Source organism: Microbacterium algeriense (assembly GCF_008868005.1).
Lineage (GTDB): Bacteria > Actinomycetota > Actinomycetes > Actinomycetales > Microbacteriaceae > Microbacterium > Microbacterium algeriense.
Map to the genome: position 1 here is coordinate 282,734 of NZ_WAAO01000002.1, position 112,038 is coordinate 394,771.

At 70.4% G+C, this 112,038-nt stretch carries 104 protein-coding genes (2 of these 104 only partly in view); 54 read left to right on the top strand and 50 right to left on the bottom strand.

All coding sequences use genetic code 11. The features are described from left to right. The 5 genes from F6A08_RS08935 to F6A08_RS08960 form a co-directional block, all read right to left on the bottom strand. Positions 1 to 954, bottom strand: partial view of a glycosyltransferase gene (locus F6A08_RS08935; protein WP_151459279.1) — the start only. 2,157 nt of this gene lie to the left of the window's left edge; 954 of the gene's 3,111 nt are visible here — the first part of the coding sequence; it begins with the start codon at positions 952 to 954; its stop codon lies off the left edge, out of view. Continuing rightward, positions 938 to 1,951, bottom strand: a complete 1,014-nt coding sequence (locus F6A08_RS08940) for a rhamnan synthesis F family protein (protein ID WP_124895238.1) — start codon at positions 1,949 to 1,951, stop codon at positions 938 to 940. The genes F6A08_RS08935 and F6A08_RS08940 overlap by 17 nt, the downstream gene beginning before the upstream one ends. Before the next feature lie 134 nt (positions 1,952 to 2,085). Then, positions 2,086 to 2,673: a hypothetical protein gene (locus tag F6A08_RS17665; RefSeq protein WP_225855834.1), complete on the bottom strand. Its 588-nt coding sequence runs from the start codon at positions 2,671 to 2,673 to the stop codon at positions 2,086 to 2,088. A gap of 2 nt (positions 2,674 to 2,675) precedes the next feature. Then, positions 2,676 to 3,638 (bottom strand): glycosyltransferase, encoded by a 963-nt coding sequence (locus tag F6A08_RS08955; RefSeq protein ID WP_124895240.1) that lies wholly within the window; start codon positions 3,636 to 3,638, stop codon positions 2,676 to 2,678. Beyond that, positions 3,635 to 5,545 (bottom strand): glycosyltransferase, encoded by a 1,911-nt coding sequence (locus F6A08_RS08960; protein ID WP_151459281.1) that lies wholly within the window; start codon positions 5,543 to 5,545, stop codon positions 3,635 to 3,637. Before F6A08_RS08960 ends, F6A08_RS08955 begins: the two co-directional genes overlap by 4 nt. Positions 5,546 to 5,695: 150 nt before the next feature. On the opposite strand from F6A08_RS08960, the gene galE reads away from it, so the two are divergent. Continuing rightward, complete coding sequence (gene galE / locus F6A08_RS08965) at positions 5,696 to 6,712, top strand: UDP-glucose 4-epimerase GalE (protein ID WP_151459282.1); 1,017 nt, start codon at positions 5,696 to 5,698, stop codon at positions 6,710 to 6,712. Here galE and F6A08_RS08970 read toward each other — a convergent pair. Continuing rightward, a complete protein-coding gene (locus F6A08_RS08970; protein ID WP_151459283.1) occupies positions 6,703 to 8,001 on the bottom strand; it encodes an O-antigen ligase family protein in 1,299 nt (432 codons plus the stop codon). The genes galE and F6A08_RS08970 overlap by 10 nt on opposite strands. Further along, positions 7,998 to 9,413, bottom strand: coding sequence for an O-antigen ligase family protein (locus tag F6A08_RS08975; RefSeq protein WP_017203253.1), 1,416 nt, complete (start codon positions 9,411 to 9,413; stop codon positions 7,998 to 8,000). The genes F6A08_RS08970 and F6A08_RS08975 overlap by 4 nt, the downstream gene beginning before the upstream one ends. 68 nt (positions 9,414 to 9,481) lie before the next feature. On the opposite strand from F6A08_RS08975, the gene manA reads away from it, so the two are divergent. From manA to F6A08_RS08995, 4 genes are all read left to right on the top strand, one after another. Next, entirely contained in the window at positions 9,482 to 10,612 is a 1,131-nt protein-coding gene (gene manA / locus F6A08_RS08980; protein WP_151459284.1) for a mannose-6-phosphate isomerase, class I, read from the top strand. A 159-nt stretch (positions 10,613 to 10,771) separates the two neighbouring features. Beyond that, complete coding sequence (locus tag F6A08_RS08985) at positions 10,772 to 11,089, top strand: WhiB family transcriptional regulator (RefSeq protein ID WP_017203251.1); 318 nt, start codon at positions 10,772 to 10,774, stop codon at positions 11,087 to 11,089. Between the two features lie 96 nt (positions 11,090 to 11,185). Next, complete coding sequence (locus F6A08_RS08990; protein ID WP_151459285.1) at positions 11,186 to 14,212, top strand: glycosyltransferase; 3,027 nt, start codon at positions 11,186 to 11,188, stop codon at positions 14,210 to 14,212. Then, positions 14,209 to 15,591: a DUF5719 family protein gene (locus F6A08_RS08995; RefSeq protein WP_124895246.1), complete on the top strand. Its 1,383-nt coding sequence runs from the start codon at positions 14,209 to 14,211 to the stop codon at positions 15,589 to 15,591. The genes F6A08_RS08990 and F6A08_RS08995 overlap by 4 nt, the downstream gene beginning before the upstream one ends. 27 nt (positions 15,592 to 15,618) lie before the next feature. Here F6A08_RS08995 and F6A08_RS09000 read toward each other — a convergent pair whose 3' ends face one another. Then, positions 15,619 to 16,047, bottom strand: a complete 429-nt coding sequence (locus tag F6A08_RS09000) for a hypothetical protein (RefSeq protein WP_225855796.1) — start codon at positions 16,045 to 16,047, stop codon at positions 15,619 to 15,621. Positions 16,048 to 16,125: 78 nt separating this feature from the next. Here F6A08_RS09000 and F6A08_RS09005 point away from each other — a divergent pair, with 78 nt between their 5' ends. The 5 genes from F6A08_RS09005 (at position 16,126) to ahcY (ending at position 20,806) form a co-directional block, all read left to right on the top strand. After that, complete coding sequence (locus tag F6A08_RS09005; RefSeq protein ID WP_017203248.1) at positions 16,126 to 16,332, top strand: DUF3499 family protein; 207 nt, start codon at positions 16,126 to 16,128, stop codon at positions 16,330 to 16,332. A gap of 100 nt (positions 16,333 to 16,432) precedes the next feature. Next, entirely contained in the window at positions 16,433 to 17,359 is a 927-nt protein-coding gene (locus F6A08_RS09010) for an efflux RND transporter periplasmic adaptor subunit (protein WP_017203247.1), read from the top strand. Beyond that, on the top strand, positions 17,356 to 18,108 hold the full coding sequence (locus tag F6A08_RS09015; RefSeq protein ID WP_151459286.1) for an ABC transporter ATP-binding protein: 753 nt from the start codon (positions 17,356 to 17,358) through the stop codon (positions 18,106 to 18,108). The genes F6A08_RS09010 and F6A08_RS09015 overlap by 4 nt, the downstream gene beginning before the upstream one ends. Further along, positions 18,105 to 19,319 (top strand): ABC transporter permease, encoded by a 1,215-nt coding sequence (locus F6A08_RS09020; RefSeq protein ID WP_151459287.1) that lies wholly within the window; start codon positions 18,105 to 18,107, stop codon positions 19,317 to 19,319. Before F6A08_RS09015 ends, F6A08_RS09020 begins: the two co-directional genes overlap by 4 nt. Before the next feature lie 41 nt (positions 19,320 to 19,360). Next, entirely contained in the window at positions 19,361 to 20,806 is a 1,446-nt protein-coding gene (gene ahcY / locus F6A08_RS09025) for an adenosylhomocysteinase (RefSeq protein ID WP_151459288.1), read from the top strand. Between the two features lie 45 nt (positions 20,807 to 20,851). On the opposite strand, the gene F6A08_RS09030 is transcribed toward ahcY, so the two are convergent. After that, complete coding sequence (locus F6A08_RS09030; RefSeq protein ID WP_017203243.1) at positions 20,852 to 21,661, bottom strand: RDD family protein; 810 nt, start codon at positions 21,659 to 21,661, stop codon at positions 20,852 to 20,854. A 16-nt stretch (positions 21,662 to 21,677) separates the two neighbouring features. Here F6A08_RS09030 and F6A08_RS09035 point away from each other — a divergent pair, with 16 nt between their 5' ends. Then, positions 21,678 to 22,670, top strand: coding sequence for a stage II sporulation protein M (locus F6A08_RS09035; protein ID WP_151459289.1), 993 nt, complete (start codon positions 21,678 to 21,680; stop codon positions 22,668 to 22,670). A gap of 17 nt (positions 22,671 to 22,687) precedes the next feature. On the opposite strand, the gene F6A08_RS09040 is transcribed toward F6A08_RS09035, so the two are convergent. From F6A08_RS09040 to F6A08_RS09060, 5 genes are all read right to left on the bottom strand, one after another. Then, the gene (locus F6A08_RS09040) at positions 22,688 to 23,995 is read right to left on the bottom strand and encodes a DUF58 domain-containing protein (protein WP_151459290.1); all 1,308 of its coding nucleotides are present in this window, start codon (positions 23,993 to 23,995) and stop codon (positions 22,688 to 22,690) included. After that, positions 23,996 to 24,919 carry an AAA family ATPase gene (locus tag F6A08_RS09045; RefSeq protein ID WP_225855835.1) on the bottom strand — a complete coding sequence of 308 codons (924 nt, stop codon included), beginning with the start codon at positions 24,917 to 24,919 and terminating at the stop codon, positions 23,996 to 23,998. 95 nt (positions 24,920 to 25,014) lie between these two features. After that, positions 25,015 to 26,202 carry a DUF4350 domain-containing protein gene (locus F6A08_RS09050; RefSeq protein ID WP_151459291.1) on the bottom strand — a complete coding sequence of 396 codons (1,188 nt, stop codon included), beginning with the start codon at positions 26,200 to 26,202 and terminating at the stop codon, positions 25,015 to 25,017. Then, the gene (locus F6A08_RS09055) at positions 26,199 to 26,840 is read right to left on the bottom strand and encodes a DUF4129 domain-containing protein (protein WP_151459292.1); all 642 of its coding nucleotides are present in this window, start codon (positions 26,838 to 26,840) and stop codon (positions 26,199 to 26,201) included. Before F6A08_RS09055 ends, F6A08_RS09050 begins: the two co-directional genes overlap by 4 nt. Further along, positions 26,837 to 28,198: a glycerophosphoryl diester phosphodiesterase membrane domain-containing protein gene (locus F6A08_RS09060; protein WP_151459293.1), complete on the bottom strand. Its 1,362-nt coding sequence runs from the start codon at positions 28,196 to 28,198 to the stop codon at positions 26,837 to 26,839. The genes F6A08_RS09055 and F6A08_RS09060 overlap by 4 nt, the downstream gene beginning before the upstream one ends. Before the next feature lie 96 nt (positions 28,199 to 28,294). On the opposite strand from F6A08_RS09060, the gene mtrA reads away from it, so the two are divergent. The 5 genes from mtrA to hpf all read left to right on the top strand — a co-directional run bounded on the left by mtrA (position 28,295) and on the right by hpf (position 33,911). Continuing rightward, a complete protein-coding gene (gene mtrA / locus F6A08_RS09065) occupies positions 28,295 to 28,975 on the top strand; it encodes an MtrAB system response regulator MtrA (protein ID WP_017203238.1) in 681 nt (226 codons plus the stop codon). Positions 28,976 to 28,982: 7 nt separating this feature from the next. Beyond that, a complete protein-coding gene (mtrB, locus tag F6A08_RS09070; protein WP_124895255.1) occupies positions 28,983 to 30,668 on the top strand; it encodes an MtrAB system histidine kinase MtrB in 1,686 nt (561 codons plus the stop codon). Beyond that, positions 30,665 to 32,383: an LpqB family beta-propeller domain-containing protein gene (locus tag F6A08_RS09075; protein WP_017203236.1), complete on the top strand. Its 1,719-nt coding sequence runs from the start codon at positions 30,665 to 30,667 to the stop codon at positions 32,381 to 32,383. The genes mtrB and F6A08_RS09075 overlap by 4 nt, the downstream gene beginning before the upstream one ends. A 92-nt stretch (positions 32,384 to 32,475) precedes the next feature. Continuing rightward, positions 32,476 to 33,123 (top strand): ComF family protein, encoded by a 648-nt coding sequence (locus tag F6A08_RS09080; RefSeq protein WP_124895257.1) that lies wholly within the window; start codon positions 32,476 to 32,478, stop codon positions 33,121 to 33,123. Between the two features lie 131 nt (positions 33,124 to 33,254). Then, positions 33,255 to 33,911, top strand: coding sequence for a ribosome hibernation-promoting factor, HPF/YfiA family (gene hpf / locus F6A08_RS09085; RefSeq protein ID WP_017203234.1), 657 nt, complete (start codon positions 33,255 to 33,257; stop codon positions 33,909 to 33,911). 73 nt (positions 33,912 to 33,984) lie between these two features. Here hpf and F6A08_RS09090 read toward each other — a convergent pair whose 3' ends face one another. Beyond that, positions 33,985 to 35,307 carry a coiled-coil domain-containing protein gene (locus F6A08_RS09090; RefSeq protein ID WP_151459294.1) on the bottom strand — a complete coding sequence of 441 codons (1,323 nt, stop codon included), beginning with the start codon at positions 35,305 to 35,307 and terminating at the stop codon, positions 33,985 to 33,987. Between the two features lie 103 nt (positions 35,308 to 35,410). After that, positions 35,411 to 36,028: a PadR family transcriptional regulator gene (locus F6A08_RS09095; protein WP_017203233.1), complete on the bottom strand. Its 618-nt coding sequence runs from the start codon at positions 36,026 to 36,028 to the stop codon at positions 35,411 to 35,413. Between the two features lie 188 nt (positions 36,029 to 36,216). On the opposite strand from F6A08_RS09095, the gene secA reads away from it, so the two are divergent. Together secA and F6A08_RS09105 are read left to right on the top strand one after the other, a co-directional pair. After that, positions 36,217 to 39,018 carry a preprotein translocase subunit SecA gene (gene secA, locus F6A08_RS09100; protein ID WP_124895260.1) on the top strand — a complete coding sequence of 934 codons (2,802 nt, stop codon included), beginning with the start codon at positions 36,217 to 36,219 and terminating at the stop codon, positions 39,016 to 39,018. A gap of 67 nt (positions 39,019 to 39,085) precedes the next feature. Beyond that, positions 39,086 to 40,312 carry a pyridoxal phosphate-dependent aminotransferase gene (locus F6A08_RS09105; protein ID WP_017203231.1) on the top strand — a complete coding sequence of 409 codons (1,227 nt, stop codon included), beginning with the start codon at positions 39,086 to 39,088 and terminating at the stop codon, positions 40,310 to 40,312. On the opposite strand, the gene F6A08_RS09110 is transcribed toward F6A08_RS09105, so the two are convergent. Further along, a complete protein-coding gene (locus tag F6A08_RS09110) occupies positions 40,203 to 41,486 on the bottom strand; it encodes a CpaE/TadZ family protein (RefSeq protein ID WP_192576736.1) in 1,284 nt (427 codons plus the stop codon). The two genes, F6A08_RS09105 and F6A08_RS09110, sit on opposite strands and share 110 nt — an antisense overlap. Continuing rightward, positions 41,483 to 42,103, bottom strand: coding sequence for an SAF domain-containing protein (locus tag F6A08_RS09115; RefSeq protein ID WP_151459296.1), 621 nt, complete (start codon positions 42,101 to 42,103; stop codon positions 41,483 to 41,485). Before F6A08_RS09115 ends, F6A08_RS09110 begins: the two co-directional genes overlap by 4 nt. A gap of 100 nt (positions 42,104 to 42,203) precedes the next feature. Between F6A08_RS09115 and F6A08_RS09120 the strand changes: the two genes are divergently transcribed. Further along, a complete protein-coding gene (locus F6A08_RS09120; RefSeq protein ID WP_017203228.1) occupies positions 42,204 to 42,482 on the top strand; it encodes a helix-turn-helix domain-containing protein in 279 nt (92 codons plus the stop codon). On the opposite strand, the gene F6A08_RS09125 is transcribed toward F6A08_RS09120, so the two are convergent. Then, positions 42,470 to 43,078: a hypothetical protein gene (locus F6A08_RS09125; protein ID WP_017203227.1), complete on the bottom strand. Its 609-nt coding sequence runs from the start codon at positions 43,076 to 43,078 to the stop codon at positions 42,470 to 42,472. The genes F6A08_RS09120 and F6A08_RS09125 overlap by 13 nt on opposite strands. A gap of 133 nt (positions 43,079 to 43,211) precedes the next feature. Between F6A08_RS09125 and F6A08_RS09130 the strand changes: the two genes are divergently transcribed. Further along, positions 43,212 to 43,595 carry an Rv3235 family protein gene (locus F6A08_RS09130; protein ID WP_151459297.1) on the top strand — a complete coding sequence of 128 codons (384 nt, stop codon included), beginning with the start codon at positions 43,212 to 43,214 and terminating at the stop codon, positions 43,593 to 43,595. 24 nt (positions 43,596 to 43,619) lie between these two features. Continuing rightward, positions 43,620 to 45,104 carry a sensor histidine kinase gene (locus F6A08_RS09135; RefSeq protein ID WP_017203225.1) on the top strand — a complete coding sequence of 495 codons (1,485 nt, stop codon included), beginning with the start codon at positions 43,620 to 43,622 and terminating at the stop codon, positions 45,102 to 45,104. Between the two features lie 64 nt (positions 45,105 to 45,168). On the opposite strand, the gene F6A08_RS09140 is transcribed toward F6A08_RS09135, so the two are convergent. Continuing rightward, complete coding sequence (locus tag F6A08_RS09140; protein ID WP_017203224.1) at positions 45,169 to 45,417, bottom strand: WhiB family transcriptional regulator; 249 nt, start codon at positions 45,415 to 45,417, stop codon at positions 45,169 to 45,171. Between the two features lie 231 nt (positions 45,418 to 45,648). Between F6A08_RS09140 and F6A08_RS09145 the strand changes: the two genes are divergently transcribed. Continuing rightward, on the top strand, positions 45,649 to 46,035 hold the full coding sequence (locus tag F6A08_RS09145; RefSeq protein ID WP_017203223.1) for a hypothetical protein: 387 nt from the start codon (positions 45,649 to 45,651) through the stop codon (positions 46,033 to 46,035). Between the two features lie 45 nt (positions 46,036 to 46,080). On the opposite strand, the gene bcp is transcribed toward F6A08_RS09145, so the two are convergent. Genes bcp through aroA form a run of 3 tightly spaced genes read right to left on the bottom strand, consistent with a single transcriptional unit; the run spans position 46,081 to position 48,954 of the window. Further along, on the bottom strand, positions 46,081 to 46,554 hold the full coding sequence (gene bcp / locus F6A08_RS09150) for a thioredoxin-dependent thiol peroxidase (RefSeq protein ID WP_017203222.1): 474 nt from the start codon (positions 46,552 to 46,554) through the stop codon (positions 46,081 to 46,083). A 9-nt stretch (positions 46,555 to 46,563) separates the two neighbouring features. Next, entirely contained in the window at positions 46,564 to 47,634 is a 1,071-nt protein-coding gene (gene rsgA / locus F6A08_RS09155; protein ID WP_017203221.1) for a ribosome small subunit-dependent GTPase A, read from the bottom strand. Between the two features lie 3 nt (positions 47,635 to 47,637). Further along, positions 47,638 to 48,954, bottom strand: coding sequence for a 3-phosphoshikimate 1-carboxyvinyltransferase (gene aroA / locus F6A08_RS09160; protein ID WP_124895266.1), 1,317 nt, complete (start codon positions 48,952 to 48,954; stop codon positions 47,638 to 47,640). A gap of 70 nt (positions 48,955 to 49,024) precedes the next feature. On the opposite strand from aroA, the gene F6A08_RS09165 reads away from it, so the two are divergent. The 3 genes from F6A08_RS09165 to F6A08_RS09175 are packed head-to-tail and all read left to right on the top strand — an operon-like array spanning position 49,025 to position 51,283. Then, positions 49,025 to 49,687, top strand: coding sequence for a sigma-70 family RNA polymerase sigma factor (locus tag F6A08_RS09165; RefSeq protein WP_151459298.1), 663 nt, complete (start codon positions 49,025 to 49,027; stop codon positions 49,685 to 49,687). Continuing rightward, positions 49,684 to 49,929 carry a zf-HC2 domain-containing protein gene (locus F6A08_RS09170; protein ID WP_017203218.1) on the top strand — a complete coding sequence of 82 codons (246 nt, stop codon included), beginning with the start codon at positions 49,684 to 49,686 and terminating at the stop codon, positions 49,927 to 49,929. The genes F6A08_RS09165 and F6A08_RS09170 overlap by 4 nt, the downstream gene beginning before the upstream one ends. A 49-nt stretch (positions 49,930 to 49,978) precedes the next feature. Continuing rightward, positions 49,979 to 51,283 carry a GNAT family N-acetyltransferase gene (locus F6A08_RS09175; protein WP_151459299.1) on the top strand — a complete coding sequence of 435 codons (1,305 nt, stop codon included), beginning with the start codon at positions 49,979 to 49,981 and terminating at the stop codon, positions 51,281 to 51,283. A 66-nt stretch (positions 51,284 to 51,349) separates the two neighbouring features. On the opposite strand, the gene F6A08_RS09180 is transcribed toward F6A08_RS09175, so the two are convergent. Then, the gene (locus F6A08_RS09180) at positions 51,350 to 55,033 is read right to left on the bottom strand and encodes a multifunctional oxoglutarate decarboxylase/oxoglutarate dehydrogenase thiamine pyrophosphate-binding subunit/dihydrolipoyllysine-residue succinyltransferase subunit (protein ID WP_151459300.1); all 3,684 of its coding nucleotides are present in this window, start codon (positions 55,031 to 55,033) and stop codon (positions 51,350 to 51,352) included. Between the two features lie 160 nt (positions 55,034 to 55,193). Here F6A08_RS09180 and guaB1 point away from each other — a divergent pair, with 160 nt between their 5' ends. From guaB1 to F6A08_RS09195, 3 genes are all read left to right on the top strand, one after another. Then, positions 55,194 to 56,648, top strand: coding sequence for a GMP reductase (guaB1, locus tag F6A08_RS09185; protein ID WP_151459301.1), 1,455 nt, complete (start codon positions 55,194 to 55,196; stop codon positions 56,646 to 56,648). Between the two features lie 112 nt (positions 56,649 to 56,760). Further along, on the top strand, positions 56,761 to 58,077 hold the full coding sequence (locus tag F6A08_RS09190) for a hemolysin family protein (RefSeq protein ID WP_017203213.1): 1,317 nt from the start codon (positions 56,761 to 56,763) through the stop codon (positions 58,075 to 58,077). Next, complete coding sequence (locus F6A08_RS09195) at positions 58,074 to 59,135, top strand: hemolysin family protein (RefSeq protein ID WP_124895270.1); 1,062 nt, start codon at positions 58,074 to 58,076, stop codon at positions 59,133 to 59,135. The genes F6A08_RS09190 and F6A08_RS09195 overlap by 4 nt, the downstream gene beginning before the upstream one ends. 65 nt (positions 59,136 to 59,200) lie before the next feature. Here the strand turns inward: F6A08_RS09195 and F6A08_RS09200 are convergent, their stop codons facing one another. Next, positions 59,201 to 60,268, bottom strand: a complete 1,068-nt coding sequence (locus tag F6A08_RS09200) for an NADH:flavin oxidoreductase/NADH oxidase (protein ID WP_151459302.1) — start codon at positions 60,266 to 60,268, stop codon at positions 59,201 to 59,203. A 56-nt stretch (positions 60,269 to 60,324) separates the two neighbouring features. Between F6A08_RS09200 and F6A08_RS09205 the strand changes: the two genes are divergently transcribed. The 6 genes from F6A08_RS09205 to F6A08_RS09225 are packed head-to-tail and all read left to right on the top strand — an operon-like array spanning position 60,325 to position 64,720. After that, positions 60,325 to 61,155 carry an ADP-dependent NAD(P)H-hydrate dehydratase gene (locus F6A08_RS09205; RefSeq protein ID WP_151459303.1) on the top strand — a complete coding sequence of 277 codons (831 nt, stop codon included), beginning with the start codon at positions 60,325 to 60,327 and terminating at the stop codon, positions 61,153 to 61,155. Beyond that, a complete protein-coding gene (locus tag F6A08_RS09210; RefSeq protein ID WP_040568635.1) occupies positions 61,152 to 62,387 on the top strand; it encodes a hypothetical protein in 1,236 nt (411 codons plus the stop codon). The genes F6A08_RS09205 and F6A08_RS09210 overlap by 4 nt, the downstream gene beginning before the upstream one ends. Before the next feature lie 4 nt (positions 62,388 to 62,391). Next, entirely contained in the window at positions 62,392 to 62,736 is a 345-nt protein-coding gene (locus F6A08_RS09215; protein ID WP_017203209.1) for a thiamine-binding protein, read from the top strand. After that, positions 62,729 to 62,863 carry a hypothetical protein gene (locus F6A08_RS17850; RefSeq protein WP_017203208.1) on the top strand — a complete coding sequence of 45 codons (135 nt, stop codon included), beginning with the start codon at positions 62,729 to 62,731 and terminating at the stop codon, positions 62,861 to 62,863. Before F6A08_RS09215 ends, F6A08_RS17850 begins: the two co-directional genes overlap by 8 nt. A gap of 9 nt (positions 62,864 to 62,872) precedes the next feature. Beyond that, the gene (locus F6A08_RS09220) at positions 62,873 to 64,102 is read left to right on the top strand and encodes an MFS transporter (protein WP_017203207.1); all 1,230 of its coding nucleotides are present in this window, start codon (positions 62,873 to 62,875) and stop codon (positions 64,100 to 64,102) included. A 9-nt stretch (positions 64,103 to 64,111) separates the two neighbouring features. Continuing rightward, on the top strand, positions 64,112 to 64,720 hold the full coding sequence (locus tag F6A08_RS09225; protein ID WP_151459304.1) for an NUDIX hydrolase: 609 nt from the start codon (positions 64,112 to 64,114) through the stop codon (positions 64,718 to 64,720). Positions 64,721 to 64,730: 10 nt separating this feature from the next. Here the strand turns inward: F6A08_RS09225 and metX are convergent, their stop codons facing one another. The 3 genes from metX to F6A08_RS09240 form a co-directional block, all read right to left on the bottom strand. Continuing rightward, entirely contained in the window at positions 64,731 to 65,936 is a 1,206-nt protein-coding gene (metX, locus tag F6A08_RS09230) for a homoserine O-acetyltransferase MetX (RefSeq protein ID WP_124895277.1), read from the bottom strand. Positions 65,937 to 66,034: 98 nt separating this feature from the next. Beyond that, positions 66,035 to 66,973: an endonuclease/exonuclease/phosphatase family protein gene (locus F6A08_RS09235; RefSeq protein ID WP_151459305.1), complete on the bottom strand. Its 939-nt coding sequence runs from the start codon at positions 66,971 to 66,973 to the stop codon at positions 66,035 to 66,037. Positions 66,974 to 67,090: 117 nt separating this feature from the next. Next, a complete protein-coding gene (locus tag F6A08_RS09240; RefSeq protein WP_124895279.1) occupies positions 67,091 to 68,413 on the bottom strand; it encodes a bifunctional o-acetylhomoserine/o-acetylserine sulfhydrylase in 1,323 nt (440 codons plus the stop codon). Positions 68,414 to 68,658: 245 nt separating this feature from the next. Between F6A08_RS09240 and F6A08_RS09245 the strand changes: the two genes are divergently transcribed. Genes F6A08_RS09245 through F6A08_RS09255 form a run of 3 tightly spaced genes read left to right on the top strand, consistent with a single transcriptional unit; the run spans position 68,659 to position 70,779 of the window. After that, positions 68,659 to 69,441 carry an SDR family oxidoreductase gene (locus F6A08_RS09245; protein WP_192576737.1) on the top strand — a complete coding sequence of 261 codons (783 nt, stop codon included), beginning with the start codon at positions 68,659 to 68,661 and terminating at the stop codon, positions 69,439 to 69,441. Between the two features lie 2 nt (positions 69,442 to 69,443). Continuing rightward, complete coding sequence (locus F6A08_RS09250) at positions 69,444 to 70,157, top strand: uracil-DNA glycosylase (RefSeq protein WP_151459306.1); 714 nt, start codon at positions 69,444 to 69,446, stop codon at positions 70,155 to 70,157. A gap of 4 nt (positions 70,158 to 70,161) precedes the next feature. After that, entirely contained in the window at positions 70,162 to 70,779 is a 618-nt protein-coding gene (locus F6A08_RS09255) for a GNAT family N-acetyltransferase (protein WP_017203201.1), read from the top strand. 16 nt (positions 70,780 to 70,795) lie between these two features. Here the strand turns inward: F6A08_RS09255 and F6A08_RS09260 are convergent, their stop codons facing one another. The 6 genes from F6A08_RS09260 to F6A08_RS09285 form a co-directional block, all read right to left on the bottom strand. Continuing rightward, on the bottom strand, positions 70,796 to 71,584 hold the full coding sequence (locus F6A08_RS09260) for an ABC transporter ATP-binding protein (protein ID WP_192576738.1): 789 nt from the start codon (positions 71,582 to 71,584) through the stop codon (positions 70,796 to 70,798). Beyond that, positions 71,581 to 72,372: an ABC transporter ATP-binding protein gene (locus F6A08_RS09265; protein ID WP_151459307.1), complete on the bottom strand. Its 792-nt coding sequence runs from the start codon at positions 72,370 to 72,372 to the stop codon at positions 71,581 to 71,583. Before F6A08_RS09265 ends, F6A08_RS09260 begins: the two co-directional genes overlap by 4 nt. Next, a complete protein-coding gene (locus F6A08_RS09270; RefSeq protein WP_151459308.1) occupies positions 72,369 to 73,238 on the bottom strand; it encodes an ABC transporter permease in 870 nt (289 codons plus the stop codon). The genes F6A08_RS09265 and F6A08_RS09270 overlap by 4 nt, the downstream gene beginning before the upstream one ends. Further along, complete coding sequence (locus F6A08_RS09275) at positions 73,235 to 74,185, bottom strand: ABC transporter permease (RefSeq protein ID WP_017203197.1); 951 nt, start codon at positions 74,183 to 74,185, stop codon at positions 73,235 to 73,237. The genes F6A08_RS09270 and F6A08_RS09275 overlap by 4 nt, the downstream gene beginning before the upstream one ends. Positions 74,186 to 74,201: 16 nt before the next feature. Continuing rightward, on the bottom strand, positions 74,202 to 75,722 hold the full coding sequence (locus tag F6A08_RS09280; protein ID WP_017203196.1) for an ABC transporter substrate-binding protein: 1,521 nt from the start codon (positions 75,720 to 75,722) through the stop codon (positions 74,202 to 74,204). A gap of 90 nt (positions 75,723 to 75,812) precedes the next feature. After that, complete coding sequence (locus tag F6A08_RS09285; protein WP_151459727.1) at positions 75,813 to 76,736, bottom strand: alpha/beta fold hydrolase; 924 nt, start codon at positions 76,734 to 76,736, stop codon at positions 75,813 to 75,815. A gap of 171 nt (positions 76,737 to 76,907) precedes the next feature. Here F6A08_RS09285 and F6A08_RS09290 point away from each other — a divergent pair, with 171 nt between their 5' ends. From F6A08_RS09290 to F6A08_RS09300, 3 genes are all read left to right on the top strand, one after another. Next, entirely contained in the window at positions 76,908 to 77,384 is a 477-nt protein-coding gene (locus F6A08_RS09290; RefSeq protein ID WP_017203194.1) for a carboxymuconolactone decarboxylase family protein, read from the top strand. Beyond that, positions 77,381 to 78,094, top strand: a complete 714-nt coding sequence (locus tag F6A08_RS09295) for a tyrosine-protein phosphatase (protein WP_017203193.1) — start codon at positions 77,381 to 77,383, stop codon at positions 78,092 to 78,094. The genes F6A08_RS09290 and F6A08_RS09295 overlap by 4 nt, the downstream gene beginning before the upstream one ends. A 64-nt stretch (positions 78,095 to 78,158) precedes the next feature. Then, positions 78,159 to 78,629, top strand: a complete 471-nt coding sequence (locus F6A08_RS09300) for an SIP domain-containing protein (protein ID WP_040568630.1) — start codon at positions 78,159 to 78,161, stop codon at positions 78,627 to 78,629. 4 nt (positions 78,630 to 78,633) lie between these two features. Here F6A08_RS09300 and F6A08_RS09305 read toward each other — a convergent pair whose 3' ends face one another. From F6A08_RS09305 to F6A08_RS09320, 4 genes are all read right to left on the bottom strand, one after another. Further along, positions 78,634 to 79,074: a hypothetical protein gene (locus tag F6A08_RS09305; protein WP_017203191.1), complete on the bottom strand. Its 441-nt coding sequence runs from the start codon at positions 79,072 to 79,074 to the stop codon at positions 78,634 to 78,636. Then, positions 79,071 to 79,877, bottom strand: a complete 807-nt coding sequence (locus tag F6A08_RS09310; protein WP_151459309.1) for an arginase family protein — start codon at positions 79,875 to 79,877, stop codon at positions 79,071 to 79,073. Before F6A08_RS09310 ends, F6A08_RS09305 begins: the two co-directional genes overlap by 4 nt. A gap of 65 nt (positions 79,878 to 79,942) precedes the next feature. Beyond that, positions 79,943 to 80,686: a PspA/IM30 family protein gene (locus F6A08_RS09315; RefSeq protein WP_017203190.1), complete on the bottom strand. Its 744-nt coding sequence runs from the start codon at positions 80,684 to 80,686 to the stop codon at positions 79,943 to 79,945. A 58-nt stretch (positions 80,687 to 80,744) separates the two neighbouring features. Then, the gene (locus F6A08_RS09320) at positions 80,745 to 82,778 is read right to left on the bottom strand and encodes a TPM domain-containing protein (protein ID WP_151459310.1); all 2,034 of its coding nucleotides are present in this window, start codon (positions 82,776 to 82,778) and stop codon (positions 80,745 to 80,747) included. A 122-nt stretch (positions 82,779 to 82,900) separates the two neighbouring features. Here F6A08_RS09320 and F6A08_RS09325 point away from each other — a divergent pair, with 122 nt between their 5' ends. The 5 genes from F6A08_RS09325 to F6A08_RS09345 all read left to right on the top strand — a co-directional run bounded on the left by F6A08_RS09325 (position 82,901) and on the right by F6A08_RS09345 (position 87,097). Then, a complete protein-coding gene (locus F6A08_RS09325) occupies positions 82,901 to 83,740 on the top strand; it encodes a DUF3097 domain-containing protein (protein WP_151459311.1) in 840 nt (279 codons plus the stop codon). 56 nt (positions 83,741 to 83,796) lie between these two features. Continuing rightward, positions 83,797 to 84,522, top strand: coding sequence for a tRNA (guanosine(46)-N7)-methyltransferase TrmB (gene trmB, locus F6A08_RS09330; protein WP_151459312.1), 726 nt, complete (start codon positions 83,797 to 83,799; stop codon positions 84,520 to 84,522). A gap of 5 nt (positions 84,523 to 84,527) precedes the next feature. Continuing rightward, positions 84,528 to 85,373, top strand: coding sequence for a CPBP family intramembrane glutamic endopeptidase (locus tag F6A08_RS09335; RefSeq protein ID WP_420846041.1), 846 nt, complete (start codon positions 84,528 to 84,530; stop codon positions 85,371 to 85,373). Between the two features lie 205 nt (positions 85,374 to 85,578). After that, positions 85,579 to 85,971, top strand: coding sequence for a DUF1304 domain-containing protein (locus F6A08_RS09340; RefSeq protein WP_017203186.1), 393 nt, complete (start codon positions 85,579 to 85,581; stop codon positions 85,969 to 85,971). 49 nt (positions 85,972 to 86,020) lie between these two features. Continuing rightward, positions 86,021 to 87,097: a DNA polymerase IV gene (locus F6A08_RS09345; RefSeq protein WP_192576739.1), complete on the top strand. Its 1,077-nt coding sequence runs from the start codon at positions 86,021 to 86,023 to the stop codon at positions 87,095 to 87,097. A 21-nt stretch (positions 87,098 to 87,118) separates the two neighbouring features. Here the strand turns inward: F6A08_RS09345 and F6A08_RS09350 are convergent, their stop codons facing one another. From F6A08_RS09350 to F6A08_RS09360, 3 genes are read right to left on the bottom strand one after another with little or no spacing between them, the layout of a single operon-like run. Next, on the bottom strand, positions 87,119 to 87,520 hold the full coding sequence (locus F6A08_RS09350) for a RidA family protein (RefSeq protein WP_124895301.1): 402 nt from the start codon (positions 87,518 to 87,520) through the stop codon (positions 87,119 to 87,121). Between the two features lie 58 nt (positions 87,521 to 87,578). Next, complete coding sequence (locus F6A08_RS09355) at positions 87,579 to 88,556, bottom strand: zinc-binding dehydrogenase (RefSeq protein ID WP_151459314.1); 978 nt, start codon at positions 88,554 to 88,556, stop codon at positions 87,579 to 87,581. A gap of 27 nt (positions 88,557 to 88,583) precedes the next feature. Next, positions 88,584 to 89,042, bottom strand: a complete 459-nt coding sequence (locus tag F6A08_RS09360; protein ID WP_017203182.1) for a MarR family winged helix-turn-helix transcriptional regulator — start codon at positions 89,040 to 89,042, stop codon at positions 88,584 to 88,586. Between the two features lie 162 nt (positions 89,043 to 89,204). On the opposite strand from F6A08_RS09360, the gene F6A08_RS09365 reads away from it, so the two are divergent. The 3 genes from F6A08_RS09365 (at position 89,205) to F6A08_RS09375 (ending at position 94,628) form a co-directional block, all read left to right on the top strand. After that, entirely contained in the window at positions 89,205 to 90,812 is a 1,608-nt protein-coding gene (locus tag F6A08_RS09365) for a SulP family inorganic anion transporter (RefSeq protein WP_124895303.1), read from the top strand. 109 nt (positions 90,813 to 90,921) lie between these two features. Continuing rightward, positions 90,922 to 91,947 (top strand): FUSC family protein, encoded by a 1,026-nt coding sequence (locus F6A08_RS09370; RefSeq protein ID WP_151459315.1) that lies wholly within the window; start codon positions 90,922 to 90,924, stop codon positions 91,945 to 91,947. A gap of 140 nt (positions 91,948 to 92,087) precedes the next feature. Next, positions 92,088 to 94,628 (top strand): winged helix-turn-helix domain-containing protein, encoded by a 2,541-nt coding sequence (locus tag F6A08_RS09375; RefSeq protein ID WP_192576740.1) that lies wholly within the window; start codon positions 92,088 to 92,090, stop codon positions 94,626 to 94,628. Between the two features lie 18 nt (positions 94,629 to 94,646). Here the strand turns inward: F6A08_RS09375 and F6A08_RS09380 are convergent, their stop codons facing one another. The 6 genes from F6A08_RS09380 to F6A08_RS09405 form a co-directional block, all read right to left on the bottom strand. After that, the gene (locus tag F6A08_RS09380) at positions 94,647 to 96,989 is read right to left on the bottom strand and encodes an arylsulfatase (protein ID WP_151459317.1); all 2,343 of its coding nucleotides are present in this window, start codon (positions 96,987 to 96,989) and stop codon (positions 94,647 to 94,649) included. 118 nt (positions 96,990 to 97,107) lie between these two features. Next, positions 97,108 to 97,824: a GAP family protein gene (locus tag F6A08_RS09385; protein WP_151459318.1), complete on the bottom strand. Its 717-nt coding sequence runs from the start codon at positions 97,822 to 97,824 to the stop codon at positions 97,108 to 97,110. Positions 97,825 to 97,867: 43 nt separating this feature from the next. Continuing rightward, a complete protein-coding gene (locus F6A08_RS09390; protein ID WP_017203177.1) occupies positions 97,868 to 98,539 on the bottom strand; it encodes a GAP family protein in 672 nt (223 codons plus the stop codon). Between the two features lies 1 nt (position 98,540). After that, a complete protein-coding gene (locus tag F6A08_RS09395) occupies positions 98,541 to 100,220 on the bottom strand; it encodes a SulP family inorganic anion transporter (RefSeq protein ID WP_151459319.1) in 1,680 nt (559 codons plus the stop codon). A 102-nt stretch (positions 100,221 to 100,322) separates the two neighbouring features. After that, entirely contained in the window at positions 100,323 to 101,468 is a 1,146-nt protein-coding gene (locus F6A08_RS09400) for an AI-2E family transporter (protein WP_225855797.1), read from the bottom strand. A 16-nt stretch (positions 101,469 to 101,484) separates the two neighbouring features. Further along, positions 101,485 to 102,318 (bottom strand): mechanosensitive ion channel family protein, encoded by an 834-nt coding sequence (locus tag F6A08_RS09405; RefSeq protein WP_151459320.1) that lies wholly within the window; start codon positions 102,316 to 102,318, stop codon positions 101,485 to 101,487. A 140-nt stretch (positions 102,319 to 102,458) separates the two neighbouring features. On the opposite strand from F6A08_RS09405, the gene F6A08_RS09410 reads away from it, so the two are divergent. Next, on the top strand, positions 102,459 to 103,088 hold the full coding sequence (locus F6A08_RS09410; RefSeq protein WP_151459321.1) for a hypothetical protein: 630 nt from the start codon (positions 102,459 to 102,461) through the stop codon (positions 103,086 to 103,088). 79 nt (positions 103,089 to 103,167) lie between these two features. Continuing rightward, positions 103,168 to 105,714 carry a winged helix-turn-helix domain-containing protein gene (locus tag F6A08_RS09415; RefSeq protein ID WP_225855798.1) on the top strand — a complete coding sequence of 849 codons (2,547 nt, stop codon included), beginning with the start codon at positions 103,168 to 103,170 and terminating at the stop codon, positions 105,712 to 105,714. Positions 105,715 to 105,746: 32 nt separating this feature from the next. Here F6A08_RS09415 and F6A08_RS09420 read toward each other — a convergent pair whose 3' ends face one another. Both F6A08_RS09420 and F6A08_RS09425 read right to left on the bottom strand, forming a co-directional pair. Further along, positions 105,747 to 106,190, bottom strand: a complete 444-nt coding sequence (locus F6A08_RS09420) for a DUF6325 family protein (protein ID WP_017203171.1) — start codon at positions 106,188 to 106,190, stop codon at positions 105,747 to 105,749. Between the two features lie 4 nt (positions 106,191 to 106,194). Continuing rightward, positions 106,195 to 106,581 (bottom strand): SHOCT domain-containing protein, encoded by a 387-nt coding sequence (locus F6A08_RS09425; RefSeq protein WP_017203170.1) that lies wholly within the window; start codon positions 106,579 to 106,581, stop codon positions 106,195 to 106,197. Between the two features lie 216 nt (positions 106,582 to 106,797). On the opposite strand from F6A08_RS09425, the gene F6A08_RS09430 reads away from it, so the two are divergent. The 4 genes from F6A08_RS09430 to F6A08_RS09445 all read left to right on the top strand — a co-directional run bounded on the left by F6A08_RS09430 (position 106,798) and on the right by F6A08_RS09445 (position 111,325). Further along, positions 106,798 to 107,232, top strand: coding sequence for a DUF6325 family protein (locus F6A08_RS09430; protein ID WP_151459322.1), 435 nt, complete (start codon positions 106,798 to 106,800; stop codon positions 107,230 to 107,232). 1 nt (position 107,233) lies between these two features. Then, a complete protein-coding gene (locus F6A08_RS09435; RefSeq protein WP_151459323.1) occupies positions 107,234 to 107,575 on the top strand; it encodes an SHOCT domain-containing protein in 342 nt (113 codons plus the stop codon). A gap of 46 nt (positions 107,576 to 107,621) precedes the next feature. Next, a complete protein-coding gene (locus tag F6A08_RS09440) occupies positions 107,622 to 108,911 on the top strand; it encodes a hypothetical protein (RefSeq protein ID WP_151459324.1) in 1,290 nt (429 codons plus the stop codon). 80 nt (positions 108,912 to 108,991) lie between these two features. Next, complete coding sequence (locus F6A08_RS09445) at positions 108,992 to 111,325, top strand: arylsulfatase (RefSeq protein ID WP_151459325.1); 2,334 nt, start codon at positions 108,992 to 108,994, stop codon at positions 111,323 to 111,325. 50 nt (positions 111,326 to 111,375) lie between these two features. Here the strand turns inward: F6A08_RS09445 and F6A08_RS09450 are convergent, their stop codons facing one another. Beyond that, a protein-coding gene (locus F6A08_RS09450) for an HAD family hydrolase (RefSeq protein ID WP_151459326.1) crosses the window boundary here: on the bottom strand, positions 111,376 to 112,038 show its 3' portion. It continues 300 nt past the right edge of the window; 663 of the gene's 963 nt are visible here — the last part of the coding sequence; its start codon lies beyond the right edge, outside the window — the gene reads right to left on this strand; it ends in the stop codon at positions 111,376 to 111,378.

Genomic DNA, 112,038 nt, shown 5'->3' on the forward strand with positions numbered 1-112,038 from the left:
CGTCGCGTACGCCGTCGTCATGCTCTCCCGCGTCATGGTCGTGACCATGTCGTGGAGGAAGGTCGGCAGCCACGTGTTGTCGCTGTCGAGGAAGGCGACGTAGTCGCCGGTCGCCGCGGCGATCCCCGCGTTGCGCGCGGCGCACACGCCCTGGTGATCGTTCTTCAGCACGCGGATGCGCGAGTCCCTCGAAGCGAGCAGCTCGGCGGCGGAGACCGTGTCGTCCCAGGAGCCGTCGTCGACGATGAGCAGCTCCCAGTCCGACCAGGTCTGCGCGATGATCGACTCGACGGCCCGCCGCATGGCGCCGCCGCGGTTCCAGACCGGCATCACGATGCTGACCTTGCCGCCGCGGTCGGTGTCAGCCGGAGCGAGGGACTCGGCGTGGGTGAGCTCCCGACGCGGGTAGCGCTCGCGGCGGTCGCGCTCGAGCTCCGCCCACTCCGCGGTGGCGTCACGGAGGACGGGGTAGATCTCCGACCACGGCACCGGGTGCGCCCCACCGGATTCGATGCTGACCTCGGTGCTCGGGTCGCGGGTGACGCGCTCCCAGAGGTGACCGACGGGTCCCGCCGGATGCTCGAGCGCCTCGGGGTTCTCCTCGACGTAGCGAGCGACGCTCCAGACCTCGGTGGTCCTGGCATGCCAGGCGGCGGAGTTGAAGTAGTCGTAGAGCGCCGGTCGGTCGGTCCGGATCATCGATCGGCGCAGCACGAAGGGGTCCGTCAGGACGTTGAGCGTGTAGCCGAGCCGGAACCCGACGGTCGCGTAGTGCATCGCCGCGTCCTCGACGGTGATCGACGGCACACCGAGCTGGGCGGCGTACAGCGGCGCGTCGACGATCCCCAGGCGCGCCAGTCGCTCGGCGCGACGACGCGGGTCTCCGGCCTCGACGGCGCGTCGGACGACCGGGACGCGTCGCGCGAGCCTGGACAGTTCACGAATCGTCGACATCGGGGGAGAGTCCTCTCTTACCGGTGCGCTTCGGTGTGCGGTAACCGAAGGCGGCACGCTCGATCGGGTTGAGCTTGGCGAACCCGTAGTTCTCGTAACGGCGCTCGCTGTATGCCGAGCGGGTCTGCTCGAGATAGTCGCGCACGCCCTGCATCTGCTCCGGGTAGCGCGCCTCGAGTGCCGTCAGCAGCGTCCCCGCGCCGAGCCAGTAGGGGTCGTAGCGCAGCGTGTCGAGCTTGATCAGCGGGAGCCGACCGTCGTCCAGCGTCGCGTCGGCGAAGGCGCTCGACCAGTTGAGGTTGTCCGCCTGTGCCGGATCCCTGCGTCGACGCGCGTCGAAGTAGCTGTCCTCCGCCGAGTCGAATCGCGCGGGGAAGCGCTGACGACGCTTGCGCAGCCAGTGGATACCCCGGCGGACGGCGAGGAGTCGCTCGGCTCTGGTCGGCTCGAAGTACGACCCGATGCTGAACCCCGCGTTCATCATGGCCTGGCTGATCCCGATCTCCTGCTCGGCGATCGCACTGGCGCGGTCCGGTGCCGGCTTGGCGTCGGTCCAGAAACGACGGAACGCCTGCGAGTGGACCGCCGCTCCGGAGAAGTGGAGGAAGTAGCTCTGCACGTGGGGGGCATGCCGGTTCGACCGGGTGATCCCCCAGAGCTCGACCGGTCGCGCGCTCATCGAGGCCACGATCTTGCTGAGCGGGCGGAAGAAGCCGACGTAGGAATCGTTCGTGAGGAGGACCTCGTCGTGCGACTGGCCCCAGTCGTAACGTTCGAGGCAGTCTCGCCAGGAGCCGAAGTCGTGGCCGTAGTTCGCGCGCCGCACCAGCGTGGCGCGGGAGGAGATCGCGTCGGAGGCGGCGGTGCTCAGGTCGACCGTCGTCGCGAGCACGACGTCGTCGAAGACCGTGCCCAGCTCATCCAGCTGACGAAGGACATGAGGTGCGACGTCGCCGCGGGGGTCGTAGTGCGCGACGATCGCGATGCGCTTGGTCATGGCGCCTCCTCGGCGGTCTCGGACTCGACGGTGCGCGGCACAGGCATCCTGGTCTTCTTCTCCTGGGTCGATCGGTTCTTCGTGCGGGTGGGGCGCGAGGCCTTTCGGGAGCTTACCCGGGGGTCCGGGCAGGCTCAGAGGCCGACCAGGCTCCTGAGCTCCTGAGCGGCAGCTCGCGCGGCATCGACGGCCGACGCGTCGTCCGCGTCGTCGCTGATCGCCGTCCGAAGCTCCGTCAGTCGTTCGGCATAGGCCGCGACGCCGTCCTCCCACGCGGCGGCGATGCTCGACGGCGGCTGGGCGTCGGAGAGGCGCTGCGCGTCCTGCTGGAGCGTGTCGACGACGGGCAGGGCGTCCTGGCCGGTCGCGCCGGCGACGATGTCGAGCCCGCGGGGTGCGTCGTTGAGCCATCCGCTCACCTGACCGCGGAACCCCTCGATCGTCGGGTCGGGCACGGGTGGTGGGGTCGCCACGGAGGTCTCGGAGGGCTCGGGCGCCGCCGTCGGCGAGCCGGAGGGCGACGGACTCGACGACATGGACGGCGTGGGCGTGGCGCTCTCGGTCGGCGTCGGCGCACCGCCGCGGGGGAGGAGGAAGAAGAGCAGCGCCGCCACGATCGCGATCACAGCGACGACGAGGCCGATGATCGCCCAGACGCGCCCTGTCCGCTTGGGCTGGGGAGGGAGCGGCGCCCAGCGCAGCTCCGGCTGCTGTTCGTCCATCGTCACGCCTCCAACGGTGCCATCGGCTGCCAGGAACGGTCGCGGCCTACCTTCGCGCCGTCGCGGATGCCGCGGAACAGGTTGCTGGTGCCGCGCACGGTCCGCTCGACGAACACGAGCCGGATCAGCTCCTTGAAGAACGTCGCCGTGGAGCCGAGTGCGAACAGCACCGGGTTGTAGACGCCGTGGGCGCGGTAGTACTGCTTGATGAAGCCGCGGTTGCGCATGATGTAGTAGCGGTACGCGTTGCTCGAGGCGTTCATGTGGCGGATGCCCATGTCCCACTGCTTGATCTCGCGCGTGCGGCGCAGCACGAACTCGTCCACGATGACCGAGGTGGTGCGACGGGACGCGAGCCAGCCGTACATCTGGTCGTCCCAGTAGATGAAGAAGCGCGGGTCGGGCAGACCGATCTGGCGCACGATCGAGCGGTGGATGAACATGCCCTCGAAGCAGCCGCTGTTCATCTCCTTGTAGCCGGACTCGTCGAAGCCGGACGGCGCGAAGGGGATCGGGATGCCCATGCGCTCCGCGATGCGGTACTGCCAGTAGAACTCGCTGCCGTCGTAGTCGTAGCGGCGCCCCTGGATGCTCTTGAACCGGCTGCTCCAGACGCCCATCTTCGCGAGACCCTCCGGGAGGACCTCGACGTCGTCGTCCATGAGCCAGATCCACTCGGAGCCGAGCTCGTAGGCGGTGCGCATGCCTTCGCTGAAGCCGCCCGAGCCGCCCGTGTTCGTCTCGAGGCGTCGGTAGACGATCTCGGTGCCGATGCCGTCGCGGAAGGAGTCGACGACGGCGGTCGTGTCGTCGGAGGACGCGTTGTCGATGATGACGACGTGGCCCGGCTTGGGATCCATCGCGGTGATGCTGGTCAGCAGACCGGAGAGCAGATGCGAGCGGTTGAAGGTGACGATGACGATCGTCGCGGCCGTGGGGTCGAATGCAGCGGGCGCCGCGGTCATGCCTTCTCCTCGAAGATCTGCTGCCAGGACTGGGGAGACACCAGCTCGGGGAGAGCGGCACGATACTGCCGCTGCAGCTCCGGCCAGCGGCGGCGGAGCTCGGCGTGCAGCCGCACGGTCTCGCGCAGCATCCGGCGGTACTTCCGGCGATCGCGCGTGTAGATGTTCTTCCCCGACCCGTCCGCCGCGCTCACCAGAGCGCTGTCGAAGGCCGGAACGCGCCACCAGTGCGCGTCATCCTTGCCGAACTCCACCTCGGGCTGCGCCACGTTCGCGGGATCCGGACGGTGGATCAGGTGCGAGATCAGCGTCGACAGGGTGAACCAGCGCAGCCGCAGGCCCGTCGGGTTGTCGAGGTCGTTCTTCGGCCGCTGCTTGTAGACCTGGCGTCCGCGCCGGGAGTGCAGGACCGTGGAGGGGTCGCGATGCACGACGGTCTCCGGGAAATCGGCAGCCAGGGCACGGGCGGCTGGCATCGCCGTCGCCAGGTTGCGACGCATGTGGTCCGGGCCGGAGAGGATGTCCCGCAGGGCCTGCGCACGCAGAGCCACGGGGTAATACTGCATCATCATCAGGTGCTTGAGGTCGACGCGACGGCTGTGCACGATCAGACGCCCGCCGCGCGGAGCGTTGGAGTGGATGAGCCCGGCCACGATGCGGTTGCGGGCGTGGAAGTACGCCTGCCAGTCGATCGAGTCGTCCTTGTTCACCCAGGACACGTGCCAGAGCGCGACGCCGGGCATCGACACCGTCGGGAAGCCGGCTTCGCCGGCGCGGAGGCAGAACTCGGCGTCGTCCCACTTGATGAAGGCGGGGAGGGCGAGGCCGACCTTGCGGATGGCCTCGAGCGGGATGAGGCACATCCACCAGCCGTTGTAGTCGGCGTCCATGCGCATGTGCAGGAGCGTCGACTGGCGCAGGTTCGAGGCGCCGAAGTCGTGCGGCATCTTCTCCTGGTAGAGGTTGCGCCACATGAACGGGCCCTCGTCGACCACCTCGGCCCAGCCGTGCAGCTTGGGGCGGTCGAGCAGATCGAACATGTGGCCGCCGACGAGCACCGGGTTCGTCGCGAACTGTCCGAACACGATCGAGCGCCGCAGCGACTCCGGCTCGAGCCGGACGTCGTCATCGAGCAGCTGCACGAAGTCGCTCTCCGGGCGCTGCAGCGTCTCGTGCATCGCCCGGGCGAAGCCGCCCGAGCCGCCGAGGTTGGGCTGACGGATGATCTGGAGCGTCTCGCCGAGCCGGGCGGCGACGTCGTCGAAGCCCTCCTGATCCGCGACGAGCTGCGTCCCCTGATCGACGAGGAAGATGCGGTCGACGAACTCGAGTGCGTCCGGCGACGCCGCCAGCGCTCGCAGGGTCTCGACGCAGTAGTCCGGCTTGTTGTAGGTGGTGATGCCCAGCGAGGCCTTGCCGGAGCGCGCCGGCTCCTGCTCTGTGGTCCACTCGGCGCCCTCGAGGACGGCGGGCTTCTCGTCGGCGACGATGTCGAACCAGATCCATCCGCCGTCGCTGTACTGGGTGAGGTCGAGATCGAAGGACGTCGTCGCCTCGCCGGTGACCTCGCGCGTGGCGACGCGCTGGCGGACGCCGGAGCCGTTCGAGCGGTAGACCAGGATCGTCGCCGGTCCCGTCGTGCGGACGGTGAGCTGAACCGCGCGCACGCTCGTCCAGTGCTGCCAGTAGGAGGCGGGGAACGCGTTGAAGTAGGTGCCGAGCGAGACGCGCCGCCCTGCGACGATGCGTGCCCGGTGGCGCCCGAGGATGTTCCCGAGGTGCGCTCTGCTGGACACCCGGACGGGCTCGTCCTCGATGACCGACCACGTCTCGGGGTCGGCGTAGAGGGGGAGGAGATCGGGGTCGCGATCTAGTGGGAAGACGACGTTCTGAAGGACGTGGGCCACTGGGGAGTTCTCCGATGTTGGTACCGCGGTCCGCTGCGACGGGGCAGCGCGGGATTCGACGAGCAGTGAGTAGCCTACCGTCCGTCGCCTGCGGATCTGCGGAGAGCAGGCCCCGGGGCGGCGTCGGGGCGACTGGCTAGACTGACCGCGATGAAGGTTTTGATCACCGGCGGAGCCGGCTACATCGGCTCGACCGTCGCGACCGCGTGCATCGAGGCGGGACTGCAGGTCGTCCTCCTCGACGACCTCTCCCGCGGACTCCGGGCCTTCGGCGAGGGCCGCGACCTCTACGTGGGCGACATCGCCGACGCGTCGCTGCTCGACCGCCTGCTCGCCGATCACCCGGACATCGACGCCGTGGTGCATTGCGCGGCGCGCATCGTCGTGCCGGAATCGGTCGCCGATCCGCTCGGCTACTACGACACCAACGTGGGCAAGACGATCGTCCTGCTGCAGCGGCTGCGGGACGCGGGCATCGCGCGGATCGTCTTCAGCTCGTCGGCGGCGGTCTACGCGGGCGAGAGCGGGGAAGGGGTGGACGAGAGCGGTGCTCTCGCCCCGGCGAGCCCGTACGCCGTGACGAAGGCCATGGTCGAGCGCATCCTCGAGGACGCCGCGACCGCCGGGGACTTCCGCGCTATCGCGCTGCGCTACTTCAACCCGATCGGCGCCGACCCCCAGCTGCGCACGGGGCAGCAGACGCCGACGCCGTCGCACGCGCTCGGCAAGATCATGCAGGCCCGGGCCACGGGTGAGCCCTTCCACCTGACGGGCACCGACTGGGCGACGCGAGACGGCTCCGGCCTGCGCGACTACATCCACGTCTGGGATCTCGCTCTCGCGCATGTCGCCGCGGTGCAGAGGTTCGACGAGGTGGCCACCGCGACCCGGCCGTACCGGGTGGTGAACCTCGGCACCGGCGACGGGGTGACGGTGCGCGAGCTGATCGCCGCCTTCGAGCGCGTGACCGGGGCGCCCCTCGCTGTCGTCGAGACCGATCGTCGGCCGGGGGATCAGGCGGGCGCCTTCGCGATCGTGGAACGCGCTGCCGACGAGCTCGGGTGGCGCGCCCAGCGGTCCGTCGACGACGGGGTGCGCGACGCGATCGCCTGGTCGGAGCGGCTCCGCGCCCTCCTCGGGGACGCGGACGGCCCCGGCTACTCCTGAGGCCGGAGGGTCGGGATCGCGCCGGTCTGGGCGGCGTCGATGTTCTCGCGCCAGGAGCGGGACTGACCGGCACGCAGCGCGCACAGCACGAGCAGGAACCACCCGGCGCCGACAAGCGTGAAGCTCTCGAACATCGAATCGACGGCGAGTGTGACGAGGGTGATCGGCGTCCACGCATAGACGACGGAGCGACGCACGCTCGCGACCAGCCAGGAGCGGATCAGCGCGACACCGCCCAGCAGCAGGAACAGCACCAGCCCTGCGGCGCCGAGCTGCAGCAGCACGTCGAAGAAGGCGTTCAGGGCGCTCTGGTGATGGTCGTCCAGCTGGAAGTTGATGTAGGTGAAGGGGTACTCCCCGCGGGCCCAGTCGCCGAACCACCCCCACCCCTGCACGGGCTTGAGGGCGACGAAGTCGAGGATCGTGTTCCAGAGCGACCCGCGGATCGAGAAGTCGGAGCCGGCGTCCAGCAGGGCGATGATCTGGTGACGCAGCGCGAACGCGATCGTGAGCGCGAGCGCGACGAGGACACCGAGAGTCCACTGCACCAGGTTGCGTCTGGCCGGCGAGGTGTGCCGCACGATGGTGAGCGCGACCGTCACCACCCCGACCGCGCCGGCGAGGACGAGCACGGTCGGCGAGGCCGAGAGGAACGCCAGCGACCCGGCGAGGGCGATGGACACCACGGCGAGCGGCGGGTCGACCGACTGCGTGCGCCATTCGATCACGAACGTGATCAGCGCGATCACGGCGACGAACCCGAGCATGTTCCGACTGCCGAACAGGCCCTGGACCGGCCCGCCGACGGCGAGGTTGCCCTGGATGCCGAGGAACGTGAACGGCAGATCGAGCAGGATGCCCGAGAGGATCTCGACGGCGAGCGAGGCCGCGAGCAGGCCGCGCAGGGTGTCGCCGATCGCGCGGACCGTCTGCAGGGTGTCGCGGATGTGCCCCACCGTGATGGCCAGGAACGCGAAGCCGAACAGCGACATCCAGCCGAACAGGGTGTCGGACTTGTCGGTCGACCACACCACGCTGACGAGCGCCCACGCGAGGAACGCGATGAGGGAGGACGGCGCGATCCGCAGCAGGGAGAGCTCCTCGCGGCGCACCCACAGGATCGCGGCCCCGACCAGGCACAGCACCGCGATGACGGTCGCGAGCGTGACGGCTGAGGTCATCCGCTCGATCGCGAAGGAGCCGAAGACCGCCGTGAGCGCGGCGATCGTGAACGCGCGGGCGAGCTCGACGGAGCCGAGGAGCCGGGCGAGCGTCCGCACCGGGGTCACGGCACCCGCCGTTGGCGTGCGCCCCGCTCGAAGACCAGATCGCGTTCGCCGACGCCCACCAGCGGCACGGACTTGAGCTTGAACGACAGGAGCACCAGCAGCAGCCAGCCCCACAGCATGATGGGCGTGGACTCCGACAGCCCCTGCACGAGGAGGGTGACCGTGAACAGGCTCGGCAGCAGAGTCAGCGGAGAGTACGGGCGTGCGGCGTCGAGGTCCCAGCGCGGCCGGTCGACGGCGAAGAACCACGAGCGCCAGAGGAGGCTGCCGTACGCGACCGCCATCACGACGACCCCCAGGGCTCCGAGCTGCAGCAGGACGTCGAGCCACATGTTGTGCGCATGGAAGACGGTGATGCCGTGGTCGGTGATCCAGTGGTCGAACGCCGGGTCGGTGGGCACCCACGGGCTGGAGAAGCCGTTCCCGATGATCGGGTGCTCGCCCGCCCGCTGAAGGACCTTGGCCCAGATCAGATCCGAGCGACCGGTGAGGTCGACGTCGCGTCCGAGCAGCGCGAGGAGCGGTCCCCGCAGCAGCCAGACCGCGGCGACCGCGAGCACGGTGCCGCCGATGGCGACCACATAGATTCGGGTCCGTGCCCCTGGGGTCCGCGCGTGCCGCATCAGCAGGGCGACAGCGAGGGTGACGACGACGGCCGCCGCGCACGCGAGCGCGGTGGCGGACGAGGTCCGGAACAGGAAGTACACGGCGAGGAGCATCCACAGTGCGAGCGTCGTGCGCCACCGTGCGCGCGCGGCGAACAGCACCCCGAAAGTGATGAGGGCGAACAGCGAGATCATCGCCAGCAGGTTCGCGTTGCCGACGATGCCCTGGATCCGTCCGCCGTCGAAGAGGTTGTCGCGCACCCAGTACCACTGCGGGTCGATCTTCCCGTCCGGCAGCGTCGCGAAGTTCGGCAGCAGGGGGCCGTGCAGCACGAGGGAGACCCAGAGCTCGATGGCCAGCGAGAGCCCGAGGATCCACTTGAACGCCGAAGAGAGGGCGCGAACGATCTCGTGCCAGGTCAGCACGTGCGCGATGAAGAGCCCGTTGACCGTGATCGCGGCGAGCAGGAACCACGTGATGAGCGTCGGTCCGCGCCACTGCGACCAGACGATGGAGAGCAAGGCGAGCGCGGTGTAGCCGAGCGCGGCCCAGGGGAGCCGCCGCCAGCGGAACGGCTGCGGCCGGTTGCGCGCCAGCATCGGGACGCCGATCGCGGCGGTCGCGAGCGTGAACACGACCAGGGTCAGCGCGGCGCCGGTCTGCCCGAGCAGGTTGTACACGGCCGAATGGGCGAAGGCGATCACCAGGACGAGGATCACGTACCCGCGCAGCAGCAGGTGCCCCGTCGACTCGCGCTCCGGCGCGGTGGGCGGAGCGGACACCGGATGCTTCGTGTACTGGGCCATCGCGTTCAGGCTACCGCGCCGCGCTCGGAGCGTCCCGGATCAGCGCAGCTCGGCTCTACGCTGGGGGCATGCTGCTGCGTCTCTCGAACACGCCCCGCGACTACGCCTGGGGATCGGACACCCTCCTCGCCGGACTGGAGGGCCGCACGCCGACGGGCGCGCCCGAGGCGGAGGTGTGGTTCGGGGACCACCCCGCCGACCCCTCCGACGTCGCGGAGGACGGAACGCTGGATCAGGTGACCGGCGGCAGCCTGCCGTATCTGCTCAAGCTGCTCGCGGCCGGCCGGCCTCTGTCGATCCAGGTGCACCCGACGATCGAGCAGGCCCGTGCCGGATGGGAGCGCGAGAGCGGACTCGCCATCGACGACCCGCAGCGGAACTACCGCGACGACAACCACAAGCCGGAGCTCCTCGTGGCCCTGAGCGAGCGCTTCGAGTCGCTGAGCGGGCTGCGTCCCGTCGCCGAGACGCTCGAACTGCTCGACGGCATCGATGACAACGCCGGTGTGACACGTCTGCGAGAGCGCCTGCGTGGTGACGGGGACGTGCTGCGCGAGGTGATCGGCTGGCTGCTCGGCGGACACGCGCAGCGCGAGGTCGACGACATCATCTCCGCCGTGAAGGTCGCGGCCGTGCGGCAGGAGCCGGGGGAGTGGGATGTCACGCTGCGGGCCATCGCCGGTGTCGCGGAGACCTACCCCGGTGATCCCGGCGTGGTCGTCGCTCTGCTGATGAACCACGTCGTGCTCGAACGGGGTGAAGGCGTCTTCCTGCGAGCCGGGCTGCTCCACGCCTACCTCTCCGGCCTGGGTGTGGAGATCATGGCGGCCAGCGACAACGTGCTCCGCGGCGGTCTCACGCCCAAGCGCATCGACGTCCCGGAACTGCTCGCGATCCTCGACACCGCTCCGGGCGCGGTGCCGGTGCTGCGGGGGACGGGCGACGGCGCCGTCACCTCGTACCCGGTCCCGGTGCCCGACTTCGCTCTCGACCGGATCGAGCTCACCGGTCAGCCGGTCGCGCTCCCCGTCTCCGGTCCGACGATGGTCCTCGCCACGTCCGGAGCGGTGACGGTCGCGGCGCTCTCGGGCGTACGGCTCTCCCTCGCGGTGGGCACGGCGGCGTTCGTCGGAGCCGATGAGGAGGGCATCACGCTGTCGGGTACCGGTGAGGCCTTCCTCGCCCGCCCGGGCGTCTGAGGTCCGTGCCGACGCGTCGCGACACGCCGACGCCGGCTCAAGAACCTTCAAGAGTCGCTTGAGGGTTTACGATCCGCGACTTGACCGGAGCGAATGACACGGGTGTAATTAGTTGAGCACGGCCCGCCAGGGGGGCGGTTTGAAGGGTTGGAGGTCGAGATGACGGGATACCGTTCCGATGTGCCGGAGAACTGGTACGTCGACCCGGTGAACCTCGGCGTCCCCGGGGTGCGGCGAGCCGACCCGGACGACGACAACGCCCTCGCCTGGCAGAGCGACGCGCTCTGCTCGCAGACCGACCCGGAGGCGTTCTTCCCCGAGAAGGGCGGCTCGACCCGTGACGCCAAGCGCATCTGCACCTCGTGCGACGTGCGCGGCGAGTGCCTCGAGTACGCGCTCAACAACGACGAGCGGTTCGGCATCTGGGGCGGGCTCTCCGAGCGCGAGCGCCGCAAGCTCAAGCGCCGCGCAAGCTGACAATCGTCATCCTCCCGCGTGGGAGCCGATGGCTTCGCGGGCGCGCCGCGTCCGCTGACCCGAGCCGGAGTATCGCGCGCATAGGCTGACGACGTCATGCCAGCCCGAGTTCACGCCATCATCGTCGCGCGCCACGGATCCTCCTCCCGAGCGCAGCTCCTCCGCACTCTCGAAGCTCTGCGAGATCAGACGGCGCCCCCGGCCGCGATCGCGCTCGTGGTCTGCGGCGACGCCTCCTCGGCACGCGAGAGCGAAGCCGTCGCGAGCACCGTGGAGGGCATCATCGAGGCACGGTCGACCACGACGTTCGCCGAGGCGGTCGAACTCGCCCGTCCGCGCGTGCTCGAGGGCTCCGCGATCTGGCTGCTGGCGCAGGACACCGCCCCGCATCCGCGGGCGCTGGAACGTCTCAGGGGGACGCTGGAGCGCTCTCCCTCTGCGGCGATCGTCGCCCCCAAGCTCGTCGCGACGGACAACGACCGCGAGATCGTCTCGCTCGGCGTCAGCATGACGGCGCTGGGACGGTCGGTCGAACTGGCTGCCGGTGAGCTCGACCAGGGCCAGCACGATCGCATGGACGATGCCCTCGGCGCCGACGTGCGAGGCATGCTCATCCGCGGCGAGGTCCGTGACGCGCTGCGCATCGATCCGGCGCTCGCCGGTGCGGACGAGGGGCTCGACCTCGGCGTGCGCGCGCGCCTCGGGGGCGGCAGGGTCGTCCTGGCACCGAGCGCGCGGGTCGCCGCAGCGCCCGGGGGGCCGGCGGCGCTGCCGTCCGGCAGGACGCGCCGCGCCTACGTCACCCGCCTCGCGCAGCTGCATCGCCGCCTGGCATATGCGCCGGCCGCCGCCGTGCCGCTGCACTGGCTCAGTCTGCTTCCGCTCGCGCTGTGGCGCTCGCTGACGCATCTCGTCGGCAAGCGCCCGGAGTCCGTGCTGCCCGAGTGGTGGGCCGCTCTGACCGCGATGGTGCGCGTCGGTGCCGTCGCTCGTTCCCGGTCGCGCATCCGCGCTTTCCGCACCTCGACATGGGCCAGCATCGCGCCGTTGCGGGTCACCTCCTCCGACCTGCGACGGCGGCTGGACGACGGGCACGGCAGTGAAGGCGGTGCCGTCAGCGAGCTGCGCTTCTTCTCCGGCGGTGGCGCCTGGGCCGTGCTGGCGGCGTTGGTCGTCAGCATCGCCTCGTTCACCACCCTGATCGCCTGGCCGGCGGTCGGCGGAGGCGGACTGCTCCCGCTCCGGCAGACCGTGTCGGCGCTCTGGGCGGACGCCGCTTGGGGTCTGCGGGGCATCGGCGTCGATGTCGTCGGTCCGGCCGATCCGTTCGCCGCGGTGGTGGCGGTCGTCGGAACGCTGTGGCCGGGGGCGCCCTCGTTCGCGATGGTGCTCCTGTGGATCCTCGCCCTGCCCCTCGCCGTCCTTGGGGGGTGGTTCGCTGCCACGCGCGTGACCGACCGGGCGGGACTGCGGATCTTCGCCGGCGTCGCGTGGGCGCTCGCGCCGACCTTCCTCACGGCGCTCGTGGAGGGGCGGCCTGCCGCGGTCCTGGTGCACCTGCTGCTGCCCTGGCTCTTCCACAGCGCCGTCGTCGCGCACCGCTCCTGGGGAGCTGCCGGAAGCGCGTCCCTGCTGCTCGCCGCCGTGATCGCCTGCGCCCCGTCGCTGGCACCCGCGCTCGCGCTGCTGTGGGTCGTCGCCCTCGGCATCGTGCTGGGCACGGCGCAGTTCCGTGGGGCGGGGCGGCTGCTCTGGCTGCCCGTGCCGACCGTGGCGATGTTCGCCCCTCTCGTGCTCTGGCAGCTCGCGAACGGCACGCCCCTGGGAATCCTGGCCGATCCCGGATCGATCTGGGCGGGACCGCAGGCGGCAGCCGATGCGGCGGGTCGTCTGGCCCTCGCCACCGGATTCCCGACCGCGGGTCTCGCCGAATGGACGGCGCTCGTCCCCGCCTCGATCGCGGTGTGGGCGCCGGTGCTGTGCGCGCCGCTCGCGCTCCTGGCGCTCGGGGCCGCCGTCGCCCCGCGCTGGCGGGCCGGCATCACCCTGCTCGTCGTCGCCCTCGCGGGGCTCGCGACGGCCTTCCTGGCCGTCGGCGTCACCGTCAGCTTCGTCCAGGGCGCTCCCGTCGCGATCTGGCCGGGTGCGGGACTCAGCCTGGCCTGGGTCGGGGTGCTGGGAGCGGCTCTCGTCACGCTCGACACCGCGCTCACGCTGCCGCGGCTGCGCGTGATCGCCGCGGTCTCCGCCGGCGTCGCGCTGGCGGTCTGCGCCGTGCCCGCGCTCACCGCCTTCCACGCCGGTCGCACGGTCCTCACCAACGGCCCGGAGTCCACCCTGCCGGCCTACGTAGCGGCGCAGGCCGCGGGCGACGCGTCGGTCGCCACCCTCGTGCTGACGCCGCAGAATGACGGCGGCCTCGCAGCCGAGGTCGTCTGGGGGGCCAGCGAGACGCTCGGATCGCAGACGACCATGCTGTCGACCGCCGTCGAGCCGCAGGGCGAGGACGTCTCGACCCTCGCGGTCGACCTCATCTCCGCCCGCGACTTCGACGCACCGGGCGAGCTGGCGGCGAAGGGGATCAGCTACGTCCTCCTGTCCGCGGTCGCCGGCGGGGAGGGCGATCGTGCGCGGACGCTGCGCACCACCGCCATCGCGTCGATCGATCAGCGCCCGGGGCTCGTGCACGCCGGTTCGACCGATCGCGGTGTCCTCTGGCGGCTGGAGGCCGACGCCGCGGCCGCTCCGGAGCTCACCTCCGCACAGGAGGGGACCGCCCGGCTGGTCGTCACCCTGCAGCTGCTGGCCGTGCTCGCCGCCCTTCTCCTCGCGATCCCCACCCGCGCCTCCCGTCGCGCGGCGCGCGCCCAGTCCCGCATCGTCGGCCGTGCTCCCGAAGAGCCCCTCGTCCTTCCGCGCCACGCTGAGGACAGAGACGACCCGGAGGACCAGCCGATCGGAGCGATCGAGGAGCCGCAGGACGCTCCGGCGCTGGAAGACGAGGCGTTGGCGCCGATCGCCGAACCCGTCCCTGACGTCGACGAGGCGTCCGGCGCAGACGGCGAGGCGGAACCCGACGATGCCGATCGGCCGGCGCCGACAGGCAAGGAGGAGGACCGATGACGGGGACACGTGCATTCCGGGTCGCCGCGACCGGCGCGAGGCTCGTCACCGGTGTGGTCGTGGCGGCGGCGTGCGTCGTCGGCGTCGCGACCGCGATCCATGCTCCCTGGCCGACCGTCCGGCACGAGCCGGCACAGGTCGACGTCACACCGCTTCCCGGCGACAGCGTGCTCGTGTGCAACGGAGATCTCCGCGCCCTCGGCCGGGATGCCGCCGCGCCGTTGGAGATGCGCGCGGCGGGGACGCCGTCGCTCACCGCCGGAGGCACCTCAGGGCCGCCCGCGGCGATGCAGCTCGCGGCTCCGGATCTGGGACAGGACTCCGGCCCGCAGGTGCTGACCGGAGCGGTCGAGGAGCGCTCGGCCCCGCTGATCGCCGGCGCCGAGTCCATCGCCGTCGCCGCGGACGACCTCGCCGGGTATGCCGCCCTTCCCTGCGGCGTGCCGCGGCTGGACTCCTGGCTCGTCGGAGGAAGCGTCGCCACCGGCGCCCAGGACATCGTGACCCTCACGAACGCCGCCGAAGTACCGGCGACCGTCACGCTGACGATCTACGGCGCCACCCGGAGCACGACGACGACGGTGGTCCCCGCTCGCACCCAGATCGGCCTTCCGCTCAGTGCGGTCGCGGCGGGAGAGGAGGCGCCGGTCGTCAAGGTGGCCGCGGTGGGCGCCCCGGTGCGGGCCGTCCTCCAGTCCTCGCTCGTGCGGGTGCTCGACCCGGCGGGCGTCGACCTGCAGGATGCGGTCGCCGGCGCGCAGCAGAACCTCGTGTTCACCGGCGTGCAGGCCTTCGCCGCGGACGGAGACGACGCGGAGATGACCGTGCTGCGCCTGCTCTCGCCGGGCGCAGGCACCACGGCGACCGTCCGCGTCCAGCGCGAGGGGTCGAGCTCGACCGTGGACGAGTTCACCGTTCCGCTCGATGCCGACGTGCCGGCTCAGGTCTCCCTCAGCGGCCTCGAGCCCGGGCGCTACACCGTGGAGGTCGACGCCGAAGCTCCGGTGGTGGCCGCGATCCGCGAGCAGGACGGGTTCGGCCTCGATTCCGACTTCGCCTGGGCGACCCCGGCGCCGGAGATCCAGGACGAGGTCGTGTTCGCGGTGCCCTCGGGTCCCGCCCCGCGCCTGCAGATCGCGAACACCTCGGACCAGGACGCGACCGTGACGCTCGAACCGCTCGACGGGGGCGAACCCCAGGAGGTGAGCATCGCCGCCGGCGAGACCCGAGGGGTGGAGGTCGAGGCGCGCACCACCTACCGCATGCGGACGACCGGCGCGGTGCACGCCGCTGTGACGCTCACCGCTCCCGGACGCCTGGCTGTGCTTCCGGTGCAGGCGAGCCCGGGCGTCGAACGGTCCATCACGGTCTACCCGTGAGCTGACGCGCACGCGCGGCGCGAGGAGTCAGTGATCGTGCCCGAGGTCCCAGGGCTCGCGACCGACGTACTCCGCGGCTGCGCGGAAGACGGCGCTCTCGATCGCCATGCGGCGGTGTGCGGCGTCGTCGTGCCCGGGGGGAAGGAGCCGCTCGATGGGGAGCCGGAACAGCACGATGCGCCGATTCTCGCGGTCGAGATACCACCGAGGCACTTCCTCCGTCGCGTCGAAACCGGGGATCGCGCCGATCTCGAAGCGGACCTCCTGCAACTCGGGCCACGTTCCGCGCAGGAACTCCACCGCGGTGCCGACGGTGAGGTCGAATCGGTCGATGCGGCCGTCGAGCGGAGCGAGCGGCGGACGCACGACCTCGCTGCGGCCGAGCCTCCCGTGGCGACCGTGCCGCGCGCCGCGCCGTGGTGCGGCGGAGGCATGGGTGGCACGACGACGGGGCATGACGAAAGTCTAGGCCGTACCGCGTCGCGCGGCGCGGCATGCCCGGCTCCGGCGCGCGCCGGCCGTACGCTGACGGAGATGGACGAACGACTGTGCTCGAAGGTCGGCTGCGCGCGAGAGGCCGTGGCGACGCTCACGTACGACTACGGGGATCAGATGGCGGCCCTCGGTCCGCTCGGCGCTGCGAACGACCCGCAGGCGCACGACCTGTGCTCCCCGCATGCGGATCGGCTCTCCGTGCCCGCCGGGTGGCTCGTGGTGAGGCACGAGGCTCTCCGCGCCTGAGCGCGTCCGTTCGACACGCGGTCGCCGGGCCCGAGGTCGAATCGAAGTCTGGATACGCTGACCGCAGGCGTGCCAGGGCGGCGCGGCCGGAAAGGCACTCGTGATCGTCTGGCGTCGCTGGATCTTCCCCCTGCTGCTCGTCCTCCTGATCGGGGCGTGCGCGGCCGCGCTCGTCAAGATCGCCTTCTTCCCCGACCGGGCGGAGAGCGTGGTCAGTCCCGAGGCCGCGATCACCGACCCCGTGGTCGCGGTGGAGCGCGGATCGGTCGTGAACGCCCTCAGCCTGAGCGGCAACGTCGCCCGAGACGAGGCGTATCCGGTGCGGAGCGAGATCAACGGAACCGTCATCGCGGTGCACATCGGCGACGGTGCCGCCGTGGCCGCGGGACAGAAGCTCTTCACGGTCCGCCAGGACGACCCGCGCAAGGACATCGACGTGCTCGCGCCGGAGGCCGGCGACGTCTCGGAGCTGGCCGTCGTGAAGGGGCAGACGACGACCGTCGGCACCGAGACCTACAAGCTCACACCGGCGCGCTACCACCTGCTCGCCACGGTGGAGCCGGTGCAGCTGTATCGGCTCGTGAACGCGCCGACCGAGGCGACGGTCACGATCACCGGCGGTCCCGCACCGTTCGCGTGCACCGGCGTGGGCGTGCAGGTGACGCCCGAGGGAACGGCGAACGTCCGGTGCGCCATCCCGGGAGATCAGACCGTGTTCGCCGGCCTCCCCGCCACCATGGATCTCGCCCTCGGCCAGGTCGACGACGCACTCGTGGTCCCCGTGACCGCGGTCAAGGGCGGTTCGGGGACGGGCAGCGTCTGGATCGACGCCGCCGACGGGTCGGAGCCCGAGGAGCGCGCCGTGAAGCTCGGCGTCAACGACGGTGTGATGGTCGAGGTCACGGAGGGCCTCGCGGAGGGCGACAGCATCCGCGAGTTCGTGCCCGGTTTCGTCGCACCCGTCGAGGAGATCTGCTACGAGGTCTCGCCGGGCGTGGAGCAGTGCGACAGCGGGATGAGCTGGTGAGTCTCGTCGCGCTCGACGACGTGTCCAAGAGCGTGCTCCTGGCGGATGACTCGAGACTCGAGATCCTCCGCGGCGTCAGCCTGGAGGTCGGCGCCGGGGATCACGTGTCCATCGTCGGCCGCTCGGGGTCGGGGAAGTCCACCCTGCTCAACATCCTCGGGATGCTGGATGCGCCGTCCTCCGGCTCGGTCTCCTTCGAGGGGCGCGAGGTGCGCCGCATGCGATCCGGCCGTCTCGACCGCCTGCGCGGAGACAACGTCGGCTTCGTCTTCCAGCAGTTCAACCTCCTCGCCGGGAGGACGGCCATCGACAACGTGATGATGCCGCTCGGTCATGCGCGGGGCCGGATGTTCTGGAACCGTCGTCGCATCGCCGCCGACATGCTGGAACGGGTCGGGCTCGGACACCGCGTCGACCAGATCGCGGACAAGCTCTCCGGCGGCGAGCAGCAGCGCGTGGCCATCGCCAGGGCTCTCGTGCGCCGCCCGGTGCTGATCCTCGCCGACGAGCCCACGGGCGCCCTCGACATCGACACCGGGGCGTCGGTCATGTCGCTCCTCGACGAGGTCGCCACCGAGACCGATGCCGCGCTGGTCACGATCACGCACGACCTCCACGTCGCCGCGCGCGCCCGTCGCCACTACCGCCTCGACGCCGGACGCCTGGAGACGGCCGATCTGAGTCGAGCCTTCGAAGCGTCGACGCTCGCGGCATCCGTGCCGTCGACGCCGCCGAGGGCTGACGCATGACGGGCTTCCTCGGCGCGCTCGCCGATGCATGGGCCGAGATCCGCGTGCACAAGCTCCGCGTGCTGCTCAGTCTGATCGGCATCGCCGTCTCGGTCGGCGCGCTCACTGCCGTCGTGGCGATCTCGGAGTACCAGAGGCAGTTCCAGACCGAGCAGTCGGACCGCTTCGGCGGCCGAGCCGCGACGGTGGTGGTCTCGGTCACGCGCGACGACGGATCTCCCGTGGACGCCGACGGCTTCGACGAGCGATTCAGCCGGGTGTCCGAGCGCTTCGGGTTCAGTCACACGGCGCGCATCGCGCAGGGCGTGATGCTCGATGTGCAGCTGCCGGAGGGCATCACGCAGGTGGCCGCACGGGTGATGGATCCCGCGTTCTCACAGATCCACCGTGAACGCCTCCTCGACGGACGCTGGTTCCTGGGTTCCGACGCCGAAGCCCTGGCGCCGGCGGTCGTCATCAGCGAAGCGCTGTGGGATCGCCTCGGGCGCGTGCCGCTCACGCAGCACCCGACGCTGACGCTCAGCGGCGCGGCCGGGGGGACGTACCAGGTGATCGGGATCACGCCGCGCCAGGGCATGGGCGATGAGGAACTGCGAGTCGACCTGCTGTACGACTCCTACCGCGCCCGCGTGGATGCGCTCCCGGCCGACGCCTGGACGCAGTACGAGATCTGGATGGGGCAGGATCAGGTGGATCGGATCGCCCCCGTGCTCGCCATGGATCTGCGGGCCGGGCTCCCCGCCGGTCAGACCGTCTCGGTGAGCAGATCGGACTGGGCGGCGCAACCGGGCACCCTGGACGCGCAGGCCACCTTCGAGATGATCACCGGCGGCATCGCCGCGCTGATCCTCGCCCTCGGCGCGCTCAGCCTGATCAACATCCAGCTCGTGGCCATGCGTCAGCGGGTGCGCGAGATCGGCGTGCGCCGCGCGTTCGGGGCCAGTTCCGGACGCGTGTTCTTCTCCGTCTTCCTGGAGAGCCTCGTCGCGACGACGGTCGCCGGCGTGATCGGGATCGCGATCGTGGTCGCGATCCTGCGGTCGGACTGGATCGTCACCTCGCTGTTCTCCGGCATCCAGGACGTCCCGCCGTTCCCGATGCGGGCCGCGATGATCGGACTCCTCGCCTCGGTCGTCGTGGGGGCGGTGTCCGGCTTCATCCCCGCGCTCGTCGCTCTGCGGGTGAAGGTCATCGACGCGATCCGCTTCTGACACGCCAGGATGCGATTCTGACGGGATGGAAGAATGTGAGGATGTCTGAGCTCGAGTACCGTGTCGCCGACCTGTCGCTCGCCGGAGCCGGCCGTCATCAGCTCCGACTGGCGGAGAACGAGATGCCGGGGCTCATGGCGCTGCGGGAGGAGTACGGTGCCGCTCAGCCGCTGAAGGGCGCGCGGATCGCCGGCTCGCTGCACATGACCGTGCAGACCGCCGTCCTCATCGAGACACTCGTCGCGCTCGGCGCCGAGGTGCGATGGGCGAGCTGCAACATCTTCTCGACGCAGGACGAGGCGGCGGCGGCCGTCGTGGTGGGTCCCGAGGGCACCGTCGATGCGCCGGCCGGTGCTCCGGTCTTCGCCTGGAAGGGGGAGACGCTCGAGGAGTACTGGGCGTGCACCGCGCGCATCTTCGACTGGTCGTCGTCCGGGTTCGACGGGCCCAACCTGATCCTGGACGACGGCGGCGATGCGACCCTCCTCGTGCACAAGGGCGTCGAGTTCGAGAAGGCCGGTGCGGTGCCCGCCGCGACGGACGCCGATGCCCACGAGTTCACGGTCATCCTCGACCTTCTGCGTGCTTCGCTCGCCGCCTCTCCCGACCGCTGGACGAAGCTCGCCGCCGGTCTCATCGGTGTGACCGAGGAGACCACGACCGGCGTGCACCGACTGTACGAGCTCGCCGCTTCCGGAGACCTGCTCTTCCCCGCCATCAACGTCAACGACTCGGTGACCAAGAGCAAGTTCGACAACAGATACGGCATCCGGCACTCCCTCCCGGACGGGCTCAACCGGGCGACCGATGTGCTCATCGGCGGCAAGGTCGCCTTCGTCTGCGGCTACGGCGATGTCGGCAAGGGGGCGGCGGAGGCGCTGCGGGGTCAGGGCGCGCGCGTGATCGTGAGCGAGGTCGACCCCATCTGCGCTCTGCAGGCCGCCATGGACGGCTTCCAGGTGGCGCGACTGATCGACGTGGCCGGCGAGGTCGACATCGTCATCACGGGCACGGGGAACCGCGACGTCGTGACGGTCGAGCACCTGCAGGCGCTCAAGCACCTCGCGATCGTCGCGAACGTCGGACACTTCGACAACGAGATCGACATGGCAGGCCTCGAGGCGCTCGCCGGGGTGGAGAAGATCGAGGTCAAGCCGCAGGTGCACGAATGGCGGATGCCGAGCGGACGCAGCGTGCTGGTCCTCAGCGAGGGGCGACTGATGAACCTCGGCAACGCCACGGGGCACCCCTCCTTCGTGATGAGCGCCTCCTTCACCAATCAGGTGCTGGCGCAGCTGGAGCTGTACACGAACATCGCCGCCTACCCGACGGGCGTCTCCGTGCTGCCCAAGGCGCTCGACGAGAAGGTGGCGCGACTCCACCTGGACGCGCTGGGCGCGCGGCTGACCGCTCTCACGACGGAGCAGGCGGCATACATCGGCGTGCCCGTCGAGGGTCCGTACAAGCTCGAGCACTACCGCTACTGAGCACGTCGGAGCACGTCTGAGCACGTCGGAGCGCGTCGGCGTCGGTCAGACCCCGACGCGTCGGCCGGTGAGCCGCTCGGCCCTGCGGTCCGCGTTCTGCAGAGCGCGGCGCTCGCGTTCCCTGCGGAGCACCGTGATGCCGACGAGCGCGTGCTCGGGGGGAGCGGGCGGCATCGGCGAGACGAACGGAGCCGCTTCCGCCAGCAGCTCCGCCGCGACGCGCGCCCGAGCGACCGGGACCATCCGCGGCGCGCTCTGCAGGAACTGCGAGATGCGACGCGCCAGACGGTCGGGAAGCCGGGCGACGTCCGCCACCTGCGCCCAGCCCGCCAGAGCCGGCGGCAGCACGGGGGCATGGGTGGTGAGGGCCGGGGTGCGCACGCGCTGGCTGTAGGTTCCCGCCACCAGGTCGCCCAGGCGCTGGGACCGGGCGGTGAACGCGCCGGTGAGCACCGCGATGCCTCCGAAGGTCATGTAGATCTCGAGCACCCCCAGCAGGGCGCGGATGAAGGCGTGGCGGAATCCTGCGGCGCCGCCGTCGACGCGCACGATCCGTCCGCCGACCGCGAGCTTGCCGAGGCTGCGCCCCTTCAGCGCGACCTCCATCGTGAGGGGGAGGACGACGAAGCTCACCACGAACGCGGAGACGACGGCGATGCGGTCGGTCGCCGCGTCGAGCACGCCGGCGTCGAGCAGCCAGATGCGCAGGAAGATCCACAGGACGAAGACGGCGTAGCCGAGGAGCATGTCGATGATGGCGCCGAGCGCCCGCAGCAGGAAGCCGACCGGCTGCACGTCGATCGCCACGGCCTCGCCGGAGAGCACCTCGTCGGAGACGTCGATCTGGGCGGACATGAGTACAGTAAATCAGGTGGACGCCGATGCGCTGACCGATGCACGCCGCGCCGAGTGGGAGCGGCTCGACGAGCTCAGCCGTGCCCGTCTGGACGGTGCGGGAGTGGATGAGCTGATCGTCCGCTATCGCGCGGCGTCGGCCGACCTCGCCGAGCTCAAGACGTCGATCGGCGACTCCCCGCAGGGTGCGTATCTGTCGACCATCCTGGTGCGGGCACGGCTGCGTCTCACCGGCGCATCCGACAGCATCCTGACCCAGACCGCGCGCTTCTTCCGTCTGCAGCTGCCCGCCGCCCTGTACCGGCTGCGGTGGACGACACTGGTCATCGCGGTGGCCTTCATCGCGGTGGCGGTGGGCACCGCCGCCTGGATCTCGAGCGACCCCGCCCTCGTCGCCACGCTCGGCAACCCGGATGCCCTGAAGCAGTATGCGGACGAGAGCTTCACGGGGTACTACACCGAGAATCCGGCCGCGGTGTTCATGGGCATGGTCTGGACCAACAACGCCTGGATCGCGATGCAGTGCGTTCTCTTCGGCGTCACCGGCATCTGGCCGGTGTACATGCTGGTGCAGAACGCCATGGGGCTCGGCACGTCGGGCGCGGTGATGGCGGCACACGAGCATGCCGACCTCATGGTGCTGTACATCCTCCCGCACGGCATGCTCGAGATGACCTGCATCTTCGTGGCGGCCGCAGCCGGACTGCATGCGTTCTGGGCGTGGGTCGCGCCGGGGCGACGCACGCGCGGCGAGGCGCTCGCCGAGCAGGGCCGCGCCCTCGCGACCGTGGCGCTCGGGCTGGTCTTCGCCCTCTTCCTCGCCGGGCTGGTCGAGGGGTTCGTCACCGGATGGGCGCTGCCCTGGCCGCTGAAGATCGGCATCGGCGCGGCGGCGCTCGCGGTGTTCCTGATCTACATGCTCGTGGTCGGAGGGCGGGCGCACCGCTCGGGTGAGACGGGGGACCTCGTCGAATACGAGGCGGGCACTCCTCGCCTCGTCGCCGGCTGATCCCGTCCGCTCGGGGATCAGAGCCGGCCGGCCGCCTTCAGCTCCAGGTAGCGATCGGCGATCCGCGGCGGCAGGGCATCAGGGTCGGCGGCGATCGCCTCGCCCCCGGCGCGACGGATCGCGTCCGCGACGTCCTCGGCGTCGCGCAGGGTGCGCTCGGCCGCGGCGGCGAGGTAGACCTCTTCCCGGGAGCCGCGTCGACGCGCCAGCTCGGCGATGCCGTCGTCGGTGACGGAGCCGACGAGCACGGTGGTCGCCCGTGTCGCGTTCGGGAACGCTCCGAGGAATCCGCGGGCGGACTCGGCCGCGTCCTGCGCGGTCAGCGCGACGATCAGGGACGGGCGCGTGGTGAGCGTGCGCACGGCGGCGAACGCCCCGTGCCAGTCGGTGTCCACGAGGCGGGCGTGGATGGGGGCCATCGCGTCCGTCATCGCCGGCAGGAGCGCCGTGCCCTCCACGCCGGACACCCGCGCCCGCACGACGCGGTCGTACATCAGCAGGTGGACGTGGTCTCCGGCACGCGAGGCCAGCGCGGCGAGCAGCAGGGAGGCCTCGAGAGCGGCATCGAGCCGCGTGCCGTCTCCCACGCGGGCGGCGGCCGTGCGTCCGGTGTCGAGGATGATGACGACGTGGCGGTCGCGCTCCGGGCGCCACGTCCGCAGCATCGTGGTGCCGGCGCGGGCCGTGGCACGCCAGTCGATCGAGCGCACGTCGTCGCCCCGCACGTACTCGCGCAGCGAGTCGAACTCGGTGCCCTGGCCGCGCACCTGGATGCTCGTGTTGCCGTCGAGCTCGCGCAGCCGGGCGAGCCGGGACGGCAGGTGCTTGCGCGAGGCGAAGGCCGGCAGCACCGTGATCGCGCCGCGGACCGCATGCCGTGCCTGTCGGCCGGCGAGCCCGAGCGGGCCTCGGGAGCGGACCATCACGAACTCGCTGACGAGTTCTCCGCGCCGCCGCGGCAGGAGCGGAATCGCGACGCGTCGCCGCTCTCCCGCGGGGATGCTCAGCCGCTGCCGTTCCTCGGGGGCGCCCGCCGTCGGCTGCCAGGCGTCGCGGATCACCGCGTGCAGTGGCCGGGACCCGTGGTTGTGGACGGCCACGCTGACCGGGACGGGCTCGCCGAGACGCACGCGCCGGGGCAGGCGGCGGGTCACGGTCACGGACCGGGGACTCGCGGCGAGGAGCACGTCGAGACCGACCAGCAGCGCGCACAGCGCGAGCCAGACGCCCAGGACCGTGTACGCCGGAGAGCCCGCGAGCCCGGCGAGGACGAGCGGGACGACACCGACGGCGATGGCGACGGCGAGGCGGCCGGTGACGAACACCTAGATCGGAACCCTGGTCTGCTGCACGACCGAGGTGAGCACCGCATCGGCAGAGACACCCTCCATCTGGGCATCCGGTCGCAGCTGCAGGCGGTGGCGCCACACCGGCACCAGCATGGTCTGCACATGGTCGGGCGTCACTGCGGAGGAGGCGTTGAGCCACGCCCAGGCCTTGGCCGCCGCGAGCAGTCCGGTCGACGCGCGCGGGCTCGCGCCGAGCTCCACCGACGGCGACTGCCTGGTCGCGCGCGCGAGGTCGACGACGTACCCGAGGACGTCGTCGGTGACCTCGACGGCCGCCGCGGACTGCTGGGCCGCGCGGATCTCCTCGGCGGACACGACGGCCTCGACGCCCGTCAGCTCGCGCGGCGAGAAGCCCTCGGCATGCCGTCGGAGCACCGAGACCTCGGCGTCGCGCTCCGGCATGCCGACGACCAGCTTCATCAGGAACCGGTCGAGCTGAGCCTCGGGCAGGGAATAGGTGCCCTCGTGCTCGATCGGGTTCTGCGTCGCCGCGACCAGGAACGGGTCGGGCAGAGCACGGCTGACACCGTCCGCCGAGACCTGACGCTCCTCCATCGCCTCGAGCAGGGCGGCCTGCGTCTTCGGCGGAGTCCGGTTGATCTCGTCCGCGAGGAGGATGTGGGTGAAGACCGGGCCGGCGCGGAAGTCGAATTCTCCGGTGCGCGCGTCGTACACGAGCGAGCCCGTCACATCGCCCGGCATCAGGTCGGGGGTGAACTGCACGCGCTTGGTGTCGAGTCCGAGCGCGCGGGCGAAGGATCGCACGACGAGGGTCTTCGCGACCCCCGGCACCCCCTCGAGGAGGACGTGTCCGCGGGCGAGCAGAGCGACCAGCAGACCCGTGACGGTGCCGGCCTGGCCGACGACGGCCTTGTCGACCTCGGTGCGGACTCGGTGCATGGCCTGTCGGAGCGCGGCGTCGTCCGCGGTCTGATTCTCAACGGTCACGGGGTTCCCTCGGCTTGTCTCGGATGGATGGGAGTGTGCGTGGTCGGTCACGGGGTGTCCTTCGCGCTGCGGATGCTGTCGTCAACGGCGTCCTCCAGCGCTTCGAGCCGACGGGCGAGCTCGATCAGGGCGGCGTCGTCGTGGGGGAGCGGCCCGGACAGCTGCTCCTGCAGCGTGCCGCGAGGGACCCGGAGCCGATCCGCAGCCGCATCGGCGACGTCGTCCGCTCCGGCGTGGACGGCGAGGCCGAGGCGGCGGGCGAGTCGTCGCCGTGCGCCGTCGCGCAGCGCCTCTCCGGCATGCTGCGCGTCCGCGGCCTTCGCGGTGAGGCGCGCCCTGCCGTGCATGGTCTCCGAGGCGCGGACCGTGACCGGCAGCGTCTCGGCGACCAGGGGTCCGAAGCGCTGGCCCCGCCAGATCGCCGCGGCGATCCCGGCTGCGATCAGCAGGAGGATGGCCGGCGTGACCCAGGGCGGCGTGAGACTGCCCAGAGTGTCGACCGTCTCGCCTTCGATGTCCGAGTCGGCGAAGTTCGGGACGTACCAGACGACGCGGTCGGTCTGCGCGAGCAGAGCGAGAGCCAAGGCGGCGTTTCCGTCCTCGGCGAGGCCCTCGTTGTCGAACAGCCGGGTGCCCTCGACGACCGCCTGGCGGGGCCGCGATCGCGCGTCCACGAGGACCGCGGCGCCCTCGTCGTTCCGGAAGCACGCCTGGACGCCGTCGGCGGGGGAGAAGAGCCGGTCGGCGCGGATCGAGCCGACCTCGGCGAACTCGGGCAGGTCGCATCCGGGAGTGACCTCGGACAGCGCGCCGGTCGCGTTCTCGCCGATCTTCAGGGTGTTCAGCAGGTGGGTCCCGGCGGAGAGGAAGACGACGCGTTCCGCCGGCTCCATCAGCGTCTCCAGGGCTTCGTCGGTCAGCGTGTACGGGTTCGTCATCACGAGCGTCGCGTCCTGATCGATCGCGGCACGCGCCTCCGCACGAGATCGGTACACGGAGACGTCCACACCCTGTTCGCGCAGGATCTCGGCGAGAGCGAGCGCTCCGCCTTCGCCTGCACCTTCCGGATCGAGCGCACCCTGTGCCGCGGGTCCGGTGGCGGCGACGCGGAGCGCGGCGAAGGACACCAGCAGCACGAGGGCGACGACGATGCTCCATCCCGCGACGGTCCTGCCCCGGCGCGGTCGGGGATCTGCGGTGGACGGCAGCGCGGTCCCCTCGCGGACGGCCGTCATGCTGCCACCGCCTCGGTGCGACGGGCGCGAAGCCGTTCGTCGGTCGCCGCGAGCTCTCCATAGCTTGCCGCCGTCGCGCGGTGGCCGAGGTAGCGGACGTCGTCGAAGGCGACGGCGGCGCGGCGCAGGGCGTCCGACTCGTCGGCGAACACCGCGCTCGCCTCACGCGCGATGGCCTGCGCGGTGGCGCCGGGGGCCGGATCGATCAGGTCGCGCTCCAGCAGTCCGCGCGCCAGCGCCCGGTAGCGGAGGACGGTCGCCGCATCCCAGTCGCCCTCCCTGGCGCTGCGTTCGGCGTCGGACCGCAGCTGCGCGGCGGTGCGGTCATCGCTCGCTCCGAGCAGATCGAGGCGTCCGCGGCGAACGGCACGCGAACGGCGCGGGCGTCCCCAGATGAGGAGTGCCGCGACCAGAGCAGCAGCGATGATGACGATGACGATGATGAGCGCGGACGGGCCGACGCCCGCCCCGTTCTCCGAGCTGAACAGGTCGGCGAGAAAGCGCCCGACGTCGCGGGCGAGCAGGTCGAACCACGTCGGCTTGGCATCCGCGTAGCGCGGGTTGGACAGTTCCTCTTCCGCCCAGCGTCTGGCGTCATCCCCATCCGGGACGAACGCGTCGTCGATGCGTCGGATCATGTCGTCGCGTCGCTGCCGGGCGCCGTCCACTCGTTCCCGGTCGGGGCGGAGCGCGGCTCGGGGTCACGCGGGGGCGGAGGGGGAGGGAACGCGACATCCGCGGCGGGCCGCGGCGCCGGGGCCTGCGGTGCTGCAGCGAGGTACGGCGCGGGAGGGTATGTCCGGCCGGGGTGTGTCTGGCCGGGGTACGGTGCCGGCGGGGCGGGATAGCCCGGGGCTCCGGTCGGCGCATACAGGCCGGCCTGCGTCATCAGCACGTGTTCGGGAACCTGCCGCGGCGGGGGTGCGGAGGTGACGGCACGCGAGGGGTCGACGGCGAACGGATCGCCCAGCTGCTCGTCGGTCCAGCCGAGCTCTCGACGCTCGACGTGGCTGAGCAGGGTCTGATCGAGTCCCTCGTACCGCATCCGGCAGTCGAGGTAGACCAGAGCGGACCCGGTGCTCTGCACGACGAGGGCGATGGCCTGGATGACGAGCAGCAGGATCTGCGGGGCGATGAGGGTGAGGGCGTAGCCGACGACGGCGCTCGGCCCCTCCGCCCCGGTCGGAGCGACCACCGAGCCGAGGAGCGAGCTGAGCAGAGTGGCCGGGATGCCGACCACCTGCGCCGCCAGTCCCATGATGGCGCTGATGAGGAACATGACCCCGAATGCGACCCAGAACCGGCCGCGCGTGAGGCGCCAGGAGCGCACGAACGCCTCGCGGAATCGGGCGCGCTCCAGCACGAGGATGGACGGGACGAGCAGGAGCTTGGTCGTGAGCCACACGCCGAGCGGGATGCACAGGAGCACGATGAGGATCATGACCACGACGACGAGACCGACCAGCTCCCCCCTGTCGCCGAGCCCGCCGGCGAGGAGACCGGCGGCGACGGCCGCGACGATCATGAAGGCCCCGAACACGGCCACGACCGACAGCGAGGCGAATCCGGCGAGACGCCAGAACGCCGGGGTCATCCGGCGCCACAGCATGCGCAGCGTCGCCTTCACACCGATCGCGGCATAGCCGATCTCGGCCGCGACGACTCCCTGCATCATCGCCGTGAACGCGATCGATGCGAGTCCCACCGCGAGTCCGGCGATCAGGTTGATGGCCACGGTCCCGGCGAACACCGCTTCGAAGTCGGGAGACGAGGGGGAGACCGTGGAGAGCCGGGTGAAGGTGGTGAACAGCACGAGTCCCATGACCGTCGCCGTCGCGATCACCACCACCAGCTGGATGGCGACGGCGAATCCGAAGAGCACCTTCGGATTGTGGCGGAGAGCCGCGAAGGCCTTGCCCAGGAGCATCCCGAAGGTCAGCGGATGAAGGGGGATGATCCCCTTCTTCGGGGCAGGCGTCCACGTCTGGCCACTCAATGGCACTCCCTTCGTCGTGCGCTCCCATCGTGTCATATCCGCGGCGTGGAGCGCAGACCTGCGGCACGCGGGACTCGGTGCCATAAGGTAACTGTTATGACCTCACGCATTCTCGTGGTCGACGACGACACAGCGCTCGCCGAGATGATCGGGATCGTGCTGCGCACCGAGGGCTTCGAGCCGGTCTTCTGCGCCGATGGTGCGCGGGCCGTCGACGAATGGCGCGCCCAGCGCCCGGATCTGGTGCTGCTCGACCTCATGCTGCCCGGCATGGACGGGATCGAGATCTGCACCCGCATCCGCGCGGAATCGGGGGTGCCCATCATCATGCTCACGGCACGCAGCGACACGGCCGACGTGGTCAGGGGTCTCGAGGTCGGCGCTGACGACTACATGGTCAAGCCCTTCAACCCGAAGGAGCTCGTCGCGCGCATCCGCACCCGCCTGCGTCCGACGCCCCAGACGACCAGCGAGCAGCTGCGGGTCGGCGATCTGACCGTCGACGTCGACGCGCACGAGGTGCGTCGCGGCACCACCCCGATCGCGCTGACCCCGTTGGAGTTCCAGCTGCTCGTCGCGCTGGCGTCGAAGCCGCAGCAGGTCTTCTCGCGCGAGATGCTCCTCGAACAGGTGTGGGGTTACCACTACAAAGCAGACACCCGTCTGGTGAACGTGCACGTGCAGCGTCTGCGCGCCAAGGTCGAACTCGACCCGGACAATCCGAAGATCGTGATGACCGTGCGCGGCGTGGGTTACCGTGCCGGGACGGTCGCATAGGAGCACGATGGCCGCGACCACAGCGACCACCACGACGGTCGCCGTGCTGCGCGACTGGCGCGGGTGGCCGGCGATGCTCGGCCTCCTCTGGCGTCGGTCGCTGCGCTTCCGCACTCTCTCGATCACGCTGATCGCGACGTCGCTCGCGATTCTGATCACCTGCGTGACGATGGCTCTGGTGATCCAGAACGACCTGTTCATCTCACGGAAGAACGTGGCCCTGGAGGATGCCAGGCGCGCCGTCGACCAGGTGCAGGCGACGCTCGACGTGGCGGAGGTGGGGGACGACCCCGCCGCCCTCACGGAGCTGTGGAACGGCGTGCAGAGCACCCTCGCCCGGACGTCGAGCACCGATCAGCTGGCCGGCTACCCGATCGACAACGATTCGGACGGCATCCGCTTGAACGGCTTCGAGGCGCGGTTGAGCGCCGACCTGCTGAGCCCGGAACTCCGTGCCCGCGTGGTCGAGCTCGCCGACCGGCAGCAGTGGCAGTCGATCGCGCTCCCGGCGGAGGACGGCGGGGAGACGCCGGGCATCGTCGTCGGACAGCAGCTGCTGGTGCCGGAGGCGGGGGCGTTCGAGATCTACTTCGCCTACGACCTCGGCGACGCCGACCAGACCCTCGTGTTCGTGCAGCGGACCCTCTGGATCGCAGGGATCGGACTCGTCGCGATCGTCGCGGCGATCTCCTGGATCGTCCTGCGGGCGGTCTCCGCCCCGATCGTGCAGGCCGCCGAGACCAGTGCCCGTCTCGCGGCCGGAGACCTCGGCGTGCGCCTCGAGGTCCACGGCGAGGACGAGCTGGCGACTCTGGGGCGCTCGTTCAATGCCATGGCCGACAGCATCGAGGCGCAGATCAAGGAGCTCGGCGAGCTGTCGATGGTGCAGCAGCGCTTCGTCTCCGACGTCTCGCACGAACTGCGCACGCCGCTGACGACGATCCGCCTCGCCGCGGACATGCTGAACGATCAGCGCGGCGAGTTCGACCCCACGACCGCGCGGACGGCAGAGCTGCTCCATGCGCAGGTCCAGCGGTTCGAGACGCTGCTGTCCGACCTGCTCGAGATCAGCCGGTACGACGCCGGTTCGGTGCAGCTGGAGCTGGAGGCGACGAGCCTCGCCCACCTGGCGGAGGACATCATCGAGCAGATGCGACCGCTCGCCGAGACCCGCGGGACCGAACTCCGACTCGTCGCGCCCGGGGGCTATTCGCCGGTCGACATGGATCCGCGACGGGTGCGGCGGGTGCTGCGCAACCTGATCGGCAACGCGATCGAGCACGGGGAGGGGCGTCCCGTGGTGATCACGGTCGACAGCAACCAGCACGCCGTGGCGGCCGGGGTGCGCGACTTCGGACTGGGCATGCAGCCGGCGGATGTGGAGCGGGTGTTCGACCGCTTCTGGCGCGCCGACCCGTCTCGCCAGCGCACCATCGGCGGCACAGGGCTCGGGCTCTCGATCGCCCTCGGTGATGCGACGCTGCACGGCGGCACGCTCGCCGTGTGGTCCGAGTTCGGGGTCGGGACGAACTTCGTGCTCACGATCCCGCGGCGCGACGGCGTCCTCGACGGGCCGAGTCCCATCCCGATCGAGCCGCAGGAGCCCCTCGCCGAGATCGGCGACGCGACGCAGCCCATCTCGCTGACCGATGCGCCGGCCGGGCTGTTCGACGACGAGGAGGAGCGGTCATGAGTCGACGGACCGGACGACGGTCGCTGCGCGTGATGGCCCTGGCGGTCGCGGCGCTCCTGCTGCCGGCCTGTGCGGGGCTCCCGACGAGCGGCGGCGTCTCCGTAGGACTCAAGCTCGGCGAATCCGAGCAGGAGGTCGACTTCCTCCCCGTCGCGTCCGGCCCCATCACCGGTGCCGGACCGGAGCAGATCGTCGAGGGCTTCCTGGAAGCGGGCATCACGACGACGGACAACTGGGACACCGCCCGCGACTTCCTCGCCCCGTCGCTGCAGCGCACGTGGCGACCCAGCGCCGGAGTCTCGATCGACCTCGGCGTCGACACCAGGACCATCACCTCCTCCGTTCCCGACGACGCTGTCGAAGACGCCGATACGGCAGAGGTGCAGGTACTGCTCGATCTCGTCGCCAGCGTCGACGACTCCGGAGGCTACTCGGAGGCGCTCGGACCCTCGCCCGTCCCGTTCACCCTCGAGCGGATGGAGGACGGAGAATGGCGCATCACCGATGCGCCGGACGGGGTCGTGATCGACGAGCAGCGGTTCCCGAACGTCTTCGAGGGGTACCCCCTGCAGTACTTCGACCTCGCCTGGTCGCGCCTGGTGCCGGACATGCGCTGGTTCCCCCGCCGACAGAGCCCGGCCACCACGGTCACGCAGCAGCTCATCGGGGGCGGGCCGAGCGACTGGCTCAAGCCCGCGGTGCAGACGGCGTTCCCCGCGGATGTGCAGCTCGCCCAGGACGCGGTTCCGATCGTCGGACAGGTGGCGGAGGTCGCCCTCACCCGCCCGGCGGCCGGACTCGATCCGACCACCCTCTCCCGCATGCGCACCCAACTCCAGTCCACGCTGCGTGCGGCGGGGGTCGCCGTGACCCAGGTGCGGTTCACGGTCGACGGACGTGCGCTGGACGCGGGCGTCGTCGACGTCGTCGAGCCGCCGGCCGAGGTCGGCACCCTCGTGCTGAAGGACGGCGCGTTCGGCCGGATCGTCGGCGACGAGATCTCGCCGATCGACGGCATCAGCGCGGAGGTGGCCCGGCTCCCGCAGCCGGTGCTCTCCCTCGACCTGGCTGCGGACGACTCGCGGGCCGCCGTGCAGCTCGCCGACCGCCACGTGTATCTCGTCCGGGAGGGCGCCGTCGACGAGCTGGACGACCGTTCCGGGCTCATCGAGCCTTCGATCGACCCGTACGGCTACACCTGGACGGTGCCGCGGAGCACTCCGAGCGCGCTGCAGGTGACGGGGAGCGACGTCGCCCCTCTCGAGGTCGCGAACGCGTGGCCCACCGCCTCGTCCGTGTCCGCGATGCGCGTCTCGGCCGACGGGGCGCGCGTGGCCGCCGTCCTGACCGTCGGCAAGCAGATCTGGGTGGTCGTCGCCGCGGTCGTCCGTGACTCCTCCGGCGCGCCGACGGAGCTCGGCGACGTGAAGCCCCTCGTGCAGCTCTCCGGCCAGGCCTCGGCGCTCGGGTGGGTGGGAGCCGATCGCCTCGCGGTGCTGGTCGATCCCAGCAACCCGCGGCTCATCACCCAGGTCGTCGGGGGACCGGGGTCGGCGGAGGCCGCCCCGAGCACGGCCGTCTCGGCGGCCGGTGCCCGGACGTCCGCCGGGGTGCGGATCCTCGGCTCGGACGGCGCGCTGTTCGCGCACGCGGGCTCGGCCTGGCGCGAGATCGCGTCGGGGGTCTCCGTCCTCGCCACGCGCGCCGGGGAATGACCCTTCCTGCACCGGCGGCCCCTGCCGCGCTGTTCTGATCACGGACGGGCGCTGCGGTCCCCGCCCGGGGACCGCAGCCGCACAATCGTCCGATGGTGACCAAGGATGATGTGGCGCGGGTCGGTGCCGAGCTGGCGGCGTTCCTCCTCGCCGCCTCGTGCGCCGGATGCGGCGAACCGGGTGCCCTGCTGTGCGGGCGATGCCGACGCGCGGTCACGGCGGATCCCCAGGCCGGTACGACGCCGCGCGGGATGGCTTTCCGCGCCGCACTGCCGTTCGAGGGCGTCACGGCGCGCTGCATCCGGCGGCTCAAGGGCGAGGGCGACACGTTCCTCGCACGGCCCCTCGGCGCCGCGCTCGGCGAGGTCCTGCTGCCCGCGATGACGCCGATGACGTGGGTCGTGCCGGTGCCGACGGCGCGCGCAGCCTTCCGCCGGCGCGGCTACCGCGTCCCCGAGCTCCTGCTCCGTCGGGCCGGCGTCGAGCCGCAGCGGGTGCTCACGCGCGCGGCGGGGACCACCGAGCAGAAGCGGCTGGGGGCCGCGGCACGGGAGGAGAACGTGCGCGGGGCGATGCGGGCCCGCCGATCCGGGCGCGGCGCGGAAACGCTGATCGTCGACGACGTCGTCACGACCGGCGCCACACTCGACGAGGCGGCTCGCGCGCTGGAGGAGGCCGGTTTCCGTGTCGTCGGCGCCGTCGCGCTCGCCGCCACGCCGCGCCGGGAAGGATTCGGATGAAGCTCATGGCGAACTCGACGCAGACATCAGGGTGAGACCCGTGACATCCGTCGGCGGTCGGACTACGGTGGGGTGTCACAAGGCGACCACGGTCCGCCCTTGGCCGGGAGGACCGGGACAAGGAGGCAGCAATGGAAACGAGCATCGTCGGCGTCGGAGTGGGTATCACCGATCGCTTCCGAACCGTTGTCGAAGAGAAGATCGCCAAGATTCAGATGCTGGCGTCACGAGCGCAGCGTCTGGACGTGAAGGTCACGCATCGCGTCTACCGCAACGGCCGTATCCCGGATGAGACGGTCGAGCTGACACTGATCGGCAAGGGTCCGGTGGTGCGCGCCGAGGCGACGGACGGCGACAAGTTCGTCGCCCTCGACCTGGCCGTCGACAAGATGGCCGAACAGCTGCGCCGTGCGAAGGAGAAGCGGGTCGACGGCAGACAGCACCCGCGCGGCGCCCACTTCGAGAAGGAGAGCGGAGCCCTCGAGGGAATCGACGTGCAGCCGGCATCGGCAGACGTGCTCCATGCCGTCGCCACCGGCAGCGTTCCGGTGCAGCAGACCGAGGAAGAGGAGTACTCGCCGGTCGTCATCCGCACCAAGAGCTTCGACGCGGAGTGGATGACCGTCGAGGAGGCCGTCGATCGGATGGAGCTCGTCGGACACGACTTCTTCCTGTTCGTCGACGTCCGCACGGATCACCCGAGCGTCGTCTACCGGCGCAAGGGCTGGGACTACGGCGTGATCGCGCTCAGCACCCAGGCGCCGCCGTCGCAGGCTCTCGCCTCCTGACGCGGACAGCGGAACGGCCCGGCCCCTCTCGGGGTCGGGCCGTTCCTGTGCTGTCGGGGCTCGCCGTGGCCGGTCAGTCGAAGATGCCGTCGAGCAGGCTGCCGATGACCAGACCGCCGAGGATGCCGGAGGCGAGGTCTCCACCGCCGCCACCGCGCCGCGGTCCGCCGCCCCAGCCTCCGCCGCCCCAGTCCTGCCCGGGAGGACGGGAGGAGTCGATGTCGCGCTGGGCGAGCTGCAGGGCCTCGGAGGCGAGGTGGGCGACACGGCGCGCCTGCAGGAGCGCGGCCTCGCGTGTGTCCTCCGCAGGGAGCAGATCGGACAGGTCGACGCGCAGGCGCTCCGCCTCGGCCAGGCGTGTCCGTGCGTCCGCGCCGATCCAGCCGCGATGTCCGGCGATGAGTCCGCGCGCCACCCCGAGCTGACGATCCGCGTCATCGATGGCGTGCTGCACCTGGGCGATGCTCGGGAGGGGGTTCTCGGCGCGGTGCCGGGCCTTGGCGATCGCCTCGTCCAGCGCCGAGTTCGCCTCCCGCAGCTGCGAGAGCTCCGCGAAGGGGTCGTTCGGGGTGCCGGAGGGCGTCAGGGCGGCGAGGGCGGACTGGAGCGCGCTGACCGCCTGGGCCACCTCCGGGGTGGCGGGCGCGTTGCGCGCCGCGATCAGGTCGCCGCGGGAATCCGCCACGACCTCGGCGAGCGTTGATTCGGCGCGCAGCGCCTCGATCTCGAAGTCCTCGACCGCGTCCAGCAGCGCCGACGCGCGCCGTGTGGCCTCGGTCGCGGTCTCGAGGGCGACGTTCGCCTCCTCGTTCTGCTTCGCGGCGCGACGGCGCTCCGAGACGTCGGCGCTGTGCGTGGCGAAGCTGATGAGCTGCTCCGCCTCGGCGGCGCTCGCCGTGATCTGGTGCATCGCCGACTCGGCGTAGCGGGCGGCCAGTCGCTGGATCGCTTCTCTCGTCTGCGGGATCCTCGCGCTCAGCGCCGCAGCGTCGGCTCGCACCTGCGCGATGATCTCCGGTGCGCGGCGCACCTTGGCGACGGACTCGGCGAGGACGGCCGTCTTCTCGTCGAGGAGATCCTGCGCCCAGTCGCAGAGCTGCAGGATGCGGGCGTTCCGCGTGCGCAGCTCCTCGGGGGTGTCCGGGATCTCGTCGTGGTTGAGCTGGTGCAGCTGAAAGGCCTCCCGCAGGTGCGTCCGCACCGCGGCCAGTGCCCGGCGCAGGTCGGCCGTCAGCGATTCGCCGAGCTCGGCCTCGGCGAACGAGAGCTCATCGGTGGTCGTGCGGATCCGCTCGTCCGCGCCGACGAGGGCCTGCTCCGCACGCCGGGCGAGGTCGGCATCCTGTGCGGCGAGCTCTTCCTGTTCGCGTTTGCGTCTGCCCCAAAATCCAGCCATGAACCGATCCTAGTTTCCCGCGCGCCTGCGCTGGCTGAGCATCCGCTCCGGGCGAACGGCGATCGGCGGCGATGAAGGGTGGCGGTGCGGCGCTTCGGGGGCGTCACGCGGCCGGCACATGGTCCGCGACCAGGGCGGCCGCCTTGGCGGGACGCCCTCGTTTGGGGCGCTCGGCCGTGAGCTCGAGGGCCACGGCGTGCCGCGGGTGCGCGGCGAGCCGTCGCTCGACATGGTCGAGCCAGCGGACCTCGGCCTCGGCGGCGAAGATCTGCGAGTCGACCACGAGCGACCAGGCCAGCTCCTCCGGCGTCTCCTCGTCGCGCTCCGTGCGTCGAAGCCGCAGCTGCTCCAACTGGAACATCGACGCCGCGCGCTGCGCCCGGATCGCCGCGGACGCGTCGACTCCCGGCAGCGTGGCCGCGACGGCGAGCTTGATGGCGAGCTCGTCCCTGGTTCCCTGACCGCGGACGACGGGGGAGGAGAGCCAGCGGTCGACCTCGTCCGCTCCGGCCGGGGTGATCTCCCAGTACACGTGGCCGTGGTCATCGGTCGCTCCGCGGCGCACCAGGCCGTCGCGCTCGAGCCGTTCCAGGGTGTTGTAGATCTGCCCGACGTTGAGCGGCCAGACCGAACCGGTACGGCGATCGAACTCGTGCCGCAGCTGGTATCCGTAGCAGGGGCCCTGCGCGAGGATGGCGAGCAGGCTCTGGCGTACGGACATGTCGTCTCCTGTCGCGGTCCGGTCGAATGCGATACCGAGTATATGGATACCCGGCAACCTCGCTGCACGACGCGCTGTCCGGTCTTGCAGGCGACGTGCAGGTCACAGGCCGGTAACATGGCAAAGCATGCCTGGCGTCGGGTTCACCGGCGGCCGGCGATTTACCCACTGACAGGGAGATGACATCCGTGGCCAATCCTCTTGAGAAGCTGCTGCGCGCCGGTGAAGGGCGCGTCATCCGCCGCCTGAATCAGGTCGTCAAGGCAGTGGGGGCGCTGGAAGAGGACATCTCCAAGCTCACCGACGACGAACTGCGCAACGAGACCACCGAGCTGCGCGCGCGTTACGAGAAGGGCGAGACCCTCGATCAGCTGATGCCGGAGGCGTTCGCCGCCGTCCGCGAGGCCGCCAAGCGCACCCTCGGCATGCGCGCGTACGACGTGCAGATCATGGGTGGCGCCGCCCTCCACCTGGGCAACATCGCCGAGATGAAGACCGGTGAGGGCAAGACCCTCGTCGCCACGCTGCCCGCGTACCTGAACGCGATCGCGGGCAAGGGCGTGCACGTCATCACGGTCAACGACTTCCTCGCCAGCTACCAGGCCGAGCTGATGGGTCGCGTCTTCCGCGCCCTCGGCATGACCACCGGCATCATCGTCTCCGGCCAGACCCCCGCGGTGCGCCGCGAGCAGTACGCCGCCGACATCACCTACGGCACGAACAACGAGTTCGGCTTCGACTATCTGCGCGACAACATGGCGTGGCGCAAGGAGGACCTCGTCCAGCGCGAGCACTTCTTCGCGATCGTCGACGAGGTCGACTCGATCCTCATCGACGAGGCGCGGACCCCGCTCATCATCTCCGGCCCCTCGTCGGGCGAGGCCAACCGCTGGTTCGCCGAGTTCGCGAAGATCGCTCGCACTCTCGTCGCCGGTGAGGACTACGAGGTCGACGAGAAGAAGCGCACCGTCGGCGTGCTCGAGCCCGGCATCGAGAAGGTCGAGGACTACCTCGGCATCGACAACCTCTACGAGTCCGCCAACACGCCGCTCATCTCCTTCCTGAACAACTCGATCAAGGCGCTCGCCCTGTTCAAGAAGGACACCGACTACGTCGTGATGAACGACGAGGTCATGATCGTCGACGAGCACACCGGCCGCATCCTCGTCGGGCGCCGCTACAACGAGGGCATCCACCAGGCCATCGAGGCCAAGGAGGGCGTGCCGGTCAAGGCCGAGAACCAGACCCTCGCGACCGTCACGCTGCAGAACTACTTCCGCCTGTACGACAAGCTCGCCGGCATGACCGGTACCGCCGAGACCGAGGCGGCGGAGTTCATGTCGACCTACAAGCTCGGCGTGATCCCGATCCCGACGAACAAGCCGATGATCCGCAAGGACCAGTCCGACCTCGTCTACAAGAACGAGACCGCGAAGTTCGCCCAGGTCGTCGAGGACATCGCCGAGCGCCACGCGAACGGCCAGCCGGTCCTGGTCGGCACCGTCAGCGTCGAGAAGAGCGAGTACCTCTCGCGACTGCTCGCCAAGAAGGGCATCAAGCACGAGGTGCTCAACGCGAAGAACCACGCGCGCGAGGCGGAGATCGTGGCCCGCGCCGGACGTCTGGGTGCGGTGACCGTCGCGACCAACATGGCCGGTCGTGGAACCGACATCATGCTCGGTGGGAACGCCGAGTTCCTCGCGGTGCAGGAACTCAAGGGCAAGGGTCTCGACCCCGTCGAGACGCCCGAGGAGTACGAGATCGCATGGGACGAGACGTACGAGGCGATGAAGGAGGTCGTCGCCGAGGAGGCCGCCAAGGTCATCGAGGCCGGCGGTCTGTACGTGCTCGGCACGGAGCGCCACGAGTCCCGTCGCATCGACAACCAGCTGCGCGGTCGTTCCGGCCGTCAGGGCGACCCCGGTGAGAGCCGCTTCTACTTGAGCCTCACCGACGATCTGATGCGCCTGTTCCAGTCGGGCGCCGCCGAGGCCATCCTCGCGCGCACCAACTTCCCGGACGACGTGCCGATCGAGTCCGGGCTCGTGTCCCGCGCCATCCGCAGCGCGCAGTCCCAGGTCGAGGCGCGCAACGCCGAGATGCGCAAGAACGTCCTCAAGTACGACGACGTCCTCAACCGTCAGCGCGAGGCGATCTACGCCGACCGTCGGCAGATCCTGCAGGGCGACGACATCGCCGACCGGGTGCAGCACTTCATCGAGGACGCCATCAGCGGCGTCGTCCGCGACCACACCGGCGAGGGCCACAACGAGAGCTGGGACTTCGACGCCCTCTGGACCGAGCTCAAGACGCTCTACCCCGTCAGCGTGACGATCGACGAGGTCGTCTCCGAGGCCGCGGGCCGCAAGGGCGGCATCACGGCGGAGGGCCTCACGCGAGAGCTCCTCTCGGACGCGAAGATCGCGTACGAGAAGCGCGAGGAGTCCCTCGGCGAGGCCGCCACCCGCGAACTCGAGCGTCGTGTCGTGCTGCAGGTGCTCGATCGCCGCTGGCGCGACCACCTCTACGAGATGGACTACCTCAAGGACGGCATCGGCCTGCGTGCGATGGCCCAGCGCGACCCGCTCATCGAGTACCAGCGCGAGGGGTACGCGATGTTCCAGTCGATGATGGGGCAGATCAAGGAGGAGTCGGTCGGCTACCTCTACAACCTCGAGGTCGAGGTCCGCCGCGCGGGCGATTCCGACACCGCCGAGGTCGAGGCCAAGGGCCTCGCCACGGGCGGCGGAGAGCAGCGCCTGGAGTACTCCGCGGCGAACGACGCGGGCGAGGTCGAGGTCCGCAACGACCGCGGGCAGGTGCAGCAGGCGGCGACGGATCGCGTCCGCCAGGCGGCCGCGCGCGCTCAGGCTCCGCAGGCCGAGCCGGAAGAGGCGCCGCGCGGCGCCTTCGGGCAGCGGACGGACGCCGAGCCGCCCGCCGCCGGCAACCGCGAGCAGCGTCGGGCGCAGAGCAAGAAGAAGAAGTAGTCACGCGCCGAGAAGGAGGGCCAGTCCGTGTGGATTGGCCCTCCTTTCGTCGCTGTAGGCTTGATCGATGACCCCGATGCGCAACTTCGACCAGTCGTCGAAGCTCAAGAACGTCCTGTACGAGATCCGCGGAAACGCCCTCGTCGAGGCGGCGCGATTGGAAGCGGAGGGGCACAAGGTCCTCAAGCTGAACACGGGCAACCCGGCGATCTTCGGGTTCGACGCTCCCCACCAGATCGTGCACGACATGCTCGCGGCGCTGCCGACCGCGCACGGCTACAGCGACAGCAAGGGCATCATCTCGGCACGCCGAGCCGTCGTGAGCCGCTACGAGCAGATCGAGGGCTTCCCGCGGTTCGATCCGGACGACGTGTACCTCGGCAACGGCGTCTCCGAACTCATCACGATGACCATGCAGGCTCTGCTCGACGAGGGCGACGAGGTGCTGATCCCGGCGCCCGACTACCCGCTGTGGACGGCCATGACCAGCCTCGCCGGCGGAACCCCCGTGCACTATCTCTGCGACGAGGAAGACGGCTGGCAGCCCGACCTCGAGGACATCCGCTCGAAGATCACACCGCGCACCAAGGCGCTCGTGATCATCAACCCGAACAACCCCACGGGTGTGGTGTACTCGCGGCAGATCCTGGAAGGACTCGTGCAGATCGCGCGCGAGCATCAGCTGCTCCTGCTGTCGGACGAGATCTACGACCGCATCCTGTTCGACGACGCGGTGCACATCCCGACCGCGACGCTCGCCCCCGACCTGCTGTGCCTCACCTTCAACGGGCTCTCGAAGACGTACCGCGTGGCCGGCTACCGCTCCGGCTGGATGGTCATCACGGGCCCGCAGGATCACGCCAAGGGCTTCATCGAGGGGATCACGCTGCTGGCGTCGACCCGGCTCTGCCCCAACGTGCCGGCGCAGCACGCGGTGCAGGCCGCGCTCTCGGGCGTGCAGTCCATCGACGCGCTGATCGCGCCGACCGGTCGCCTCCACGAGCAGCGGGACATCGCCTGGGAAGGGCTCGAGTCGATCCCGGGTGTCTCCTGCGTCAAGCCGCAGGGAGCGCTGTACGCCTTCCCGCGTCTGGACCCGAACGTGCACGAGATCAGGGATGACGCCAAGCTCGTCTACGACCTGCTCGTCTCGGAGCACATCCTGCTCGTGCAGGGCACCGGATTCAACTGGTCGACCCCGGACCATCTGCGCCTGGTGACCCTCCCCGAGCCGCGAGTGCTGAGCGAAGCCGTCGAAAGGCTGGGGAACTTCCTCGCGAGCTACCGGCAGTAGTCGTCGTCGGCCCTTCGGGGGACAGCGACGCGGCGAGGCCGCGCACGGCGGCGACGAAGGCGGACCGCGGCGCGACCTCGGACATCGGCCTCGCATGCAGCAGGGCGGCGTCCGTCGCCCGCTGGTCGAACGGCAGGAAGACGACGTCGTCGATGCCTCCGAACCGTTCCAGGGTTCTGCGCACCTGCCCGCGCGCATCGATGCCCAGGGGTCCGTGGCGGACGCGGTTGACGACCACGACGAGCGGCGTCGGAGACGTGAGCCGCCGCAGTTCGGCGTGGTCGCGGAGGAACCTGCTGATGCCCAGCGGATCCGCCGTCGCGACCGCGACGATCAGATCCGCGTCCCGCAGGACCGCAGAGGTGGCCGCATGCCGTCGGGGGCCGGTCAGATCGTACGTGAGCTCGTCGTCCGCATCGAAGGCGCCGGCCACATCGACGACCGTGTCATCGACCCAGTCCCGGCAGGCCATGAGCGCCGCGCGCAGACGCGCGTCCGACAGCTCCGGCCATCGGCTCGGCCGGTTGATGCCGGGAAGCACCTCGCACTCGCCGGCGCCGGCGCCGATCCGTGTCGCGAGTCTGGTCAGCTCCGCTGCGTCGAGGACGCCGCGCTCAGCCCGACGGCACGCCGCAGCCGCGCCGGGGGCGTCGTCGCTGAGCCCCAGGAGCAGCGCGAGGGACGGCGCGACGGTGTCGGCGTCGACGAGACCGACACTGCGTCCGCGCCGGCTCAGCTCCACGGCGAGCTGGATCGCGACGGTGGAGCGTCCGGGTGCGCCCTGAGGCCCCCAGACGGCGATGACGCGACGCGGCGCCCGCGCGGCGGGCCCCTCGGTCGTCGGCTCCGGGTCCGCCGCCAGCGCCTCCGCCACCTGCCACCCCGCCGCGTCGGGAGGGAGGGACGCCGACAGTCCTAGACGGCTGAGCAGCCGGGTGTCCGCTCCGCCGAGCGCGATGATGCGCACGCCAGCGCGATCGCACGTCGCGATCAGGTCCGCCGTCAGGACGGCGCGCGAGGCGGGCACGATGATGGCACCGGCTCCCGACAGCAGCTCCGCTCCGACAGCGACAGGCGTCCCGACGACCGACAGGACGACGACGCCCTCGAGCTCCAGCTCCGCGGCGAGCTCGTCCGCCCGCGGTTGCGGGATGGCCACGACGACGGCCGTCACTCTCCGGACTCCCAGGGAACCACCGAGAGCGTGGCGCCGCCGGTCACCGCCGCGAGCACGTCGGCGACGTCCGCTCTGCCGATCACGACCTCGAGGCGGGTGCGGGTGTCGGCCAGGACGCCCTCGGGACGAAGCACCTCGCGGACGACGGCATCCGCGACGAGGATGCGCGGGACGTCGAACGTGCGACCGTCTTCGAGCAGCGGTGCGCTCCACACCTCGACCGCGGTGCCCGCCTGCACGTCCTCGGGGATTCCGGTGCCGCTCTCGATCACCACGGTCGTGGTGCGGAGGCGGTCCGCCGCGGTCAGGGCGCGCGCCGGGACGAGCTCGCCCTCCGCGATGGTGCGTGCGGCCACCTGGCCCGGTTCCAGACCCTCCGGGGCGAGGTAGTCGTCCGCGAGCGCCCCGAGCCCCACCTCGACGACCTGGAAGTCGTCGGAGGTGAGCGCCTCGCCCTGCGTGATGGTGCGGTGGGCGCGGAGGACGGGACTCGCATCGTCCGCGGCGGCGACGATGAGCCAGACGGCGGCGATCGAGAGCAGCACCAGGGCGATGCCCACGAGGAAGCGGATGTCGCCCCAGAACGCACGTCGGGACCGGGAGAGGGAAGCCATGGCGACATCGTCACAGAAAGCTCGCCGACGCCGATCCGGTTATCCATAGGATGACGCGGGCGGGAGCGGGCGCCGGGGCGTCCGGGACGACAATGGGGGAATGGCACCCCCTTCTGCCCGCGCGCCGCGTTTCCTCGCCCCCGCCCAAGTGGCGGAGCTGCTGAGCATCGAGGTGGGCGAGGTGATCGACCTGCTCCACGAGGGGCGGCTCCGCGGCGCGCAGCTCGGGTCGCCGGGGCGCTGGCGGGTGGAGGAATCCAGTCTGGACGGGTACCTGGCCGAGGAGTCCGAGAACGCGCGGAGGATGGCGCTGTGGCGCCAGTCCCAGGCTGCCAGCTTCCCGGAGGTCTGGGGAGTCTCCTCGGCTCACGGCATCTGATCGCTCGACGCCTGCACCGCGACCAGCGACGCGAAGGGGATCATGCGGAACCCGCGCACGGCTCCGGCCCTGCGCGGCTCGTCGGGGTCGTGCACCGCGATGTCGAGGTGGTCGAAGGCGGCACGATCGATCGTGCCGTGCACGTCGGCGAGGGGAGTGCTGAGGTGCACGGGGATGCGGCGACGTGCGAGGTCGCGCAGCACGAAGCCGAGCGTCATCCGCTCCCGCAGGGTGCGATCCGTCGACTCGGCGGCTTCGAGGCTCGCCAGGAGCAGGCCGTGGTCCGTCGCGATGCCGACGATCGCATGGAGCGGGAACAGCACGGAGGACTGCTCAGGGTGCCCGTCCCCGGAACTGCGGGATGATGCGGCGACCCAGTCCGCGCCGAGCGTGCGGAGGGTGACCGGCAGCCGACGCCCGTTGCGCAGTTCGATCGTCGCGTCGGCCTCGGCGCCGCAGAGCACGCGCAGGCGGGAGCGCAGTTCCAGCCGTGCGATGCGCAGCCGCTCGGACTCGGCATCGAGCACGGCGCGCTCGGCCTCCCACTCCGACGCGAGCTGACCCTCGAGGTCTTCGAACAGGCGGTCCCAGTGCATCCGACAGAGCGTAGGCGACGGGCGTGCGGGATGTACGAGTAATCCACATTCTTCTGCCGCGGCGGCCCGCGGACCGGCGACCCGGTGCTGTACTGACGGCCTCGCAGACCTCCCCGACCGAGAGATCGACACGATGCCGCACGAGTACTTCGCACCCCAGCCCACCCCGACCAGTGAACTGCCGGATCCTGCACCGCTGCTGCGGAGCCTGACCCACGGCGTGCTGGAGGTCCTCGCGGGCGTGCGGGAGGTCGATCCGCTCGCGCGCTGGTTCAGCGAAGACGCGTTCCGCAGCCTCGTCGTCAGAGCCAACCTCTCCGCCAGGGCGCGCAGCGCGCGCGGCGTGGCACCCCGGCGACCGCAGTTCGAGATCCGGGCGCAGCGCGTCACGGAACCCGTCGACGGCGTGATCGAAGCGGCGGTCGTCGTCGCGGGCCCTGGGCGCACACGAGCCGTCGCCATCCGGCTCGAGGGCATCGACCGGCGCTGGCGCGCCACGTCCCTGGCGATCCTGTGACGGATGTCACCGTAGGCTGGTCAGGTGTCAACCCTCAGTGATCTCGCCCATGAGCAGGGCCTCCTGACCGACAGCGACGTCGAATGGCTTCACCGCCTGGCCGGGGACGGGCAGCTGCTCGCCGACCTGGCTTCCGCCGACATCGTGATCTGGATCCAGACGGACGACGGGTCGTTCATCGCCGTCGCCCATGCCAGGCCCAGCGGTGCGGCGACGCTCTTCTACCGGGACATCGTCGGCGAGCGGGTCCGTCCGCAGTGGCGCACCCAGGTGCAGGGCGCCTTCGAGTCCGCCGAGATCGTCGACTCCTCCTCGCCGGACTGGTTCGAGGAAACCCCGACGAGGGTGCGTGCCGTGCCGATCGTGAGCGAGCGGCGCGCGGCCGACGCGCCCGCCACCGTCATCGGCGTCGTGACCCGGCACACGAACCTGGGCGAGGTGCGCACGCCGTCGCGTCAGCAGATCACCTTCGACGAGTGCGCCAACGACCTGTTCCGCATGATCGCCGACGGCAGCTTCCCTGACCTGGCGGCTCCGACCTCCCCTCGGCGGGGGGCGCCGCGTGCATCGGACGGCCTCATCCGCATCGACGTGGACGGCATCACGACCTTCGCCAGCCCCAACGCGCTCTCCGCGTTCAACCGCATGGGCTTCGACGACGAGCTGGAGGGGGAGTCGCTCGCCGAGGTGACGACGCGGCTCGTCCCGCCCTCCCGGCAGGTCGACGAGTCGCTCCCCGTGGTGGTCACCGGTCGGGCGCCGTGGCGCACCGACATCGAAGCCCGCGGCGTCACGGTGTCGCTGCGCGCGATCCCGCTGAAGGACCACGGCACGCGCATCGGCGCGATCGTGCTCTGCCGAGACGTCTCGGAGCTTCGCCATCAGGAGCAGGAGCTCATCACCAAGGATGCGACGATCCGCGAGATCCACCACCGGGTGAAGAACAACCTCCAGACCGTGGCGTCGCTGCTGCGGATCCAGGCGCGCCGGACGCACTCCGACGAGGCGCGCGACGCGCTGACGCAGGCCATGCGTCGCGTGGACGCGATCGCCGTCGTCCACGACACCCTGGCGCAGGGCCTGACCCAGAAGGTGGACTTCGACGAGGTCTTCCACCGGGTGCTCAAGCTGGTCGCCGAGGTGGCATCCGCTCCGAATACCCGCGCGCGCACGCAGTCGACGGGGCGTTTCGGTGTGCTGCCGAGCGAGTACGCCACGCCCCTCGCTCTCGCGCTCACGGAGGTCGTCACCAACGCCGTGGAGCACGGTCTCGCCGGGCAGGAGGGCGTCGTCACGATCGATGCCAAGCGCACCGAGGACAACCTGCGGGTGACCGTCCGCGACACCGGACTCGGGCTGCCGGAGGGGCGGATCGGCCAGGGGCTCGGGACGCAGATCATCCGCACCCTGATCCAGGGCGAGCTCGGCGGCACGATCGAGTGGCACGGCACGGACGGCGAGGGCACCGAGGTCGTCATCGACATCCCGCTGCGCTGGCTGGAGCGCTGAGCGCCGCAGGGGCCGGACAGACGGAAGCGGCCTGAGAGTGGATCTCAGGCCGCTTCCGGGATGATCAGGAGGCGCGTCGAGCGCGGGCGGCGCGACGCTTGAGGGCGCGACGTTCGTCTTCGGAGAGACCGCCCCAGACGCCGGAGTCCTGGCTCGTCTCCAAGGCGTACTGCAGGCAGATCTCGGTGACCGTGCAGGTGGCGCAGACGGTCTTCGCCTTCTCGATCTGGTCGACGGCGGGTCCGGTGTTCCCCACGGGGAAGAACAGCTCGGGGTCGACAGTCAGGCAGGCGGCCTTATCGCGCCAGTCCATGGGGGCTCCTCGGTGTGGATTTTCGTGAGATGTCGCAAAGCGACCCCTCGGATTCGAGCGGCGGTTCGGGTTCCGCTACCCTGTTGAGATGCGGGCGGATGCCCGCGAATTGTGATGCGAGTGTGAATGCTCGCCCCACGCCGCTGTGGGAGCACATGACTTTCTCTATTCTGTTACATGAAAACCCCGAAATCAAGGGTTTTCTTCTGTCATCGATCCCCGGGAGACACCGTGCGCGCACCTGGACTGGCTCTCGCGGCAGCGGCTGTCCTCGGCCTGGAGGCGCTCGCGCTCCTCGTCTTCGCGATCATCGAGCTGGTCGGTCTGGGCGCCGGTGACGCGGCGTCGCTCCCGACCGCTGTCGCGTTGATCGTGCTCACCCTGATCGGAGCCGCTGCCCTCGTGGCGTTCGCGCTGGGCACCCGCGCCGGCCGCTCCTGGGCGCGTTCCGGGGGAGTGGTGTTCCAGGTGCTGGCGGTCGCGCTGGCGCTGGCCGCGCTCACGCTGCAGCCGGTCTCGTGGACGTTCGTCCTCGGCGTGGGGCTTCCCGCGCTCGTCGGCTTCGTGCTGCTGATCTCCAGCGCGCGCCGCGAAGGGGAGCGCCGCGAGGCGGAGTGAGCCCGTCGGCTCCGACCGAGCCGCGACCGCTGGGGTGCGGAGCGCTCAGGCGTCGATGCCGAGCTGCTTGCGCAGTCGCGCGACGTGACCGGTGGCCTTGACGTTGTACTGGGCGAGGGTGATCGTCCCGTGCTCGTCGAGCACGAACGTCGAGCGGATCACGCCCTCGACGAGCTTGCCGTAGTTCATCTTCTCGCCCCAGGCTCCGTACGCGGAGTGGACGGCATGGTCGGGGTCGCTGAGGAGCGGGAAGGTGAGTCCGTCGCGCTCGCGGAACGTCGTCAGCGTCGCCGGGTCGTCGCGGGAGACGCCGATGACGCGATAGCCGGCGCCCTGGAGTGACGAGATGCTGTCACGGAAGTCGCAGGCCTCGGTCGTGCAGCCGGGGGTCATCGCGGCCGGGTAGAAGTAGAGAACCGTCTTCTGACCGCGGAGATCCGCGAGACGGACGGTGTTGCCGTCCTGGTCGAGGAGAGCGAAGTCGGGGGCGGCGGTTCCGGGTTCCAGGCGCTGAGTCACCCCCTCAGCCTATCGGCCGGGCGGCTGCTCCGCCTTGTCCGCGAAGGTCTGGAGCAGGCGCTGGAGGGAGTCGAGGCGCGCGCGTCCGGTCTCGCCCAGCTCGCCCCGCTCCGCCGCCTCGATGAGGGCGCAGTCCGGGGCGTCCGCGAGGTGTGTGCACCCTCGGGGGCAGTTCTCCGCGATCACCGCGAGCTCCGTGAAGGCGGCGAGGATGTTCGCCGGATCGACGTGCCCGAGACCGAAAGAGCGCACACCGGGGGTGTCGATGACCCAGCCGGTCCCGGCGGCGCCCTGGTAGCGCAGGGAGACCGTGGACGACGACGTGTGGCGGCCGCGACCGGTCACCTGGTTCACATGGCCGGTCGCCCGCCCCGCGCTCGGCACGAGGGCGTTGACGAGCGTGGACTTGCCCACGCCGGAGTGTCCGACGAAGACCGTGGAGTGGCCGACCAGCGCCTCGCCGATCTCGTCGACCGGCATCTCGTCCTGAGCGCTCGTGAACACCCGCAGGTCGAGCCCGTCGAAGTGCGTGAGGAACTCGGTCGGGTCTGCGATGTCCGTCTTCGTGACGACCAGCAGCGGCCGGATGCCCGCGTCGAGCGCTGCGACCAGGTAGCGGTCCACCAGTCGTGCGCGCGGCTCCGGGTCGGCGGCGGCGACCACGACGAGCATCTGGTCGGCGTTCGCGACGATGACGCGCTCGACCTGGTCGGTGTCGTCCGCGCTGCGGCGGAGGAGGGAGGTGCGCTCGACGATGCCGACGATGCGCGCGAGCGTGCCCTCGTCGCCCGAGGTGTCTCCGACGACGCGCGCCTGATCCCCCGTCACGATCGGGGTGCGTCGCAGCTCGCGAGCCCTGGTCGTCGTGATCGTGCGCTCCTGGTCCGTGTCCTCGCCGAGCAGCACCGTGTAGCGGCCGCGGTCGACCCCGAGCACGCGTCCGATCTCGGCGTCCTCGTGCGCGGGTCGGCGCTTCGTGCGCGGCCGGTTCGCCTTGGGGTTGGGGCGGGTGCGGATGCTGCTCTCGTCGAAGTCCTCGAAATCGTCGTCGAGGTCGTCGGTGTCGTCCAGCCAGCTCATCCGTCAGCCTCGCAGCATCCGCTCCCAGAGCATCGTGAACTCCGGGAGGGTCTTCGCGGTGGTGCCGATGTCGTCGATCTCGACGCCGGGGACGCGCAGGCCGATGAGCGCGCCGGTCGTGGCCATCCGGTGGTCGTGATGCGCCGCCCAGGTGCCGCCGCGCAGCGGGCGCGGGATGACGCGGAGTCCGTCGGGGAGCTCCTCCGCCTCGCCGCCGAGCGCGCGGATGTTGCGGATGAGCGCCGCGATCCGGTCGGTCTCGTGCAGGCGGATGTGTCCGATCCCGCGGAACGTCGTCGGCGACTCGGCGAAGGCGGCGAGGCCGACCAGGGTCGGCGTGAGCTCGCTGGCTGCGGACAGGTCGAGGTCGAGCCCCCGGATGGCGGAACCGGCGCGGACCGTGAGGGTGCCGCCGTGGCGGCCGACGTGCGCGCCGGCGGCCTGCAGGAGGTCCGGCAGGAGGGCGCCGGGCTGCGTGGAGTGCGCGGGCCACCCCGTGATGGACACGGAGCCGCCCGTGACGAGCGCGGCCGCGAGGAACGGGGCGGCGTTGGAGAGATCGGGCTCGATGGCGATCTCCTTCGCCCGCGGCACGCCCGCCTCGACCAGCCACTCGCCGACCGCCGGACGTTCGATGCGGATGCCGCGTCGGCTCAGCGCCTCGATGGTCATGTCGATGTGGGGGAGGCTCGGCAGGTGCTCTCCGGTGTGGACCAGGTGCAGTCCGACATCGAACCGCGGAGCGGCGAGCAGGAGGCCCGAGACGAACTGGCTGGACGCGGACGCGTCGATCTCGACGCGACCGCCGCGGATCCGACCGTGACCGCGGATCGTGAACGGGAGCGCCCAGGTGCCTTCGTCGTCGATGTCGACGCCCAGGTCGCGCAGCGCGCTGATCAGGCCGCCCATCGGACGGTGCAGGGCCGTCTCGTGCGCGGTGAGGTGCACGTCGTGCTCGGCGAGGCCGGCGAGCGGGGCGATGAAGCGCATCACGGTGCCGGCCTGTCCGCAGTCGACGGTCGTGCCGCCGTGCAGCTTCGCCGGCGTGATCACGAGGTCGGGCCCGAACTCGTTGCCCGCGTCCACCTCCTGGATGCCGACGCCGAGGGCGCGGAGGGCGTCGACCATGCGGGCGGAGTCGTCGGAGTGCAGCGGGGCGATCAGTCGACCGGGACCGTCGGCGATCGCGGCGATGATCAGTTCGCGGTTCGTCAGCGACTTCGAGCCGGGGATCGTGAGCTCCGCGTGCAGGGGCTCGTCGATCGTGGGCGCGGAGTAGGCGCCCTGCACTCGGGTGGGGGAATACCTGTCAGCGCTCATCGGTTCTCACCTTAGTAAACGCACGGAGCTTCGTCGCGAAAGACGAGGCTTCCGACCAGAAGGAGAGCGAATGACGGCGACGCTGGAGCGCGAGGTGATCGACCTCAGCGGCCTAGACTGGCCGGTGATGGATGACACCGCAACCGCAGACACCGTCGGCGACCCTCGGCGCGAGTTCGAGGAGCAGGCGCTCCCCTTCATGGACCAGCTCTACGCGGCGGCCATGCGCATGACGCGCAATCCGGCCGACGCCGCCGATCTCGTCCAGGAGACGTTCGTCAAGGCGTACGGCTCGTGGTCCACGTTCTCGCAGGGGACCAACCTGAAGGCGTGGCTCTACCGGATCCTGACGAACACCTACATCAACATCTACCGCAAGCGGCAGCGCGAGCCGTTCCAGGGCACGATCGACGAGCTCGAGGACTGGCAGCTGGGCGGGGCGGAGTCGACGACCGCGTCGCACAGCCGTTCGGCCGAGGCGGAGGCGATCGACCGCATGCCGGCGTCGGTGGTCAAGGATGCGCTGCAGGCCGTTCCCGAGGACTTCCGTCTGGCCGTGTACCTCGCCGATGTCGAGGGCTTCGCGTACCAGGAGATCGCCGACATCATGAAGACCCCCATCGGCACCGTGATGAGCCGTCTGCACCGTGGCAGGCGCATGCTGCGGGAGCTGTTGGCAGAGTACGCCGCTGAGCGGGGCATCGCCGCGGCTGACACGAGGAGCAAGAAATGAGCGACTGCGGCTGCGACAAGGCCCGTCAGGATCTGGAGGAGTACCTCCGCAACGAGGTGTGCAAGACCGAGCACACCGAGATCCGCGAGCACCTGGAGAACTGCCCGTCCTGCCGGGACGAGGCTCTCGTCGCCACCACGCTGACCGAGGTGATCGCCCGCGCGTGCAAGGAGACGGCTCCCGAAGAGCTGCGCGATCAGGTGTTCGCCCGCCTCCGCGAGGTCCAGGCCGCCCAGCACTGACCCCCGGCGTGCGCCGGAGGGTGTCCGTGGACGACCGTAGGCTGTCCTCATGGCCCTCATCGATGCACGCGGGATCCCCGCCGACCAGACCTCCGTCGACCGGCTCGCCGCGGAGGGGCTCGACTATCGCGTCGTCGATACCGAGGACTCCGCTCGACTGACCGCCTTCCAGCGGGCGATGGCGAGAGGGTTCCTGGGTGGCGACCCGACTGAGGCGGTGCTCGCCGAAGGAGCTCCCACCGTGCGGAGCCGCCGGGGAATCGGCGTGTACGAACGCGGTGCGGACAGCGGTGCGCTCCCGGTGGCGACGATCGACTCCTGGGTGACGCCGCTGACGATCCCCGGTGGCGAGATCGACATGTGGGCGATCAGCGGCGTGACGGTCGCCGGCACCCACCGACGGCGCGGCATCGCTCGTTCCCTGCTCGAGGGAGAGCTCCGTGCCGCCGCCGACAGCGGGGTCGCGGTCGCCGGTCTCACCGTCTCCGAGGCGACCATCTACGGCCGTTACGGGTTCGGGGCCGCGGTGCCTGTCTCGCACTTCACCGTCGATGTCCGGCGCGCGGGATGGGCGGGACCCGTGCCCCCGGGGCGGGTGGAGTACGTCGAGCGCGAGCGGCTCGCGGAAGAGCTGAGCGCCGTGCATGAGCGCGCCCGGACGACCCGTGCAGGACAGGTTCCGGGCTGGGCCGCCCGCTGGGCAGGGCTGGGCGGCCTCGCTTCGAACGAATCCGATCGCGACAAGGTGCGCGGCGTGCGCTACCTCGACGCGGAGGGAGAGGTCCGGGGTGTCCTGAGCTTCGCGCTCAGCGAGCGGGGCGACTCCTTCCGGTTCTCCCTGCACGTGCGTCTGCTCGTCGGCGAGACGCCGGAGGCCGTCGCAGCCTTGTGGCGCTTCGCGGTGCAGCACGACCTGGTGGACGAGGTCACGGCGGACCTGCGTCCGGTCGACGATCCGCTGCCGTGGCTGGTGACCGATCCGCGCGGGGTCGTGCAGGTGGTGCACGACCACGGGTGGCTGCGCATCCTCGACCTCCCCACCGCGCTCATGGCGCGCCGCTACTCGGCCCCGATCGACACGATCCTGCGCGTCGAGGACGCGCTCGGCTTCACCGCGGGGACATGGCGTCTGCGGGTCGACGAAGCGGGCGCGGCGACGGTCGAGGCGGGGGAGGAAGGCTCCGAGCCGGACATCACCTTCGACGTGTCCGCGCTCTCGGCGCTGTACGTCGGGGGTGTGCGGGCCGCCGCCCTCCACGGAGCCAGCCGCATCGACGCGTCTCCGGCGTCCGTGGTCGCCCTCGACCGTGCCTTCGCCGCTTTCCCTGCTCCGTCACTGGACATCTGGTACTGACCTCGGTCCCGACACGATGAAGGGCGCCCCGGCCGAAGCCGGGGCGCCCTTCGTCGTGGGAGAGGGTCAGTCGACCGTGACCGCCGCGCGGATCAGTGCGGCCTGCTCGGCGGCGTGGACCTTCGAGGATCCGGTCGCCGGCGACGCCGAAGCGGGACGCGACACCGGACGGAACGACCGGTCGCCCGGGACGTCGGCGAAGGCCAGAGCCAGGAACGGCCAGGCGCCCTGGTTCTCCGGCTCCTCCTGAACCCAGACCAGCTCCGCGTTCGGGTACGAGTCCGTGATGGCCTTGAGCTCATCGATCGGCGTCGGGTACATCTGCTCGAGGCGGACGAGTGCGACCGCCGGGTTCGGGTTCTTCTCGAGCTCGGCGCGCAGATCCCAGTGCACCTTGCCGGAGTGCACGAGCACGCGCCGGACGGCGGAGCGGTCGAGACCGCGGTCGTCGTCGATCACCGGCTCGAAGCGGCCCTGGGTGAAGGCCTCGACGGGGCTCGTCGCACCGCGCAGACGCAGCATCGCCTTCGGTGTGAACACGATGAGCGGCTTGCGCGGGCGGGCGTATGCCTGGCGACGCAGCAGGTGGAAGTACGACGCCGGCGTGGACGGCCGCGCCACGATCATGTTGTCCTGCGCGCACAGCTGCAGGAAGCGCTCGATACGGGCGGACGAGTGGTCCGGTCCCTGACCCTCGTATCCGTGGGGGAGGAGCAGGGTGACGCTGGACTGCTGGCCCCACTTCTGCTCGGCCGCGGAGATGTACTCGTCGATGACCGACTGCGCACCGTTCACGAAGTCGCCGAACTGCGCCTCCCAGAGCACGAGAGCCTCGGGGGCCTCCACGGAGTACCCGTACTCGAAGCCGAGCGCGGCGTACTCGCTGAGCAGCGAGTCGTACACGAAGAACCGGCCCTGCGCGTCGGAGAGGTTCGACAGCGGCAGCCATTCCTGGCCGTTGGCGCGGTCGTGCAGCGTGGCGTGCCGCTGCACGAAGGTGCCTCGACGCGCGTCCTGTCCGGCCAGACGCACGGGCGTGCCCTCGACGAGCAGCGACCCGAAGGCGAGCAGCTCGCCGAAGCCCCAGTCGATGCCGCCGTTGCGGCTCATGTCGAGCCGCTTCTCGAGCAGCTGCTGGATCTTGGGGTGGACCGTGAAGCCCTCCGGCTTGTTGACGAAGGCGTCGCCGATCAGTCGGATGACCTCGCCGGGGACGCCGGTGACGTCCGGGGCGCCGACCTGCTCCTCGGCGGGCTGCTCCTCCGAGGTCACCGGAACGGCGCCCGTCTCGGCGGCGTGCGTCTCGGCGAAGGCGATCTCGAGGCGGTTCTGGAAGTCGGCCTTCGCCTCGTCGTATTCCTGCTCGGTGATGTCGCCGCGGCCGACGAGGGACTCGGTGTACAGCCGGCGGACGGAGCGCTTGGCCTGGATCAGGTCGGTCATCAGCGGCTGCGTCATCGACGGGTCGTCGCCCTCGTTGTGGCCACGTCGGCGGTAGCACACGAGGTCGATCACGACGTCGCGGTGGAAGCGCTCGCGGTACTCGAACGCGAGCTGCGCCACGTGGATGACGGCTTCGGGGTCGTCGCCGTTCACGTGGAACACCGGGGCCTGGATCGTCTTGGCGACGTCGGTCGAGTAGATCGAGGTGCGCCCGTCGTTCGGCGTCGTGGTGAAGCCGACCTGGTTGTTCACGACCACGTGGATCGTGCCGCCGGTGCGGTAGCCGCGCAGCTGCGACATCTGCAGCGTCTCGACGACGACGCCCTGGCCGGCGAAGGCCGCGTCGCCGTGCACGAGGATCGGCAGCCAGGCGAATGTGCCGATCGGCTTGCGGTCCTGCTTGGCGCGGACGATGCCCTCCAGCACGCCGTCGACCGTCTCGAGGTGCGAGGGGTTCGCGGCGAGGTACACCGGGAGGGAGGAGCCGTCGTCGGCGACGAAGGTGCCCTCGGTCCCGAGGTGGTACTTCACGTCGCCGGAGCCGCGCTGGTTGCCCGGCGTCTGCGTGCCCTCGAACTCGCGGAACACCTGTCCGTAGGTCTTGCCGGCGATGTTGGTGAGCACGTTCAGGCGACCGCGGTGGGCCATGCCGATCGCGGCGCCCTCGAGTCCGGCGGTCGCCGCCCCCTGGAGCACCTCGTCGAGCAGCGGGATCAGCGATTCGCCGCCCTCGAGGGAGAAGCGCTTCTGGCCGACGAACTTGGTCTGCAGGAAGGTCTCGAACGCCTCGGCCTCGTTGAGCTTGCGCAGCACGCGCAGCTGCTCGTCGTGGCCGGGCTTCTGGTACTTGACCTCGACCTTCTCCTGGAACCAGCGGCGCTGCTCCGGGTCCTGGATGTGCATGTACTCGATGCCGAGCGTGCGGCAGTACGAGTCACGCAGCACCCCGAGGATGTCGCGGAGCTTGGCGACGCGGCGTCCGCCGAAACCGCCGGTGACGAACTCGCGGTCCAGATCCCAGAAGGTGAGCCCGTGGCTCTCGATCTCCAGGTCCGGGTGCGAGCGCTGCCGGTACTCGAGCGGGTCGATGTCGGCCATCAGGTGTCCGCGCACGCGGAAGGAGTTGATGAGCTCCTGGACGCGGGACTGCTTGTCCACGCGCTCGGCGAGGTCCACGGCGATGTCGGGGTTCCAGCGGATCGGCGCGTACGGGATGCGGAGCGCAGCGAAGATGTCGTCGTAGAAGCCGCGCTGGCCGATGAGCAGCTCGTGCACCTTCTTCAGGAACTCGCCGGAGCCGGCGCCCTGGATGACACGGTGGTCGTAGGTGCTGGTGAGGGTGATCGTCTTGCCGATCGCGAGCTCGTTGAGCGTCTTCTCGCTCGCGCCCTGGAACTCGGCGGGATACTCGAGGGCGCCGGCGCCGATGATGCAGCCCTGGCCCTTCATGAGACGGGGCACCGAGTGCACGGTGCCGATCCCGCCCGGGTTGGTCAGCGAGACGGTGGTGCCCTGGAAGTCGGCGGCCGTGAGCTTGTTGCCCCGCGCGCGGGTGACCAGGTCCTCGTACGCGGAGAGGTACTCGGTGAAGGTCATCGTGTCGGCGCGCTTGATGCTGGGCACCATGAGGGCGCGGGTGCCGTCCGGCTTGGGGAGGTCGATCGCGATGCCGAGGTTCACGTGCGCCGGCGCCACGACGGACGGCTTGCCGTCGATCTCTGCGTAGAAGACGTTCTGGCTGCGGAACTCGTCGAGGGTGCGGATGAGCGCCCAGCCGATGAGGTGGGTGAAGCTGACCTTGCCGCCGCGGGTGCGGGCCATGTGGTTGTTGATGACGATGCGGTTGTCGATCATCAGCTTCGCCGGGACCGTGCGCACACTGGTCGCGGTCGGGACGGTCAGGGACTCGTCCATGTTCGCTGCGAGGGTCTTCGGCAGGCCGCGCAGGGGAGTGACCTTGTCCTCCTCGGCGGGCTCCGGTGCTTCCTTCGCCTCGGGCTTCGGCGCCGGCTTGGGCGCCTGGGCCGGGATCGGAGCGGACGCCGCGGGCTTCGCCGTCGTGCGAGCCACCGGCTGCGAGCCGATCACGGGGATGGGGGCGGTCACCGGGTGCGCCGGCTGCTCACCCGTGGAGGGGGCGCCTGATCCTGAAGCGGAGACCTCCGAGTGGTACTTCTCGAGGATCGGCCACCACTCCTTGTCGACCGAGTCGCGGTTCACCTTGAACTGCTCGTAGAGCTCTTCGACGAGCCAGGAATTGGCTCCGAACCCCCCGTCGCCGCCGACGCCGGTCACCTGGTTCGACACGCTCTATCGCCCTCTTTCATCGCTGAAGCTCTCTGATGCGGCCGTCGACGCAGGATGCGTTCGGGTCCGCACGCTCTCGACCACCAAGCCTAACGTGTTTCCCGGAGGGAATCGTCGAAGCCGTGCGCCCGCCCGCGCGTGTTCTGAGTACCGTGGAGACATGGAGTTCTCTGGAGCGCAGCCGACCGTCGATCTGACCTACTCTGACGTGTTCCTGGTGCCGCGGCGCTCAGGCGTCACCAGCCGTCTCCAGGTGGACCTCGCGCCGCTCGACGGCACCCCGGCCACCCTTCCGCTGGTCGCCGCCAACATGAACTCGGTCACCGGGCCCCGCATCGCCGCGGTGCTGGCCCGGCGCGGCGCGCTCGGCGTGCTGCCCCAGGACCTGCCGCTGCAGGACCTCGACTCCGCGATCCGCGAGGTGAAGGCGCAGCCGGTGCTGTGGGACACCCCGCTGGTCCTCCCGCCGGAGGCCTCGGTCGCCGACGCGCTGCGCCTGCTGCCCGCGGCGCCGGGGCACGGGATCGTGGTCGCCCAGGGCTCCGCGCCGTTCGACGTGGACCGCATCGTCGGCGTCCTGCCCGCGACGCGCCTCGCGACCGCTCTGCCCGACGCGCAGCTCGGCGACCTCGTGCACCGCGGCACGCCGTCCATCGACGCGGACGACATCGGTTCGGAGCGCCACGCGTTCGACGTCATCACCGACGCGGACGTCGAGATGGTGACGGTCGTGCACCATGGTCACCTCGTCGGCACCCTCAGCGCCCGCAGCGCCCTCCGGTCCACGCTCTACGCGCCGGCGGTGGATGCCGATGGTCGCCTCGCGGTCGCGGCGGCCGTCGGCATCAACGGCGATGTCGCCGCGAAGGCCAAGGCGCTGGCGGCAGCCGGTGTCGACGTCCTGGTCGTCGACACCGCGCACGGCCACCAGGAGGGCATGCTGCGGGCACTGCGCGCTGTCGCCGATCTCGACCTGGGTCTGCCGATCGTGGCGGGCAACATCGTCACCGCCGACGGCGTCGTCGACCTCGTCGACGCCGGCGCCACGATCCTGAAGGTCGGGGTGGGACCCGGTGCGATGTGCACGACCCGCATGATGACCGCGGTCGGTCGGCCGCAGTTCTCCGCCGTGCTCGAGACCGCCCAGGCCGCCCGAGAGGTCGGCGCGCATGTCTGGGCCGACGGCGGCGTGCGGTACCCCCGCGATGTGGCGCTCGCCCTCGCCGCGGGTGCGGCGTCCGTCATGGTCGGCTCGTGGTTCGCCGGGACGATCGAGGCGCCGGGCGAACTGCAGCGCGATGCCGAGGGGCGGCTGTTCAAGGAGTCCTGGGGAATGGCGTCGACCAAGGCCGTGCAGGCGCGCTTCGGGCGGCTGGACCCGTACGAGCGCGCGCGCAAGGAGCTCTTCGCCGAGGGCATCTCCTCGTCCAAGATCTACCTCGACCCCCTGCGGCCGGGCGTCGAGGACCTGCTGGACATGATCACCTCGGGCGTGCGCTCCTCCTTCACCTACGCCGGCGCGTCCTCCGTGCCGGAGTTCCACGATCGAGCACTGGTCGGTCTGCAGTCGGCGGCCGGATACGAGGAGGGCAAGGCGCTGCCGGTCAGCTGGTGATCGCGAGCGCAGACCCAGCCGCGTTCTGTACAATCGTCCGCATAATGGACGACCCTCCCAGTTGTAGAACATCGCCCCACTGTCCGCCTCTCTCCTCGGAGGGGAACCGCTGATGGACTACATCATGTTGGGCGTGGGGCTCCTGCTCACGGTCGGCACCGGTCTCTTCGTCGCCAGTGAGTTCGCGCTGGTGAACCTCGACCGCGCCGACCTCGAGGCTCGCCAGGCTCGCGGCGAATCGCGGCTCTCGCTCACGATCAGCGCCCTCAAGCACACCTCGACGCATCTCTCGGCGGCCCAGCTCGGCATCACGCTGACGACGCTGCTCACCGGATACACGATGGAGCCGGCACTGTCGAACCTCCTCCGTCCGACCCTCGTCGCCTGGAGCATCCCCGAGGCGGCGGTCGCGCCCATCGCGACGGTCGTGGCGATGTTCGTCGCGACGGTGCTGTCGATGATCCTCGGCGAGCTCGTGCCCAAGAACTTCGCGCTGGCGCTGCCGCTCGCGACGGCGAAGCTCGTCGTCCCGTTCCAGACGGCCTTCACCACGATCTTCAAGCCGGCCGTTGTCGTGCTCAACGGCAGCGCCAACGGTGTTCTCCGCAGCATGGGGATCGAGCCGAAGGAAGAGCTCTCTGGCGCGCGCAGCGCCGAGGAGCTCTCGTCCCTCGTCCGTCGCTCGGCCAGCGCCGGCGTGCTGGAAGCCGATACGGCCACCCTCCTCGATCGCACGCTGTCGTTCTCCCGGCTCACTGCCGCGGACGTCATGACGGCCCGCCCGAGCATGCACGCGATCGCCGCCGGCGACTCGGTGGACGACGTGATCCAGCTCGCCCGCCGCACGGGGCACAGCCGCTTCCCGGTGTACGACGACGACCTCGACGACATCATGGGGGTCGTGCACCTCAAGGCCGCGATCTCGGTGCCCCGCGAACGCCGCGGCGAGGTGCCCGTCGGCGCCCTGGCCACGGAGCCGCTCCGGGTTCCTGAGACCGCCCACGTCGACGGCCTCATCGCGGAACTCAGGGCTCGGGGCTACCAGCTCGCCGTCGTGGTCGACGAGTACGGCGGAACCGCCGGACTCGTGACTCTCGAGGACCTCGTGGAGGAGCTGGTCGGGGAGGTCTCCGACGAGCACGACCGCACGCGCGCCGGCGTCATCCGCAACCGCGAGGGCATCACGTTCCCCGGCGAGCTGCGTCCGGACGAGCTGCGACGTCGCGCGGGCGTCGAGGTGCCGGAGGGTGATGTCTACGACACGGTCGGCGGCTACGTCATGAGCGTCCTCGAGCGGGTCCCGTCGGTCGGCGACGAGGTCCCCCTCGACAGCGGCACCCTGCAGGTGGTCCGTATGGACGGTCGCCGCGTGGATCGGGTGCGCTACGTTCCGAGACCCGTCGACGCCGAAGAGGAGGCCACCCGATGAACGATTGGGGAGGACTCGCCTGGCTGGTCGTGCTGCTGGTCGCGAACGCTTTCTTCGTCGGCGGGGAGTTCGCCGTCATCTCCGCGCGACGGTCGCAGATCGAGCCCCGCGCGGAGCAGGGGTCGCGCGCGGCGAAGACCGCGCTGTACGCGATGGAGCATGCGACGCTCATGCTCGCCACCTCGCAGCTCGGCATCACGATCTGCTCGCTGCTGATCCTGAACGTGTCGGAACCGGCGATCCACCACCTGCTCGCCGTGCCGCTGCACGCCCTCGGCTGGCCGGACGGTGCGGTCGACGCGGTCTCGTTCACGATCGCGCTGCTCATCGTGTCATTCCTGCACGTGGTGTTCGGAGAGATGGTGCCGAAGAACCTGGCGTTCTCGGTCCCCGACCGTGCGGTGCTGCTCCTCGCACCCCCGCTGGTGTGGGTGTCGAAGGTGTTCATGCCGGTGATCTGGGTGCTCAACGCGGCGGCGAACGGCGTTCTGAAGCTGTTCCGCGTCGAACCGAAGAACGAGGCGGCGTCCACGTTCACCCTCGACGAGGTCGCGACCATCGTCAGCCAGTCCCGTCGCGAGGGTGTCCTCATGGACACCGCCGGCACGGTCACGGCGGCGGTCGAGTTCACCGACAAGAAGGCCAGGGATGTGGCCGTGCCGCTGAGCGACCTGGTGACCCTGCCGCAGTCGACCACTCCGGACGACATCGAGAAGGCGGTGGCGCGCTACGGCTTCTCGCGGTACGTGATCGTGGACGAGGATGCCGCACCGATCGGCTACGTGCACCTGAAGGACATCCTCCGGGCGTCCGAGGGGCCGGATGCGGAGGTCAAGATGGTCGAGCCCATCCCGGCCAAGCGCATCCACCACATGGTGCCGGTGCAGGAGGACACGGATCTGGAGGACGCGCTGGCGGTCATGCGCCGGGCGGGTCGCCACCTGGCCAAGGTGCGGGACGCCCAGGGCAACACGACCGCGGTGCTCTTCCTGGAGGACATCCTGGAGGAATTGGTCGGCGAGGTGCAGGACGCCACCCGTCGTTTCCGCGGGCGCTGAGTCCGGCTCGTCCGACGACGGCCGCCGACCCCGGATGGGGCGGCGGCCGTCGTCGTCGGTGTCGATCAGCGCCAGCGGGCGCGATCGTACTGCGGAGGCCACGGGACCTCGACACCCAGCTCGTGGGCCGCGCGGAGCGCGAAGTGCGGATCGCGCAGCCACTCGCGCCCGGCGAAGACCGCGTCCGCCGCGCCGTCGGCGAGCACCTGCTCCGCCTGTGCTGCGGCCGTGATGAGCCCGACGGCGGAGACCGGGATCCGCCCGCTCTGGCGCACGGACTCCGCGAGCGGCACCTGGTAGCCGGGGAACACGTCGATGCTCTGGTGTGCGACGAGCCCGCCGCTGGACACGTCGATCAGGTCGGCGCCGCGCTGCGTGGCCCAGGTGCTGACGACCGCGGCCTCCTCGGGGGTGAAGCCGCCCTCCGCGTGATCGGTGGCGGAGATCCGGACGAACAGGGGGATATCCTCCCCGGCGACCGCGCGCACGGCATCGATGACGCGCAGCAGCAGTCGTGCGCGGTTCTCCAGCGTCCCGCCGTAGTCGTCTTCGCGGCGGTTCGACAGCGGGGACAGGAACTGGTGCAGGAGATAGCCGTGCGCGCCGTGCAGCTCGAGCACGTCGAAGCCCGCCTCGAGAGCTCGTCTCGCGGCCGCGGCGAAGGCAGCCACGATCCTCTCGATCCCGGCGAGGTCGAGGGCGAGCGGTTCGGCGAACCCGTCGAACGCGACGGCGGAGGGAGCCGTGGTGGTCCAGCCCCCGGAGGCCACAGGCACCGAGCCCCGCTCCGGAGCCCAGGGCCACCACGTCGAGGCCTTCCGTCCGGCATGGGCGAGCTGGATCCCGGCGAGGCCTCCGCGACCGTGGATGGCCGCGACGATCGGTGCCCAGGCGTCGCGCTGCTCGTCGTTCCACAGTCCCGCGTCGCGCGGGGAGATGCGGCCTTCAGGAACGACAGCCGTCGCCTCGGCGACGATCAGGCCGGCGCCGCCGGAAGCGAACGGCGTCAGGTGCCCGTGATGCCATTCCTGCACGATGCCGTCCACGGCGCTGTACATGCACATGGGCGACACCCACAGTCGGTTGCGGAACGTGCGGGAGCGGATGGTCAGCGGGGAGAAGAGAAGACTCACCGTTCGACGGTACTCCCGTGCAGGCTTCCGGACGGCCACCGCACTAACGTGGAGTCATGGTCGAGGTGCGGGAATGGTCACGCAGCGATGCCGCGCGGTTCTTCCGCGCGCCGACGGCGGACGACGACAAGTACTCCCGCGGAGTGGTGGCTGTGCGCACCGGATCGCCCGCGTACCCGGGCGCCGCCGTGCTCGGAGTCGAGGCCGCATGGCGTGCCGGAGCGGGCTTCGTGCGGTACGTCGGCGAGCAGCCGGTCATCGACGCCGTGCTCGCACGAAGGCCGGAGACCGTCGGCGGCGCGGACGTCGGCCACTCCCGGATCGGCGCCTGGGTGATCGGCTCCGGCACCGACCCGGCGCATCGCGACGACACCGAGACCGCTGCTCTGCGGGAGATCCTCTCCGGCGCGGTGACGGTGATCGTCGACGCGGGAGCCCTCGACCTGGCGGCGGACGCGCGTGCGCCGTTCGTCGCGACCCCGCACGCGCGGGAGTTCGAACGGCTGCAGCAGCAGCTGGGACTCTCTCTCCTGGAGGATCGGGCTGAGGCTGCGCGCCGGACGGCTGTCGAACTGGGCGGTGTCGTGCTGCTGAAGGGCTCCCGCACGCTGATCGTCGGTCCGGACGGACCGGCGCTCGCCGTCGAGGCGGGCACCGGCTGGCTCGCGACCGCGGGGACCGGCGACGTGCTGGGTGGTGTGCTGGGCGCGGTGCTCGCCGCGAACCCGGACGCCGAGCCCGCCGAGGCCGCCGCAGCGGGCGCGTGGCTGCACGGACACGCCGCGCGGATCGCCGCGGGTGTCCTCGACGGGTCTCCGGGGCAGCCGATCGTCGCGCTGGATGTCGCGCATGCCCTTCCGCCCGCGATCGCGGACCTCCTGGCGTGACCCGCACCTCCACGCTCCGAGTGCTCGCGCTGTGGTGCGCCTTCCTCGTGGTGCATCTGGTCACGGCGTGGCTGGGCTGGGTCTACCCGAACCAGCCCATGGGCGACGTGGTGCTCGTGTACGAACCCTGGGCATCGTCGGCGCTCGGGGGCGGATCGATCGTCGGCATCACCGAGACCTGGGTGTATCCGCAGCTGGCGCTTCTGCCGATGCTGCTCGCCGCGGGTCTTGCCGCACCGCTGGTCGCGCTGCTCGGGGTCTCGGGCGCCTATCTGGTGGGATGGGTGACGCTCGTCCTCGTCCTCGATGCGGTGGCGTTCGGGGTCCTGGTGGGCCGCGCGCCGTCCCGTGCGCGCCGCGCCGCCGCCTGGTTCTGGTGCGGTGCGCTGCTTCTCCTGGGACCGATCGCGCTCTACCGCATCGATGCGATCACCGTGCCGCTGGCGGTGATCGGCGGGCTCTGGCTGGCCTCCCGGCCGGTCGTCGCGACCGCCCTGCTCACGATCGGAGCGTGGATCAAGATCTGGCCCGGAGCGCTCGTGCTCGCCGCCGTGGTCGCACTCCGGGCACGTGTGCGGGTGCTGCTCACGGCGGTCCTGGTCGCTGCAGGCGTCGTCGTGGCGCTGCTCCTGCTCGGTGCGGATGCCGAGATCCTCGGCTTCCTGACCGAGCAGACGGGCCGCGGGCTACAGATCGAGGCGGTGGCCGCGACGCCGTTCCTGTGGCTCGCCGCAGCCGGGGCGGCACGCATCGACTACAGCTTCGAGATCCTCACGTTCCAGATCACCGCGCCAGGGGTGGAGACCGTCGCTGCGGCGCTCACTCCGCTCATGGCGTTCTGCGTGCTGGCCGTCACCGGGATCGGAGCGGTGAAGGCCGTGCGCGGGGCGTCCTTCGCTCGGCTCTTCCCGCCGCTCGCCCTCACCCTGGTGGTGCTGCTCATCGTGACGAACAAGGTCGGATCCCCGCAGTTCCAGACCTGGCTGATCGCGCCGGTGATCCTGTGGGTCGTCCTCGACCGTGTGCGAGCGCGTGTCCCCGTGGTCGTCGTCCTCGCCCTCTGCCTGCTCACGTGCCTCGTCTACCCCCTGGGCTACGACGCCCTGCTGCGCGCCGATGCGCTCGCGGTCGGGGTGCTGACGATGCGCAACGCTCTGCTTCTCGTCCTTCTCGTCCTGGGTGTCCGCACTCTCGTGCGGGTGCCTGTCTCGCCACCGAAATCCAGGGAGTGAAACCATGCTGATCGCCTTCTCCGTCGCCCCGAGCGGCACACCCGCCGAGGGTGCAGAGCGCACCGACGCCTCCGTGCACGACGCTGTGGCCGCCGCGGTTCGCGTGGTGCGCGAGTCGGGGCTGCCGCACCGCACCACGAGCATGTTCACCGAGATCGAGGGCCCGGACTGGGACTCGGTCATGGACGTGGTGAAGCGTGCGACCGAGGCCGTCATGCCCTTCGGATCGCGGGTCTCTCTGGTGCTCAAGGCCGACATCCGGCCGGGGTATTCCGGAGAGCTCGACGCGAAGATCGAGCGTCTGGAGGCGGCCATCGAAGGGGCGGCCGTCGAGGAGTCGGATGACTGATCTCCTGTCGTCCGCCTCGGTCACGCTCCGAGCTACGTTCGCGGCGGACGTGGATGTGTTCATGAGCCTCGACCGCACCGGGCGGTCAGGGACCGGGCAGGCGATCGAGGAGCCCGACGCCCGGTAGGCTGTACCGGTGAATCCCTCGACGCCATCGAGGGGTGCGGCGAAGTGGGCGCTCCTCTCTCTCGCCATCGGCAGCTTCGGCATCGGCATGACCGAGTTCGTGGTCATGGGCCTGCTGCCCGACATCGCCGCCGACCTGCTGCCCTCCCTCTGGGCCGCCCGTCCGGAGGAAGCGCTGAGCCAGGCCGGCTGGCTCATCTCCCTCTACGCGCTCGGCGTCGTCGTCGGAGCGCCGACCATCGCCGGTTTCGTGGCGCGCTTCCCGCGGCATCGGGTGATGATCGTGCTCGCCCTCGCCCTGACGGTGTTCAACGCGCTCACGGTCGTGCTGCCCACGTTCGAGCTCGTCGCCGCATCGCGGTTCCTCGCCGGACTCCCGCACGGCGCGTACTTCGGCATCGGCGCGCTGGTCGCCGCCGACGTGATGGGACCGGGCAACCGCGCGAAGGGCGTGGCCTTCATCCTGACCGGTCTCACCGTCGCCAACGTCGTGGGCGTGCCGCTGGGCACGTTCCTCGGTCAGCAGTGGGGCTGGCGGTCGGCTTTCGCGGTCGTGGCTCTCGTCTTCGCTCTCGCGACCCTCTGCATCGCGCTGTTCGTCCCCCGGCACCCCGGTGAGCCCGGGCGGACGATGCGGCAGGAGCTCCGGGTCTTCCGCATCCCGCAGGTGTGGTTCACGCTCGGGGTCGGAGCGATCGGCTTCGGCGGTTTCTTCGCGGTCTACAGCTACATCGCGCCTCTCGTGACCGAGGTCGCCGGCTCGCCCGAATGGGTGGTCCCGATCGTCCTCGTGCTGATGGGCCTGGGGATGACGGCCGGAAACCTCGTCGGCGGCCACTTCGCCGACATCGACCTGCGTCGCACGCTGCTGTTCGGCCTCGCGACGATGGCTGTCGTGTTCGCGCTGCTCGCCTTCCTGTCGTTTTGGATCATCAGCCTGGCCGTGACGGTGCTCGTGGTTGGCTTCGTCTCCTCCGTGCTGAGTCCGACGATCCAGACGCGGCTCATGGACGTGGCCGGTGACAACCAGTCCATCGCGGCCGCGATGAACCATTCGGCGCTCAACATCGGCAACAGCCTGGGCGCGTTCCTCGGCGGTGTCGTGATCGCGGCGGGCTGGGGTTTCACGGCCCCGGCATGGACCGGTGCCGCGCTCGCCGCGGCGGGTCTGCTGATCGCTCTGCTGTCGTATCGCGTCGAAGCGCGTCGTCCGGCGCAGGCGGAGCTCGTCGCGTCGTAGAGTGACGGGGTGAGCGCCCCGGAGTCCCTGCCCCTCGCCGGTACCGCGGTGCTGCTGCGCACAGCGGACCCGGGGTTCGAGGTGCTGCTGATGCGCCGCCCTGATCGCGGTTCGTTCGCCGGCGCCTGGGTGTTCCCCGGCGGCAAGGTGGAGCAGAGCGACCGCCGCGAGGGCGGCGATGAGGTCGACGCCGCACGGCGGGCGGCGATCCGGGAGACCCGCGAGGAGGTGGGACTCGTGGTCCCCGAGCTCACGGTGCTGTCGGAGTGGCGACCGCCGATCGAGGCGCCGACACGGATCCGCACCTGGTTCTTCCTCGGCGAGGCTCCGGTCGGCGAGCTCTCGCCGTCGCCCGCTGAGGTCGCGGAGATCGCCTGGGTGACGCCGTCCGCGGCTCTCGCACGACACGCGGCGGGGGAGTGGACGCTCTTCCCGCCGACCTGGGTCACTCTCCATCAGCTGTCGGCGTTCCTCGACCTGTCCTCGGCGGTATCCTCGGCCGGGGCCGCGCAGCTGTTCCAGACGCGGGTGGTCGACTCGGAATCGGGGCGTGCTTTCGTGTGGGACCACGCGCGCCTCGAGGCGGGCGCGCTGCCTTGGCGCTTCCTGACCGATTGAGGACGACGGCTCAGCTGTCGAGCAGGCGGCGCAGATTCGTGCCGACGGCTTCGGTCTCGATGAGGAAGCCGTCGTGCCCGAAGTCGCTCGTGACGACGACCGCGTCCCCGTCGATCACGTTCGGGATGCTGCGCGCGATGCGCTGCTGCCCGTCCACGGGGAAGAGGCGGTCGCTGTCGATCCCGAGGACGAGGGTCGTGGCGGTGACGCTGTGCAGCGCCTCTTCGACGCCGCCGCGTCCCCGACCGACGTCGTGCGAGTTCATGGCCTCGACGAGCGTGATGTAGCTGTTGGCATCGAAACGCCGGGTGAACTTGTTCCCGTGGAAGTCGAGGTACGACTCGACGGCGAAGCGTCCGCCGTGGCCGAGCGGTGACACGTCCGACTGCCAGGAGCGCTGGAATCGCTGATTGAGCTCGATGGGGCTGCGGTAGTTCAGCAGCGCCATGCGGCGGGCGAGCGCCAGCCCTCGATGCGGCCCGTCGCCGTCGCCCAGGTCGTAGTACTCGCCGCCCTGGAACCGCGGATCCATCCGGATGGTCTCCAGCTGCACCGTGTTGAGGGCGATCTGGTCGGCGGTGGTCACCGGGGGAGAGGAGAGCACCGCGAGCCGCCGCACGCGGTCGGGATGAGTGGCCGCCCATTCCAGGGCGTGCATGCCGCCCATCGAACCGCCGATGACCGCGGCCCAGCTGTCGATGCCGAGCGCGTCCGCGAGCCGCACCTGCGCCGCCACCTGGTCGCGGATCGTCAGGTAGGGGAATCGCGATGCCCACTCGTAGCCGTCCGGCGCGATGCTGGCCGGCCCCGTTGAGCCCTGGCAGCCGCCGAGCATGTTCGGAGCGATCACGAACCAGCGGTCGGTGTCGAGCGGGGCCCCTGGACCGGTGATGTCCTCCCACCAGCCGGCCGTCGGGTGACCGGACCCGGCAGGGCCGCGGACGTGGCTGTCGCCGGTGAGGGCATGCAGCACCAGGATCGCGTTGTCCCGAGCGGCGTTCAGCTCGCCCCAGGACTCATAGGCGATCCGGATGCCGGGAAGCTCGGCGCCGCTCTCGGTCGCGAAGGAGCCGAAGGCCGCGAACCGACGGCCGCCGACGGGATCGCCGTCTCGCCAGGCTCCCGTCGCCGGAGGGCGCGCCCGGAGCAGCCGGACGTCGGCCTCCGTCACGGGCGCGGAAGGCACCGTGTCCTCCGAGGTCGTCTGCCAGTCCATCCCCCCATTCTCGCGTGGACCGGAGGGCGCGGGCGGCAGGTTACGACCCGATGTCGCATCGACGGACGGCGATGATGCGGGCGAGCGCCGGCGCAGCGTCAGCGGACGGTGGTGACGGTGGCGAGGTGGTCGCTGCTCCCGGCGCGCACGGTGCGGGAGGCGATCACGTCGAGTCCGCGGACGAACACGTGGTCGATGCGGACGACGGGAAAGGCGGCCGGCCACGTGAACCCGAGGGTGCCGTCGGTCGGTCGCACCCAGTCGGCTTCAGAGCGCATCGCCGCCAGGCTCGGGTCCGTCGACGGCGCATTGAAGTCGCCCACCGCGATGATCGCGGCGGCCGGGTCGGCGGCGACCTGTGTGGCGATGCCCTGCACCATCGTGTCGCGGTCGTGCTGGTGTCCCGGCCGTACGGAGGCCGCGTGCAGCACGTACACCGCCACCTGTCGCTGCGGGGGCTGGACCTCGACGCGGAGGGCGCGCTTCCAGCCGAGCCCGAGCGTCAGCGGCTCCGTGGTCGAGAAGGGGTAACGGCTCCAGACCGCGACGGTGCCGACGGCGTACGCGTACGGATACTCCTCGGCGAGGGCCTGCTGCGCCGCGGAGAGGCTGTCGCCGTCCAGCTCGGTGAGCGCGATCACATCAGCGCCGCCGGCCGCGAGCTCGGTCGCCGAGGCCGCCGCTCCACCCGAGTGGGCGCGCACGTTCTGGCTCATCACCGTCAGCGTGGAAGCCGAGGGGCCGGGCGCGGGGGTCGCCGGGGCGGGGAGCGCCGGGGCGAGAGCGAGCAGCCACAGCAGCGCCGGAACCAGGATGAGGACCATGACACGGCGCGCACGGAGCAGCGCCGTGAGCAGCAGGGCCAGCAGGACCAGACCGAGCCAGGGGAGGACGGCCGCGACCGCGGTGCCGACGACGCCGGGTATCCAGCCGCACGCCACCACGACCGTCAGCAGGAGGCTGACGGCGGCGATCCCTCTCGCCTGGCGCGTCGTGCGTCGTCGGAGGCCCGGCGGGCGCGGTTCGGCGTCGATCATGCTCTCCTCACGGCAAGGGCTCCATTCTCGACGACCTCGCCTGTGGAGCCGCCGGATGTCCCCCGCACACGACGACGCCCCGGACCGTGCGGGCCGGGGCGTCGTCGTGCGGACGTGTCAGGCGCGGGCGGCCTCGGACACGGCGCGTGCGGCAGCGAGCGCCTGGTCCAGGTCGGCCTTGAGGTCTTCGACGTTCTCGATGCCGACCGAGAGCCGGACGAGACCGGGGGTGACGCCGGCCGTGAGCTGCTGCTCGGGGGTGAGCTGGGCGTGCGTGGTCGAGGCGGGGTGGATGACGAGCGAGCGCACATCGCCGATGTTGGCGAGGTGGCTGAACAGCGACAGGCTGTTCACGAACTCCCGGCCGGCCTCCACTCCGCCCTTGAGCTCGAACGACAGGACGGCGCCGACACCCTTGGGGGCGTACTCGTTCGCCTTGGCGTACCACGGCGAGGAGGGCAGACCCGAGTAGTTGACCGTCGCGACGTCGTCACGGCTGTCCAGCCACTCGGCGATCTCCTGCGCGTTCTGCACGTGGCGCTCGATGCGCAGCGAGAGGGTCTCGACGCCCTGGATGAGGTTCCAGGCGCTCTGCGGGGCGATGGCCGAGCCGAGGTCGCGGAGCAGCTGCACACGTGCCTTGATGATGTAGGCGAGCGGGTCGCCGACCGCTGCGGTGTAGCTCGCACCGTGGTACGAGGGGTCCGGCACCGTGAGACCCGGGAACTTGTCGACGTTCTTCGACCATTCGAAGGAGCCGCCGTCGATGATGACGCCGCCGATCGTGGTGCCGTGACCGCCGAGGAACTTGGTGACCGAGTGGACGACGATGTCGGCGCCGAACTCGAACGGCCGGATCAGGTACGGCGTGGCGATCGTGTTGTCCACGATGAGCGGAACGCCGTTCTCGTGCGCGATGTCGGCGACGGTGCGGATGTCGAGGATGTTGATCTGCGGGTTGCCGATGGTCTCCGCGAAGAACAGCTTCGTGTTCGGGCGGACCGCGCGGCGCCACTCCTCGGCGTCGTCCTGGTTCTCCACGAACGTGACCTCGATGCCGAGCTTCGCGAGCGTGTACTTGAAGAGGTTGTACGTGCCGCCGTAGATCGAGCTCGACGCCACGAAGTGGTCGCCGGCCTGGGCGATGTTGAGGATCGCGAACGTCGACGCCGCCTGACCGCTGGCCAGGACGAGGGCGCCGGTGCCGCCTTCGAGCGCGGCGAGGCGCTGCTCGAGCACGTCCTGCGTGGGGTTCTGGATGCGGGTGTAGATGTTCCCGAACTCCGCGAGGGCGAAGAGGTTGGCCGCGTGGTCTGCGCTGTCGAACACGTATGAGGTGGTCTGGTAGATCGGCGTGGCCCGCGCCTTGGTGACCGGGTCGGGGGCGGCGCCCGAGTGGATCTGCTTGGTCTCGAAGCGCCAGGACTCGGGTGCGGACATGTGATTCCCCCAGAAGTGGTCGGAAGGTCGGATGGCGGATGCCGTTGCAGCGAGAGTACGGAATATCGGAGCTTGTCAACAACAGCCGGGAAATGTGACGTAACACGGTCGAGGGCCGGAAACACGGGCTCGCGGCGCGGCAGGCAGCTCGGTGCGGAGCCTGCGCGACCGACCGGGAGCGGCATTCCGGCACATCTCCGACGGGGACCCGGGAATCCGTGAGAGGAACATCGTACGGTGGAGGAATGGTGATCAGACGTGCAGTGGTGACAGGTGCGAGTTCGGGAATCGGCGCGGCGACGGTGCGCGCTCTCCGTGCACGCGGATGGGACGTCGTCGGCGTGGCCCGGCGCGAGGACCGACTGGCAGCGCTCGCCGCCGAGACGGGGGCGTCCGCCATCGCGTGCGACCTCACGGACCCGACGGCGGTCGATGCGCTCATGTCGCAGCTGGAGCAGTCAGGGCCGGTGCACGCACTCGTGCAGGTGGCCGGAGGCGCCCGTGGCACGGACCGCATCGAAGACGCCTCCGCGGACGACTGGCAGTGGATGTTCGACGCGAACGTGCTGGCGAGCCAGCGTCTCGTCGCCGGTCTCCTCCCGCTGCTGCGCCGTGCCGCGACCGCGGACGGCCACGCCGACACCGTCTTCGTGACGTCCACGGCCGCCCAGAACGCCTATGCCGGCGGCGCGGGGTACAACGCGGCCAAGGCGGCGGAGGCGATGCTGGTGCGAGTGCTCCGGCAGGAGCTGAACGGCGAGCCGATCCGCGTGGTCGAAGTGGCGCCGGGCATGGTCCACACCGAGGAGTTCACGCTCAACCGGCTGGGCGGGGACGCCGTGGCCGCCGAGGCCGTGTACGCCGGTGTGGAGGCCCCGCTCGTCGCCGACGACGTCGCCGACGTCATCGCCTACGCCCTGGAATCGCCCGGCCACGTCAACCTCGACCTCATCACCATGCGTCCCGTGGCGCAGTCCGCCCAGCACCTCCTGGCGCGCGGACCCCTCCGCGCGCGGCCCACCGAGTGACGATGCCCCGCGGTCTCGCCGAACTCGCCGAAGACGGCCTCATCGACCCGGGATGGGCGGAGGCGCTCGCTCCGGTCCAGGACGTGATCACGGGACTCGGCGAGCGTCTGCGCGCCGAGCAGCAGGCCGGTCACGGCTATCTGCCGGCGGGGGAGCACGTCCTCCGCGCCTTCCAGCGTCCGCTCTCGGATGTGCGGGTGCTGATCACGGGACAGGATCCCTATCCGACCCCCGGCCACCCGATCGGTCTGTCGTTCGCGGTCGATCGCGACGTGCGGCCGCTGCCGCGCAGCCTCGCCAACATCTACAAGGAGCGAGAGAGCGACCTCGGCATCCCGCCGGCCCCGCACGGTGACCTCACGGCCTGGAGCGACCAGGGCGTGCTGCTGCTCAACCGCGTCCTCACCGTCCGTCCCGGCGCCGCCGCCTCGCACCGCGGGTGGGGGTGGGAGACGGTCACCGAACTCGCGATCCGCACTCTGGTCGCTCGGGATCAGCCGCTCGTCGCCGTGCTCTGGGGGAGGGATGCGGCGAACCTCCAGCCGATGCTCGGAGCCACACCGGTGATCGCCTCGGCTCACCCCTCACCCCTGTCGGCGGGTCGCGGCTTCTTCGGCTCGCGCCCGTTCTCGCGCGCCAACGCGCTCCTCGGGGAGCAGGGAGCGGCGCCGGTGGACTGGAGGGTGGATGGCGAGGCGGCTGCTTCCCTAAGCTGAGCGCATGCAGTTCGAGCCGGGGGACCGTCGCCGGGTCCTTCCGCGCCATCTGCGCCCCACGATCTCACCCGAGGTGTTCTCCTACACGATCCGACCGGCGCGTGCCGCGGACCTTCCGCACGTCCGGGAGATCTACAACCACTTCGTGAGCAACTCGGCGGTCACGCTGGACGAGCGGCGCAGCAGCATCCCGTACTGGCGCGAGAAGTTCGCCCTGCTCGAGCGTCTGCAGCTGCCGTTCCTGGTGGCGGTCTCGCCGGCGGGCGTCGTCATCGGCTACGCCCTCGCGCAGCCCTGGGCGGGGAAGAACGCCTACAAGTACACCGTCGAGGACTCGATCTACCTCGGACCCGGCGCCGGCGGCAAGGGGCTCGGTGCGGCCCTGCTCCAGGCGCTGATCGACGCGTGCGAGCGGATCGGGCTCCGGGAGATGGTCGCCGTGATCAGCGACCAGGGTGCGGAGGCGTCGATCCGGCTGCACGCGAAGCTCGGTTTCGTGGAGGCGGGGCGGATGGGACGCGTCGGGCACAAGTTCGGCCGCGACCTCGGCACCGTCTACATGCGCCGACAGCTCACTCCGATCGGAAGGCGGCGCGGGAGCCTGTTCGGCGCTCGACGCTGAGCCGACGTCCTCCCCGTCACCGACCCGGGATCACCGGGATCGCCGCGAGCAGTGCCTTCGTGTAGTCCTGGGTCGGGTGCAGGAGCACGTCGCGCGTGGAGCCCCGCTCGACGACATGGCCGTCCTTCATCACGACGACCGTGTCGCACAGGCTCTGGACCACACCGATATCGTGCGACACGAACACGAGGGTGAGGTCGCTCGTCCGTCGGAGCTCGACGAGGAGTTCGAGGATCTGCGCGCGCACCGTGACGTCCAGTGCGGAGAGCGGCTCATCGCCCACGAGGATCCGGGGGCGGTGCGCGATGGCCCTGGCGAGGGCGATCCGCTGACGCTGCCCGCCGGAGAACTCGTGCGGATAGCGGTCGACCGCCTCGGGCTCCAGGCCGACCTGGGCGAGCACCTCTCGCACCCTGGCGCGTCGGTCCCCGGGGATGTCGAGGGCCCACAGGGGCTCCCCGACGATCTGGCCGGCCGTCATCCGCGGGTCGAGCGAGGCGTAGGGATCCTGGAACACCAGGCCGGTCTGCCGCCGCAGCCAGTGCAGCGACCGCGCGGATGCTCGGGCGTCGACGCGGCGGCCGTCGACGGAGACGGTCCCCGACGTCGGCCGATCCAGACCGAGCAGCAATCGCACAAGGGTCGACTTCCCTGATCCGGACTCGCCGATGATCCCGACGGACGATCCTTCGATCACGTCGAGGTCGGTGGGGGCGAGCGCGGTCTGCGTGCGGGTGCGCTCGAAAGCCGTCCGCTTCCGGGCGGGGAAGTCACGGCTCAGCCCGCGCGCTTCGATCAGGCTCATCGGCTTTCTCCCTCGGGGCGCCAGAGGGTCGCGGTCGCGTCGCGCAGCAGACCCTGCGTGACGGGAGACGCCGGTGTCGTGAGCAGCGTCGACACGGGCGCCGCTTCGACCACGCGGCCGTGCTCGAGCACGACGCCCTCGGTCGCCACCTGCGCAAGGACCGCCAGGTCGTGGGTGATGAACACCAGCGACATCCCCTCGTCCTCGACGAGGGACAGCAGCAGGGACAGGATCTCTGCCTGAATGGTGACGTCCAGCGCCGTGGTCGGCTCGTCGGCGATCAGCAGGCGCGGACGGCACGCGAGCGCCATCGCGATCGCGACGCGCTGCCGCTGTCCGCCCGAGAGCTGGTGGGGGTAGCGGTCGACGATCGACTCCGGATCCGGCAGACGCACTCGAGCCGCCTCGGCGATCGCTCGAGTGCGAGCCTCCCGGCGTCCCAGGCCCTCGTGGATGCGGATGGACTCCGCGATCTGCCGTCCCACGGTGCGGATCGGGTTCAGCGCGGTGCGCGGCTCCTGGAACACGATGCCGATGTCGTCGCCGCGGAGCCTGGCCAGCTCGCGATCCGGCATGCCCATCAGCTCCGTGCCGTTCCAGCGGATGCTGCCGCGCGCGGTCGCCCCGTCGGGCAGCAGACCGAGGACCGCGAGGGCGGTGAGCGACTTCCCGGAGCCGGATTCGCCGATCAGGCCCAGCCGCGCGCCGTCCGGGACCTCGAACGAGATGCCGTCGACCACCCGCCGTCCATCGATCTCGACGACGAGGTCCTCCACCACGAGGCTCATGCGACCACCGCCGGCGTGTGCGTCTCCGCACCACGGTGCCGCAGCGTGGGGTCGGTGGCCTCGCGCAGCCCGTCGCCGAGGAGGTTCAGGGCGAGGACCGTGAGGGTGATCGTCAGGCCCGGCCAGATCACGGACAGCGGGTGCACGCCGATGTACCGCTGCAGGTCGGCCAGGAGCAGGCCCCAGCTCGGTTCGACGACGGAGGCCCCGAAGCCCAGGTACGACAGCCCCGCCTCGGCGAGCACCGCCACCGCCATCGACCAGGACAGCTGCACGATGAACACCGGCGCGACGTTGGGCAGGAGGTGACGGACGAGGCTCTGAGCGGGGGTGAGTCCGGAGGCTCTGGCGGCGAGCACGAAGTCGCTCTGCTGCACCCGTCGCAGTTCGGGCCGCGTGACACGGGCGATGTTCACGCCGAAGCCGATGCCGACAGCCCAGATCACGACCCAGAGGGAGCCGCCCCAGACCGACGAGATCATCATCGCGATCAGCAGCACGGGGAAGGCGATGAGGATGTCGACGAGCACGGCGACGGTCTCCCGCATCCAGCGGGCGGTGAGCGCGCCGAGGGCTGCCAGCGCGATGCCCACCGCGGTCGCCACGATGCCGGCGCCGACGCTGACGAAGACCGTCGTCCGCGCTCCGGCCATGAGCAGACTCAGGATGTCGCGGCCGGTGTCGTCCGTGCCGAGCAGATGCGGCCAGCTCGGCGCCAGCCAGCGATCCCCGATGTCGGACGCCTGCGGGTCGAAGGGGGTCCAGAACAGCGAGACGAGTGCCGTCAGGGCGACGAGGAGCACCACGATCAGCCCGAACCGCCCGGTGGCGGTGTCCCAGAGTCGGCGGAGCCAGCGCGGGATCATGCGGCCTCCCTCTGCCGAGGGTCGATCGCCCGGTGCACGAGATCGACCAGGAAGCCCACCACGAGCACGAACCCGGTCAGCACGAGGAGCTCGCTCTGCACCTTGACGAGATCGCGGGTCCCGACGTCGGCCACGAGCATGCGCCCGATCCCGGGAAGGGTGAAGAGCTGCTCGATCACGACCGAGCCCACGATGATCCCGGCGACCTGCAGACCGAGCACCGTCACGATCGAGAGCCCGACCGCAGGGATGCCGTGCTGGATCAGCGCCCTGGTGCGGGTGAGGCCCTTCGCCGCGGCCGTGCGGACGAAGTCCTGGCCCGCGGCCTGCAGCGTCGCGCTGCGCACGAACCGCATCAACATCGCACCCTCGACGATGCCGATCGTGAGCGCCGGCAGCAGGAGCGACTCGATCGCCCGCCCCGGGGTCGCCCATCCGGTGCGCGGAAAGCCCTGCGGTGGCAGCCATCCGAGCCAGACGGAGAAGACGACGACGAGCATCATCCCCGCCCAGACGACGGGGACGGCGGCGAGCGTCTGAGCGCCCACGCTCAGCGCCGTGCCGCCGCGGCGGTTGCGGAGCAGGGCGGCGAGGATGCCGAACGGGACGGCGATGAGCACGGCGATGAGGAGCGACATGATGCCGAGGGGGACGGTGACCTGCGCCTTGAGGAGCAGCTCTTCGCCGACCGACGCCCCGGACAGCAGCGACGTCCCGAGATCTCCGCGGAAGATGCCGCCGATCCAGTCGGCGTACTGCGCGAACAGCGGGCGGTTCAGGCCGAGCGACTCCCGGAGGGCCTCGACCTCCGCCGGCGACGCCTGCGTGCCGGCGATGAGCTGAGCGACGTCACCGGGGAACACGCGGAGCGTGAGGAAGATGAGCACGCTCGACACGAGGAGCCCTGCGATGAGCAGGGCTCCTCGGACGAGCGCGTAGCGGATCACGAAGGGTCGCCGCTGATCAGTTCTCTGCGGAGACGGTGACGCCGGCCAGATCGATGCGCGAGTTGATCGAGTCCTCGGGGAAGCCGACCACGATCGGGCTCACAGCGGTGAGGGTCTCGCCGTTGTACAGCCAGTCGGCGGCGTGGTCCTCGGAGACGAGGCGGGCGGCCTGGGCGAGGAGCTCGGCCGACGCATCCGCGTCGACCTCAGCCAGGGCCTGCGCGTACAGATCCTGCACCTTCGGGTTGTCGTACCCGAAGTAGTAGTCCGGGTTGGCGAAGTTGCCGAAGTCGCGGGGCTCCACGTGCAGCACGAAGCTGAGATCGTAGTCGTGGTTCGTGTACACATCCTCCAGCCACGTCGGGAACTCGACCGCGTCCACCTCGAGGGTCACGCCGACCTTCTTGAAGTCCGAGATCAGCACCTTCGGCACGGTCGTGCCGTAGAACGAGGGGATCGTGAGCGTCAGCTCCAGATCCTCCTGGCCCGCCTCGGCCAGCAGCTCCTTGGCCTTCTCCGGGTCGTAGGAGATCACGTCCGACAGGTCCTCGTAACCGGGGTCGAGTTCCGGGATCGGTCCGTACATCGGCGTTCCGGCCCCGACGGCGTCGATGAGCGCCTCGTGGTCGATGGCGAGGCGCAGGGCCTCCCGCACGCGGACGTCGTCGAGCGGCGCCTTCTTGTTGTTGAACGCCAGCGTCGCCTTGTCGGTCGTGCGGCCGGTCGTGAGCGTGAAGTCGCCGGAGTCCTCCAGCTGCGGAGCGAGGTTGGGGTCCACCGCCGTGAGCACGTCGACGTCGCCGGCGAGGGCGGCGTTGACACCGGCCGTGAAGTCCGGGATGTACTGGAACTCGACCTGCGCGACGCCGGCCTTCTCGCCCCAGTAGGCGTCGTTGCGTGCGAAGGCGATGCTGCTGCCCTTGTTCCAGCGCGTCAGCGTGAAGGGTCCCGTGCCGTTCTCCGCGGTCTTGAGGTCGGTCGTGTCGCCCTGCTTGAAGACGAGCCCCGCCGGACCGGTCAGCGCGAACAGGAAGTTCTGGTTCGGCTCCGACAGGACGATCTCGACCGTGGTGGCATCGGGGGCCGTGATCGAGGAGACCGACGCGAACTCCGCGTTGCCCTGCACGGTCGGATCCGTGCGTACGGTCTCGTAGGACGACACGACGTCGGCGGACGTGAGCGGGGTGCCGTCGTGGAACGCGATCCCCTCGTTCAGGGTGAACGTGTACGTGAGGCCGTCCGACGAGACCTCGTAGTCGGACGCCAGGCGCGCCACGATCTCGTTCTCCTGGGTGCGGCTGACGAGTCCCTCGTAGATGTTGTCGATGAGGATCTGCTCGAGGGCGGCGCCGCTGGTGTGTCGGATGTCGAGGTTGGTGGGCTCCAGCACGAGGCCGACGTGGAGCGTGGCGTCGGGGTCGGGAGCGCTCGGAGCGGTCGACGGATCCTCGGCGGGAGTGCCGGAGCAGGCGCTGAGGATCACCGCTGCGGCCGCGACGGCGGAGATCAGGGCGAGACGTCGGGTGCGTCGGAACATGGATTTCCTCTCGGTGCGGCAGATGCTGTGTGCCGTGGAACTGAGCCTAGGGATGCGGGAAGAGGGTGGGGCCTGCGCCGGAACGGAACGTCATATTCCGCGGGCGGGAGTCGAGGCGAGGAGGGCGGCCAGCGCGACCGGGGCCGTCTCCTGCACGTTGTGCGTCGCATCGAGCACGACGACATGAGCCTCGGGCAGGCGGCGCTGGAACTCCGCGGCATCGCTCTCGCTGACGAATCCGCGCTCGGCGCGTACGAGCGTGGTCGCCGCCGTGACGGAGGCCAGGTCATCCCACCCGGTCTCGTGCAGCGCGGATGGCGTAGCGGAGGTTCCAGGATCGTGCGCGGCGAGGGTCTGGGCCGCCAGATGCGCGAAATGGTGCTTCCACTCGACGCGTCCATCCGCACGCACACGCGTGTTCAGGAACACGCCGCGTTCGGTCTCGGAGCGCGTGCCCCCGAAGCCGAGCGACATGGCCTTCTCGACGAGCTCGTCGCGCGAGGCGAAGTCGGTCGGTCCGGCATAGAACGCGCGCAGCGCGGCCGGTCCTGCCGAGACGTCGACACCCGGCGTGATGTCGACGATGACGAGTTCTGAGACCAGGTCGGGACGGGTCGCCGCCAGGGCCGCGCCCGTGAGGCCTCCGAGCGACTGCCCGACGACGAGCTGCGGCTGCGTCGTCCAGACGTCGAGAGCGTGCGCGACGTCTTCGGCGAGTGTGCGCGGTGCGTAGTCCGCGTCCTCGCGCCACGACGAGTCGCCGTGTCCGGCGAGATCGATCGCCAGGAGCGGGCGCTGCACCGCCAGTGCCGTCGTGTCCCAGGTGTGCGCGTTCAACCCGGCTCCGTGCAGGAGCGTCACCTCGGGCGCCTCCGTCCCGAAGCGGAGGGCGCTCAGCGTGCGGCCGTCGGGGAGGGGGAGGGCGAGACGCTCCACCGGGGGGAGGGGTACGCCGAGAGCTTCGGCCTGTGCGGGAAGATAGCTGAACTCGCTGTTGTCGATCGCCACGTCCACATTCTGCGCCCTTCGAGAGACCCGGCGGAAATGCGAGAGCGATTTGCTCATCTTTGACGACCGCATGCTTCGCTTTATGACGTTGAATTACTCAAGTCACTTCGCAATCTGCATTCGACGCCGCGAGCGAAGGCGGGCCGCGCGTCGGCGTGCTCCGAATATCATGGAGCCATGAGCGAGACGCGTGTGCACCTGTCCAAGACCGAGCCTGCGGCCTACCAGGCACTCGATGCGTTCTCCAAGACCGTGGGGCAGATCTGTGCGGCGAACGGGATCGACGATCGGCTCAAGGAGATCGTGATGATCCACTGCTCCCAGCTCAACGGCTGCAGCTATTGCACGCGCATCCACGTCGACAGGGCGACCGCTGCGGGCATCGACACGGACACGATCACCCAGATTCCGACCTGGCGCGAGAGCGGGGTCTTCAGCGATCGGGAGCGCGCCGCGCTCGAACTGGCCGAGGCATTCACCTTCATCGCCGAAGACGGCATCTCCGACGAGGTGTACGACCTCGTCGGAGGGGTGTTCACCGAGAAGGAGTACGCGGCGCTCAGCTGGGCCTGTGTCTCGATCAACGCGTTCAACCGGATCGTGATCGCGGGACGGTACCCGGTTCCGCCACGCGCCCCGCGGGCGCAGGCATGACGGTCCTCGACGTCGACGGCGTCACGAACGTGCGCGACGTCGGCGGCATTCCGGCCGCGGGCGGTCGTATCCGCTCCGGGGTGCTGCTGCGTTCCGGGCAGCTGTCGGGGGCGACGACCGCCGGCGCGGCCGCGCTGCGGACAGCCGTGCAGCACATCGTCGACCTGCGTGACGGCGAGGAGGTCGCCGCCGAGCCCACCGAGATCGAAGGCCCGGACACCACGCACCTGCCGCTGTTCCTCGGCTCCGTCCGGTCCTTCTTCGAGGCCGATACCAGTCTCGACGAGCTCTACCTGCATCTGCTGGAGGAGAGCGGGGAGCGCTTGGTCGAGGCCATCCGCATCATCGCTTCCGGGCAGCGCACGCTGGTCCATTGCACAGTCGGCAAGGATCGCACCGGAGTGACCGTCGCGCTCGCCCTCTCCGCCGTCGGCGCCGAGCGTGAGGCCGTCGTCGCGGACTATGCCCTCACCGAGTCGCAGCTACCGGCGCAGCGCAATCAGCGCATCGCGGAGTATCTGCGGGCGCACCACCCCGATGCCGTCCACGCCGTGGCGCTCGCCACCCAGTCGCCGGCCGACGTGATGCGTCGCCTTCTGGCGCAGGTCGACGAACGCTGGGGCTCGGCGGCGGACTACCTCCGTGCGAACGGGATGACGGACGAGGAGCTGGATGCGCTGACGGCGGCTCTCGTCGAGCCCGTCTCCTGACGAGTCTCCCTGCGGCTGCGGCAAAGGTTAGGCAAGCCTTCACTTGGTGTACGATGAGATCATCATGAGCACCCCCGTCGAGACCCGCAGCTCGCGTGCCGAGCGCCGCGCGGCACGTCAGCGCGCGCACCACCTGGTGACCGCCGATGAGCAGTCTCTCACCGAGCTCGAGGTGTTCCTGACGACACTGCCGCTGTGCGCATCGGGCCGCATCTTCATCGAGGTGCCGGAGGTCTCGGACATCGGTGTGATCGATGCTCCAGGACGCATGACGGTCACGTGGCTCGCTCGCGGATCCCGCTCGGGAGTCCCCGGCAGCGGCCGCGCCTGCGCGCCCGGTCAGGCGCTGGCGCGGGCCACCTGCGCCTGGGCCGACGAGATGATGTGCGACGACGAGATCGAGACGAACGTCACGCTCCTCGGCGGATACCTCGGGACGGCCGACATCATCGAGCACCTCACGGGTCCGCTGGGCATCTCCGCCGCTCGCATCCACGCGCCAGAGCGCTTCGGGCTCCTCCCGGCCGACCGCTGAGCGGTCAGCGGGACCGTCGCACGTAGTTGCCGTCCTCGAGGCCGGCCTCGATCTCGAAGCGGTTGCGCAGCGGATCCCGACCGGCGAAGAAGTAGAGCACGGGCATCAGGAAGCCGTACCGGAGCCACTGCGCCTTGTGCACCGCCTCATGCCGGAGCACCGCCTCGCTGGGGGTTTCGTCACCGGTCAGGAAGCAGCCGCCGACGCACACACCGCCGCGGTTGAAGGTCCAGGAGGGCATGCCGCGGAAGACCCACAGCCCCGCGCGCCGCTCCACCCGCCCGGTGCTCCACAGCGACCCCCACAACCAGCCGACGGCCGTGCCCCACGCATAGCCGAGGCGGCTGACCGGCGAGCGGAGCAGGAACGAGGGGATGCGGCGATCCAGACGCCGTCCTCGGGCCAGTGCCTCATCCGCGGCGCGGTTGTCCGCGTCCGTCGTCATGCCACGGCTCCGACCAGTCGCAGCAGGGCGCCCAGATCGTCGACCGCGTCGGCGGGCGAGCGAGGCGCGAAGCCGGCGATGGTCGCGCCCGCGAGCGGGATCTCGGAGCGCAGGGCGCGGATCGCGGCGCTCAGCGCGGCGGGGGAGAGACCGAACGGCGCGGGAGAGGAGACGCCGGCGAGTTCGGCAGGGTCCAGCACGTCCACGTCGATATGGACCCAGACGCGCGTCGCCCCGGTCGCCCGCACGGCATCGAGGAGGGCCTCCGGGCGCTCGAGGTCCGCGACCGTGAGGTTCCTCAGCGGCTGGAGCTGCTCGACCTCCGGGTCGTCCAGGGCGCGCATGCCGACGGTGACCACCCGATCGGGGGCGAGGGCGGGAGACAGGACGAGCTGCGGTTCGCCGTCGCCGAGCACAGCGCGCAACGCCATCCCGGAGAACGCGCCGGAGGGGGAGGTGTCGGGGGTGTGCAGGTCGCCGTGAGCGTCGCACCACACCAGAGCCAGCTCGTCGGTGCCACCGGGAAGCGCGTCGAGTGCCGCGACCGTCACGCTGCAGTCACCGCCGATCACGACGGTGTTACCGGCATCGATGTGACCGTGGACGAGCTCGCGTGTCCGCAGCAGCGCGCTCAGCCTCCGCACGCCGGTTCCCAGCGACTCGCCGGCCTCCACCGGCACCTCCAGGACGGTCGTGGCGGCACGCGGCAGGTCTCCCGCGATCGCCGAGGCGCCGTCGACGAGCAGCATCGCCCGCGCAGCAGGGGACCCCTGCCACTGCGGGATCACGAGGAATCGCACCATGGGTGCCTCCGGAAAGAAGAGCGCGGACGGCCCGGGCACGAGGCCCGGACCATCCGCGGGTGGTGTCAGGAGCCTTCGATGGCCTGACGGGGAGCGTTGCCGCCGGCCTTCAGCTCGGCGAGACGAGCCTCGACCTCGGTCAGCTCGCCGAGGTCCTCCAGGCTCTCGAACTGGGCGTCGAGGCTCGATGCGGCGAGCTCGATCTTGCCCTGCGCGATCGCCTCCTGCCGGCGGACCTTGTCCTCGAAGCGGCCCAGCTCGCTGGTGGGGTCGAGCACGTTGATCGAGCCCACGGCGTCCTGCACCTTGGTCTGCGCCTCGGCGACCTTCGCGCGGGCGAGCAGTTCGCTGCGCTTGTTCTTGAGCTCGACGAGCTTGTCCTTCATGCCGTTCAGGCCGCTCTTGAGCTTGTCGACGATCTCGGTCTGCGCCGCGATCTGCGGCTCGGCGCCGGTCGCCTCGCGCTCGGCGCTGATCTGACGCTGGAGCGCGATCTTGGCGAGGTTGTCGAACTTGTCCGCGTCGGCGGTGTTGCCCGACGCGCGCATCTCGTCGGCCTTGCGGCTGGCGGCGAGAGCCTTGTTGCCCCATTCGGTCGAGGCCTGGACGTCTTCCTCGTGGTCGCGCTCGAGCAGGCGCAGGTTGCCGATGGTCTCGGCGATCGCAGACTCGGCGTCGGCGATGCTGTTCGTGTAGTCGCGCACCAGCTGGTCGATCATCTTCTGCGGGTCTTCCGCAGAGTCCAGCAGGGAGTTGATGTTCGCGCGGACGAGGGTGGAGATACGTCCGAAGATGGACTGCTTGGTCATGCGTGATTCCTTTCAGAGGGCGTCTTCAAGAGCTTGTCGTACGTGTCTGTGGAGGGGATCAGAAGCGTCCACCCCCGGATCGACCGCTGCGGCCGCCGCCGGATCGTCCGCCGCCGCCGAAGCCCGAGCTGCGGAAGCCTCCGCTCCCGCTCGAGCGCCAGCCGCCACCGCGGGACGAGGATCTGCCGCCACCGCCACCGCCGGCGAGGAGACCGCCGATGATGCCGCCGAGGATGTCCCCGCCGATCCCGGATCCGCCACCGCCGCCGCTGAAGGGTCCGCCGCCCCAGCCGCCGTCGTAGGAGCGGGCGTTGTAGGACGAGACGTCGGCAGAGGCGGACGACGTGGCCTGCCTGGCGAGCTCGAGCGCCCGCCCGGCCTCCGCCAGCGCCGACTCCGGCGACGTGCTGCGGAGGGTCAGGGCCTGGGTGAGGCTCGCCTCCGCCTGGGCGAGTCGAGTGCGTGCCGTCGAGCCGACCGTGCCGCGGCGCGTCTCGATGAACTCTCGCGCCGTGCGGATCTCCGCGCCCGCCTGGGCGAGGGTCTGCTCGAGCATCTGCTGCGCACGACGCGCGCGGTCGATGCTCTCGCGTCCTCGAGCGATGGCCGCATCGATCTGCGCGTTCGCCGCGGTGAGGGCGTCGAAGGCACGCTGGGGATTGCGGCCGGCGCCGGTCAGATCGGTGTCCGCAGCCTGCAGTTGACGGATCGTCGCAGCGGCGGCCTGCGCGATGCTGCCATCCGGGTCGGGAAGCTGCTGCGTCGTCGACACGTCGGCCTGCAGCTCCGCCACGAGTGCTCGCGCCCGACTGTCGACGGCCGACAGGTCCGACCCGAGCGAGGTGATCGCGTGCACGAGCTGGGATGCCTGCGCGACCGACTGCTCGGCCGTGCGAATCGCGAACGCCGCCTCACCGGACTTGCCCGCCGCGATCGCCGTCGCCGCGGCTTCGATGGATCGATCGGCGAGAGCGGCGCGCTCCCGCGCCTGGGCGGGGTTGTCGGCGACGGTGGTCAATGCGTCGGCGTCGTACACCCCGGAGAGTGCGGAGAGCGCGGCGTCGGCCTCGGCGAGCACCGGCTCCAGGGCTGCGCGCTCACCGCGGACGCGTTCGAGCTCCTGCGGGGCGTTCTGCTCGAGCTTGCGCAGCGCGTCGAAGGCCTCCGTGTTGGCGTCGAGCACGTCATCGATCTCGTCGGCGATCCGGATGATGCGGATGTTCCAGGCGCGCCGATCGTGGACGGTGTCCTCGATCTCGTCGTCGAGCTTCTGCCGGAGTTCGAACGCCTCGGCGATCTTGGTCTTCGCGGTCTCCACGGCGCGCGTGAACTCCTCGGTCGCGGCGTCGCCGAACTGGGCGATGGCGAATCCGAGTTCCTCACGGCTCGAGGTGATGGCGTCGTCGGCCTGCACGAGGGCGAGCCCTGCCTGCGTGGCGACCTGATCGTCGGTCAGCGTCGAGAACGGGTCGTTCGGGTCCGGCTTCTCCGGCATCGCACCGCGTTTGCGGGCGACCGCCCGGCGCCGGCTCCGGCGGACGAGGACGACGATCAGTCCGATCACCACGAGCGCGGCGATCACCCCGAGAACGATGAGGAGAACGCGGAGGGCCCCGGCGCCGCCGTCGCCCTGGATCTCGTCCGCGGCGAGGACGATCGCGCCCTCCCAGTCCTTCTGGGCGAGAAGCGGCTGGATCTGCTGCTCCACGTCGTCCAGCTTGCTGCCGGAGAGCGGGCCGCCTTCGGCCGCCGAGATGTAATAGCTGCGCTGCTCGACGGCGATCGCGAGAAGGTACTGGTCGGGGCCGAGTCCGTTGTCCTCCGCGACGGTGTCGGCCCACTCGACGCGGTCGCTCGGCGACGTGAAGCTGTCGACGAGGACGACGAACAGGTCGGCTGTGGAGTTCTCGGTGAGCTCCTGAAGGCGGCCCTCCGCCGTCTCCTTCTCCTGCGCGCTGAGGACGCCGGCGCTGTCGGTGACATAGCCCGGGTCGAGCGTGAGGGGATCCGTCGCGGAGGCCGCTGCGGCGCTCAACGCGCCGGTGAGGGCCGCTGCCAGGATCACGATCGGCGCGAGCCATCGAGACCTCATCGTGTCTCCTCCGACAGACCGGTGCTCCCCATGTCACGAGTCTATGCACAGAGCCCGACACGCGACAGCACTCGACGCGGGTTCGCCGTTCGCCGTCAGCGGAGACACATACGCTGGAAGGCATGGATGACATGTACGGCTCCGACGTGCTGGCAGCGGGCTGGCGCGAGCGCGGCGCGAAGCAGGTGCCGCAGGTCGCGGCCGAGACCGACCTCGTGGTCGAGGTGGCTGACGACGGATTCTGCGGCGCCGTCACCCGTGTGCACGGCGGCACGGTCGAGCTCGAGGACCGCCTCGGGCGACGACGCCTCTTCCCGCTGGGCGGCGGCTTCCTGATCGACGGCGCCCCCGTCCGGCTGGTGGTTCCTGCGGCGAAGGAGCAGGGCCCGCGCCGCACAGCGTCCGGGTCCTTCGTCGTGGCGGACCAGCGCGCGCGCGTCGCCCTTCCCAGCCGGATCCTCGTCGAGGGCAAGCACGATGCCGAGCTCGTCGAGAAGGTGTGGGGCGCCGACCTTCGCGTCGAGGGGGTGGTCGTGGAGTTCCTGCAGGGCGTCGACCTGCTCGATGAGCTGCTCGCCGCGGAGCCCCCGAACGCCACCCGCCGTTACGGGGTGCTCGTCGACCACCTCGTTCCGGGGTCGAAGGAGTCCCGCATCGCCGACGCCGTCGCCCGCGGCCCGCACGGACGCCATCTGCGCATCGTCGGGCATCCGTTCGTCGACGTGTGGCAGTGCGTCACGCCCCGCGCGCTCGGGATCGCGGCGTGGCCCGAGATCCCGCGCGGCATCGAGTGGAAGGTCGGGATCTGCCGTGCCTTCGGCTGGCCGCACGAGACGCAGGCCGACATCGCGAGGGCGTGGCAGCACATCCTCTCCAAGGTCACCACCTATCGCGATCTGGAGCCGGCGCTGCTGGGCCGCGTCGAGGAGCTCATCGACTTCGTCACGGCGCCCGCCGGCTGAGCGCGGCGAGACCGGGCCCGAGCGGACGCCTCGGCGCCGACGGCTACCCTGGGAACATGCCCGAACCCCGTACCTTCCGCGAAGAACCGGTGTCGTTCGTGCGCCGCAGCGGCCGGATGTCCGATGCCCAGGAGCGCGCGTTCGCCGAGCTCGGGCCGCACTACCTGCTCGATGTGCCGCGTGACGTGGCATGGACGTCCGTACACCCCGAGGCGCGCCTCGACCCCGCCGCCGAGTACGGCCGTTCGGCCGACCTGTACGTCGAGATCGGCTCCGGACAGGGACACGCGATCGTGTCCGCCGCGTCCTCGCGCCCCGAGGATGACTTCCTGGCCGTCGAGGTGTTCCGGGCGGGGCTCGCCCGCACGATGCTCGACGCCGACCGCGCCGGTGCCGGGAACCTCCGGGTGGTCGAGGCGAACGCCCCCGAGGTGCTGTCGTCGTACCTCCCCGAGGCGTCGGCGCAGGAGGTGTGGATCTTCTTCCCCGACCCCTGGCACAAGAAGAAGCACACCAAGAGGCGTCTCGTTCGCCCCGGATTCGGCGACACGGCGGCCCGCGCCCTGCGTGACGGGGGCCTGTTGCGCCTGGCCACGGACTGGGAGGACTACGCGCTGCAGATGCGCGAGGTCCTGGACGCCGAGCCGCTGCTCGAACGCGCCTTCGACGGGGAGTGGGCGGAGCGGTTCGACGGCCGCGTGATGACCGCGTTCGAGCGGAAGGGCATCGCGAAGGGGCGCGACATCCGCGACCTCGTCTACCGACGCAGGGCGCGGGCGTGACGGACCTGCCGCGTGCGGCGACCGCGCACGTCGGCGTGATCCCCGCCCTGCTCGTGTGCGCCGCCGCGCCGGCGTTCTTCGTGCTGGAGATCCCGTGGCTGGGGTGGCTGCTGCTCGCCGCCGGCATCCTGACCGCATGGCTGATCGAGCGCGCGCGACCTGTCGAGGCGCCCGGGGGAGCGATCGGCCGCGCCCCGTCGCTCACCCGAGACCTGTCCCTGATCGCGCTGGGCCTGCTGATCGTCAGCATCATCCCGCTCGCCGCCGAACTCGACAACCTGGCGATGCTGCGGTTCACCCTGGCGCTGGGCGGCGCCGTCGCGGTGCCGTACGCGATCTCGCGGTTCCTGTATCGCGACCGCGCGATCGCGTTCCCCTGGCGGACCCATCGACGCTGGGGACGCCTGCAGTGGGGCTGGTTGGTCGCGGTGCTCGTCCTCGGGTGGCTGATCCTGCCCTTCTACTTCATCACCAGCGGGGTGTACCAGAACTGGCCGGTCGTGGACACGCCCGAGCTGATCGCGCGGCTGTTCGTCGGTGTCGGCGCGGTCGGGATCTGGGACGAACTGTTCTTCATCTGCACCGTGTTCGCCCTGCTTCGCCGGCACTTCCCCGATCTGGTCGCGAATCTGCTGCAGGCCATCGTCTTCGTCTCGTTCCTGTGGGAGCTCGGCTACCGGGAGTGGGGACCCCTGCTCACGATCCCGTTCGCGCTGCTCCAGGGCTACATCTTCCTCCGGACGCACTCGCTCGCGTACGTCGTCACGGTGCACCTGCTGTTCGACGCCGTGGTGTTCGCCGTGCTGGTGCACGCGCACAATCCGGGACTCCTGCCGGTCTTCCTCGTCTGACCCCCGCCGGACGCGCACCCGGGACGGATGTCGGGCGGAGATCCGGGACGGATGTCGGGCGGATCAACGGATGTCGGGCGGATCGTCGGGGAGCCGTCCGACATCCGGGAAATGGTCCGACAGGTGTCCGGGTGGCGTGCTCGTCGTCGAGGGGCGGTCGTTCCTCGGGTTGCCGTTCGGCCCTCGGGAACGGGAGAATCGGCCCATGCTCATCGTCGGACTCATCCTCGCCGCAGCGGCCGCTGCGTTCCACGTCTTCATCTTCGCGCTCGAGTCGCTCCGATGGACCGAGCCCGAGACGAGGAAGATCTTCGGCGTCCCCAGTGAGGCCGACGCCGTCACGATGAAGCAGCTCGCCTTCAACCAGGGCTTCTACAACCTGTTCCTCGCTCTGACGACTCTGCTCGGCATCGGTCTGGTGATCGTGGGGGCGCAGACGGTGGGTCTGACGCTGGTCTTCGCGGGAACGGGGATGATGCTCGCGGCGGCGCTCGTGCTGGTGCTTTCCGACCGGTCGAAGCTGCGCGCGGCCGCGATGCAGGGCACCCTCCCGCTCCTCGCCGTCATCGTGACGGCGATCGGCGTCGCGGCGGCCTGACGCGCCTGCATGGGGTGACTTCTGCGCCTGCACGCGCCACACTCGGTGCATGGGCGACTGGGTGCTGCACGTGGACATGGATCAGTTCATCGCCGCGGTGGAGGTGCTGAGACGCCCCGAACTCGCCGGGCTACCGGTGATCGTCGGGGGACGCGGTGATCCCTCCGAGCGCGCGGTCGTGTCGACGGCCTCGTACGAGGCGCGCGCCTTCGGGATCGGCTCCGGCATGCCGCTCAAGATCGCCGCGCGCAAGGCTCCGGACGACGCGGTGTTCCTGCCGGTGGACCACGAGGCGTATGAGGCGGCATCGGCGGAGGTCATGACGGCGCTGCGGGCGCTCCCGGGCATCGTGCTCGAAGTGGTCGGCTGGGACGAGTGCTTCCTCGGGGTCACGAGCGACGACCCGGAAGCCGTCGCCCGCGCCGCGCAGTCCGCCGTGCGGGATGCCACCGGCCTGCACTGCTCCGTCGGAATCGGCGACAACAAGGTGCGGGCGAAGATCGCCACGGAGTTCGGCAAGCCGCGCGGCGTGTTCCGGCTCACGGCGGAGAACTGGTTCGAGGTCATGGGCGACCGAGCGACGAGGGATCTGTGGGGCGTCGGACCCAAGGTGCAGAAGCGACTGGCGCAGCACGGGATCACGACCGTGCAGGAGCTCGCCGACGCCGACGAGCAGGAGCTCATCGGGGAGTTCGGTCCGCGGATGGGGGTGTGGTATCACGGACTGGGCTCGGGCCTGGGTCCGAGCGTGGTGGACGACACGCCCTGGGTGGCCCGCAGTCACAGCCGGGAGACGACCTTTCCGCAGAACCTCGTCGATCCCGCGCAGATCGAGTCGGCGTTGCGGGAGCTCGCCGGCCAGGCGTTCGACGACTGCGCCGCCGAGGGACGACCCGTGGTCCGGGCTCACCTGAAGGTCCGTTACGCCCCCTTCGAGACCAGGACGTTCGGTCGGAAGCTGCCGGAACCGACGACCGAGCGTGAGGTGTTCGTCGCCGCCGCGCTGGCTCTCTGTGCGACGCTCGACGCAGCGCGGGAGGTGCGCCTGCTCGGGGTCAGGGCGGAGATGACGATGCCGGAAGAATCCGACCCGGTCGAGCGCACTCCCGTGCGCGGACGCATCTGAGTCCGGATCGCCTCGCGCAGGTCAGTCCCGGATCACAGCGGCGACGGCGCTCACCTCGATCAGTGCGCCAGGCACGCCGAGCCCCGCGACGATCGCGGCGGTGACCAGAGGAGGGGCGCCTTCTCTGGCGAGTGTGGACGCGACAGCGCCGTAGGCGGCGCGCAGATCCGCTTCCTGGTGGATCAGCACACTCCAGCTGATGACATCGTCGAGGCCCGCCCCCGCCGACTCCAGAGCGATGCGCGCGTTCTCGAGGGCGCGCAGCGACTGTTCCCCGGCGTCCGCGGAGACGACCGCTCCCGTGGCGTCGACGCCGTTCTGGCCGCCGACGTAGATGGTCGTCGCGCCGGGCGGCACGACGGCGACGTGACTGAACGCGGGGCTGACGACGAGCCCCGCCGGTTGTGTCAGTGTGATCTCCATCACCACACTCTGCCCCTGGCCGCCGACATCGCGGAAGGGCGATGTCGGCGGCGGGACGTCAGAAGCGCAGCAGGACCTTGCCCACCCGGCCGGGCGTGTTGCTGGCGCGCACCGCGTCGGCGATGTCCGCGGCGTCGAAGATGCCGGCGACGGGCAGGGTCAACGTGCCGTCGCCGAGGCGCTGGAAGAGCTCGCCGAACAGCGAACCGCGTGTCGCCTGATCGAGCGCGGGGATCACCCTGCTGCCCCAGAAGCCCTTCACGATCGCCTGCTTGAAGATCACGTCCGAGGAGGCGATCTCCATCGTGGGGGAGTCCATGGCGCCGAACGCGACCAGGGTGCCTCCCTCGGCGAGCAGCGAGAGCACCTGACCGGACGCTGCACCGCCGACCGAGTCCACGCCGGCGACGATGCGAGCGCCGCCCGTGATCGCCTCGGCCTGAGCCTGCCAGTCGTCCTGGTCCGTGGCGACGATGCGGTCGATGCCCTGTTCGCGCAGCTCCTCGACGCCGGCGCTGCGGCGCACGAGCCCGAGGACGTTCACGCCGCGTGCGGCACCGAGCTGGGCGAGCATCCGCCCGACGGCCCCGTTCGCGGCGTTCTGGACGATCCAGTCGCCCTCGCGGGCGCCGAGGAAGTCGAGCAGCGTGATCGTGCTGAAGGGCATCGAGACGAGCTGTGCGGCGACCTCGTTCGGCACCGCATCCGGAACCGGCACCAGGCCCGCGGCGTCCGCCACGATGTACTCGGCCCATGCGCCGAAGGTACCGCCCGTCGCGACACGCTGTCCGACCGTCAGATGGTCGACGCCCTCGCCGAGCGCGTCGACGACGCCGAGCGCTTCCGTGCCAGACGGGGCCGGAAGCTCGGGCTTGAATCCGTAGGTGCCGCGCACGGTCCAGAGGTCGTGGTTGTGGATGGGGGAGAGCAGGATCCGCAGGCGGACCTGGCCGGCGGCGGGCTCCGGGAGGGGGCGGTCCTCGACATGGAGGACCCGCTCCGGGTCGCCGAAGGCGGGATGGATGAGTGCGCGCATGATGTGTGCTCCGTTCGAGGTGCGGTGTCAGTGGGCCGGGTGTGCGGCCGCGGTGGTGTCGGAACTGTGCTGGAGGCGGGTGGTGATGTCCTGCAGCTCGGCGATGAGCTGTCGACGGTGTGCGTCGTCGTGTATCCCGGAGAGCTCCGTGATCCTGCGGTGCAGCGGCGCGAGCTCGGCACGCAGCGCCGCCCCCTTCTCGGTCGTCTGCACGAGCACGACCCGCTCGTCGTCGCTGCGCCGGCTCCTCGACACCAGGCCCGCCTGCTCCAGTCTCCGCACGAGCGGCGAGAGCGTGCCGGAGTCGAGCTGCATCGCCTGTCCGAGCGAGCCGATGGACTGCTCGCCGTCGATCCACAGCACGGCCAGGACCAGATACTGCGGGTACGTCAGGCCCCAGGGGGCGAGAAGCGTGCGGTACGCCTGCGTCGTCGCTCGTGCGGCTGCGTACAGCGAGAAGCACACCATCTCATCGGTCACGGACATGCGATAAGCATTGCAGACAATTCAGTTGTGCGCAATATGAAGGTTCACCAGGGTGACTCCCGATCGCGGCACAGGACCCGGCTGCCGACGAGCATCTCCAGGCAGTACGCTTCAGGCCATCCGACAGGGAGCGATATGAGTGCACGGGGCAGGCCGCGGTGGATGTTCAGCACGCTCGACGGCTATCGGCGGCAGTGGATCGTCGGCGACGTCGTCGCGGGGCTCTCCGCCGGGGCGGTCGTCGTCCCGCAGGCGATGGCCTATGCGACGATCGCGAACCTGCCGGTGCAGGTGGGGCTCTACACCTGCATCGTGCCGATGCTCGTGTACGCGGTGCTCGGCGGCAGCCGTGCGATGAGCGTCTCGACGACCTCCACGATCGCCACCCTCACTGCGACCACGCTGGTGTCGGCGGGCGTGGCGGCGGGTGCGGACGATGCGATGGGCTCGCTCATGATGCTGACGCTTCTCGTGGGCGCGGTCCTGCTGGTGGCGCGGCTGTGCCGGCTCGGGTCCCTCGTCGAGAACATCAGCGGCGCGACGGTGCTCGGGCTCAAGATCGGCGTCGGGGCGACGGTCGCGGTCGGTCAGCTGCCGAAGCTCCTCGGCGAGACGTTCGACTTCTCCGGGCACGGCTTCCTGCGATCCATCGCCGCGGTCGGACAGTCCCTGGACAGTGTGAACGGGCCGACCGTGCTGCTCTCGGCCGGATCGATCGTCGTGCTCCTTCTGCTCAAGCGCTTCGCCCCGAAGGTCCCCGGCACGCTCGTGGTGGTGGTCGGGGGCATCCTCCTGGTGTGGCTGGCCGACATCGACGCCCTCGGGGTCGATCTCATCTCCGCGGTGCCGAGCGGGCTGCCCGTCCCGGCCATCCCGGATCTCGCGCAGGCCACCGCCCTCGTCCCCGGGGCCCTGGCGATCGCCGTGATGGCGTTCCTCGAGTCCGCAGCGGTGGCACGCAGCCTCCGCGTCGCGACGGAACCGCAGATCGACAGCGACCAGGAGCTCATGGCCACCGGGGCGGCGAACACCGTCGGCGCATTCTTCGGCACGATGCCGGCGGCGGGAGGCTTCTCGCAGAGCGCGGTGAACCAGAGCGCGGGCGCCCGCTCCCAGCTCGCGACCGTGGTGACGGTGGCGCTGGCGGTGCTGGTCGCGCTCTACCTCGGGCCCGTGCTGAGCCTGCTGCCCGAGGCGACGCTGGCCGCGATGGTCTTCGTCGCGGTCGCGAGCCTCATCAACATCCCCGAGCTCGTGCGCTGGGCGCGGATCAGTCGGGTGGACTTCTGGGTCGCGCTGGCGGTCGCGGTCATCGGACTCACCGCCGGTCTGCTCCCGGCCGTGGCCGTCGGCGTGGTGGTGACGCTGGTGCTCGTCCTGCGGGAGCTGAACATCCCCCGAACCTCGGTCGTCGGTCCGACGGACGGCGTCCTCGGAATCGCGTTGGAGCGCGGCCTGTACACCGCCAACGCCCTGGCCAACGAACGCGTGATCCTGAACCTGGTCGCGGCGCAGTCGCCTCCGGTGCGGGCCGTGGTCCTGGGACTGGCGCAGCAGGAGGTCGTGACCATCACGGTGCTCGACGCGCTGGAGAACCTCGATCGCGAACTCGCCCAGCTCGGAGTCGTGCTCCACCTCGCGGCGCTTCCCTCCGCCGCGACCGACGTCGCGGGGCGCACGGCCTGGTTCGCTCGCCTCGCCTCCAGCGGTCGCGTGCACGACTCCGTTCGGGCGGGGATGACGGCGGCGTCCGAAGGCGCACCCGCCTGAGCCGTTCACCCTGGTGAACTCGCCGACGCACCGTGACGATCGGCGGGGCGGTGCCTAGGCTGACCGCACGGCGGGGTCGCGCCCGCGAACACACCGAACGGGGGACACCATGCCGGACGGCGCGCCGAACCACGCACGTCGGGAAGGGCGGCGCCTCGTGCCGGGCGGCGGCATCACCTGGCGCTGGTCCCGGTTCGGACTCGGTGCCGCCTACGCCGTCCCTGCCGTAGTCGTGGCCGCGTGGTCTCCGACGCTGGGCCTGGCGGTCGCGGTGGGCGTGCTTCCCGCCGCTGCCTTCGGTCTGCCGCCGCGGCGCCCGGGGCGCGCGGTCATCCCCGTCGTGGGAGCCCTGAGCGCGCTGGGACTCCTCCTGGGCTCGCTGGTCGCCTCCACGCCCGTGATCGCCGTGGTCGCCGTGTTCGCCCTCGCCGTCGTGGCGAGCATCACCGCGACCAGCGGCCGGCTCGCGCAGCTGTTCCTCCTCCTCGGCCTGCCGATGTTCGGGATAGGGCTGAGCTTCCCGTGGGGAGCGGCGGTGCTCGCGCTCGCGGGCTGCATGGCGGCCGGTTCGCTGTACGCCTGGCTGGTGGCGCTCGCGTGGCCCGAGCGGACCTCGCCGGCACTGTCGCCGGCACCCGTGCCCCGCGGTCGGGCGATGGTCGTCTACGGCGTCCTCCTCGGCACGGCCGCGGCCACGGCGGCCGCCGTCGGATTCGCCCTCGGCCTCGAGCACGTCGGGTGGGCGACCGGCGCTGTCCTGCTGGTCATGCGCCCGGTGCGCGGGCAGCTCATCCTGCGCAGCGCGGGACGGGCGATCTCCGTGATGCTCGGCGCGCTCGCCGCGGCGTGCTTCGCGCTCGTCGGGCCGGGCCCCCTGCTCAACGCGGCCCTGATCCTGCTCGTCGTCGGAGCGTTGTCCGCGACGCAGGAGAGCCGCTGGTACATCGCCCCGGGGTTCACCACCTTCCTCGCGCTGACGCTGATCCTCTCGACCTCGTCCTCCTCGCCGTCTCAGCGCTTCGTCGAACGTTCCGTCGAGACGCTGCTCGGCGTGGCGCTCGCGCTGTTCTTCGGCGCGCTCGTGCCCGCCGCGCTCTCGTTCGCGGCACGCCGTCGCGGTCGGACCTGCCCGTGATCCCGCGCAGGGTTGAGCGCCCCGGTCCGAGATGCCATACTGCCCGGTAAGGGCGGGGAGGCTCTAGTCAATTCATTCGGGGGGTTCCGATGGATGAGGACGATCGAGATTCCGGCGCGCCGTGGACTCGCATCCCCGTCATGATCGACAACGACGTTCGTCGACCTGCTCTGCTCTCGCGGCTGTCCGCCGCCTTGAACCAGCCGTGGACGCTGACCCTCGTCAGCGCACCGGCCGGAGCGGGCAAGACGCGCCTCCTCTGCCAGTGGGCGCACGAGGTGGGGGACGATCCGGTGACGGACGTGGTCTGGCTCGCGCTGCCGCGAGGGGCGGTGGACCTCGGCGAGCTGCGATCCGCCATCGCGCGGGTCGCGGACCGGCGCCTGACCACGGCGCTCGAGAGGGTGTCCGGTGCGGCCACGGCCGACGCCGCGCGTGCTCTCGCGCGCGCGCTGAGCGCGACCGATCGCCGTGTGGTGCTGATCATCGACGACGTGCACCATGCCGAGTCGACGCAGCTCGGTCTGCTGCTCTCCGCGTTCGTCCAGGCCGTTCCAGGCAACGCCCACGTCGTCCTGTCCGGGCGCGGCACCGGAGCGGTCCCGGTGGCCAGAAGACGCATCACGGGTGTGGCCCTCGAACTCGGGGTCCGCGACCTCGCCTTCACGGCGGACGAGATCCGCTCGTTCTTCCGCGCGCGGGACATCCGCGTCTCGCAGGGGGAGATCAGCGCCATCCTGCGGCGCACGGAGGGATGGGCGACCGGACTGCAGCTGATGGTCGTGCCGGCCATCGACGAGTCCCACCTCACGCCCCTGCCCCTGCGTGGCGACGCGCAGGCGGTGGCCGACTACTTCCTCGAGGAAGTGCTCGCCGACCTCGATGAAGAGCTGCGGGAGTTCCTGCTGGTGACGTCGGTCCCCGAGGTCTTCACGCTCGAGCTCGCGCAGGCGCTGTCGAAGGGCACGCCGACGACGATGCCGATCGACCGCCTCGTGCGTCTGAGCGTCGTGGCGGCGCAGCCCGGCGACGAGGCGGTGGAGTACCACTACCACCCGGTGCTGCGTGAGTTCCTCCTCGCCCGGCTGCGGGCTCGAGGACGGTCGACGGTCGAGGCGCTCGAGGCGATCGCGGCGGAGTGGTTCGCCGGGCGGCAGGACCATCCCGCCGCCCTCCGTCACGCGATCCTCAGCGGAGATCCGGAATGCATCGAGGTGATCCTGAGGCGCTGCGGGATGCACCTGATCCTGACCGGTCACGCGGCCGCCGTCCTCGAGGCGATCACCCACGTGTCGCCGCGATTGCGCGCGGACCCGGCGGTGCGGATGCTGCTGGCCGCGGCCGAACTCGATCTCGGAGACGCGTCGGCTGCGGCGGCTGCTCTGCCCTCGCTCGCGGGAGCGGGCGAATCCGTCGCTGCGCGACGGTGGCGGACGGGGATCGACCTGCACACGGCACTGCGGCGCGGCGGCCTCCTCGAGGCGCTCGACCGGGGCGAGCCGGATCTGGACGAACCCATCGGAGAAGCGCCGCTGGACACGTACGCCCACCTGCAGGCGGCGATGGGCGAGCTCTACGTGGGCCGCCTGGACCGCGCGGACGAGTTCGCCAGACTCGCATCCGATCAGGCGCGCACGACGGGGATGGCGGCGGCGGAGCTGCAGGCCGGAGCGATCCTCAATACCAGCGCCCTCTTCCGCGGTCGCCTGCGCGACGTGGTCGACTCGGCCACCCGGCTCGATGATCGCTGGCAGGCGCTGGGGCGTCCGGAAAGCCCGTTCTACGAGGTCACGCGCGTCTGGCGGTACTGGGTGCCGTACGAGGCGATGCGCGAGGACGACGCCGAGTGCGCATTGATCGCCGCCGCTGCGGTCATCGACAACGGCAGCGAGCCGGCGATCGCTCGCGGACTCCGCGGCATGCTCTCGCTCGTGCGTGCGGAGAGGACCGACGGCCCGCACGACGTCGCGCTGGAACTGCTGGACACCCTCGCACCGCGTGACGACGCGCCGTTGCCCGTGCACTGGTACGCCATGATGGGCTCGTTCGCGGTGCATGCCTTCCACCGCCTGGAGGAGCCCACCCTGCGCGACTGCTTCCTGGAGGCGATGACCCGCGGGCTGGGCGCCGCCGGAGACGCCGGCGTGATGCGCGCGATGGCCGCACTCCACGACCGCCGCCACGCCCTCGCGCGCGAGGAGCTCGCGACCGTGCTCGAGGGAGCGGCACCGTGCCTGCTCCCGGCCTCCCTGATCGACGCGTGGCTCGTCGAGGCGGCACTCGACGTCCATGCCGGGGAGCCGGATCGAGCCCAGCTCTCGCTAGCCACCGCGCTCGCTCTCGCTGAGCCCGAGGGGCACGCCCGGCGCGTGGCGTTGGCCGACCCCGTGATCGGCCGTCTGCTCGCCGCCAGAGCCACACCGGGCTCGCGCACGCGGTTCGCCGACGAGGTGCGGGAGCGCCTCGCGACGGCAGGGGTGCTGGTCGAGGAGGAGCTGACCGAGCGCGAGCGCGTAGTCCTCGCCGCGTTGACCCGCCGCGCCACGCTGCGCCAGATCGCCCAGCAGGAGTTCATCTCGCCGAACACGGTGAAGACGCATGTGCGGAACATCTACCGCAAGCTGGGCGTCTCGGATCGAGAGGCAGTGACCGCCGCCGCGCACGCACTCGGCATCGGCTGAGTGCGTGCGCGGGCGGCGTCAGTCGCGGGCCATCGCCGCGGCCAGGTGCGCCTCGAGGTCCAGGTACGCGTCGTCGGCGATGTCGAACACGACCTTGGTGATCTCCCCGCCCGCGAAGTCGAACCCGTAGCCGTACAGCGACGAGACCGGATCGGCGCTGTCGCGGCCGATCGTCAGTCCCTCACCGCACAGGGAGAAATGGCCGAGCACGGTGCGGATCTGCTTCTCCCCGACCTGCTGGTCGTCGATGTAGAGCTTCACCGGCCCGACGCCTTCGCGGTGCTCGCCCGTGCCTTCCTTGGTGAACTCCACGCCGATGATATGCGTGCCGGAGACGGGCACGGGGGCCGAGACGCGGTCCTCGGGCGGGATCCCCAGGAAGTTGTAGACGTAGTGCACCTGGCCGTCCTTGACCACGAGAGCATGACCGCCGAACCGGGAGCCGTGAGCGAAGATGACGCCCTCGGTCTCCGCGGTGAACTCGACCTCCGCGGCGATCTTGAAGGAGACGCCGTGCGTGTTCGCCGCTGAGCGCTCCGGGACCTCGCTCGTGCCCGGGTAGTACACGAACTGACCGGAGGGCGGCGCGGGCTGGTGGAACTCCATCGCGACGAACGTCTCGAAGTCCTTCGGGTTGCCGATGATCTGCAGGTCGTTGAGGGGCAGGACCGCGTTCGCCTTCGCCTCCTCCATCCAGAGCGCCTTGAGCTCCTCGACCTTCTCCGGGTGCTGGTCCGCGATGTTCTCGGCCTCCGCACGGTCGACGTCGGTGTGGTAGAGCTCCCATTCGTCTTCGTCGAAGTTGCCCTTGCCGCTGATCGGGCCGTGCACCGTCACCGCCTTCCACCCCTCGTGCCAGATCCCGCGCTGACCGAACATCTCGTAGTACTGCGTCTGCTTGTGCGTCGGGGCATCCGGCGCGGCATCGAACGAGTACTTCATCGAGACGCCGGAGAGCGGCGTCTGCTCGACTCCGTTGTAGACGTCGGGGAACTCGATCCCGCAGGCCTCGAGGATCGTCGGCACGATGTCGGTGGAGTGGTGGTACTGATGGCGCACCTCCCCGCGGGCGCGGATCCCGGCGGGCCAGTGGATCACGAGCGGATCGCACACGCCGCCCTGGTAGGTGTAGCGCTTGAACATCTTGTACGGCGTGGAGAAGGCGGCGGCCCACCCGGTCGGGTAGTGGTTGTAGGTGTCGGGCGAGCCGAGCTTGTCGACCATACGGAGGTTCTCGGCCTCGTCGTCCGGGTACCCGCCGAAAATCTTGCCCTCGTTGACCGAGCCGTTCGGGCTGCCCTCTCCGGAGGCGCCGTTGTCTGCGCAGTAGATGATCAGCGTGTTGTCGAGCTGCCCCGACTCCTCGAGGTAGTCGACGATGCGGCCGACCTGGGCATCGGTGTACTCGCTGAAACCGGCGTAGACCTCGGCCATGCGCGAGAACATGGCCTTCTCCTCGTCGTTCAGCGAGTCCCACGGCCGCACCTCGTCGGCAGGCGAGAACGAGCCCTCCGGCATGGGGTTCAGCGCGGTGAGCTCCGTGTCCTTCGGGAGGATGCCCTTCTCGACCATCCGCGCCAGCACCCACTCGCGGTACGCCTCGTAGCCGTCGTCGAACGCGCCCTTGTACTTGTCGATGTACTCCTGCGGTGCGTGGTGCGGGGCGTGGTTCGCGCCGGGGCAGAACCACAGGTACCACGGCTTGTCCGGCTCGGTCTGCTTGACATCGCGGATCATCGACAGCGCCTGGTCGGCGAGATCCTTCGAGAGGTGGTAGCCGTCCTCCGGGAGGTACGGCTGGTCGATGTAGTGGTTGTCCTCCGCGAGCGACGGGTACCAGTTGTTGGTCTCGCCGCCGATGAATCCGTAGAACCGGTCGTAGCCCTGGGCGAGAGGCCAGTGCTTCTTCGAGGCGCCGGCCGTCCACTCGTCGATCGGCACGTTGTGGTTCTTGCCCACCCAGAAGGTCGACCAGCCGGCGTCGCGGAGGACGTGCGCCATCGTCGCGTTCGAGTCCGGGATGTGGGAGTTGTAGCCGGGGAATCCGGTCGAGGACTCGGAGATCGTCGCGAAGCCGTTGAGGTGGTGGTTGCGTCCGGTGAGGAACGTCGAGCGGGTGGGCGAGCAGAGCGCCGTGGTGTGCCACTGGGAGTAGGTCAGACCGTTCTGCGCGAGGCGGTCCATGGTCGGCATGTTGATCCGTCCGCCGTACGGGGACCAGGCCGCCATGCCGGTGTCGTCGTAGAGCACGACCAGCACGTTCGGAGCGCCCTGCCGGGGCTTCGCGGGGAGGAAAGCATCCCAGTCCGCGACGGAATCGCGGACGTCGAGTTCGATCCTGCCCTGGAAATCACGGGTCATGACGGTCTCCTTCATCTTTCCGGAACGTGCATTACCCGTACGGTACTGCCGCGCTCCCTCGACGAGAACGGGGGATGGGACCGTTCATCCGGGTGATCTCTGCGGCCGCTGCGGGGCATCAGAGCAACCCGCTGACAGCCTTCTCGAGCTGGAGGACCCCGATCACGAGGAGCAGTGCGGCATTGAGCACATGCGTGTTCCCGGCGATCCAGGTGCGGACGTCGTCGAGCAGCGGCTGGGCAGCCGCGCCGCGCACCGCGACGTACAGAACAGGCACGCCGATGGGCAGGGTTCCGACGACGACGAACGCCGCGGCGACCCATAGCCCGGCGTCGGCATCGAGGTCGGCGAGGGAGATGTCCAAGGCGGCGATGACCGCACAGGACGCGTCGACGGGGTTCAGGACGAACAGCCCGAGGCCGAGCAGGAACGTTCGTCCGGGGCGGAACGACTCCACGGTGTGGAGCCAGCCGGGAAGGTGGGGTGCCGCGGCGACCACTTCGCGCGGCGACGACGCCGCAGCCATGCTCGCGATACGCGCGCGCCCTTTCCGGTACACCCACACGGCGGCGGACGTGAGGAAGATCCCGAAGAGCAGCCGCACCGCCGGCACCCAGAGCGGCGGTTGGCCGCGTTCATGCACCGCGATCAACGGGAACAACCACAGGAACAACGCCATGAGGCCGGAGAGTCCGAGGAACCACCCGGTCAGATAGGCGATGCCGTTGGTGCGCGCATGTCGTGAGAGCAGCACGGCGACGAGAGCCATGATCGCGAGCGGACTCAGCACCACGCCGAGCGCGACCGGCACCAACGAGAAGATCAGCTGCGCCATCTGCGTCTCGGCTCTGTCGTGCTGTCGCTTTGATCGCCTCGGGTCAGAAGCTCCCGATGCCCTTGCCGATCATCGAGACGCCGATGACCAGCAGCAGCACGGCCATGATCACCGCATTCTCCGCGGCCAGCCAGCCACGCAGCGCGTCCAGCGGTGCACGGAGCCTGTCCGCGGCGATGAGGTAGCCGATGACCGGCACGAGGACCGTCGATGCGGCGATGAGTGTGAACACCGCGATGACGAGGGCCGACGAGCCAGCCGAGAGCCCGGCGGCACCGATATCGACGCCGGCGCCGGCCGCCATGATGAGGTTCTTGGGGTTGAGGGCCGAGAGCAGGAAGCCCAGTCCTGCCGCCGCGATGAAGGTGATCGTGTCGATCGCCTTCATCCACTTCGGCAGCGCCGCCTGCTCCCCGGCCTTCGGGCGCTTGCGCCACTGCGAGAAGGCGAGCAGGAACAGCAGCAGCCCGAGCACGATCTGGATGATGCCGCGCACGGGGCGCGATGCGTCCGGGTCCTGAGCGGGCAGGATCGACGACAGCAGGGTGAACACGGTCACCGCGACCACGATGCCGACCACCCAGCCCAGGAGGAACCCGACGCTGGTCACGCGCGCCTTGGGGGAGAGCAGCATGAGGATCGCGGCGATGATCGGGATCGGGCTGATGGCGACGCCCAGGGCGAGCGGGAGGACCTCTCCGATGACGGTGCCCATGTCAGAGTCCTTCTCTCTCCGTGGAACGGCGCTGTACCGCGGGCGCGGTCAGATCCGCGAGCGCGGCGCGGTTGGTGGGGTAGACCTGCTCGGCGTCGAGGAGGCCGAGCGCGGTGAGGCGGTGCAGCGTGTTGGGCCGCACCCTGCTGAAGGCGAGGGAGATCGAGTGGTCGGCGAGCCACTCCTTCAGCGAGGCGAACGACTCCGCCCCGGTGATGTCGACGTCCGTGACGGCTTCCATGTCGACGACGAGATGCCGCACGGCTCCGTCGCCCGCGGACCGGACGGCGTCCTTCACCGCACCCGTGAAGACGGCGCCGTTGGCGAAGAACAGCGGAGCGGCGAGCCGGATCACGATGACTCCCGGTGCCGTGACGGTGCCGGCCGGTGCGTCCTCCAGCAGGGACTCCCCGGGGTCCCCGCTCGATTCGAGGACGTCGATGGCGGGGTTGGAAGCGCGTTTGGCGAGATTGATGAGCGCGAGCACGAACGCGACGAGGATCCCGGGGATGGAGCCGATGAAGAGGGTCACGAGGAAACACGTCGCGCCGATGAGGAACTCGAACCGGTCCTTGCGCCACAGATCCGCGAAGTCTCGGATGCCCAGCAGCGGGATGATGGCGACGCCGACGATCGCGCCGATCGCGGGTGAGGGGATGTCCTCGAGCAGGGCGGTGCCGAACAGGAGAAGCAGAAGGGTGCCCACCGCGAGCACGAGCGCGGGGAGTTGCGTCCGCGAGCCCGCCTGGTCCATCGCGGCCGTGCGCGACGTCGACGAGCCGACGGAGAAGCTGCCCTGGGCTCCTGCGGCGACGTTCGCCACACCGAAGGCCAGCAGGTCGCGATTCGCCCGGAACGGGTATCCGTGCTTCTCGGCGTAGGAGCGCGAGACCAGCAGCCCCTCGGCGGTCGTGACGAGAGTCAGAGCGATCGCCGACGGCACGAGGGCGAGCCACATCGTCCAGTCGATCATCGGCCAGGTGAACGCAGGAGCGCCCGCCGGAACCTCGCCGAGGACATCGACGCCCTGCTGGTCGAGCCTGGAGACGACGACGGCGATCGTCGAGACCACGAGCACGACGAGAGCCCACGGCACGGCTCGCAGGAAGGCGCGTCCGGCCAGGAGCACGGCGACGGAGCACACCGAGATCAGCACGGACCAGCCGTTCAGCGTCCCCAGACCGCTCACGAGGTCGGCGACCTTGCCGGTGAACTCCTTGCCGGAATCGATCGAGACGCCGAGCATCTTGGCGATCTGACTCACCATGATGTCCAGCGCGAGTCCGCCCACGAACCCGACGAGGATCGGCTTCGACAGGAAGTTGGCGAGGAATCCGAGCTTGAACACCGCCAGCAGGATGAACAGCACGCCGCAGATGACGGCCTGGGCGAGCGCGAGCGTCGCATAGTCCGCACTGCCCGCCACGGCGAGCCCGCCGACCGACGACGCGACGAGAGCGGCGGCTGCCGCATCGGGCGACGCGACGAGCTGGCGTGACGACACCACCAGGGCGTAGACGACCGTGGGGACGATCAGCGCGTAGAGTCCGGCCGTGGCGGGCAGCCCCGCGATCTGCGCGTAGCCGATGTTGAGCGGGATCGCGATGGCCAGGAGGGTGACGCCCGCGGTCAGCTCCGTGGCGAGGTTCCGCGTCGTCAGTCCCGCGAGTGGACGTTGCATGCGACCTCCTTCGACCGGACTCCCGCGAGCCGACTCCGGATCCACGATCCCACCGCGTCCGATGCCGCGACCAGTCCGCCCGCGCAACCTCCTCCGGGTGATTTACGCGCGGCGCCCCAGACGGCGCTTCCGCCGACGTGCTGGCACCGCCACCGGTGCTGCGGGAGCGGGAGGGGCGGGCACCGCGGTCCTGTCACCCGAGAGCCAGCGCAGCCACACCGATCCCGGGTCTCCCTCCAGGACGAGGGCCCGTGCGAGCAGGGTGAGCGGGATCGACAGGATCGCCCCGAGGGGTCCGATGATGAACGTCCAGAAGATCACCGAGAGGAAGCTCAGGGTGAGGCTCAGGTCCACCGCGTCGCTGACGAACTTCGGCTGCACGAGGACCTGCAGGACCACGTTGACGACGCAGTAGACGGCGATCACACCGAGGAGCAGGGGCCACCCGCCGACGACGAAGGCGAGGATCGCCGGAGGGATGAGGCCCAGGACGAATCCGATGTTCGGGATGAAGTTGGTGACGAAGGCCAGGATCGCCCAGACGACCGGTGCAGGAACGCCCATCCACCACAGCGCCAGCCCGTCGATGATCGCCACGACGGCTCCGAACGCGGCGTTGACGACGTAGTACCGCCGGATTCCCGTGTTGAGGCGGGCGATCCGCTCGAGCACCTCGCCCTTCGTCGCCCCGAAGAGCGCGGGAGCCTGACGGTACCGCGAGGCGTCCACAGCCAGGAAGATGATGTACGCGCAGACGAAGAAGAGAGCGGTCGCGACGCTGAGGACCGTGCTTCCCAGACTCTGCGCGATCCCGATCAGGGTGTCCGGATCGAGGACGGAGGCCGCGGCGGCGGAGGCCTCCTCATCGAGACCGAGCGTCTGCAGCCAGCTCACGACGTCGTCGGCGGTTCCGGCCAGACCCTCATCCGAGACGAGGTCTCCGATGAGGCGTGCGAACTGGGTGCCGGCGAGCCACAGCAGCGCGGCCATCGCGAGGAGGATCAGGTACGCGAGAACGATCACGGCTGTCGTGCCGGCCCACGCCGGCCAGCCGCGTCGATCCAGGGGGCGCCGGAACGGCTCGCAGATGATGACGATCACGATGGCCAGCGCGACCGGCCCGAACACGTCCCGGATGAAGAAGACGCCCGCGAGGGCGACGACGGTCGCCGCCAGCACCAGCAGCACTCGCAGGCTGGGAGAGAACGTGCGGTCCGGAGCGGGGCCGTGGGCAGTCGAAGAGGTCACGCGGTCAGCGTAGTCGTCAGATCGTCTCGGGGGTGACGAGAGGGGGCGGCCCCTGTCGAGGGGCGACGACGGCCTGCACGCCTGACCTCTCCAGCGTCTCCGCCACGCCCCGGACGGTGGCGGACACCACGGCGGTGCCGTGCAGAGGGTGATGCCAGATCCGGAGGATGAGCATCCAGCGCTCCGGAGAGACCGAAGCCACGGAGACGCCGGGGTGTTCGCGTGCGTGCACCCCGTCGATGCCGCCTGCGGCGCGGGAGACGAGCGCGATGACGTCGTCGAGGTCGAGGTCGGCAGCGCGTCGGATCCGGATGTCGAGCTCGCTGCGACGCGCGCCGTGGCGGGAGTCGTTGACGAGGACGCCCGTGAGCAGCAGCGCATTGGGCACGTGCACCGTACGCCCGTCGACCGTGGTCAGAAGCACCGCGCGCCCGTTGAGCTCCTGCACGACACCGCGGAGTGTGCCGTCCGGGCCCTCGACCACGATCTCCTCGCCGATCTTCACCGACTGACGCGACTGGATCAGCACACCGGCGGCGAAGTTGTCTGCGACGCCGCGGAGCACCAGGATCAGCACGACCACGGCGATCGCGGTCATCGCGAGCAGGGGCTGCACGTTCGCCCCCAGGAAGGCCATGCCGACGCCCACCCCGACCAGCAGCAGCGAGTACTGCGTGAATCGTGCGGACAGCTGCGCCACCGAGTTCGATATGCCGGGGGTGCGTTCGGCGAGTTTGAGCACGCCCTTCCTGGCCAGTCGGGACAGCAGCCAGCCGACGAGCACGGAGAGCAGCGCCAAGGCGATCTGCCACCCGGTCAGCCCGCTCGGGAACAGGTCGTCCAGGCTCACGAGCGATGACCGGCCGGTGTGGATGCGCGCTGCCGCATCACCCCAGGGTGTTCGTCGATGCGCATGCGGCGCGCGCAGCGGTCACCCGTCGAGGGTGAGGCTCGGGGCATCAGACGCACGGGGACCGCCACGATCTCGGTATGGACGAACGGACCGGGAACGCCCGCGAACGCACTCGCGGCGTGCTCGACGTCCTGACTGTGCTCCTCCTGTCCGTCACCGCGGTCGTCACCGCCTGGTGCGGCTTCGAGGCGTCGAAGTGGGGCGGCGAGATGTCGATCGCTTTCAGCCAGGCGTCCAGCGCGCGCGTGCAGGCGGCCTCGGCCGAGGCCAGGGCGCAGGCCGCCCGACAGTACGACCTCACGATCTACACCGAATGGGTGCTCGCGGAGCGAGACGGCGACGACGAGCTCGTCGACTTCATCGAGGAGCGGTTCACCGACGAGTTCGCGGTGGCCTTCCAGGCCTGGGATGCCGAGGGCCGTATCGCGGATGGCCCGTTCGCGATGGCCGAGTACGTGCCGCCGGGGGAGAAGGAGGCGGCCGAGCTCCGAGACGGGGCCGACGAGAAGTTCGACGAGGCTCTGCGCAACAACCAGCGGGGCGACGACTACTCTCTGCTCACCGTGCTCTTCGCGCTCGTCCTGTTCTTCGCCGCACTGTCGCAGCATCAGGGAGCACGATGGCGTCGTCTGGTGTTCCTCGTGCTCAGCGTCGTCCTGGCTCTCGTCGGGGTCATCCTCCTGGCGACCTTCCCGATCAAGATCTGAGCGGGGAGGGAGGAAATCACCCGGGCGAGGACCCGACGATGATCTTGAGGCGGTCGGGACCCGTCACTAGCTTTGGGGCATGTCGCCTCCCGTGCGCTCGACGAGGCCAGGACCTGCGGTCCGGTTCCGGCCGCCGTCTCCCCAGCCCGGCGCGATCCGCCGGCAGCGAGTGAGCACGGCGATCACCGCGGCAGTGGAGCGGGATTCGCTGACGGTCGTCAGCGCGCCGAGCGGATACGGCAAGACGATCGCGGTCGTCGACTGGGCTTCCGGGCTCGACCAGGTCGCCTGGCTCGCGCTCAGCCCGTCCGACGGAGATCCCGGTCGCGTCACGAAGGGCGTCGTCGACGCCCTTCTCGCCGGCTTCGAGCGCGTGGGACGCCCGCTCGCCCTCGCCCGGGATCTGGAGGATCCCGCCCGCGCCTACCAGGAGATCTGCGGGGCGCTGGAGGAGATCGAAGCTCCCACGTACCTCATCGTGGACGACGCGCACCGTGCCGGAGAGCACTGGCGCAGCGGCCTGCTCGGCATGCTCGCCGATCAGGCACCGGACGGACTGCGCATCGTGCTCGTCGGGACGACGCTGCTGGAGCTGACCCTGTCCCGCCATCGCGTCACGCACCCGCAGTCGTTCATCGGCGCGGAGACGCTGGGGTTCACCGCGGAGGAGGTGCGTCTGCTTCATGATGCCGCCCCGGAGCGGCTCGCGCCGGAGACGATCTTCGAGGAGACGCTGGGCTGGCCGATCGCTGTGCGCCTGATGATGATCGGCGGCGCACGGCCCGACTCTCCGGCACAGAGTGCGTCGAGGTTTCTCGGCGACTATGTGCGAGAGCACGTGCTGGGCGCCCTACCCGCCGACGTCGCCGACTTCGTCCTGGACGGCAGCGTCTGCGGAGAGCTGACGCCCGAACTCGCGCGACGCATCACCGGACGCCCCGACGCCGGCGAGCTGCTCGAGACGTGCGTGCGACTCGGTCTGTTCCTCGACCGATTCGAGGGCTCTCACGGACCGGTCTATCGCTGGCATGCGTCTTTCGTGCGCCGCTGCGCCGAGATCGCGAGCCTCGACGGCGAGCGGATCGCAGCATGTCACCGTCGAGCGGCGGAAGCTCTCGAACAGGACGATCCGATGGCATCGATCGCCCATTCGCTGCGGGCAGCTGACGCGGCGACCGCTCGGCGCACGCTGCTGCGCCACTGGGTCGGGCTCGTGGTCGGCGCGAGCGCCGCGGACGTCGAGCGGACCGCGACGGAGATGTTGCGACATTCACCGGAGGATGCCGAAGTGGTGCTCGTGCGCGCGTGCGCGAGCGACGTCCTCGGCGACCACCGCGTGGCCAGGGAGCTGTATCGGCGAGCGGAGCGGGCACTGGCTCGCAGAGAGGACGGCGGCGAACCTGCGACGCTGCAGATCGCGCGCCTGTTCATCGCCGACGAGCGCGCGGAGGTCGCTGCGGCGAGTGCCGGCGTCCGACGGATGCTGCTGGATGCCGACTCGACCGAGCTGTGGGACCGTGCGGCTCTGAACTATCTGCTCGGCTGGACCGAGATCCGTCACCGCGGCAACCCGACGGTGCCCATCGAGTACTTCGCGGCTGCGGCGAGGGAGGCGAGCGGCTCGGGCGACGGCGAGCTCGCCGCGCGTGCCCTCGGCCATCTCGCGTTCGGTCAGACGTGGGCCGGTCGTCTGATCGACGCTCGCGAGTCCCTCGCCGCCGTGCGCGCGGAGGAGGACGTCGCCCTTCCCTGGAGCACCTACGCAGGAGGGAGCGCCACCGCCGCTGCCGGCTACGTGGCGTACTGGTCGGGCGAGTCGGACGAAGCGCACCGGGTGTTCGGCACGTTGGTCGCCAACGGCGGCTCCGACCGCTCGTTCACGAGCCTCGGGCGCATGATGGTCGCCTACGCCGCCGCGGAGAAGGGCGATGTGGCCGTCTGCCGCCGAGCGGCGATCGGCGTCCAGGACATTCCGCTCGAGGTCGTCCACGGTGTGTCCTGGCCAGCCTTCCGGGAGTCCTCGGTCGCTCTGCTCGAGGAGGCGGTCGGCCGGCAGGACAGGGCCATCCGGATCGCGCGGCGATACCTCCAGTGCCCCGACCTGCCGGTCGTGAACGTCGCGCTCGCCGGAGTGCTTCGCCGAGCGGGGGAGTACGCCGCCGCGCTGGAGATGCTGCGCGCGCTGCGGGCGTTCGGCGAGGTCTCCTACGTCAAGACCGCGACCCTCATCACCGCCGCCGTCCTCCGCCGTCACGCCGGACATCAGGAGGATGCGCAGGAACTGTGCGAGGCGGCGATCGCCGTCGCGTCGGCGGAGGACATCCGGCTGCCGTTCGGACCGCGCGAGTCGGCGGTCCGGCGGCTGCTGCACGAGCATGTGCATTTCGGCACCCAGTTCGAGGACTTCATCGGTCGCTGTCTGGCGAGCGACGCCAGCGGATCGCGGGTCGATGCGCTCTCCGATCGGGAGCGCGACGTCTTCCAGCAGCTCCAGACGGCTCGCACGCTCCACGAGATCGCACGGGAGCTGGCCGTCTCGATCAACACCGTGAAGACGCATCAGCGTGCGATCTACCGCAAGCTCGGCGTCTCCTCACGACGCGAGGCGGTGCGGACGACCGTCTGACGCGCCGGACACGGGGGCGGCACGGCGCGGCCTCACAGCCGGCGCAGTGCGAGAGCGAGGGAGGCGTTCGCGACAGGGGCGGGGATCGACTGTGTCGCGAGGACGCGATCTTCGCGGTGATCGATGTCGTGGGAGAGCCGCTCCACCCAGGTGGGCTCCACCAGGAGCAGCGCAGCGCAGGATCCGGCTGCGATCGCGGACGCGAAATGGTGGGCGTCGTCCTCGCAGATGAGACCCGGCAGGTCGAGGCCGAGGCCGGCCAGCGCGAAGTCGTCGCGATCGATCTCGGTCAGCTCGGCGCGGCCGTCGTCCGTTCGGCGGAGGACCAGGACGTCCACGAGGCGGAGGCCGCCCGACTCGACCTGACGCAGCAGGGCCTCGAGGAGGTTCCGGCTGAGGTGGTCGTCGTCGAGGCGGACCACGACGAACTCCAGGTTGCCGAGCGCCTGCAGCATGGCATCGACCACCTCAGTCATGGCGTCAGCTCAGCGCGCGCGCCTTGATGGCGGCGAACTCGTCGGGCGTGATCGTGCCGGCCGACAGCAGCTTGGATGCCTTGTCGATCTCGTCGCTCGGACTGGAGCCGGCCACGCTGCGGATGTACGAGTCCGCGGCGTGCTGCTGTTCGCGATAGGCCGATGCGCTCCGTTCCGCCATCCCACTGCCGCGGGCGATCAGATACACGAGCGCCGTCAGGAACGGCACGAAGATCAGGAAGATGATCCAGACCGCCTTCCACCAGCCGTTGAGCGCATGATCGCGGAACAGGTCGGCCACGATGTTGAACAGCACCATCAGGTAGGAGATGAAGACGAAGACCCAGAAGAACCACCAGATGATGTCCCAGAAGCTTTCCCAAATGGACACGTCGGTCCCCTTTCGTCGAAGTTGTCGAGTACCGGGAGCGTGGCAGTGCCGGACCCGGGGAGCACGCCCCGCTCACCCGAACCGGGCGACCGCGCCTCCGGTGCTCTCACCCGCTCGGGGTGAGGAGGTCGACGCCGTCGGCGACCGCGCTGGGAGCATGAGCGCACAGAGTCCGCATCGGGGGTCGTGTCGCCTCCTGCGGGGAAGGGCAGATCCATGAACGACTTCCGTTTCGGTCCTGCGGAGTTCTACCTCGTCGGATTCGAGGGCGAGCGGCCCGATCCGGCCACGTTCCGCGCGCTGGCCGATCTCGTCGACAGTGGCGTCGTCCGTCTCCTCGACGTCGTGATCGTCACCAGGTCCGAGAGCGGCGAGGTGCAGATCGTCGAACTCGAGTCGGACGGCGGAGTGCTCGGGCTCGTCGGATTCGAGCCGATCGCCGCGGGTCTCGCGGGGGAGGAGGACGCCGAAGCGCTGGCCGGCGCTCTCGCGCCGGGCCGCTCCGCCGCCATCGTCGTGCTGGAACTCGCCTTCGCCCGTGTTCTCGCGCAGAGACTCGCCGAGGCCGGGGGCGAGGTGCTCCGCAGCGAGCGGGTGCCGGCGCCGGTGGTGAACGCCATGATGGACATCCTCGATCAGGAAGGTGAATGACATGCCCTTGAGAAGATTCGGTCGCCCCGGTCTGATCGGACTCGCCGCGAGGACCGCCGTCGTCGCGGGAACGGCCGGCGCCGTCGGCGGTGCCATGTCGCGGCACCAGCAGCAGCGGGCGCAGCAGGAGTACGAGCAGGAGCAGTACGAAGCGGCGCAGCGGCAGGCGCAGGTCGACGCCGCCGCGCAGAACGCCGCGTCGTCCTACGCCGCGCCCGCTCCGCCGACGTCGGGCGGCGCCGACGACATGATCGCGAAGCTGCAGCAGCTGGCGGCGATGAAGGAATCCGGCGTGCTGTCGGACGAGGAGTTCGTCGCCGCCAAGCAGAAGCTGCTGAGCTGACGGCGATCGCCGCATCTGCGGCGGGAACGGGCAGGGGAGGTCGCGGATGAGCGAACTGGACGAGCTGCGTGCCAGGGTCGTGCTCCTGGAGCAGGAGAACGCCGCGCTGCGCGTGCCGCGCCGACGTACCAGCGGTCGGAGCATCCTCGCCGGTGTCGTGCTCGCTCTCGCAGTGCTCATGGCCCCGATCGCCGCGATGGGGACCTGGGCGCGCCTGCAGCTCGTGGACGCGGACCGTTTCGTCGCGACGTTCGCCCCGCTGGCTCAGGATCCCGACGTGCAGGATTTCGTCGCTGCGCAGGTGGGCGACGCGATCCAGGAGCAGGTCGACCTGGACGCTGTCGTCGGCGAGGTCTTCGACGGCCTGCGTGCACTCGACCTTCCGCCGCGCGCGGCCTCGGCGCTGAGCCTGCTCGAGGCTCCGGCGGCGAGCGGTCTCGCATCGCTCGTGGACGGCGTGGTCCACGATGTCGTCCGGTCCGACCAGTTCGCCGACATCTGGGCGCAGTCGCTGCGCGTCGCCCATGAACGCGCGGTCGCGATCATGCAGAACAGCCCGGACACCGCGCTGCAGCTCGCTGACGACGGCGTCCTGTCGCTCGACCTCGGCGTCGTCGTGGACCGGGTCAAGGACGCTCTCGCCGAACGCGGGGTCGGCTTCGCAGACCTCATCCCCGCGATCGACCGTTCGGTCCCCATCGCTCAGGCCGACGCGCTCGTGCTGACGCGGAGCATCTACCAGATCGCGGTCGTCGCGGGTTTCTGGATGCCGTGGCTCGTACTCGGTCTGATCGTGGTCGGCGTGCTGCTCGCGCTGAACCGCGCACGGGCGCTCCTGTGGACCAGCATCGGTTTCGCCGGCGCGTTCCTGCTCCTCTCGGCGGGGATGGGCATCGGGCGATCGTTCTTCGTGACGGCGGTGAGTCCGTCGGTCATGTCCGCGTCCGCAGCGCAGGCGCTGTTCGATCAGGTGACCTCCTTGCTCAGCTCGACGATCCTCGCGCTGGCCCTCGTCGGCGTCCTCGTCGCCGCGTGGGCCTGGCTCGGCGGGACCAGCCGCAGCGCCGTCGCGAGCCGAGGCCTCCTGAACAGCGGGTTCGCCGCCGTCCGCGGCACGTGGGAGCGGCGGGGCCTGTCGACCGGCCGGTTCGGCGAACAGGTGGATCGCCTGCACGGGGTGATCGTCGTCGTCGCGATGGCGGTCGCCCTGCTGGTCGTGATCACCACGCGACCGGTCTCGTTCGCCACCGTGGTGGCTGTGGCCGCCTGGCTCGTCGTCTTCGCCATCGTGGTCGAGCTGGTGCGCCGTCCGCGGACGCTCACCCCGCCGGGGTGAGCAGCATCCGCTCCACCCGCCCGTGCGGGGGATACTCGCCTCGACGCTGGTCAGCTGCACCCCGATCGAAGGAGACAGATATGCCGGAATTCAATTCGGACTTCGCCGGTGAGATCACGCTGGACGTCCGAGACTCGGTGCCGGACTGGTCACCGTACGAGCTGACGTCAGCACCGGATGGTGCACCGAACATCCTCGTCGTGCTGTACGACGACACGGGGCTGGCCTCCTGGTCGCCGTACGGCGGGCGCATCAGCATGCCGACGATGGACCGGCTCGCCCGCGGCGGCCTCACCTACACGCAATGGCACACGACGGCGCTGTGCTCGCCGACCCGCTCGACGATGCTCACCGGCCGGAACCACCACGTCAACCGGGCCGGGGTCATCATGGAGGGCACGAACGGCTTCCCCGGGTTCGCCGGACGCCTGCCCGCCGAATGCGCCACGATCGGGCAGATCCTCCAGCAGAACGGCTACTCGACGTTCTGGGTCGGGAAGAACCACAACGTCCCGGAGGAGGACATCGCCCCCGGGGGCAATCGATCCATGTGGCCGCTCCAACTCGGCTTCGACCGCTTCTACGGCTTCCTGGGCGGCGAGACCAACAACTGGTACCCCGACCTCGTCGAGGACAACCACTTCATCGAGGCGCCGGCGACGCCGGAGGAGGGCTATCACCTGTCGAAGGACCTCGCCGACCAGGCGCTCAAGATGATCCGCAACCAGCAGGCCTCGAATCCGTCCAAGCCCTGGTACATGTGGTTCTGTCCCGGAGCCAACCACGCCCCGCACCATGCGCCGGAGGAATACATCGAGAAGTACCGCGGTGCCTTCGACGACGGCTACGACGCCTACCGCGAGTGGGTTCTCGCGCGCATGATCGACAAGGGCATCCTGCCGGAGGGAACGGCGCTGACCCCGTTCAATCCGCTGCCGGAGGAGGCGGCCAATCCGGCGGACCACGTCCGTCCCTGGGAGGAGCTCTCCGCCGACGAGAGGCGGCTGTTCGCCCGCTTCGCCGAGGTGTTCGCCGGTTTCTCGGAGTACACCGATGCGCAGGTGGGACGCATCATCGACTATCTGGAGGAGACCGGCCAGCTGGACAACACGCTCGTCTTCTACTGCGCCGACAACGGCGCGTCGGGGGAGGGCTCGCCGGACGGATCGGTCAACGAGAACAAGTTCTTCAACGGCTATCCGGACGACCTCGCCGAGAACCTCACCATGATCGACCGGCTCGGGTCCGCCGACACCTACAACCACTACCCGACCGGCTGGGCTGCGGCGTTCTCGACACCGTTCCAGATGTTCAAGCGCTACTCGCAGTACGCCGGCGGCACCTGCGACCCGATGGTGATCCACTGGCCGGCGGGGTTCCGGGCGAAGGGCGAACTGCGCCACCAGTATCACCACTCGGTCGACATCGTCTCCACGGTGCTCGATGTGATCGGCATCGAGATGCCCGAGACCTTCCGCGGAGTCGCCCAGCACCCGCTCGACGGCGTGTCGATGAAGTACAGCTTCGACGCCGAACCGGACGGATCGACGAGGAAGAGCGTGCAGTACTACTCGATGCTCGGCACCCGCGGCATCTGGAAGGACGGATGGAAAGCGGCCGCGGTGCACGCCCCGCTCAGCGGCAAGGGACACTTCGAGGACGACGTCTGGGAGCTGTACCACGTCGCGGAGGACCGATCGGAGTCGAACGACCTGGCCGGGAGCCACCCGGAGAAGCTGCAGGAGCTCATCGCCGCCTGGTTCCAGCAGGCGGAGGCGAACTTCGCGCTTCCCCTCGACGACCGCTCGGCACGGGAGATCCTGGGTGTCGCGCGGCCGCAGGCCGAGGCGCCCCGCGAGCGGTACGTCTACTATCCCGGGACCGACGCGGTGCCCGAGAGCGTCGCGGTCAACCTGCGCGGCCGCTCGTACAAGATCGTCGCCGACGTCGTGCTCGACGAGGGGGCGCAGGGGGTGATCTTCGCGCACGGCTCGCGGTTCGGCGGGCACACGCTCTTCATCAAGGACGACCGACTCACCTACGTCTACAACTTCCTGGGCATCCCCCCGGAGCAGACGTTCACGTCGGAGAGGCTCACACCCGGCCCGCACACCGTCGGCGTCGACTTCGTCCGTGAAGGCGCGGGCGAGCACGGGGAATCCGTCGGCACGGCGACACTGTACGTCGACGATCGCGCCGTCGCCTCCGGCCCCATGCGGGCGCAGGTCGGGAAGTTCACGCTGTGCGGCGACGGCCTCTGCGTCGGATGGGACAGCGCGGATCCGGTGAGTCGCCAGTACGGCAACCCGTTCCCGTTCACGGGCGGGAAGCTCCTCGGTGTCGGGATCGACGTCAGCACGGAGCAGTACCGTGACCTGGAGCTCGAGGCGGCCGCGATGCTCTCGCGGGAGTGAGACGCGGACGCGGGGTCCGCGGCGGGGTGTTCGCCCGGACCCCGCGCCCGTCAGACCGAGGCCGCCCCTTCTCCGGGGACCCCTTCTCCGGGGAACACCGTCGCCCAGTCCTCGCGCACGCTCACGACCGTGTACCCCCGGTCAGCGGCGACGGAGAGCGCCTTCTCGGCTCCCGCGTCGTAGGGGGCGTCGCCGCGATCGTCGTCGTCATGGTGGACGAGCATCGCGAAACCGGGGCGGGGCCCGCGGCGGGCGAAGTCGAGCATCGCCATGTCGCCGTTGGAGTTGCCGCCGGCGAAGAGCGGCCGTCGCCCGATCCGACTCCAGATCCGCACGGGCTTCTCGGGGCCGTCGTCGAAGAAGGCCAGCGATGAGGAGTAGTGCACGGACGCGTCTTCCTCGTTCCAGGTGAGGCCGAAAGCGGAGCCGACCACTCGCTCGGGCGGGATGCCGTAGTTGGCCTGCGTCATGGGGCGCATGAAGTCGCGCTCGCCGCCGGAGACGATGTAGCAGGTGAAGCCGTGCAGCTCGAGGTGGCGGAGGAGCTCGACCATCGGCTGGTACACGGCGGCGGAGTACGGACGCCGCAGCGTGGGGTGCTGTGCGGTGCGGTAGAACTCCGCCACGGATCGGGCGTACTCCTCGACGCTCACGCCGTCCGTGAGGCCGACCAGCGCCTGGATGATGATCTGCAGGTCGGTGTCGTCGCCGCC

Bases quoted from the DNA above. Each gene is read 5' to 3' on its own strand.
- F6A08_RS09310 (WP_151459309.1), bottom strand. From the start codon at position 79,877: ATGGTGCGATTCCTCGTGATCCCGCAGTGGCAGGGGTCCCCTGCTGCG.
- F6A08_RS09345 (WP_192576739.1), top strand. From the start codon at position 86,021: ATGGGCGACTGGGTGCTGCACGTGGACATGGATCAGTTCATCGCCGCG.
- F6A08_RS08940 (WP_124895238.1), bottom strand. From the start codon at position 1,951: ATGACCAAGCGCATCGCGATCGTCGCGCACTACGACCCCCGCGGCGAC.
- F6A08_RS09205 (WP_151459303.1), top strand. From the start codon at position 60,325: ATGGTCGAGGTGCGGGAATGGTCACGCAGCGATGCCGCGCGGTTCTTC.
- F6A08_RS09435 (WP_151459323.1), top strand. From the start codon at position 107,234: ATGCCCTTGAGAAGATTCGGTCGCCCCGGTCTGATCGGACTCGCCGCG.
- F6A08_RS08955 (WP_124895240.1), bottom strand. From the start codon at position 3,638: ATGACCGCGGCGCCCGCTGCATTCGACCCCACGGCCGCGACGATCGTC.
- F6A08_RS09440 (WP_151459324.1), top strand. From the start codon at position 107,622: ATGAGCGAACTGGACGAGCTGCGTGCCAGGGTCGTGCTCCTGGAGCAG.
- F6A08_RS17665 (WP_225855834.1), bottom strand. From the start codon at position 2,673: ATGGACGAACAGCAGCCGGAGCTGCGCTGGGCGCCGCTCCCTCCCCAG.
- F6A08_RS09255 (WP_017203201.1), top strand. From the start codon at position 70,162: ATGCAGTTCGAGCCGGGGGACCGTCGCCGGGTCCTTCCGCGCCATCTG.
- F6A08_RS09120 (WP_017203228.1), top strand. From the start codon at position 42,204: ATGGCACCCCCTTCTGCCCGCGCGCCGCGTTTCCTCGCCCCCGCCCAA.
- F6A08_RS09430 (WP_151459322.1), top strand. From the start codon at position 106,798: ATGAACGACTTCCGTTTCGGTCCTGCGGAGTTCTACCTCGTCGGATTC.
- F6A08_RS09375 (WP_192576740.1), top strand. From the start codon at position 92,088: ATGATCGACAACGACGTTCGTCGACCTGCTCTGCTCTCGCGGCTGTCC.
- metX (WP_124895277.1), bottom strand. From the start codon at position 65,936: ATGGACTGGCAGACGACCTCGGAGGACACGGTGCCTTCCGCGCCCGTG.
- F6A08_RS09175 (WP_151459299.1), top strand. From the start codon at position 49,979: ATGGCCCTCATCGATGCACGCGGGATCCCCGCCGACCAGACCTCCGTC.
- F6A08_RS09170 (WP_017203218.1), top strand. From the start codon at position 49,684: ATGAGCGACTGCGGCTGCGACAAGGCCCGTCAGGATCTGGAGGAGTAC.
- F6A08_RS09320 (WP_151459310.1), bottom strand. From the start codon at position 82,778: ATGAGGTCTCGATGGCTCGCGCCGATCGTGATCCTGGCAGCGGCCCTC.
- F6A08_RS09385 (WP_151459318.1), bottom strand. From the start codon at position 97,824: ATGGCGCAGCTGATCTTCTCGTTGGTGCCGGTCGCGCTCGGCGTGGTG.
- F6A08_RS09360 (WP_017203182.1), bottom strand. From the start codon at position 89,042: ATGTCCGTGACCGATGAGATGGTGTGCTTCTCGCTGTACGCAGCCGCA.
- F6A08_RS09410 (WP_151459321.1), top strand. From the start codon at position 102,459: ATGGACGAACGGACCGGGAACGCCCGCGAACGCACTCGCGGCGTGCTC.
- F6A08_RS09420 (WP_017203171.1), bottom strand. From the start codon at position 106,190: ATGACTGAGGTGGTCGATGCCATGCTGCAGGCGCTCGGCAACCTGGAG.
- F6A08_RS09270 (WP_151459308.1), bottom strand. From the start codon at position 73,238: ATGATCCCGCGCTGGCTCCGCCGACTCTGGGACACCGCCACCGGGCGG.
- F6A08_RS09240 (WP_124895279.1), bottom strand. From the start codon at position 68,413: ATGTCCGCACCCGAGTCCTGGCGCTTCGAGACCAAGCAGATCCACTCG.
- F6A08_RS09055 (WP_151459292.1), bottom strand. From the start codon at position 26,840: ATGATCCGACGCATCGACGACGCGTTCGTCCCGGATGGGGATGACGCC.
- F6A08_RS09020 (WP_151459287.1), top strand. From the start codon at position 18,105: ATGACGGGCTTCCTCGGCGCGCTCGCCGATGCATGGGCCGAGATCCGC.
- galE (WP_151459282.1), top strand. From the start codon at position 5,696: ATGAAGGTTTTGATCACCGGCGGAGCCGGCTACATCGGCTCGACCGTC.
- F6A08_RS09215 (WP_017203209.1), top strand. From the start codon at position 62,392: ATGCTGATCGCCTTCTCCGTCGCCCCGAGCGGCACACCCGCCGAGGGT.
- F6A08_RS09340 (WP_017203186.1), top strand. From the start codon at position 85,579: ATGCTCATCGTCGGACTCATCCTCGCCGCAGCGGCCGCTGCGTTCCAC.
- F6A08_RS09075 (WP_017203236.1), top strand. From the start codon at position 30,665: ATGAGTCGACGGACCGGACGACGGTCGCTGCGCGTGATGGCCCTGGCG.
- F6A08_RS09325 (WP_151459311.1), top strand. From the start codon at position 82,901: ATGGATGACATGTACGGCTCCGACGTGCTGGCAGCGGGCTGGCGCGAG.
- F6A08_RS09370 (WP_151459315.1), top strand. From the start codon at position 90,922: ATGCCGGACGGCGCGCCGAACCACGCACGTCGGGAAGGGCGGCGCCTC.
- F6A08_RS09130 (WP_151459297.1), top strand. From the start codon at position 43,212: ATGCCGCACGAGTACTTCGCACCCCAGCCCACCCCGACCAGTGAACTG.
- mtrA (WP_017203238.1), top strand. From the start codon at position 28,295: ATGACCTCACGCATTCTCGTGGTCGACGACGACACAGCGCTCGCCGAG.
- F6A08_RS09380 (WP_151459317.1), bottom strand. From the start codon at position 96,989: ATGACCCGTGATTTCCAGGGCAGGATCGAACTCGACGTCCGCGATTCC.
- rsgA (WP_017203221.1), bottom strand. From the start codon at position 47,634: ATGAGCTGGCTGGACGACACCGACGACCTCGACGACGATTTCGAGGAC.
- F6A08_RS09090 (WP_151459294.1), bottom strand. From the start codon at position 35,307: ATGGCTGGATTTTGGGGCAGACGCAAACGCGAACAGGAAGAGCTCGCC.
- F6A08_RS09365 (WP_124895303.1), top strand. From the start codon at position 89,205: ATGTTCAGCACGCTCGACGGCTATCGGCGGCAGTGGATCGTCGGCGAC.
- F6A08_RS09000 (WP_225855796.1), bottom strand. From the start codon at position 16,047: ATGCCCCGTCGTCGTGCCACCCATGCCTCCGCCGCACCACGGCGCGGC.
- F6A08_RS17850 (WP_017203208.1), top strand. From the start codon at position 62,729: ATGACTGATCTCCTGTCGTCCGCCTCGGTCACGCTCCGAGCTACGTTC.
- F6A08_RS09125 (WP_017203227.1), bottom strand. From the start codon at position 43,078: ATGCACTGGGACCGCCTGTTCGAAGACCTCGAGGGTCAGCTCGCGTCG.
- F6A08_RS09245 (WP_192576737.1), top strand. From the start codon at position 68,659: ATGGTGATCAGACGTGCAGTGGTGACAGGTGCGAGTTCGGGAATCGGC.
- F6A08_RS08990 (WP_151459285.1), top strand. From the start codon at position 11,186: ATGCCAGCCCGAGTTCACGCCATCATCGTCGCGCGCCACGGATCCTCC.
- F6A08_RS09250 (WP_151459306.1), top strand. From the start codon at position 69,444: ATGCCCCGCGGTCTCGCCGAACTCGCCGAAGACGGCCTCATCGACCCG.
- ahcY (WP_151459288.1), top strand. From the start codon at position 19,361: ATGTCTGAGCTCGAGTACCGTGTCGCCGACCTGTCGCTCGCCGGAGCC.
- F6A08_RS09445 (WP_151459325.1), top strand. From the start codon at position 108,992: ATGCCGGAATTCAATTCGGACTTCGCCGGTGAGATCACGCTGGACGTC.
- F6A08_RS09290 (WP_017203194.1), top strand. From the start codon at position 76,908: ATGAGCGAGACGCGTGTGCACCTGTCCAAGACCGAGCCTGCGGCCTAC.
- F6A08_RS09390 (WP_017203177.1), bottom strand. From the start codon at position 98,539: ATGGGCACCGTCATCGGAGAGGTCCTCCCGCTCGCCCTGGGCGTCGCC.
- mtrB (WP_124895255.1), top strand. From the start codon at position 28,983: ATGGCCGCGACCACAGCGACCACCACGACGGTCGCCGTGCTGCGCGAC.
- F6A08_RS09235 (WP_151459305.1), bottom strand. From the start codon at position 66,973: ATGATCGACGCCGAACCGCGCCCGCCGGGCCTCCGACGACGCACGACG.
- F6A08_RS09140 (WP_017203224.1), bottom strand. From the start codon at position 45,417: ATGGACTGGCGCGATAAGGCCGCCTGCCTGACTGTCGACCCCGAGCTG.
- F6A08_RS09050 (WP_151459291.1), bottom strand. From the start codon at position 26,202: ATGACGGCCGTCCGCGAGGGGACCGCGCTGCCGTCCACCGCAGATCCC.
- F6A08_RS09350 (WP_124895301.1), bottom strand. From the start codon at position 87,520: ATGGAGATCACACTGACACAACCGGCGGGGCTCGTCGTCAGCCCCGCG.
- F6A08_RS09080 (WP_124895257.1), top strand. From the start codon at position 32,476: ATGGTGACCAAGGATGATGTGGCGCGGGTCGGTGCCGAGCTGGCGGCG.
- F6A08_RS09415 (WP_225855798.1), top strand. From the start codon at position 103,168: ATGTCGCCTCCCGTGCGCTCGACGAGGCCAGGACCTGCGGTCCGGTTC.
- aroA (WP_124895266.1), bottom strand. From the start codon at position 48,954: ATGAGCGCTGACAGGTATTCCCCCACCCGAGTGCAGGGCGCCTACTCC.
- F6A08_RS09005 (WP_017203248.1), top strand. From the start codon at position 16,126: ATGGACGAACGACTGTGCTCGAAGGTCGGCTGCGCGCGAGAGGCCGTG.
- F6A08_RS09115 (WP_151459296.1), bottom strand. From the start codon at position 42,103: ATGGCTTCCCTCTCCCGGTCCCGACGTGCGTTCTGGGGCGACATCCGC.
- hpf (WP_017203234.1), top strand. From the start codon at position 33,255: ATGGAAACGAGCATCGTCGGCGTCGGAGTGGGTATCACCGATCGCTTC.
- F6A08_RS09315 (WP_017203190.1), bottom strand. From the start codon at position 80,686: ATGACCAAGCAGTCCATCTTCGGACGTATCTCCACCCTCGTCCGCGCG.
- F6A08_RS09045 (WP_225855835.1), bottom strand. From the start codon at position 24,919: ATGCACCGAGTCCGCACCGAGGTCGACAAGGCCGTCGTCGGCCAGGCC.
- F6A08_RS09265 (WP_151459307.1), bottom strand. From the start codon at position 72,372: ATGAGCCTCGTGGTGGAGGACCTCGTCGTCGAGATCGATGGACGGCGG.
- F6A08_RS08975 (WP_017203253.1), bottom strand. From the start codon at position 9,413: ATGGCCCAGTACACGAAGCATCCGGTGTCCGCTCCGCCCACCGCGCCG.
- F6A08_RS09395 (WP_151459319.1), bottom strand. From the start codon at position 100,220: ATGCAACGTCCACTCGCGGGACTGACGACGCGGAACCTCGCCACGGAG.
- F6A08_RS09095 (WP_017203233.1), bottom strand. From the start codon at position 36,028: ATGTCCGTACGCCAGAGCCTGCTCGCCATCCTCGCGCAGGGCCCCTGC.
- guaB1 (WP_151459301.1), top strand. From the start codon at position 55,194: ATGGAGTTCTCTGGAGCGCAGCCGACCGTCGATCTGACCTACTCTGAC.
- F6A08_RS09280 (WP_017203196.1), bottom strand. From the start codon at position 75,722: ATGTTCCGACGCACCCGACGTCTCGCCCTGATCTCCGCCGTCGCGGCC.
- F6A08_RS09305 (WP_017203191.1), bottom strand. From the start codon at position 79,074: ATGACGACGGACGCGGACAACCGCGCCGCGGATGAGGCACTGGCCCGA.
- F6A08_RS09190 (WP_017203213.1), top strand. From the start codon at position 56,761: ATGGACTACATCATGTTGGGCGTGGGGCTCCTGCTCACGGTCGGCACC.
- F6A08_RS09260 (WP_192576738.1), bottom strand. From the start codon at position 71,584: ATGAGCCTGATCGAAGCGCGCGGGCTGAGCCGTGACTTCCCCGCCCGG.
- manA (WP_151459284.1), top strand. From the start codon at position 9,482: ATGCTGCTGCGTCTCTCGAACACGCCCCGCGACTACGCCTGGGGATCG.
- F6A08_RS09355 (WP_151459314.1), bottom strand. From the start codon at position 88,556: ATGCGCGCACTCATCCATCCCGCCTTCGGCGACCCGGAGCGGGTCCTC.
- F6A08_RS08995 (WP_124895246.1), top strand. From the start codon at position 14,209: ATGACGGGGACACGTGCATTCCGGGTCGCCGCGACCGGCGCGAGGCTC.
- F6A08_RS09300 (WP_040568630.1), top strand. From the start codon at position 78,159: ATGAGCACCCCCGTCGAGACCCGCAGCTCGCGTGCCGAGCGCCGCGCG.
- F6A08_RS09030 (WP_017203243.1), bottom strand. From the start codon at position 21,661: ATGTCCGCCCAGATCGACGTCTCCGACGAGGTGCTCTCCGGCGAGGCC.
- F6A08_RS09105 (WP_017203231.1), top strand. From the start codon at position 39,086: ATGACCCCGATGCGCAACTTCGACCAGTCGTCGAAGCTCAAGAACGTC.
- F6A08_RS09165 (WP_151459298.1), top strand. From the start codon at position 49,025: ATGACGGCGACGCTGGAGCGCGAGGTGATCGACCTCAGCGGCCTAGAC.
- F6A08_RS09295 (WP_017203193.1), top strand. From the start codon at position 77,381: ATGACGGTCCTCGACGTCGACGGCGTCACGAACGTGCGCGACGTCGGC.
- trmB (WP_151459312.1), top strand. From the start codon at position 83,797: ATGCCCGAACCCCGTACCTTCCGCGAAGAACCGGTGTCGTTCGTGCGC.
- F6A08_RS08985 (WP_017203251.1), top strand. From the start codon at position 10,772: ATGACGGGATACCGTTCCGATGTGCCGGAGAACTGGTACGTCGACCCG.
- F6A08_RS09195 (WP_124895270.1), top strand. From the start codon at position 58,074: ATGAACGATTGGGGAGGACTCGCCTGGCTGGTCGTGCTGCTGGTCGCG.